95 protein-coding genes, 1 tRNA gene and 3 rRNA genes (2 of these 99 only partly in view) are annotated in these 115,343 nt (G+C 72.8%); 28 read left to right on the plus strand and 71 right to left on the minus strand.

All coding sequences use genetic code 11. From position 1 onward, the window contains the following. Positions 1-297, minus strand: partial view of a type I glutamate--ammonia ligase gene (glnA, locus tag AC3RKA_RS06560; protein ID WP_144823933.1) — the 5' portion only. Its footprint begins 1,044 nt before the window's first position; 297 of the gene's 1,341 nt are visible here — the first part of the coding sequence; its start codon is at positions 295-297; the stop codon falls past the left edge of the window. 36 nt (positions 298-333) lie between these two features. Here glnA and panB point away from each other — a divergent pair, with 36 nt between their 5' ends. Beyond that, complete coding sequence (gene panB / locus AC3RKA_RS06565) at positions 334-1,200, plus strand: 3-methyl-2-oxobutanoate hydroxymethyltransferase (RefSeq protein ID WP_144823932.1); 867 nt, start codon at positions 334-336, stop codon at positions 1,198-1,200. A gap of 68 nt (positions 1,201-1,268) precedes the next feature. On the opposite strand, the gene AC3RKA_RS06570 is transcribed toward panB, so the two are convergent. After that, positions 1,269-1,481 carry an SPOR domain-containing protein gene (locus AC3RKA_RS06570; protein WP_010078516.1) on the minus strand — a complete coding sequence of 71 codons (213 nt, stop codon included), beginning with the start codon at positions 1,479-1,481 and terminating at the stop codon, positions 1,269-1,271. A gap of 36 nt (positions 1,482-1,517) precedes the next feature. Between AC3RKA_RS06570 and map the strand changes: the two genes are divergently transcribed. After that, positions 1,518-2,462: a type I methionyl aminopeptidase gene (gene map, locus AC3RKA_RS06575; protein ID WP_489727018.1), complete on the plus strand. Its 945-nt coding sequence runs from the start codon at positions 1,518-1,520 to the stop codon at positions 2,460-2,462. 21 nt (positions 2,463-2,483) lie between these two features. Continuing rightward, on the plus strand, positions 2,484-3,308 hold the full coding sequence (gene ppgK / locus AC3RKA_RS06580; protein WP_049146942.1) for a polyphosphate--glucose phosphotransferase: 825 nt from the start codon (positions 2,484-2,486) through the stop codon (positions 3,306-3,308). Positions 3,309-3,466: 158 nt separating this feature from the next. Here the strand turns inward: ppgK and nrdR are convergent, their stop codons facing one another. From nrdR to dinB, 24 genes are all read right to left on the minus strand, one after another. After that, positions 3,467-3,961: a transcriptional regulator NrdR gene (gene nrdR / locus AC3RKA_RS06585; RefSeq protein WP_002855838.1), complete on the minus strand. Its 495-nt coding sequence runs from the start codon at positions 3,959-3,961 to the stop codon at positions 3,467-3,469. A gap of 43 nt (positions 3,962-4,004) precedes the next feature. Further along, complete coding sequence (gene dnaE / locus AC3RKA_RS06590) at positions 4,005-7,601, minus strand: DNA polymerase III subunit alpha (RefSeq protein ID WP_489727019.1); 3,597 nt, start codon at positions 7,599-7,601, stop codon at positions 4,005-4,007. A gap of 107 nt (positions 7,602-7,708) precedes the next feature. Then, on the minus strand, positions 7,709-8,671 hold the full coding sequence (locus AC3RKA_RS06595) for an RluA family pseudouridine synthase (RefSeq protein ID WP_206480856.1): 963 nt from the start codon (positions 8,669-8,671) through the stop codon (positions 7,709-7,711). Between the two features lie 4 nt (positions 8,672-8,675). Next, positions 8,676-9,146 (minus strand): signal peptidase II, encoded by a 471-nt coding sequence (gene lspA, locus AC3RKA_RS06600; RefSeq protein ID WP_206480882.1) that lies wholly within the window; start codon positions 9,144-9,146, stop codon positions 8,676-8,678. Positions 9,147-9,202: 56 nt separating this feature from the next. Then, positions 9,203-9,802, minus strand: coding sequence for a DivIVA domain-containing protein (locus tag AC3RKA_RS06605; RefSeq protein ID WP_489727020.1), 600 nt, complete (start codon positions 9,800-9,802; stop codon positions 9,203-9,205). Positions 9,803-9,941: 139 nt separating this feature from the next. After that, positions 9,942-10,238 (minus strand): YggT family protein, encoded by a 297-nt coding sequence (locus AC3RKA_RS06610; protein WP_002855852.1) that lies wholly within the window; start codon positions 10,236-10,238, stop codon positions 9,942-9,944. 7 nt (positions 10,239-10,245) lie between these two features. Then, positions 10,246-10,878 (minus strand): cell division protein SepF, encoded by a 633-nt coding sequence (locus AC3RKA_RS06615; protein WP_060774653.1) that lies wholly within the window; start codon positions 10,876-10,878, stop codon positions 10,246-10,248. A 110-nt stretch (positions 10,879-10,988) separates the two neighbouring features. Continuing rightward, positions 10,989-11,777 (minus strand): YggS family pyridoxal phosphate-dependent enzyme, encoded by a 789-nt coding sequence (locus AC3RKA_RS06620; RefSeq protein ID WP_049158961.1) that lies wholly within the window; start codon positions 11,775-11,777, stop codon positions 10,989-10,991. Continuing rightward, positions 11,774-12,595: a purine nucleoside phosphorylase YfiH/LACC1 family protein gene (locus tag AC3RKA_RS06625; protein WP_049158963.1), complete on the minus strand. Its 822-nt coding sequence runs from the start codon at positions 12,593-12,595 to the stop codon at positions 11,774-11,776. The genes AC3RKA_RS06620 and AC3RKA_RS06625 overlap by 4 nt, the downstream gene beginning before the upstream one ends. Beyond that, positions 12,592-13,809: a cell division protein FtsZ gene (gene ftsZ, locus AC3RKA_RS06630; protein ID WP_060774656.1), complete on the minus strand. Its 1,218-nt coding sequence runs from the start codon at positions 13,807-13,809 to the stop codon at positions 12,592-12,594. The genes AC3RKA_RS06625 and ftsZ overlap by 4 nt, the downstream gene beginning before the upstream one ends. Before the next feature lie 317 nt (positions 13,810-14,126). Further along, positions 14,127-14,855 (minus strand): cell division protein FtsQ/DivIB, encoded by a 729-nt coding sequence (locus AC3RKA_RS06635; protein ID WP_464466429.1) that lies wholly within the window; start codon positions 14,853-14,855, stop codon positions 14,127-14,129. Positions 14,856-14,908: 53 nt separating this feature from the next. After that, complete coding sequence (gene murC / locus AC3RKA_RS06640; RefSeq protein WP_002854564.1) at positions 14,909-16,396, minus strand: UDP-N-acetylmuramate--L-alanine ligase; 1,488 nt, start codon at positions 16,394-16,396, stop codon at positions 14,909-14,911. Continuing rightward, positions 16,393-17,523, minus strand: coding sequence for an undecaprenyldiphospho-muramoylpentapeptide beta-N-acetylglucosaminyltransferase (murG, locus tag AC3RKA_RS06645; RefSeq protein ID WP_036314165.1), 1,131 nt, complete (start codon positions 17,521-17,523; stop codon positions 16,393-16,395). Before murG ends, murC begins: the two co-directional genes overlap by 4 nt. Then, on the minus strand, positions 17,520-18,812 hold the full coding sequence (ftsW, locus tag AC3RKA_RS06650) for a putative lipid II flippase FtsW (RefSeq protein ID WP_002854566.1): 1,293 nt from the start codon (positions 18,810-18,812) through the stop codon (positions 17,520-17,522). Before ftsW ends, murG begins: the two co-directional genes overlap by 4 nt. A gap of 44 nt (positions 18,813-18,856) precedes the next feature. Next, positions 18,857-20,440, minus strand: coding sequence for a UDP-N-acetylmuramoyl-L-alanine--D-glutamate ligase (gene murD, locus AC3RKA_RS06655; protein WP_002854567.1), 1,584 nt, complete (start codon positions 20,438-20,440; stop codon positions 18,857-18,859). Further along, positions 20,437-21,564, minus strand: coding sequence for a phospho-N-acetylmuramoyl-pentapeptide-transferase (mraY, locus tag AC3RKA_RS06660; RefSeq protein ID WP_200968973.1), 1,128 nt, complete (start codon positions 21,562-21,564; stop codon positions 20,437-20,439). The genes murD and mraY overlap by 4 nt, the downstream gene beginning before the upstream one ends. After that, positions 21,561-23,072, minus strand: a complete 1,512-nt coding sequence (locus tag AC3RKA_RS06665) for a UDP-N-acetylmuramoyl-tripeptide--D-alanyl-D-alanine ligase (RefSeq protein WP_489727021.1) — start codon at positions 23,070-23,072, stop codon at positions 21,561-21,563. Before AC3RKA_RS06665 ends, mraY begins: the two co-directional genes overlap by 4 nt. After that, positions 23,069-24,826: a Mur ligase family protein gene (locus tag AC3RKA_RS06670; protein ID WP_489727022.1), complete on the minus strand. Its 1,758-nt coding sequence runs from the start codon at positions 24,824-24,826 to the stop codon at positions 23,069-23,071. Before AC3RKA_RS06670 ends, AC3RKA_RS06665 begins: the two co-directional genes overlap by 4 nt. Positions 24,827-24,864: 38 nt before the next feature. After that, positions 24,865-26,619 carry a peptidoglycan D,D-transpeptidase FtsI family protein gene (locus AC3RKA_RS06675; protein WP_464466427.1) on the minus strand — a complete coding sequence of 585 codons (1,755 nt, stop codon included), beginning with the start codon at positions 26,617-26,619 and terminating at the stop codon, positions 24,865-24,867. A 68-nt stretch (positions 26,620-26,687) separates the two neighbouring features. Beyond that, positions 26,688-27,257, minus strand: coding sequence for a cell division protein FtsL (gene ftsL, locus AC3RKA_RS06680; protein WP_489727023.1), 570 nt, complete (start codon positions 27,255-27,257; stop codon positions 26,688-26,690). Positions 27,258-27,277: 20 nt separating this feature from the next. Next, a complete protein-coding gene (gene rsmH / locus AC3RKA_RS06685) occupies positions 27,278-28,273 on the minus strand; it encodes a 16S rRNA (cytosine(1402)-N(4))-methyltransferase RsmH (protein ID WP_049158983.1) in 996 nt (331 codons plus the stop codon). A gap of 142 nt (positions 28,274-28,415) precedes the next feature. Continuing rightward, positions 28,416-28,847, minus strand: a complete 432-nt coding sequence (mraZ, locus tag AC3RKA_RS06690; protein WP_002854575.1) for a division/cell wall cluster transcriptional repressor MraZ — start codon at positions 28,845-28,847, stop codon at positions 28,416-28,418. A 325-nt stretch (positions 28,848-29,172) separates the two neighbouring features. Beyond that, on the minus strand, positions 29,173-29,559 hold the full coding sequence (locus tag AC3RKA_RS06695) for an SCO2097 family morphological protein (RefSeq protein ID WP_002854577.1): 387 nt from the start codon (positions 29,557-29,559) through the stop codon (positions 29,173-29,175). Between the two features lie 133 nt (positions 29,560-29,692). Continuing rightward, positions 29,693-30,988 (minus strand): DNA polymerase IV, encoded by a 1,296-nt coding sequence (dinB, locus tag AC3RKA_RS06700; RefSeq protein ID WP_049158985.1) that lies wholly within the window; start codon positions 30,986-30,988, stop codon positions 29,693-29,695. Between the two features lie 56 nt (positions 30,989-31,044). Here dinB and AC3RKA_RS06705 point away from each other — a divergent pair, with 56 nt between their 5' ends. Next, positions 31,045-32,160, plus strand: a complete 1,116-nt coding sequence (locus AC3RKA_RS06705; protein WP_049158987.1) for a polyprenyl synthetase family protein — start codon at positions 31,045-31,047, stop codon at positions 32,158-32,160. A 44-nt stretch (positions 32,161-32,204) separates the two neighbouring features. Here AC3RKA_RS06705 and AC3RKA_RS06710 read toward each other — a convergent pair whose 3' ends face one another. Then, positions 32,205-32,603, minus strand: a complete 399-nt coding sequence (locus tag AC3RKA_RS06710; protein WP_049158988.1) for an Rv2175c family DNA-binding protein — start codon at positions 32,601-32,603, stop codon at positions 32,205-32,207. A gap of 210 nt (positions 32,604-32,813) precedes the next feature. Between AC3RKA_RS06710 and AC3RKA_RS06715 the strand changes: the two genes are divergently transcribed. Then, positions 32,814-33,986, plus strand: a complete 1,173-nt coding sequence (locus tag AC3RKA_RS06715; RefSeq protein WP_336264626.1) for a LysM peptidoglycan-binding domain-containing protein — start codon at positions 32,814-32,816, stop codon at positions 33,984-33,986. Positions 33,987-34,041: 55 nt separating this feature from the next. Further along, a complete protein-coding gene (gene pknB, locus AC3RKA_RS06720) occupies positions 34,042-35,979 on the plus strand; it encodes a Stk1 family PASTA domain-containing Ser/Thr kinase (protein WP_336264625.1) in 1,938 nt (645 codons plus the stop codon). 24 nt (positions 35,980-36,003) lie between these two features. On the opposite strand, the gene AC3RKA_RS06725 is transcribed toward pknB, so the two are convergent. Next, entirely contained in the window at positions 36,004-37,416 is a 1,413-nt protein-coding gene (locus AC3RKA_RS06725; protein WP_002854593.1) for a class II 3-deoxy-7-phosphoheptulonate synthase, read from the minus strand. Positions 37,417-37,488: 72 nt separating this feature from the next. Then, complete coding sequence (locus tag AC3RKA_RS06730) at positions 37,489-38,196, minus strand: lysophospholipid acyltransferase family protein (protein ID WP_336264624.1); 708 nt, start codon at positions 38,194-38,196, stop codon at positions 37,489-37,491. 68 nt (positions 38,197-38,264) lie between these two features. Here AC3RKA_RS06730 and AC3RKA_RS06735 point away from each other — a divergent pair, with 68 nt between their 5' ends. Both AC3RKA_RS06735 and AC3RKA_RS06740 read left to right on the plus strand, forming a co-directional pair. Further along, positions 38,265-39,035: an alpha/beta hydrolase gene (locus AC3RKA_RS06735; protein ID WP_336264623.1), complete on the plus strand. Its 771-nt coding sequence runs from the start codon at positions 38,265-38,267 to the stop codon at positions 39,033-39,035. A gap of 115 nt (positions 39,036-39,150) precedes the next feature. Continuing rightward, a complete protein-coding gene (locus AC3RKA_RS06740; RefSeq protein WP_336264621.1) occupies positions 39,151-40,986 on the plus strand; it encodes an AMP-dependent synthetase/ligase in 1,836 nt (611 codons plus the stop codon). A 62-nt stretch (positions 40,987-41,048) separates the two neighbouring features. Here AC3RKA_RS06740 and AC3RKA_RS06745 read toward each other — a convergent pair whose 3' ends face one another. From AC3RKA_RS06745 to AC3RKA_RS06780, 8 genes are all read right to left on the minus strand, one after another. After that, positions 41,049-42,512 carry a mycothione reductase gene (locus AC3RKA_RS06745; protein ID WP_336264620.1) on the minus strand — a complete coding sequence of 488 codons (1,464 nt, stop codon included), beginning with the start codon at positions 42,510-42,512 and terminating at the stop codon, positions 41,049-41,051. 82 nt (positions 42,513-42,594) lie between these two features. Then, complete coding sequence (locus AC3RKA_RS06750) at positions 42,595-46,113, minus strand: pyruvate carboxylase (RefSeq protein ID WP_336264619.1); 3,519 nt, start codon at positions 46,111-46,113, stop codon at positions 42,595-42,597. A 158-nt stretch (positions 46,114-46,271) separates the two neighbouring features. Next, the gene (locus AC3RKA_RS06755; RefSeq protein ID WP_036384587.1) at positions 46,272-46,835 is read right to left on the minus strand and encodes a MerR family transcriptional regulator; all 564 of its coding nucleotides are present in this window, start codon (positions 46,833-46,835) and stop codon (positions 46,272-46,274) included. Between the two features lie 211 nt (positions 46,836-47,046). Beyond that, positions 47,047-47,553 (minus strand): bifunctional nuclease family protein, encoded by a 507-nt coding sequence (locus AC3RKA_RS06760; RefSeq protein ID WP_145031529.1) that lies wholly within the window; start codon positions 47,551-47,553, stop codon positions 47,047-47,049. Then, positions 47,546-48,289, minus strand: coding sequence for a transcriptional regulator FtsR (gene ftsR / locus AC3RKA_RS06765; RefSeq protein WP_136940933.1), 744 nt, complete (start codon positions 48,287-48,289; stop codon positions 47,546-47,548). The genes AC3RKA_RS06760 and ftsR overlap by 8 nt, the downstream gene beginning before the upstream one ends. A 12-nt stretch (positions 48,290-48,301) precedes the next feature. After that, on the minus strand, positions 48,302-48,727 hold the full coding sequence (locus tag AC3RKA_RS06770; protein WP_049146965.1) for an FHA domain-containing protein: 426 nt from the start codon (positions 48,725-48,727) through the stop codon (positions 48,302-48,304). A 101-nt stretch (positions 48,728-48,828) separates the two neighbouring features. Then, the gene (gcvH, locus tag AC3RKA_RS06775) at positions 48,829-49,215 is read right to left on the minus strand and encodes a glycine cleavage system protein GcvH (protein ID WP_002854607.1); all 387 of its coding nucleotides are present in this window, start codon (positions 49,213-49,215) and stop codon (positions 48,829-48,831) included. 85 nt (positions 49,216-49,300) lie between these two features. After that, positions 49,301-50,836, minus strand: coding sequence for a peptide MFS transporter (locus tag AC3RKA_RS06780; RefSeq protein WP_336264615.1), 1,536 nt, complete (start codon positions 50,834-50,836; stop codon positions 49,301-49,303). 100 nt (positions 50,837-50,936) lie between these two features. Here AC3RKA_RS06780 and AC3RKA_RS06785 point away from each other — a divergent pair, with 100 nt between their 5' ends. Further along, a complete protein-coding gene (locus AC3RKA_RS06785; RefSeq protein WP_002854611.1) occupies positions 50,937-51,458 on the plus strand; it encodes an adenine phosphoribosyltransferase in 522 nt (173 codons plus the stop codon). Between the two features lie 96 nt (positions 51,459-51,554). Here the strand turns inward: AC3RKA_RS06785 and AC3RKA_RS06790 are convergent. After that, a tRNA-Pro gene (locus tag AC3RKA_RS06790) sits at positions 51,555-51,631 on the minus strand. An 800-nt stretch (positions 51,632-52,431) separates the two neighbouring features. On the opposite strand from AC3RKA_RS06790, the gene AC3RKA_RS06795 reads away from it, so the two are divergent. Then, positions 52,432-52,938, plus strand: coding sequence for a hypothetical protein (locus AC3RKA_RS06795; RefSeq protein ID WP_145031523.1), 507 nt, complete (start codon positions 52,432-52,434; stop codon positions 52,936-52,938). A gap of 50 nt (positions 52,939-52,988) precedes the next feature. On the opposite strand, the gene AC3RKA_RS06800 is transcribed toward AC3RKA_RS06795, so the two are convergent. Next, positions 52,989-53,213: a hypothetical protein gene (locus AC3RKA_RS06800; protein ID WP_136940947.1), complete on the minus strand. Its 225-nt coding sequence runs from the start codon at positions 53,211-53,213 to the stop codon at positions 52,989-52,991. A 103-nt stretch (positions 53,214-53,316) separates the two neighbouring features. Here AC3RKA_RS06800 and AC3RKA_RS06805 point away from each other — a divergent pair, with 103 nt between their 5' ends. The 7 genes from AC3RKA_RS06805 to AC3RKA_RS06835 all read left to right on the plus strand — a co-directional run bounded on the left by AC3RKA_RS06805 (position 53,317) and on the right by AC3RKA_RS06835 (position 57,369). Beyond that, entirely contained in the window at positions 53,317-54,213 is an 897-nt protein-coding gene (locus tag AC3RKA_RS06805; protein ID WP_136940948.1) for a hypothetical protein, read from the plus strand. A gap of 246 nt (positions 54,214-54,459) precedes the next feature. Beyond that, positions 54,460-54,666: a hypothetical protein gene (locus AC3RKA_RS06810; protein WP_136940949.1), complete on the plus strand. Its 207-nt coding sequence runs from the start codon at positions 54,460-54,462 to the stop codon at positions 54,664-54,666. 332 nt (positions 54,667-54,998) lie between these two features. Continuing rightward, positions 54,999-55,226: a DUF2188 domain-containing protein gene (locus AC3RKA_RS06815; RefSeq protein WP_136940950.1), complete on the plus strand. Its 228-nt coding sequence runs from the start codon at positions 54,999-55,001 to the stop codon at positions 55,224-55,226. 135 nt (positions 55,227-55,361) lie between these two features. After that, complete coding sequence (locus AC3RKA_RS06820; protein WP_136940951.1) at positions 55,362-55,790, plus strand: hypothetical protein; 429 nt, start codon at positions 55,362-55,364, stop codon at positions 55,788-55,790. Positions 55,791-56,126: 336 nt separating this feature from the next. Beyond that, entirely contained in the window at positions 56,127-56,321 is a 195-nt protein-coding gene (locus tag AC3RKA_RS06825) for a hypothetical protein (RefSeq protein ID WP_136940952.1), read from the plus strand. A gap of 33 nt (positions 56,322-56,354) precedes the next feature. Continuing rightward, positions 56,355-56,843, plus strand: a complete 489-nt coding sequence (locus AC3RKA_RS06830; protein WP_136940953.1) for a hypothetical protein — start codon at positions 56,355-56,357, stop codon at positions 56,841-56,843. Positions 56,844-57,198: 355 nt separating this feature from the next. Further along, entirely contained in the window at positions 57,199-57,369 is a 171-nt protein-coding gene (locus AC3RKA_RS06835) for a hypothetical protein (protein WP_169577992.1), read from the plus strand. Between the two features lie 255 nt (positions 57,370-57,624). Here the strand turns inward: AC3RKA_RS06835 and AC3RKA_RS06840 are convergent, their stop codons facing one another. The 7 genes from AC3RKA_RS06840 to AC3RKA_RS06870 all read right to left on the minus strand — a co-directional run bounded on the left by AC3RKA_RS06840 (position 57,625) and on the right by AC3RKA_RS06870 (position 65,331). Next, positions 57,625-58,104 (minus strand): hypothetical protein, encoded by a 480-nt coding sequence (locus AC3RKA_RS06840; protein WP_136940954.1) that lies wholly within the window; start codon positions 58,102-58,104, stop codon positions 57,625-57,627. Between the two features lie 104 nt (positions 58,105-58,208). Continuing rightward, complete coding sequence (gene der / locus AC3RKA_RS06845; protein ID WP_206480877.1) at positions 58,209-59,747, minus strand: ribosome biogenesis GTPase Der; 1,539 nt, start codon at positions 59,745-59,747, stop codon at positions 58,209-58,211. Further along, positions 59,744-60,475: a (d)CMP kinase gene (gene cmk / locus AC3RKA_RS06850; RefSeq protein ID WP_464466425.1), complete on the minus strand. Its 732-nt coding sequence runs from the start codon at positions 60,473-60,475 to the stop codon at positions 59,744-59,746. The genes der and cmk overlap by 4 nt, the downstream gene beginning before the upstream one ends. A gap of 1 nt (position 60,476) precedes the next feature. Then, positions 60,477-61,637: a prephenate dehydrogenase gene (locus AC3RKA_RS06855; protein ID WP_115166124.1), complete on the minus strand. Its 1,161-nt coding sequence runs from the start codon at positions 61,635-61,637 to the stop codon at positions 60,477-60,479. Beyond that, positions 61,634-62,590 carry a pseudouridine synthase gene (locus tag AC3RKA_RS06860; protein ID WP_049160937.1) on the minus strand — a complete coding sequence of 319 codons (957 nt, stop codon included), beginning with the start codon at positions 62,588-62,590 and terminating at the stop codon, positions 61,634-61,636. The genes AC3RKA_RS06855 and AC3RKA_RS06860 overlap by 4 nt, the downstream gene beginning before the upstream one ends. A 222-nt stretch (positions 62,591-62,812) precedes the next feature. Then, positions 62,813-63,673, minus strand: a complete 861-nt coding sequence (locus tag AC3RKA_RS06865) for a ParA family protein (protein ID WP_036315755.1) — start codon at positions 63,671-63,673, stop codon at positions 62,813-62,815. Positions 63,674-63,915: 242 nt separating this feature from the next. After that, positions 63,916-65,331 carry a cation:dicarboxylate symporter family transporter gene (locus AC3RKA_RS06870; protein WP_489727024.1) on the minus strand — a complete coding sequence of 472 codons (1,416 nt, stop codon included), beginning with the start codon at positions 65,329-65,331 and terminating at the stop codon, positions 63,916-63,918. 187 nt (positions 65,332-65,518) lie between these two features. On the opposite strand from AC3RKA_RS06870, the gene AC3RKA_RS06875 reads away from it, so the two are divergent. Next, positions 65,519-67,138, plus strand: a complete 1,620-nt coding sequence (locus AC3RKA_RS06875) for a sensor histidine kinase (RefSeq protein WP_489727025.1) — start codon at positions 65,519-65,521, stop codon at positions 67,136-67,138. Then, positions 67,135-67,851 (plus strand): response regulator, encoded by a 717-nt coding sequence (locus AC3RKA_RS06880; protein ID WP_049160928.1) that lies wholly within the window; start codon positions 67,135-67,137, stop codon positions 67,849-67,851. Before AC3RKA_RS06875 ends, AC3RKA_RS06880 begins: the two co-directional genes overlap by 4 nt. Before the next feature lie 7 nt (positions 67,852-67,858). Here the strand turns inward: AC3RKA_RS06880 and AC3RKA_RS06885 are convergent, their stop codons facing one another. Further along, entirely contained in the window at positions 67,859-69,814 is a 1,956-nt protein-coding gene (locus AC3RKA_RS06885) for an AMP-binding protein (RefSeq protein ID WP_489727026.1), read from the minus strand. Between the two features lie 216 nt (positions 69,815-70,030). Here AC3RKA_RS06885 and AC3RKA_RS06890 point away from each other — a divergent pair, with 216 nt between their 5' ends. Genes AC3RKA_RS06890 through AC3RKA_RS06905 form a run of 4 tightly spaced genes read left to right on the plus strand, consistent with a single transcriptional unit; the run spans position 70,031 to position 74,383 of the window. Further along, positions 70,031-70,720, plus strand: coding sequence for a GntR family transcriptional regulator (locus tag AC3RKA_RS06890; protein WP_387100609.1), 690 nt, complete (start codon positions 70,031-70,033; stop codon positions 70,718-70,720). Beyond that, a complete protein-coding gene (locus AC3RKA_RS06895; protein WP_489727027.1) occupies positions 70,717-72,243 on the plus strand; it encodes an MmgE/PrpD family protein in 1,527 nt (508 codons plus the stop codon). Before AC3RKA_RS06890 ends, AC3RKA_RS06895 begins: the two co-directional genes overlap by 4 nt. Then, positions 72,243-73,181: a methylisocitrate lyase gene (gene prpB / locus AC3RKA_RS06900; protein WP_489727028.1), complete on the plus strand. Its 939-nt coding sequence runs from the start codon at positions 72,243-72,245 to the stop codon at positions 73,179-73,181. Before AC3RKA_RS06895 ends, prpB begins: the two co-directional genes overlap by 1 nt. Before the next feature lie 56 nt (positions 73,182-73,237). Next, the gene (locus AC3RKA_RS06905) at positions 73,238-74,383 is read left to right on the plus strand and encodes a bifunctional 2-methylcitrate synthase/citrate synthase (protein ID WP_002857407.1); all 1,146 of its coding nucleotides are present in this window, start codon (positions 73,238-73,240) and stop codon (positions 74,381-74,383) included. A gap of 255 nt (positions 74,384-74,638) precedes the next feature. Here the strand turns inward: AC3RKA_RS06905 and pyrG are convergent, their stop codons facing one another. The 15 genes from pyrG to AC3RKA_RS06980 form a co-directional block, all read right to left on the minus strand. Beyond that, positions 74,639-76,348: a CTP synthase gene (gene pyrG, locus AC3RKA_RS06910; protein ID WP_081091340.1), complete on the minus strand. Its 1,710-nt coding sequence runs from the start codon at positions 76,346-76,348 to the stop codon at positions 74,639-74,641. A 9-nt stretch (positions 76,349-76,357) separates the two neighbouring features. Next, positions 76,358-77,374 carry a site-specific tyrosine recombinase XerD gene (gene xerD, locus AC3RKA_RS06915; RefSeq protein ID WP_002855875.1) on the minus strand — a complete coding sequence of 339 codons (1,017 nt, stop codon included), beginning with the start codon at positions 77,372-77,374 and terminating at the stop codon, positions 76,358-76,360. Beyond that, complete coding sequence (locus AC3RKA_RS06920) at positions 77,371-78,078, minus strand: NUDIX domain-containing protein (RefSeq protein WP_002855873.1); 708 nt, start codon at positions 78,076-78,078, stop codon at positions 77,371-77,373. Before AC3RKA_RS06920 ends, xerD begins: the two co-directional genes overlap by 4 nt. 41 nt (positions 78,079-78,119) lie before the next feature. Continuing rightward, the gene (gene recN / locus AC3RKA_RS06925) at positions 78,120-79,862 is read right to left on the minus strand and encodes a DNA repair protein RecN (RefSeq protein ID WP_002855872.1); all 1,743 of its coding nucleotides are present in this window, start codon (positions 79,860-79,862) and stop codon (positions 78,120-78,122) included. Then, positions 79,859-80,947: an NAD kinase gene (locus AC3RKA_RS06930; protein WP_002855870.1), complete on the minus strand. Its 1,089-nt coding sequence runs from the start codon at positions 80,945-80,947 to the stop codon at positions 79,859-79,861. The genes recN and AC3RKA_RS06930 overlap by 4 nt, the downstream gene beginning before the upstream one ends. Positions 80,948-81,060: 113 nt before the next feature. After that, on the minus strand, positions 81,061-81,903 hold the full coding sequence (locus tag AC3RKA_RS06935) for a TlyA family RNA methyltransferase (RefSeq protein WP_002855867.1): 843 nt from the start codon (positions 81,901-81,903) through the stop codon (positions 81,061-81,063). After that, on the minus strand, positions 81,896-82,726 hold the full coding sequence (locus AC3RKA_RS06940; RefSeq protein ID WP_002855866.1) for an HAD-IIA family hydrolase: 831 nt from the start codon (positions 82,724-82,726) through the stop codon (positions 81,896-81,898). The genes AC3RKA_RS06935 and AC3RKA_RS06940 overlap by 8 nt, the downstream gene beginning before the upstream one ends. Further along, on the minus strand, positions 82,723-83,625 hold the full coding sequence (locus AC3RKA_RS06945) for a hypothetical protein (RefSeq protein ID WP_186321661.1): 903 nt from the start codon (positions 83,623-83,625) through the stop codon (positions 82,723-82,725). Before AC3RKA_RS06945 ends, AC3RKA_RS06940 begins: the two co-directional genes overlap by 4 nt. Before the next feature lie 637 nt (positions 83,626-84,262). Continuing rightward, positions 84,263-84,379, minus strand: a 5S ribosomal RNA gene (rrf, locus tag AC3RKA_RS06950). A 191-nt stretch (positions 84,380-84,570) separates the two neighbouring features. After that, positions 84,571-87,662: ribosomal RNA gene (locus tag AC3RKA_RS06955) — 23S ribosomal RNA — on the minus strand. Positions 87,663-88,098: 436 nt separating this feature from the next. After that, positions 88,099-89,621 (minus strand): 16S ribosomal RNA (locus tag AC3RKA_RS06960). Together the 16S, 23S and 5S rRNA genes form the textbook arrangement of a ribosomal RNA operon. A 783-nt stretch (positions 89,622-90,404) precedes the next feature. After that, positions 90,405-91,748: a tyrosine--tRNA ligase gene (tyrS, locus tag AC3RKA_RS06965; protein WP_060973656.1), complete on the minus strand. Its 1,344-nt coding sequence runs from the start codon at positions 91,746-91,748 to the stop codon at positions 90,405-90,407. A 69-nt stretch (positions 91,749-91,817) separates the two neighbouring features. Continuing rightward, on the minus strand, positions 91,818-94,106 hold the full coding sequence (locus AC3RKA_RS06970) for a HelD family protein (protein WP_126860039.1): 2,289 nt from the start codon (positions 94,104-94,106) through the stop codon (positions 91,818-91,820). Positions 94,107-94,273: 167 nt separating this feature from the next. Continuing rightward, positions 94,274-95,734: an argininosuccinate lyase gene (argH, locus tag AC3RKA_RS06975; RefSeq protein ID WP_060775415.1), complete on the minus strand. Its 1,461-nt coding sequence runs from the start codon at positions 95,732-95,734 to the stop codon at positions 94,274-94,276. 85 nt (positions 95,735-95,819) lie between these two features. Beyond that, on the minus strand, positions 95,820-97,061 hold the full coding sequence (locus AC3RKA_RS06980) for an argininosuccinate synthase (RefSeq protein ID WP_002853657.1): 1,242 nt from the start codon (positions 97,059-97,061) through the stop codon (positions 95,820-95,822). 622 nt (positions 97,062-97,683) lie between these two features. On the opposite strand from AC3RKA_RS06980, the gene rpf reads away from it, so the two are divergent. Together rpf and AC3RKA_RS06990 are read left to right on the plus strand one after the other, a co-directional pair. Further along, positions 97,684-98,556, plus strand: coding sequence for a resuscitation-promoting factor Rpf (gene rpf, locus AC3RKA_RS06985; protein WP_489727029.1), 873 nt, complete (start codon positions 97,684-97,686; stop codon positions 98,554-98,556). Between the two features lie 200 nt (positions 98,557-98,756). Beyond that, positions 98,757-99,353, plus strand: a complete 597-nt coding sequence (locus AC3RKA_RS06990; RefSeq protein ID WP_126860036.1) for an SRPBCC domain-containing protein — start codon at positions 98,757-98,759, stop codon at positions 99,351-99,353. Between the two features lie 232 nt (positions 99,354-99,585). Here AC3RKA_RS06990 and argR read toward each other — a convergent pair whose 3' ends face one another. Genes argR through argC form a run of 6 tightly spaced genes read right to left on the minus strand, consistent with a single transcriptional unit; the run spans position 99,586 to position 105,508 of the window. Further along, the gene (gene argR / locus AC3RKA_RS06995) at positions 99,586-100,074 is read right to left on the minus strand and encodes an arginine repressor (RefSeq protein ID WP_002853659.1); all 489 of its coding nucleotides are present in this window, start codon (positions 100,072-100,074) and stop codon (positions 99,586-99,588) included. After that, positions 100,074-101,033 carry an ornithine carbamoyltransferase gene (gene argF, locus AC3RKA_RS07000; RefSeq protein ID WP_002853660.1) on the minus strand — a complete coding sequence of 320 codons (960 nt, stop codon included), beginning with the start codon at positions 101,031-101,033 and terminating at the stop codon, positions 100,074-100,076. Before argF ends, argR begins: the two co-directional genes overlap by 1 nt. After that, positions 101,030-102,316: an acetylornithine transaminase gene (locus AC3RKA_RS07005; RefSeq protein ID WP_489727030.1), complete on the minus strand. Its 1,287-nt coding sequence runs from the start codon at positions 102,314-102,316 to the stop codon at positions 101,030-101,032. The genes argF and AC3RKA_RS07005 overlap by 4 nt, the downstream gene beginning before the upstream one ends. Continuing rightward, positions 102,313-103,299 (minus strand): acetylglutamate kinase, encoded by a 987-nt coding sequence (gene argB / locus AC3RKA_RS07010; RefSeq protein WP_169577993.1) that lies wholly within the window; start codon positions 103,297-103,299, stop codon positions 102,313-102,315. Before argB ends, AC3RKA_RS07005 begins: the two co-directional genes overlap by 4 nt. A gap of 11 nt (positions 103,300-103,310) precedes the next feature. Beyond that, complete coding sequence (gene argJ, locus AC3RKA_RS07015; protein WP_002853669.1) at positions 103,311-104,471, minus strand: bifunctional glutamate N-acetyltransferase/amino-acid acetyltransferase ArgJ; 1,161 nt, start codon at positions 104,469-104,471, stop codon at positions 103,311-103,313. After that, a complete protein-coding gene (gene argC, locus AC3RKA_RS07020; protein ID WP_002853670.1) occupies positions 104,468-105,508 on the minus strand; it encodes an N-acetyl-gamma-glutamyl-phosphate reductase in 1,041 nt (346 codons plus the stop codon). The genes argJ and argC overlap by 4 nt, the downstream gene beginning before the upstream one ends. A gap of 102 nt (positions 105,509-105,610) precedes the next feature. On the opposite strand from argC, the gene AC3RKA_RS07025 reads away from it, so the two are divergent. The 3 genes from AC3RKA_RS07025 (at position 105,611) to AC3RKA_RS07035 (ending at position 112,075) form a co-directional block, all read left to right on the plus strand. Then, positions 105,611-106,612: a quinone oxidoreductase family protein gene (locus tag AC3RKA_RS07025; protein WP_002853672.1), complete on the plus strand. Its 1,002-nt coding sequence runs from the start codon at positions 105,611-105,613 to the stop codon at positions 106,610-106,612. 121 nt (positions 106,613-106,733) lie between these two features. Further along, the gene (locus AC3RKA_RS07030) at positions 106,734-110,738 is read left to right on the plus strand and encodes a Pls/PosA family non-ribosomal peptide synthetase (RefSeq protein ID WP_489727031.1); all 4,005 of its coding nucleotides are present in this window, start codon (positions 106,734-106,736) and stop codon (positions 110,736-110,738) included. Next, the gene (locus AC3RKA_RS07035) at positions 110,735-112,075 is read left to right on the plus strand and encodes a M1 family metallopeptidase (protein ID WP_136940995.1); all 1,341 of its coding nucleotides are present in this window, start codon (positions 110,735-110,737) and stop codon (positions 112,073-112,075) included. The genes AC3RKA_RS07030 and AC3RKA_RS07035 overlap by 4 nt, the downstream gene beginning before the upstream one ends. 18 nt (positions 112,076-112,093) lie before the next feature. Here AC3RKA_RS07035 and AC3RKA_RS07040 read toward each other — a convergent pair whose 3' ends face one another. The 3 genes in view from AC3RKA_RS07040 to pheS are tightly spaced (at most 3 nt apart) and all read right to left on the minus strand, a layout consistent with a single transcriptional unit that may run on beyond the window. Beyond that, on the minus strand, positions 112,094-112,714 hold the full coding sequence (locus AC3RKA_RS07040) for a 4'-phosphopantetheinyl transferase family protein (protein ID WP_098470563.1): 621 nt from the start codon (positions 112,712-112,714) through the stop codon (positions 112,094-112,096). Positions 112,715-112,716: 2 nt separating this feature from the next. Next, complete coding sequence (gene pheT, locus AC3RKA_RS07045) at positions 112,717-115,296, minus strand: phenylalanine--tRNA ligase subunit beta (RefSeq protein WP_098470564.1); 2,580 nt, start codon at positions 115,294-115,296, stop codon at positions 112,717-112,719. Between the two features lie 3 nt (positions 115,297-115,299). Then, positions 115,300-115,343 carry the 3' portion of a phenylalanine--tRNA ligase subunit alpha gene (gene pheS, locus AC3RKA_RS07050; RefSeq protein ID WP_012750956.1) on the minus strand. It continues 1,039 nt past the right edge of the window, so only the last 44 of its 1,083 coding nucleotides appear in the window; the start codon falls outside the window, past its right edge; its stop codon occupies positions 115,300-115,302.

The following is a 115,343-nucleotide window of genomic DNA, read 5'->3' on the forward strand; positions in this document are numbered from 1 at the left end:
GTCCGGGGTGAGGACGTCGCAGAACATGCGCGAGCTCTGCCCGCGGTCTCCGCGCCAGGGCAGGATCTGGAAGGTGGCCGGGTCCGGCTGCAGCAGCATGTCCGACTCGGAGATGCGGGTGTAGCCGTCGATCGAGGAGCCGTCGAAGCCCAGCCCCTCGGTGAACGCGTTCTCCACCTCGGCCGGGGACAGCGCCACCGACTTCAGCGTCCCGACGACGTCCGTGAACCACAGGCGCACGAACCTCACGTCCCGGTCCTCGATGGTGCGGAGCACGTAGTCCTGCTGTCGATCCATGCGGCCACTCTAGACGCGCCGCGTAGACTCCGGGCCATGTCCGCTCCCGACTCCTCCCGGAAGAACGACGACGTCGCCGCCCCCTACGGTCCGCCCGCCCCGTCCCGGTACCGGACGGTTCACCTGCAGCGGGCCAAGGACGAGGGCCGGCGCTTCGCGATGCTCACCACCTACGACGCGATGACGGCGGCCCTGTTCGACGAGGCCGGCGTCGAGGTGCTGCTCGTGGGCGACTCGGTGGGCAACACCGTGCTGGGCCACCCCACCACCCTGCCGGTCACCCTGGACCAGATGATCCTGTTCACCCAGGCCGTGGTGCGCGGTGCCCAGCGTGCCCTCGTGGTCGCGGACCTGCCCTTCGGCTCCTACGAGGCCTCCCCGCGGCAGGCCGTCGAGTCGGCCGTCCGCCTCGTGAAGGAGTCCGGCGCGCACGCCGTCAAGGTGGAGGGCGACGAGCGCTTCGCCGAGCACGTGGCCGCGATGACGGCCGCCGGCGTCGCGGTCATGGCCCACATCGGCTTCACCCCCCAGTCCGAGCACGTGCTCGGCGGCTACCGGGTGCAGGGCCGCGGCGCGGGGGCGGCCGAGCGGATGACGGCGTCGGCCCGGGCCCTCGAGGCCGCAGGGGCGTTCGCCGTGCTGATGGAGATGGTCCCCTCGGACGTCGCCGCCGCCGTCGACGCCGCGCTGCGGGTGCCCACCGTGGGCATCGGCGCGGGCCCGGGCACCACGGGCCAGGTGCTCGTGTGGCAGGACATGCTCGGCCTGCGCGCGGGACGGGTGCCCCGGTTCGTCCGTCAGTACGCCCGCCTGCACGAGGTCGTGGGCGAGGCGGTCCGGGCCTATCGCGCGGACGTGCTCGACGGCGCGTTCCCGGCCCCGGAGCACGGCTTCGAGGGCTGAACCCGCCCCGTGAGACGACCGGGCCCCCGTCCTGAGGGACGGGGGCCCGGTGTCGTTCGGCGCCGTGGTCAGGAGGCGTCGTCGACGGGGCGGCTGTCCCAGTCGTCGTCGCGCTCGTCCTCGGCGTCGGCGGCCTCGTTGTTCGCCCGCACGCGGTCCATCGCGGCCTGGGCCTCCTCACGGGTGCCGAACGGGCCCAGCAGCTGGGACCAGTCCGACTGGGCGCCCACCTCCACCTGATGCGTGTTGACGTTGTACCAGAACTCGCTCGTCTCGGTCATGGGGGCCACAGTAGCCGGGCCGATAGGCTGGAGGACATGTCCCAGCGTCAGAACCCCGCCGCCCCGTCCAGCCACAACGGTCCCCGCCCCGCGGGCCCCGCCGTGCCGGAGCCCGGGTCGCTCGCCCCCGTCGGCACTCTGACGCCCGGGGCCCCGTCCCCCGCCCCGCCCGTGCCGGCCGCGATCCCGCGCCCCGAGTACGTCGGCAAGGCCACCCCGGACGAGGGCAACGCCTCGGACGTCTACGACGCCGCCGGCGTCGAGCGGATCCGCGCCGCCGGCCGCCTGGCCGCGCAGGCCATGGAGCACACCGCCGCCCACATCCGCCCGGGCGTCACCACGGACGAGCTGGACCGGATCGCGCACGCCTTCCTCGTGGAGCGCGGCGCCTACCCGTCCTGCCTGGGCTACCGCGGCTTCCCGCGGTCCATCTGCACCTCGATCAACGAGGTCATCTGCCACGGCATCCCGGACGGCACCGTCCTGGAGGACGGGGACATCGTCAACCTGGACATCACCGCGTACCTGGACGGCGTCCACGGGGACCACAACCGCACCTACCTGGTCGGCGACGTGGACGAGGAGTCCCGGCTGCTCGTCGAGCGCACCGAGGAGGCCCTGCGCCGCGGCATCCGCGCCGTGAAGCCCGGCCGTCAGGTCAACGTGATCGGCCGCGCCATCGAGTCCTACGCCAAGCGCTTCGGCTACGGCGTGGTGCGCGACTTCATCGGCCACGGCGTGGGCGTGGACTTCCACTCCGGCCTCGTGATCCCCCACTACGACGCCGCCCCGGCCCACGACCGGCTGCTCGTGCCCGGCATGGTGTTCACCATCGAGCCGATGCTCACCCTCGGCACGATCGACTGGGACCAGTGGGACGACGGCTGGACCGTGGTGACCCGCGACCGCCGTCGCACCGCGCAGTTCGAGCACACGCTCGTGGTCACAGACGACGGCGCGGAGATTCTCACGCTGCCGTGACCCGGCACTAAGCTGGGGGCCGTGACGACGCACACCAGCACCGCCCAGCGCTCCTCCAAATACCCCACGACGATCGGCATCGACGTCGGCGGGACCGGCATGAAGGGCGGCCTGGTCCGCCTCGGGTCGGGGCCGAAGGCGGGCACCCTGCGCGGGGACCGCTTCCGCATCCCCACGCCGCAGCCGGCCATGCCCGAGCCCGTGGCGGCGACCCTGGCGGCCATCACCGCCGAGCTCGACGGGCGCGAGAAGGCGCCGAAGCCCTCCGCCCCGCTGGGCGTGTGCTTCCCCTCGATCGTCAAGGACGGGGTGTGCCTGTCCGCGAACAACATCGACCACTCGTGGATCGGCACGGACCTGCGCGGCACGTTCGAGGAGCACCTGCGCCGCCCCGTGACCGTGGTCAACGACGCCGACGCGGCCGGCCTCGCGGAGGCCCGCTACGGGGCCGGGCGGGGCGTGCGCGGCCTGGTGCACGTGATCACCCTCGGCACCGGCATCGGCGGCGCGATGATCCACGACGGCGTGCTCGTCCCGAACTTCGAGGTCGGCTCCCTGGAGCTCGACGGCGTGATGGCCGAGTCGCGGGCCTCCGCGAAGGCCCGGGAGCGCGATCAGCTCAGCTGGGCCGAGTACGCCGAGCGACTGCAGCGCTTCTTCTCCCACGTGGAGCGGATCTTCTCGCCCGACCTGTTCATCGTCGGCGGCGGCATCTCCAAGCGGCCGGACGACTACCTGCCGCTGCTGCGCCTGCGCACCCCGATCGTCCCGGCCCAGCTGCAGAACAACGCGGGCATCGTGGGCGCCGCCCTGGCCGCGCACGGCTCGCTCGCCGACGGCAACTGAGGGCGCAGACACCGAGGGCGGTTCCGGCTTCCCCTCCGGAACCGCCCTCGGCGGTCTTGCCGGGCCGACTGAGGTCGGCCCGGGGATCACTGTAGCGCCTGGAGGCCGTGCGCACCACTGCACCGTCGATCCCGGCGGCGCCGTCGCATCGGCCCGGGTCAGCGGGTGAACAGCCGCGGCTGCACGGCGGGACGGCCGCGGTCGTCCCCGTCACCGGCCCGGAGCTCCGCGATGGCCTCCTCGAAGTCGTCGAGGGACTCGAAGTCCCGGTAGACGGAGGCGAAGCGCAGGAAGGCCACCTGGTCGAGACGGCGCAGCGGATCGAGGATGGCCAGGCCGACGTCGTGGGCGTCCACCTCGGCGTTGCCCGTGGCACGGACCGTCTCCTCGACCTCCTGGGCGAGCATGGCCAGGTCGTCGCTCGTCACCGGCCGTCCCTGGCACGCCTTCCGGACGCCGTTGATCACCTTGGAGCGGTCGAACGGCTCCGCCACCCCGGAGCGCTTGACGACGGTCAGGGCGGTGGTCTCCATGGTGGTGAACCGCTTGCCGCAGGCCTGACACTGCCGACGCCGGCGGATGGCGGAGCCGTCGTCGAGGGAGCGCGAGTCGACCACGCGCGAGTCCTCATGGCGGCAGAACGGGCAGTGCATCAGCTCTCTCCTCCTGGGCGGGGCACTCCCATGCTACGTCCGCTCAGCCGAGGCAGGCCGGACCCAGCAGGATCTTGAGGTCGCCGAACAGCGCCGGGTTCGGGCTCACCCGGAACTGCGGGCCCAGCTGGAACTCCTGCGTGGCACGCTGGCCCACCAGGGACAGCCGCACCTCCGAGGAGCCCTCGTGGGTGCGCAGCACGTCCGCCAGCTGGCCCATGACCTGCTCCGTGGCCTTGAACGCGGGCAGCGTGATCCGCACGGGGCCGCCGGGGCCGTCCGAGAGCTCCGGGATGGTCAGCTCCATCGCGGACAGGGACACCGACCCGTCGTCGCGGCGCTGCACCCTGCCCTTGACGGCGACGACGAGGTCCTCGGCCAGCATCATCGCAATGGGCGCGTACACCTGGCCGAAGAACATGACGTCCATCGAGCCGCCGAGGTCCTCGATCTCGCAGCGCGCGTACGCGTTGCCCGAGGACTTGGCGATGCGGCGCTCGAGCGTGGTGATCAGGCCCGCGATGGTGACGATCGCGCCGTCCGCGGGCCCGTCGTCGTCGAGGACGCGGGTGATCTGGACGTCGGCGTGCTGGGCCAGGACGCCGTCGAGGCCCTGCAGCGGATGGTCGGACACATACAGGCCCAGCATCTCGCGCTCGAACGCGAGCTTCTCCTTCTTGGCCCACTCCGGCAGGTCCGGGACGGCGACGCCGTCCGCGGCGTCGGAGTCGTCCTCGTCGTTGCCGCCGAGCGCGAACAGGTCGAAGGTGAACTCGCCGTGGTCCTCCTTGCGCTTCTGCGCCACGGTGGCGTCCACGGCCTCCTCGTGCACGGCCAGCAGGGCGCGGCGGGCGTAGCCGAGGGAGTCGAAGGCGCCGGCCTTGATCATGGACTCGATGGTGCGCTTGTTGCACACCACGAGCGGCACCTTCGCCAGGAAGTCGCCGAAGCCCGTGTACGAGCCCCCGTCCTCGCGCCCCTGGACCATGCCCTTGACCACGTTGGCGCCCACGTTGCGGACGGCGCCCATGCCGAAGCGGATGTCCCGGCCGACGGGGGTGAAGGTCAGGTGGGACTCGTTCACGTCCGGGGGCAGCACGGTGATGCCCATGTGGCGGCACTCGTTGAGGTACATGGCCAGCTTGTCCTTGTCGTCGCCCACCGAGGTGAGCAGCGCGGCCATGTACTCCGCCGGGTAGTGCGCCTTGAGGTAGGCCGTCCAGTAAGAGACCAGGCCGTAGGCGGCCGAGTGCGCCTTGTTGAACGCGTAGTCCGAGAAGGGCAGCAGGATGTCCCACAGGGCCTTCACCGCGGCCTCCGAGTAGCCGCGGTCCAGCATGCCCTGGTGGAACGCCTCGTACTGCTTGTCCAGCTCCGACTTCTTCTTCTTGCCCATCGCGCGGCGCAGGATGTCGGCCTGGCCGAGCGAGTAGCCCGCCACCTTCTGGGCGATCGCCATGACCTGCTCCTGATACACGATCAGGCCGTAGGTGGTGTCCAGGATCTCCCGCAGCGGCTCCTCCAGCTCGGGGTGGATCGGGGTGATCTCCTGCTGCCCGTTCTTGCGCAGCGCGTAGTTGGTGTGCGAGTTCGCGCCCATGGGGCCGGGGCGGTACAGGGCGATGGTCGCCGAGATGTCCTCGAAGTTGTCCGGGCGCATCATCTTCAGCAGCGACCGCATGGGGCCGCCGTCGAGCTGGAACACGCCGAGGGTGTCGCCGCGGGCCAGCAGCTCGTAGGCCGCCGGGTCGTCCACGTCGAGGGTCTCCAGGTCCAGGTCCACGCCCTGGTTCGCCTTCACGTTCTCGAGCGCGTCCGAGATGATCGTGAGGTTGCGCAGCCCCAGGAAGTCCATCTTGATCAGGCCCAGGGACTCCGCCATCGGGTAGTCGAACTGGGTGATGACCTGGCCGTCCTGGAGGCGGCGCATGATCGGGATGACGTCGATCACCGGCGCCGAGGACATGATCACGCCGGCCGCGTGCACGCCCCACTGCCGCTTCAGGCCCTCGAGGCCCTTGGCGGTCTCGAAGACCTCCTTCGCCACCGGGTCCGTCGCGATCAGCTCGCGGAAGGGCGCGGCCTCCCCGTAGCGCGGGGCCGCGGGGTCCTCGATGTCCTTGAGCGGGATGTCCTTGGCCATCACCGCCGGCGGCAGCGCCTTGGTGAGGGACTCGCCCATCGAGAAGGGCTGGTCCATCACGCGGGCCGAGTCCTTCAGGGCCTGCTTGGTCTTGATGGTCCCGTACGTGACGATCATGGTGACGCGCTCGTCGCCGTACTTGCGGGTGACGTAGTCGATCACCTCGGAGCGACGGCGGTCGTCGAAGTCGACGTCGAAGTCGGGCATGGACACGCGGTCCGGGTTGAGGAACCGCTCGAAGATCAGCCCGTGCTTGAGCGGGTCCAGGTCCGTGATGCGCAGCGCGTACGCCACCATCGATCCGGCGCCCGAGCCGCGGCCCGGGCCCACCCGGATGCCGTTCTCCTTGGCCCAGTTGATGAAGTCGGCCACGACGAGGAAGTACCCGGGGAAGCCCATCGAGATGATGACGTCCAGCTCGTAGTCCGCCTGTTTGCGCACGTGGTCCGGCACGCCGTCCGGGTAGCGGTAGGCCAGACCGGAGGCGACCTCCTTGATGAGCCAGCTGGTCTCGTCCTCGCCCTCCGGCGTGGGGAAGACCGGCATGTAGTTGGCCTTCGTGTCGAACTCGACCTCGCACCGCTCGGCGATGAGCAGCGTGTTGTCGCAGGCCTCGGGCAGCTCCGCGAACAGCTCGCGCATCTGCCGCGGGGACTTCAGGTAGTACTCGGTGCCGGAGAACGCGAAGCGGGAGCCGCCCTGGTCGTAGCTGGGCTCGTTGAGCTTCGAGCCCGACTGCAGGGCCAGCAGCGCCTCGTGCGCCTTGGCGTCGTGCTCGTGGGTGTAGTGCAGGTCGTTCGTGGCCACGAACGGCAGGCCCAGGTCCTTGGCGAGCCGGCGCAGGTCCGTCATCACCCGGCGCTCGATGTCGAGGCCGTGGTGCATGATCTCGCAGTAGTAGTTGTCCTTGCCGAAGATGTCCCGGAAGTCCGAGGCCGCCTGCATCGCCTCCCGGTACTGGCCCAGGCGCAGGCGCGTCTGCACCTCGCCGGAGGGGCAGCCCGTGGTGGCGATCAGGCCCTTCGAGTACTGGCTCAGCAGCTCCCGGTCCAGCCGCGGCCACTTGGCGTACACCGAGTCCAGCGAGGCGATCGAGCCCATCCGGAACAGGTTGTGCATCCCCTCGGTGGTCTCGCTCAGCAGCGTCATGTGCGTGTAGGCACCGCCGCCGGACACGTCGTCCCCCCGCTGGTGGGGCTCGCCCCAGCGGGTCTTCTCCTTGTCCGTGCGGTGCTGATGCCCGGGGGCCACGTAGGCCTCGAGCCCGATGATCGGCTTGACGCCCGCCGCCTTCGCCTTGGACCAGAAGTCGTAGGCGCCGAAGAGGTAGCCGTGGTCCGTGATGGCCAGCGAGTCCATGCCCAGCCGCTGGGCCTCGGCGAACAGGTCGTCCAGCTTCGCGGCGCCGTCGAGCATGGAGTACTCGGTGTGCGTGTGCAGGTGGACGAAGCCGCCGTCCTTCACGGCGTCGGCGCGGGCGTCGGCGGACACGGTCATGCGGGGTGGGCCTTTCGACGGGGAGGACGGCGGGGCCGGACCAGCCTACTCGTGATGCCCGGGCGGCGGGGCCGGACCGGGACGGGGGTCACGTCGACGGTGCCGGCTCAGTCCGCGTCGCCGCGCAGCGCCGCCAGGGCGTGGGCGAGGTCGTCCGGATACGGGGAGGTGATCGTCACCGGCTCCCCCGTGACCGGGTGTGGGAACGCCAGCCGGTGGGCGTGCAGCCACTGGCGCGTCAGCCCGAGCTCGGCCGCCATGCGCGGATCCGCCCCGTACGTGAGGTCGCCGACGCACGGGTGGCGCAGCGCCGAGGTGTGCACGCGGATCTGGTGGGTGCGCCCGGTCTCCAGGTGGACCTCGAGCAGGGTGGCCCGGCCGAACACCTCGAGCGTCTCGTAGTGGGTCACGGACGGCCGGCCGTCGTCGAGCACCGCGAACTTCCAGTGGTGGCCGGGATGCCGCCCGATGGGCGCGTCCACGGTGCCGCTCAGCGGATCCGGGATGCCCTGGACCACGGCGTGGTAGACCTTCTCCGGCACGCGCTCGCGGAACTGGTCCTTCATGGCGGTGTAGGCGCGCTCGGTCTTGGCCACGACCATGACCCCGGTGGTGCCGACGTCGAGCCGGTGCACGATCCCCTGCCGCTCGGGGGCGCCCGAGGTGGAGATGTCGCGGCCGAGGGCGGCCAGGGCGCCCACCACGGTGGGCCCGACCCAGCCCGGCGAGGGGTGCGCGGCCACGCCGGTGGGCTTGTCCACGGCCACCAGGTCCTCGTCCTCGTACAGGATGCTCAGCGCGTCCACGCGCTCTGCCCTCACTTCCAGGGGGTCGGGGTCGTCGGGGACGTCGACGGCGAGGGTCTCCCCCGCTACGGCCTTCGCGGACTTGGCCAGGACGCGGTCCCGGCGGCCGGAGCGCGACTCGGCCCGCACCAGGCCCCGGGAGAACCAGTCCGCCAGCAGCGAGCGGGAGACGCCGAACGCGTCGGCGAGCACCGCGTCGACCCGCCGGCCCGCCTCGGCCTCGGTGACCTCGAGCCGCTCGGTCAGTCCCGGTCTCATGCCCATGTCCTCACGCCTCCCGTGTGCCGTCCAGGCGGCGGCCGGTCATCACGAGCAGGGCGACGCCGATGACGGAGCAGACGATGAACGAGTCCGCCACGTTGAAGATCGCGAAGTGCGGCACGGAGATCATGTCGACCACGTGGCCGCGCCCGAACGCCGGGGGCCGGAACAGCCGGTCCGTGAGGTTGCCGAGCACGCCACCGGCGAGCCCGCCCAGCGCCAGGGCCCACGGCATCGAGCGCACGCGGGCGATCCCGACGAGGGCGGCCACCGCCACCGCGGCTTGGATGACGGTGAACACCCAGGTGTGGTCCTCGCCGATGGAGAAGGCCGCGCCCGGGTTCAGGATGTAGTGCCAGCGCAGCACCCCGGGGATCACCGCGACGGAGTCCCCCAGCTGCATCGTGCTCTCGACCGCGTACTTGGTCAGCTGGTCGAGGGCGTAGGCCAGCACCGCCACGATGAGGGCGGTGAGCACGGCTCGCCGGCCCGCGCGAGGGGATCGCGGGGCCGACGCGGCGTCGACGGCTCGGCTCACGCCGTGGGCGTGGGGGGCTCGACGCGCTTCTGGGCGCGGATCTCGCGCAGCTGGCCCTCGATGTAGGAGGTGAGGCGGCTGCGGTAGTCGGTCTCGAAGCTGCGCAGCTGTTCGACCTCGCCCTCCAGGCCGGCCTTCTCCTCGGCCAGGGCCTCGAGGGTGCGGGCCTTCTGCTCCTCGGCGTCGCTGACGAGCCGGGCCGCGGTGGCCTCGGCCTCGGCGACGAGCTCGGTGCTGCGCTGCTCGCCTGCGGCGACGTGCTCGTCGTGCAGCCGCTGGGCCATGGCCAGGACGCCGGCGGCGGAGGTCGCGGCCGCGTCGGCGGACTCGGGGGCGGCGGCCGGGGCCGCCTCCTCGACGGAGGCCGGTGTCGCGGCGGCCTCCGGGGTGTCCGCAGCGGGGGCGGCGGCCGAGGCGGCGCCGCCGGCGCGCAGCTCCGCGTTCTCGGACTCGAGCTGCTCGTTGAGGGCGATCAGGCGCTTGAACTCCGCCACGATCTCGTCGAGGAAGTCATCCACCTCGGTCTGGTCGTAGCCCTCGCGGAACTTCGTGGGCTGGAACTGCTTGTTGACCACGTCTTCCCAGGACAGCGCCATGGAACCGTCTCGCTCTCTGCTCGGTGCTCGGGGACGGCCGGGAGGCCCGGCGCGTCGGCGGTCGGCGCGCCGGTGAGGGGCGGCACCGACCCTGCCGCGAAGACTACCACCGGGGCCGACAGCCGCCCCGGGCCGCGGGTCAGGCCACGCCGGCCAGGCTCACCACCAGGACCCGCAGCAGGACGACGCCGAGGAACACGATGAGGAAGGCCACGTCCAGGCCGATGCCGCCCAGGTTCACCGGCGGCACGGCACGACGCACGGGGCGCAGCAACGGATCGGTGGCCCCGTACACGCCGCTGGCCAGCACGAGGGCCGCCCCGGTGGGGCGCCAGTGGCGGGCGAACGACTGGGTGACGTCCAGGACGATCCGCACGGTCAGCGCCGCGAGCACCACCGTCAGGGCGATGTAGGCGAGGGCGAGGAGCAGCTGCATGGGCGCCTCAGTCGCCGTCGAACGGGGAGTCGGCCTCCCCGGACTCGCCCTGCTCGGCGCCGACGACGTCCACGGTGGCCGGGGTCAGCAGGAACACCTTGCTGGTGATGCGGGAGATCGAGCCGTGCAGGCCGAAGACGAGGCCGGCCGCGAAGTCCACGAGGCGCTTGGCCTCGTTCTCACCGAGGTCGGTGACGTTCATGATCACGGGGACGCCGGAGCGGAAGGACTCGCCGATCGCCTTCGCGTCGTTGTAGGAGCGGGGGTGGACGGTGGACAGGGTGTGCACGGAGGCTCCTTCGGCAGACGACGCTGCGGCTCGCTTGATGGGGGTCACCGGGGCCCGGTAGCCCGGGTCGACCGGCTCGGGACGCGCCGGACGCCGGGGTTCGACGGGATCGGCCGCGGTGGAGCCGGACGGGGTCACGGGCTCCGGCCGCTCGGCCGGCTCGGGGTCGCGGACCGCAGCCGGGCGGACGGCCTCCATGTGGGGGTCGGTGTCCGGCTCCGCGGGGCGGCGCGCCTCGACGACCTCGTGTCGGGGCGCGGTCTCCCGCTCGGCGGCACGCGGCTGCTCGTCGTACTCGTCGCCGTCGGCCAGGCCGAGGTAGATCATCGTCTTCTTCAGGGCGCCAGCCATGAGTCTTCCTTCACCACGTCCTCCGGCCCCGGGGGCCGCCGTCGTTCGTCGTCGGTGCGCGTGCGTCCGCGCGGTCCTGTCGCGTCCCGCCGGGACGCGCGGGGTCAACGTTAGCCCACCGCGTCCCGGGCCCCCAGAACGTCGGAGCCGATGCGCACCTGTGTCGCCCCGGCGCGCACGGCCGCCTCGAGGTCCGCGCTCATCCCCATGGACAGTGCGGTGGCCTCCGGATGCGTCTGCCGCAGGCCCGCGCCGAGCGCGGCGAGGCGGCGGAACGCGTCCTCCGGGTCCAGGCCGCGCGGCGCCACGCACATCAGCCCGCCCAGCCGCAGGCCCGGCAGGCCTGCGATGACGTCCGCGAGGGCGGGGACGTCCTCGGGACGGGCGCCGCCGCGCGGGCCGATCCCCTCGGGACGGTCCTCGTCGGCGCGGTCGTCGACGTCCACCTGCACGAGGCACTCCAGGTCGGGGATCGCGGCCTCGGGCTCGCGCTCGCGCCGCAGCAGGAGCGCTCGCGAGAGCGCCTCGGCCAGTTCGGGTCGGTCCACCGACTCCACCACGGACGCGTAGCGCACCACGTACTTGGCCTTGTTGGTCTGCAGCTGGCCCACGAAGTGCCAGCGCGGGGCGTCCGCCCCCAGGGCCGCGGCGACGGCCTCGGCCTTGGGCCGGGCCTCCTGGTCGCGGTTCTCCCCCACGTCGGTCACACCGAGCGCGGCGAGGCGCACGACGTCGTCGGCGGGGTGGGTCTTGGTCACGACGACGAGCGCGGGCTCCGCCGCGCGCCCGGCGTCCCGCGCGGCGTCGGCGATGCGGGCGCGCACCGCGGCGAGCGCGTCGGCGATCTCCCGGGCGCGGGGGTACGTCGGGGTCGGCCCGGCGGTGGCGGGGGCGGTCATGCCTCTCCTCTCGGGGTGGTGGCGTCGGGGTCGGTGCGCCAGACGAGGCCGGCGAACCGGCCCTCACCGGGCGCCCGGCGGTGCGAGAACAGGCGTTCGTCCTCTCGCGTGCACACGTCGATCGTCGCGGCGGTCACCCCGCGGGCGCGGAGGACCTGTGCGGCGCCGGCGGACAGGTCGAGGGCGGGGGTGCCCCAGGACGTGGTGGCCGCGGTCGCCGGGAGGCGGGCGGCGGCCTCGGCACGCATGGCGGCGGGCACCTCGTAGCAGCGGCCGCACACGCCGGGACCGATCCAGGCGCGCAGGCCGGGACCGGTCCGGTCGGTCTCCGGGCGCAGGGAGAGCAGACGATCGACGGTCGCCTCCAGGACGCCGTCCAGCAGCCCGCGCCGCCCGGCGTGGGCCACGGCGGTCGAGCCGGTCGTCTCGTCGACGAAGACCACGGGGAGGCAGTCGGCCACCATGACGGCCAGCGGCCGGGACCCGTCGCGGCTCACGGCGGCGTCGGCCACGGGGGCCGGGGCACCGCCGCGCCCGGGTCCGTCTGCCCACACGACGTCGGCCGAGTGCACCTGGTCCAGATAGAGCGTGGCGTCCTCGGGAACCCCCATCACGCGCTCCAGGGCGCGACGGGCGGCGCTGACGCGAGCGAGCCCCTCGGCCTCGTCCGGCGGGACCACGTGCAGCGCGAGATTGCCGGCGGCCACGGACGTCCAGGCCACGTGCACGGCGCCCGTCGCGGTGCGGACGGTCTCGCGGTGCACGAAGGGGCCGGCGGGGACCCGTGCGGTCCCGGCCGGCCCCTCCGCGGCCGTCACTTGAGGAAGTCCGGGACGTCCAGGTCCGAGGACCCGGCGCCGAGGTCCGGCTCCACCACGGTGGGCAGGTCCTGCTGGCGGCGCGGCTGCTGCTCCTGCGGGGCCAGCGGCACGGTGCCGCGCACGGCGGGGCGCTCGGCCTGCTGCGGCTGGGCCGGGGCGGGCTGCGGCTGGGCGGGGACGGGCTGCGGCTGCGTGGGGGCCGCGGCCCGCTGCGGGGCCGCCTGCTGCTGCACGGCCTGCGGGGCGGCCGGGGCGGAGGTGACGTCCACCTTGTCGAAGCCCGCGGCGATCACGGTCACGCGCACCTCGTCGCCGAGGGCGTCGTCGATGACCGCGCCGAAGATGATGTTGGCCTCCGGGTGGGCGACCTCCTGGACGAGGCGCGCGGCCTCGTTGATCTCGAAGAGGCCGAGGTCGGAGCCGCCCTGGATGGAGAGCAGCACGCCGTACGCGCCGTCGATGGAGGCCTCGAGCAGCGGCGAGGCGATCGCCAGCTCGGCCGCCTTGACGGCGCGGTCCTCGCCCTGCGCGTGGCCGATGCCCATGAGCGCGGAGCCCGCGCCCTGCATCACGGACTTCACGTCCGCGAAGTCGAGGTTGATCAGGCCCGGGGTGGTGATCAGGTCGGTGATGCCCTGCACGCCGGAGAGGAGCACCTGGTCCGCCTGACGGAAGGCGTCCATGACCGAGACGTTGCGGTCCGAGATGGACAGCAGGCGGTCGTTCGGGATCACGATGAGGGTGTCGACCTCGTCCCGCAGGGCGTCGATGCCCGCCTCGGCGGAGCCGGCGCGACGGCGGCCCTCGAACGTGAACGGACGGGTCACGACGCCGATGGTCAGGGCGCCGAGCGAGCGCGCGATGCGGGCCACGACGGGCGCCCCGCCGGTGCCGGTGCCGCCGCCCTCGCCCGCGGTCACGAACACCATGTCCGCGCCCCGCAGGACCTCCTCGATCTCCTCCGCGTGGTCCTCGGCGGCCTGGCGGCCCACCTCGGGGTTCGCGCCCGCGCCGAGTCCACGGGTGAGCTCGCGGCCCACGTCCAGCTTCACGTCCGCGTCCGACATCAGCAGCGCCTGGGCGTCCGTGTTGATGGCGATGAACTCCACGCCGCGGAGCCCCACCTCGATCATGCGGTTCACGGCGTTCACGCCGCCGCCGCCGATGCCGACGACCTTGATGACGGCCAGGTAGTTCTGGGGTGCAGCCACGGTGTTGGTTCCCTTTGTTCGAGATCTCGAGAGGTCAGCGCGAGGCACAACGCCCCGGTGATCGGCGGCCACCCGGGGTGGACACCTTCAAGCACAGCGTGAAGCGAGCCTCGCGCGCGTTCGGGTCCACCGTACTGGGAGGCCCGCGTCACGTGCAAAAGAAAACGGCGTGTCCACGCGGAAAAGACGGCCTCCGCATCAACCTTCACGTGAGACTCGAAGGACCAGCCGCCGCGGTGATGTCACCCGGACTCGCGCGAGGCCCCGCGCCCCGGCCTTCACCTTCACGTTCTACTGGAGACTCCTGTGGCCCCGGTTCAGCGCGTGATCGGCCGCGTGGGCACGGAGACGTCGATCTCGGCGACGCCACCCTCCGCGGACCCGTGCCGCTCGTCCGCCAGGAACGCCTCGGCCACGGACCCCTTGAGGCCGGCGTCCTGCGCGTCGCCCCAGACCAGGGTCACCCCGCCCTCAAGCGCCAGACGGACCTGGCCCGGGCCCCGGGAGTCGGCCGTCTCGACACGATCCGCTACGGACTCCGGCAGGGCGGCCAGCACCTCGGCCACCTCGGCGCGCTCCTCCTGCGCCCGCTGCGGCAGCTCCTCCGAGAACGCGGGGAGGTCCTCGCCCTCGAGCCGTTCCTCCGGCACTCCCGTCAGGACGGTGCCGTCCGCGAGCAGCAGCTGCACGCCGTTGTCGCCGTCCCGCCGGGCCCGCGCCTCGTGCTCCCGGACCGCGACCTCCAGGCCGGTGGGCAGGCGGGGCACGGTCTGGACCTCGGCCACTCCGGGCAGACCACCGACCAGCTCGCCCACACGGCCGGCGCCGACGCGGGACAGCGGCACGCCGTACACGGGCTCCAGGCGCTCCTGGACGTCGGTGGCGGAGACATGGCGGGTGCCGGTGACCTCGACGCGGTCCACCGCGAGCACGGGCGAGAAGAACACGACCCAGCCCAGGACGGTCAGCACCGCGAGCACCGCGGCCGCCACACCCCAGCGCGTGGCGCGGCGCCGGCGCGCGGTGCGGCCCGGGAATCGGACCACAGTGGAGGCGTCGGCCCCGGCCGGAGCGACCGGCGGCGTCCCGCGGCCGCGCCTCACGGGTGGGCGACGCCGGGCGCCGCGTCCCGGCCGAGCTCGGCCAGCAGGTCCGGACCCAGGGCGGTCACGTCCCCCGCGCCCATCGTCAGGACGACGTCGCCGGTCTCGGCGCCGGCCGCGACCGAGCGCACCGCCTCGGCGCGGTCCTCGGCGACGACACGGTCCTCGGCGGCGCCCGTCGTGAGGCGGGAGGCGATGAGGGACGAGTCGACGCCGGGCATCGGCTCCTCCCGGGCCGCGTACACGGGCAGCACGCGCACCGCGTCCGCCCCGGAGAGGGCGGCGGCGAACTCGGCGGCGAAGTCCCGGGTGCGGGAGAACAGGTGGGGCTGGAACAGGACGTGCACGCGGGCGTCGCCGGCCACGGCACGGCCGGCGGAGACCGCGGCGGCCACCTCCGTGGGATGGTGCGCGTAGTCGTCGAAGACCCGCACACCGCGCGCGGCGCCACGGAACTCGAATCGGCGGGCCGTACCCCGGAAGGCCTCGACGCCCCGCACGGCGGCCTCGAAGGCCATACCCGCCCGGACGGCGGCCAGGACCACGGCGGCGGCGTTCAGCGCGTTGTGCCGGCCGGGCACCTGCAGGTGCAGGGTGCGCTCCGGTCCGTCCGCCATCCGGAACGTGGCGCGCTGGCCCACTCCGGTCTCGCCCGGCTCCACCGCGAGGTCGGTGACCAGCAGGTCCGGCGTCACGCCGTCGCGGGTCGCCGTGCCGTAGGTCACGACGTCGGCGGCCGCGTGGTCCCGGGCCCACGCGGCCAGGTCCGCCGCGCCGGCGTCGTCGAGGCAGGCCACGAGGACCCCGCCCTGGGCGGCGGCCGGCAGCCCGCCCGCGAAGTCCCGGAAGACCTGGTGCACCGCCTCCTCAGTCCCGTAGTGGTCCAGGTGGTCGGCCTCCACGGTGGTGACGATCCCGATCGTGCTCGGGTAGTTCACCAGGGTGCCGTCGGACTCGTCGGCCTCCGCGATGAACCACTCGCCCCGGCCCGCCCGGGCGTTGGTGCCGAGCCCGGCGACGGCGGCGCCGACGGCGAACGTGGGGTCCCAGCCGGCGTCGGAGAAGGCCATGGCGGCCATGGAGGACGTGGTGGTCTTCCCGTGCGTGCCGGCGACGGCCAGCACCCGGTGGCCGCGCATGGCCAGGGCGAGGCCCTCGGAACGGTGCAGCACGCGCAGTCCGCGCGCCACGGCGGCATCGTGCTCCGGGTTGCCCGGCCCGGCGATCGAGGAGGCGATCACCGTGGTGACGTCCCGGCCGAGGTGCGCGGCGTCGTAGCCGACCGTGATCCGGGCGCCGCCTGCGGCGAGCTCGCGCATCACGGGCAGGTCCTTCGCGTCGGAGCCGGACACCGCGACGCCCTGCTCCTGGAGGATGCGGGCGACCCCCGACACGCCGACGCCGCCGATCCCCAGCAGGTGCACGCGGCCCAGGTCGGCGAAGCGGCCCTCGGCCGCGGGACGGGTGCTCTCGTCTCGGCTCATCGCCGGGCTCCTTCCTGGGCGGCCGAGCGCACGAGGCCGGCCATGGTGACGTCCGCGTCCCGGACGCCGAAGCGGGCGGCCGCCTCCCCCATGCGCGCGAGACGCTCGGGGTCGGTCGCCAGCGGGATCAGCTGACGCTGCACCCACGCGCGCCCGAAGGCGTCGTCGCGGACGAGCAGCGCGCCCTCCGCCTCCACCACGGGGCGGGCGTTGAGCGCCTGCTCGCCGTTGCCGATGGGCAGGGGGACGTAGACGGCGGGCAGGCCGACCGCGGACACCTCGCAGACCGTGCCGGCGCCCGAGCGGGCGACGATCAGGTCGGCGGCGGCGTAGGCCTGCTCCATGCCCGCCAGGTACTCCCGCTGGACGTAGCCGTCCCGGACCAGCAGGCTGCCGTCGTCCTCGGTGAGGGCCTTGTCCCGACCGGTCAGGTGGAACACCTGCAGACCGGCGTCCAGGAGGTCGCCCAGCGCGGCGCGCACGGTGCGGTTCACGGCCAGCGCACCCGAGCTGCCGCCGGTCACCACGACGGTGGTCCGGTCCGGGTCGAGGCCGAGGGCCTCGCGGGCGGCACGGCGGGCGGCCGCCCGGTCCAGGCCGGAGATCTCGGGGCGCATCGGCATGCCCACCCAGCGGGCGCCGCGGAGGCGGGTGTCCGGCAGGGCGGTGCCGACGTGCGCGGCCCGCAGGGCGCCGATGCGGTTGGCCAGGCCGGGGCGGGCGTTGGCCTCGTGGACCACCACGGGCACACCGGCCCGGAACGCGGCGAGGTACACGGGCGTGGCGACGTAGCCGCCCACACCCACGACGACGTCGGCGCGCCGGTCCCGCAGGATCCGGGCCGCCGTGGCGACCGCGGCGCGCATGCGGGCCGGGAAGCGCACGACGTCCATCGACGGGCGGCGCGGCATCGGGACCCGGTCGATCAGGTCGAGCTCGTAGCCCGCCTCGGGGACGAGACGCGTCTCCATGCCGGAGGCGGTGCCGACCATGGTGCACTCGACGGGACCGCCGCCGTCGCCCTCCAGGGCGCGGGCGATCGCGAGCATCGGGGAGATGTGGCCGGCGGTGCCGCCGCCGGCCAGCACCACCCGCAGGGGTCCGGAGGGATGAGAGGTCTGCGTCATCGGGGCTCCTGGAGGGCGGGGGTGGGGATCACGGGGAGGGGGTCGGTGTCCGGCTCGTCCGCCTGCGGGCGGGCGTCCGGCTGGACGGCACGGCGGCGCTCGTGGCGGGCGAAGGCCAGCACGATGCCGACCGCGCTCAAGGACAGGGTGAGCGCGGAACCACCATAGGAGATGAAGGGCAGCGGGACGCCCACCACGGGGATGATCCCGGAGACCATCGCGATGTTGACGGCCGCCTGGCCCACCAGCCAGGCCAGGATCCCCCACGTGGAGAGGCGGATGAACGTGGACGTGGTCCCGGCGGCGACGCGGTAGATGCCGATCGCCAGGCCGAGGTAGGCCAGCAGCACCACCAGCGTGCCCACGAGCCCGAGCTCCTCGCCGAGGATGGTGAAGATGAAGTCGTTCTCGGCCTCCGGGATGTAGCTCCACTTCTGGCGGGACTGGCCGAGGCCCGCGCCCCACCAGCCGCCCGAGGCCAGGGCGTACATCCCGTGCGCCGGCTGGAAGCAGGGGTCGGTGGCGTCGGAGCAGTCCCCCATCCAGGCCTGCACCCGGACCATGCGGTGCGGGGCGAGGAGGGTCAGGGCCAGGATGCCCAGGACGCTCAGCGCCAGGAAGGTGAGGAAGACCCCCCAGTGGGTGCCGGCCACGTACAGCACCGTGGCCAGCACGATCGCGAGGATGATCGCGGTCCCGAGGTCACTGCCCGCCATCACCAGGCCCAGCAGCAGCAGGCCGCCGGGCAGCACCGGGATCAGCGCGTGCCGCACCTGGGTGACGAGGCGGTGCTTGCGCTCCAGGACCGCCGCCGCCCACAGCGCCAGGGCGAGCTTGGCGGCCTCGGAGGGCTGCATCCGGAACCCGCCGATGCCCAGCCAGTTGCGATTGCCGCCCACGGTGACGCCGAGCGGGGAGAACGCGACCAGCGCGAGCAGGATCACGGCCACGCCGAACGCCGGCCAGGCCATCGCCTTGAGGACGCGCACCGGCAGGCGCGAGAACACGAGCAGGGCCGCCACGCCCGCCACCGCCCAGGCGCTCTGGCGCAGGAACAGCGCGTACGAGCCGCCGCCGGTGCCGATCGCCTCGACGGAGGAGGAGGAGAGCACCATGACGAGGCCCAGCACGGTGAGCAGGGCGGTGCAGCCGCTGATGAGCAGGACCGACAGGTCGAGGGCGCGGCGGCCCTCGAGGACCCGCCACATCCGGCGCAGGAGCCGCTCCCGGCGCTCGGGGGCGTCGTCGTCCGCGCGGGGGCGGACCGGGCGGAGCTCGATCGGGGACATGGCCCTCCTCACGGGGGAAGCGAGACGGTCGGGTGGGCGGCGGGTCAGTCGGCGCCGGGCGCGGCGTCGTCGGGCACGTCCCAGCCGTGCTCGCGCATCAGCCCGGCGACGGCCTCGATGAATGCGTCGCCGCGGGCCGCGTAGGAGCGGAACTGATCCATCGACGCCGCGGCGGGCGCCATGAGCACGGTGTCGCCGGGGCGGGCCAGGCCGTCGGCCACGCGCACCGCCTCGGCCATCACGGCCGCGCCGTCGGCGGGGCCGGTGCCGTCGGCCGCGGCGAGGGGGGCGTGGACGGGGACCTCGGGGGCGTGCGCGGCCAGGGCCGCGCGCAGGGCGGAGGTGTCCCTGCCCAGGAGCACCACCGCGCGGAGCCGGTGGGCGTGCGCGGCCACCAGCTCGTGATAGGTCACGCCCTTGGGCAGGCCGCCGGCCAGCCACACCACGGAGCTGAACGCCGCCAGCGACGCGTCCGCGGCGTGCGGGTTCGTCGCCTTCGAGTCGTTGACCCACATGATGTCGCGGGAGGTGGCCACGAGCTGGATGCGGTGCTCCCCGCGGTCATAGGAGCGCAGGCCCTCGGCCACGGCCGCGGGGCTCACCCCGACGGCCCGGGTCAGCGCCGCCGCGGCGGCCGCGTTGGCCACGGTGTGGCGCGGCGCCACCGGGCCCAGGTCGGCGCGCTCGGCCAGGGCGATCGCCTCGTGGCGCCGGTTGTCCAGGAACGCACGGTCCACGAGGATCCCGTCCACGACGCCGATGTCGGACAGGCCCGGGGTGTCCGTGGTGAAGCCGATCGCGCGGCAGCCCTCCTGGACGTCCGCGCGCTCCACGAGGGTGCGGGTCACCGGGTCCTGCTCGTTGAACACGCAGGCCACCCGCGTGTTCGCGTACACCTTGCCCTTGGCGGCGGCGTACTCCTCCATCGAGCCGTGCCAGTCCACGTGGTCCTCAGCCAGGTTCAGCACCGCAGACGACGCCGGGGCCAGGCCGTGCGTCCAGTGCAGCTGGAAGCTGGAGAGCTCGAGGGCGAGCACGTCGAAGCCCTCCGGGTCGCGGATCGCGTCGAGCACGGGGGTGCCGACGTTGCCGCAGGCCACCGCCCGACGGCCGTCCGCCCGCAGGATGGCCTCGACCATCGTCACGGTCGTCGTCTTGCCGTTCGTGCCCGTCAGGCACACCCAGTCGGCGGTCTTCCGGCCGGCGCGCTCGCGCAGCCGCCAGGCCAGTTCGACGTCGGACCAGATCGGCAGACCCGCCGCGTGGGCGGCCATCAGCAGCGGCTGGTCCGGCCGCCAGCCCGGGGAGGTCACGACGAGGTCCGCGGCGGCGCCGTCGACCTCGGGCAGCGCCTGCGTGGCCGCCCGGTCGAGCAGGACCTCGCGGACCCCCACGATCCGCAGGGTCTCGGCGCGCGCCCGGTTCTCGGGACCGTCGTCGCCGTCCACCACCACGACGGCGGCGCCCAGCTCGGCCAGGGTGTCGGCCACGGAGAAGCCGGTGACGCCCAGACCCGTGACGACGACGCGCAGGCCGGCCCACCCCGGGGCGTCCCAGCACGTGAGGTCGGCGGTGCGGGCGGTGTCGGCGCGGGGCCGGCGCACCGGCGCGTGCGCGGGGCCGGTCACGGGGTCACCCCCGCGAGGCCGCCCTGGCGGATGAGCCAGTCGCCGTAGAAGATCGCGAGCCCCACGGTGACGCACATCAGGGACAGCAGCCAGAAGCGGACCACGACGGTCACCTCGGCCCAGCCCTTGAGCTCGAAGTGGTGCTGCAGCGGCGCCATGAGGAACACGCGCTTGCCGCCGGAGACCTTGAACCAGCCCACCTGGATGATGACGGAGAGGGTGATCGCGACCATGAGGCCGGCCAGCACGGCCACCAGGATCTCGGTGCGCGTGAAGATCGCGAAGCCGGCCAGGGCGCCGCCCAGGCCCAGGGAGCCGGTGTCCCCCATGAAGATCTTGGCCGGAGAGGTGTTCCACCAGAGGAAGCCCAGCAGGCTGCCCGTGAGGATCGCCGCGAGCAGGGCGAGGTCCATGGGGTCGCGGACCTCGTAGCAGCCGCGGGTGCCCTCGAGCGCGCAGGACTGGCTCGACTGGAAGAGCGACATCAGGACGTAGGCGCCCGTGATCATGGCGGTGGCGCCCGTGGCGAGCCCGTCGAGGCCGTCCGTGAGGTTCACGGCGTTCGTGGTGGCGGTGGTGATGAGGTTCGACCAGATCACGAACAGGATGACGCCGATCGCGGGTCCGGCGAAGGCCAGGTCGAGCCACGGGATGTCCCGGGCGAAGGAGATCGCCGTCGAGGCGGGGGTCAGGCCCCGCTCGTCCGGGAAGTTCAGGGCGAGGACGGCGAAGGCGGTGCCGATCAGGGCCTGGAGGATGATCTTGCCGCGCGGCGTCAGGCCGAGCGAGCGCTGCTTCGTGATCTTCGTGAAGTCGTCCACGAAGCCGACGAAGGCCATGCCCACGGTGAGCAGCAGGAGGATCAGGCCGGAGGCCGTGGGCCCGCCGAAGTCGACGCCGAGCACCGCGAGCAGCCCGTGGGTGATCAGGTACGCCAGCACCAGGGAGCCGATGATGACCGCGCCGCCCATCGTGGGCGTGCCGCGCTTGGTCTTGTGGGTGGTCGGGCCGTCGTCGCGGACGAACTGGCCGTATCCGCGCTTGACGAGGAACCGGATGAACAGCGGGGTGCCGGCGGCCGAGAGGACCAGGCCGAGCACGCCGCCGATGAGCAGTCCGATCACGGTCGGGACTCCTTCGGGGAGGCGGAGGGGGCGACGGCGTCGGCCGTGGCGAGGCGCTCGCCGAGGGCCGCGAGCCCGACGCCGTTGGAGGACTTGACGAGGACGAGGTCGCCGGGACGGAGGTGCTCGGTGAGGAACGCCTCGGCCTGCGCGGCGTCGTCGACGAAGTGCGCCTCCTCGCCCCAGCTGCCCTCGTTGAGGGCGCCGATGTAGAGCGGCCGGGCTCCGGCGCCCACCACCAGCAGCTGGGCGATGTTCAGGCGCACCACGGACTCGCCCACGAGGGTGTGCTCACGGACACGGGCATCGCCGAGCTCGAGCATCTCCCCCAGGACGGCCCAGGTGCGGCGGCCGCTGGAGCGGCCGAGGGTGGCCAGCGTCCGCAGCGCGGCGCGCATGGACTCGGGGTTGGCGTTGTACGCGTCGTTGATGATCGTGACGCCGTCTGCGCGGTCGGTGCGCTCCATCCGGAAGCGGCTGGCGGGCCCGAGCCCGTCGAGACCACGGGCGATCTCGGCCGGGTCCATGCCGGCGGCGTGGGCGGCCGCGGCGGCGGCCAGCACGTTGTGCACGTGGTGCAGGCCGGTCAGTCCGGAGGCGACCGGATGCCGCACGGCGGCCTCATCCGTCCCGACCTGCAGGTCGAAGACGGGGCGCTCCTGGTCGTCGGCTCGCACGTCCCGTGCGGCGACGAGTCCCGCCGCGAGGGCGGCGGCCACGTCCTCGGCCGCGCGGGCGACGCCCCGCTCGTCCGCGGTGAACCAGGTGATCGGGGCGGCGGTCCGTGCCGCCATGCCGGCGACACGCTCGTCGTCGAGGTTGAGGACGGCGACGCCCTCGGGGCCGAGGGCCTCCACGAGCTCGCCCTTGGTGCGCGCGATGTTCGCCACGCCGCCGAAGCTGCCCGCATGGGCGGTGCCCACCATGAGCACGACGCCGATGTCCGGGCGCACGATGTCGCAGAGGTACGCGATGTTGCCGACGTGGTCCGCGCCCATCTCGACCACGAGGAAGCGCGTGTCCAGCTCCGCCCGGAACACCGTGAGCGGCACGCCGACCTCGCCGTTGTACGAGCCGACGGGTGCGACGGTGGGGCCCTGGGTAGCCAGCAGGGCGGCGAGCAGGTCCTTCGTGGTGGTCTTGCCGGCCGAGCCGGTGATGCCGATGACGGTGGTCGGGGAGTGCTCCCGGACGCGGCGCACGACCTCCCGGGCGAGCGCGCCCATCGCGAGCACGGCGTCCTCCACGATGATCGCCGGGTGCGCGGCGCCGTCGGGGGCGTGCGTGGCGCGTTCGGCGAGCACAGCGGCGGCGCCGGCGCCCAGCGCGGCGTCGATGAAGTCGTGGCCGTCGGCGCGCTCCCCCGGCTTCGCCACGTAGAGCGTGCCCTCGGCGGTGACCTCCCGCGAGTCGGGGGTGACGTGCACCAGCACGGCGGCGGGGTCGAGGGTGGCCGAGAGCGTGCCGGACACGGCCTCGGCGATCTGGGCTGCGGTGAGAGCGATCATGACTCGATGACCTTACCCTCGCGGACTGGGCCGGAGCTTGAGGCGGAGGCTGCCGCGACACGGGCGGCCAGGGCCTCGCGCAGGGCCACCCGGTCGTCCAGCGGGACGAGCTCGCCGTCGTAGTCCATCGTGGTCTCGTGCCCGCGGCCGGCCAGGAGGATGCCGTCCTGCGGCCCCGCCAGCTCCACGGCGCGGCGGATGGCCGCGGCACGGTCGGCCACCTCCTCGATCACGACCGGGCGGCCCTCCTCCCGCGCGATGCGGTCGGCCTCGGCGCGGGCGCCGGCGAGGATGTGGGCGCGGATCGGGGCCGGGTCCTCCGAGTGGGGGGTGTCGTCGGTGACGATCACCACATCCGCCGCCCGGGCCGCGATCGCGCCCATCACGGGCCGCTTGTCACGGTCGCGGTCGCCGGCGGAGCCGAACACGATCAGGGTGCGGCCGCGCATCCCGGCCGCCGCCCGCGCGTCGGCGAGGGAGCGCAGCGCCTGGACCATGCCGTCCGGGTTGTGCGCGAAGTCGACGACGGCGTCCGGCTCGCGGCCCACGACCTCCATCCGCCCCGGGACGGCGGCGGCCAGAGGGCCCTCGCCCGCGGGCACGTCCAGGACGGCGGCGAGCGCGTCCAGGTGCTCCTCCCCCACGGCGTGCAGCACGAGCAGGACCGCGAGGGCCGCGTTGGCCACGTTGAAGCGGCCCGGCAGACCGACGGAGGCCCGCAGCTCCCGGCCCGTGGCCGCGTGGCGCAGCGTGAAGCGGTGGCCGAGGCCGTCCGGCGCGAGCTCGGCGACCTCCCAGTCCGCCCGGAGGCCGGGGTCGTGTTCGGCCAGGGCGCCCGGCGTCGGCGCGGCCGGCCCGAGGGCGAGCGTGGTGACGGGAGCGCCGGCGGCCCGGGCCATGGCGACGCCCCAGCGGGGCCCCTCGCCGCCGTCGAGCGTGATGACGGCGTGGTCGGTGCGGGCGGGGTCGAACAGACCGGCCTTGGCCGCGAAGTACTCCTGCATCGAGCCGTGCATGTCCAGGTGGTCCTGGGTCAGGTTGGTGAACCCGGCCACCGCGTAGCGCAGGCCGGCGATCCGCTGATACGCCACGGCGTGGGAGGAGACCTCCATGACGGCGGTGTCCACCTCCTCCTCGCGCATGAGCGCCATGAGGGCGTGCAGCTGGGTGGCCTCGGGCGTGGTGAGCGTGGAGGGTACCTCCCGCTCCCCCGCGCGGATCAGGATCGTGCCCACGATGCCCGACCGGCGCCCCAGGGCCTCGAGCAGGGCGGCGGCGAGGAAGCTCGTGGTGGTCTTGCCGTTGGTGCCGGTCACGCCGACCAGGCGCGGGCCGGCGTCGCCCCCGCCGCCGTAGACGCGGGCCGCCACGGTGCCGGCGGCGGTGCGCACGGCGTCGACCTCGAGCACCGGGGCGTCGGCCAGGCCCTGCCCCGCCAGGAGCGCGCGGCCCGCCGCGTCCGTCAGGACGCCGACAGCGCCGGCCTGCAGCGCCGTGGCCGCGAACGCGGCACCGTGGGCGTGCGTGCCCGGAACGGCGACGTAGAGGTCGCCCGGGCGCACGACACGCGAGTCGAGGCTGACCCCCGTGACGCCGTCGGCCGGGGCCGCGCCGTGGACATGGGCCGCGATCCCCGCCTCGGCCAGCGCCTGCGCGAGGACGGGCCAGGGCGTGGCGGGGGTGTGGGAGGGCCGGAAGGCGGCGTCCTGCTGGGCCGGGGTCAGCGGAGCAGGGGGGTCGCTCGGGGTGGTCATGGGGGTGCTCCTGGGGTGCTCGGGGCCGGAGGCGTGGGTCACCACGGCCGGTCCTGCGGATCGTCCACGAAGACGCGGTAGTCGTTCGGCTCGGCTCCGGTGGCGGGCACGTCCGCCTGGCGGAGCATGTACTCCATGATCGTGGCGGCCGCAATGGACACGTCCCGGGAGCCCTGCTTCGACGGCGGCCGATGCATGGACACGGACACCACGAAGCGGGGGTCGTCGAGCGGGGCGACGGCGGTGAAGCCGAAGTTGTAGCCGTCGTACTTGCCGGTGTCGCTCGCGGCCTCGGCGGTGGAGGACTTGCCGCCCACGCGATACCCGGGGATCGCGGCGGCCTTGCTGGTGCCCTGCGTCACGACGGTCTCCATCATGCGGAGCATCTGCGCCGCCGTCTCCTCGGAGACCACGCGGTGGGGCTCCGCGGACGACTCCCAGCGCTTCTCCGCGCCGTCGCCGTCCACCGTGGCGTCGATCAGCCGGGCCGGGATCAGCACCCCGCCGTTGGCGAGGGCCTGGTACATCTGGGCGGTGTGCAGGGTGGTCTGGGTGTAGCCCTGGCCGAAGGCCGTGGTCAGGCGCTGGCGGCCGTCCCACTGCTCGGGCGGGACGAGGACGCTGCCCGCCTGCTGCGGCAGGCCGAGGTCGATGGGCTGGCCGACCCCGAAGGAGCGCATGTACTCGTAGCGCTGCTCGTCCGTGATCTTCTCGGCGATCTGCACCGTGCCCGTGTTGTAGGAGCGCGCGTAGATGCCTGCCACGGTCATGTCGAACGTCGGGTGCGGGGAGAAGTCCCGGATGGTCTGCCCGTCGAAGTCCTGGCTGCCGGGGACGGTGAAGCCGTCCGTGGCGGTGACCTTCCCGGCGTCGACGGCGGCCGCGATCGGCAGCGCCTTGCCCGTGGAGCCCGGCTCGTACGGGGTGCTCATCACGGTGGAGGTGCGGAAGTTCCCCTCGGTGGCGTCGGGGTCGGCGGGGTCCACCGTGGTGGAGTCCGCCATGACGATCACGTCGCCCGTCTTCACGTCCATCACGACGGCGTTCGCCCACTCCGCGTCGTACTCGGCGGCGAGGGCGCCGAGGGTCTCCTGCGCGAACCACTGGGCGTCCTTGTCCACGGTCAGGCGCAGGTCGGCGCCGTCCACGGCCGGAACCTCCTCGAGCGGGGCGTTGGGGATGCGGATGCCGTCCGCGCCCACCTCGAACGTGCGGGTGCCCGGAGTGCCGGTCATGACGTCGTCCTGGCTGAGCTCGAGGCCTTCGAGGGCGGTGCCGTCACCGCCCATGAAGCCGATGATGCTGCCGGCGACCGACCCGTTCGGGTAGGTGCGGCGGTCCACCGCCTCGGAGAGCAGGCCCGGCACGTTGAGCGCCATGGCCTTGTCCCGCACCTCCGGGGTCACGGATCGACGCACCACGGCGTACGGGCGGGAGCCGATGGTGGCCTCGCGCACCTCCTCCTCCGACATGCCGAGCACCTCGGCCAGGCTGGCCAGGCGGGAGTCCACGTCCACGAGCACGGTCTCCCGGGCCTCGCGGTCCCATTCGTTGAAGTCCTTGACGAGGCGCTGGTCCACGACGATGTCGTATCGGCGCACGCTGGCGGCCAGCACGTCGCCGTCACGGTCCAGGATGGACCCGCGCTGCGGCAGGGTCTCCTGGTGGGTCAGGCGCTGGTCCATGGCCGCCGCGGCCTGCCCCGTGGGGTCGATGCCCTGCACGTAGACGAGCCGCAGCGCCAGCCCGCCGAGCAGGACGAAGACGAGCAGCAGCAGGATGCGGGTGCGCACGGCAGGGTGCCCGGGAGCGGGCCCGACCGTCGATCCGCCGCGGGGAAGGTGCGAGGCGGGACGGTCGATCAACGGTCGGCGGCGTCCTGGTCGGCGGCGGCGGAGGCGTCCTCGCCGCCGAGGGTGCGCGGTCCCTCGATCTCGTCCTGGCCCTCGGCGGCCGCACCCTGGCGGACCGCGTCCGCGTCCGCCGGCGGCGCGACGTAGGTGGCGGAGATGTCGCCGTCCTGGGCCGCCTGGGCCTCGCCGCTGAGCTGGCCCGTGCCCGCGTCCACGGAGGCGGTGCCGGCGGGGGCGACCATCCCGAGGGCGTCGGCGCGCGCGGCCAGGTTCTGCGGCGCCTCGAGGTGGCCCACCTGCTCGGCCAGCCGCTCATTGGTCTCGGTGACGGCCTGCTGCTCCTGGCGCAGGTCCAGGAGGGCGTACTGCCGGTTGGACATGGTGATGTTCATGACGAGGACCGCCGCGAGCGCGGCGAGCACCACGAGGACGCACAGCACGGTCACGCCGGAGCGGGATCGGGGCAGCGGGGCGGGCACCACCGAGAGCGGCGTGCGCTCCTGCGGAGCCGGCCGCGCGGGGGCGACGGGGGTCGACCCGGGGCGCAGCGACTCTGCGATCCGTGCGTGTGCGGCCATGCTCATCTCCTCGTGCAGCGTCATGCCGTGGTCCTGGACGTCCTGATCTTCTCAACCGCACGCACTTTCGCGGAGGAGGCGCGACGGTTCTCGGAGATTTCTTCTTCGGTGGGCTTCTCGGTGCCGCGGGTGAGCACCCGCACCACGGGTTCGTGCTCCTCCAGCACCACCGGGAACCCCGGGGGCGCCGTGGACGTGGCCCACGCGCTCAGGTGCCGCTTCGTGATGCGGTCCTCGAGGGAGTGGTAGCTCATCACCACGAGGCGGCCGCCCACGTGGAGGGCGTCGAGGATGGCCGGCACGGCGGCGTCGAGGATGTCGAGCTCCTCGTTCACGGCGATGCGCAGCGCCTGGAAGGTGCGCTTGGCCGGGTGCCCGCCGGTGGCACCCGCGGCGACGGGGACGGCCGAGCGGATCACCTCGACGAGGCGGCCGGTGGTCTCGATGGGGGCCTCGTCGCGGGCTCGGACGATGGCCCGTGCGATGGGGCCGGCGAAGCGCTCCTCACCGTCGCGACGGATGATGCGGCGCAGCTCCTGCTCGTCCAGCTCCGCCACGAGCGTCGCGGCGGAGGGCTCGGCGGTGTCGTCCATGCGCATGTCCAGCGGAGCGTCGTAGGAGTAGGCGAAGCCGCGTTCCCGGTCGTCCAGCTGGTAGGAGGACACGCCGAGGTCGTAGAGCGCGGCGTCGACCTTCGTGACGCCCGCGGCGGCCATGGCCTCGGGCACCCGGTCGTAGGTGCCGTGGAAGGGGATCAGACGGTCGGCGAGGGGGCCGAGGCGCTCGGCGGCCATGGCCTGGGCGTGGGCGTCGCGGTCGATGCCGATGACGCGCAGGTGGGGGAACCGGGTCAGCAGGGCCTCGGTGTGCCCGCCCATGCCCAGCGTGCCGTCGACGGCGACGGGCGTGCGGCCGGCCTCGAGCGCGGCCTGGACGGCGGGGGCGAGGAGGTCGACGACGCGGTCCCGCATCACGGGCAGGTGGCGGTCCTCGGGGCGCGGCTGGCCTGCGTCCACTCTCGACCTCCTGCTCACATCGCGGTCCTGGCGGACCTCGGGCGGGATCCCCATCCGTCCGCCGCCGCGCCTGGCCCAGGGGAAGACGGGTCAGGTGCGGCGGCGTCGGCTGGAGGTCTCGCTCGAGGTCGGGTGGTCACGGTCAGAAGACGCCGGGCAGGACGTCCTCGTCGGTCTCGGAGAAGGCGGCTTCCTGCTCGGCGAGGTAGGTGTTCCAGGACTCCGAGTCCCAGATCTCCACTCGCGTCCCCGCGCCGATCACGGTCACGTCCCGGTCCAGCCCCGCGTACTGCCGCAGCGGCGCCGGCACGGTCACCCGACCCTGCTTGTCCGGGACCTCGTCCGACGCCCCCGAGAGGAAGACGCGGATGTAGTCACGGGCCTGGCGGGAGGACAGTGGAGCCGACCTCATCTGCTCGTGGACCCGCTCGAACTCACGAGCGCTGAACACGTAGATGCAGCGCTCCTGACCCCGGGTCAGGACCAGCCCCTCCGCCAGCTCCTCGCGGAACTTGGCGGGGAGGATCAGCCGGGACTTCTCGTCGAGCCGGGGGGTGTACGTGCCCAAGAACACGGCACACCCCCTGGCTCGTCGAGCGGTCCCTCCCGACCAAGGTCGGGACCCATGCTCTCTCCTTTCCTCCACATTACCCCACTTCCCTCCACCATCAACCCAGGAACGCGGGTCCCGGCGCCACGGGCGTGTCGAGGCCCCCCCGAGTCCGGCGCGCCATCCCGCGGGTCCCGGGGCCGGCGTCGCCGTGGAGGGAAGCGGAGGACCGGTGGGCCCCCGGTGGAGGGCCGCGGCGACGACGGGGCCTCGGGCAGCGGAAAGGCCCCGATCCGGAGCGGATCGGGGCCTGGAGTGGAGGAGGGTGGGGGCCCGGCGGGCCAGGCGCTCAGTCGCCTCGGGCGCGCCGCTCGTCCCAGCGCCGCTCGAGGCGGCCCATGAAGTCGCCACCCCCCTGCCGCCGCGGTGCGCCCGACCGTCGGGCCACCGGCCCCGAGGCCCCGGAGGCGACGGCGCGCGGCCGCGTGGTCAGCAGGAAGATGCCTGCCCCGATGACGACGACGCCGAGCACGCCCAGGAGGATCGCGTGGTTGGCGACCCCGAGGACCACGACGAGCAGCCCGACCACTGCGAGGACGGCCCCGGCCACCACGCGGCCCACGGGCAGCCGATGCCGCCCCGTGTCCGCCATCTGGGTGGCCAGCCGGGGGTCCTCGGTGCGCAGCTGCTGCTCCAGCTGGTCCAGCATCCGCTGCTCATGCTCTGAGAGGGGCATGGCGACTCCTTCAAACGCGGCCTCCGACACCTCCGGGACCGGGAGGGGACGCCCGCGCGTCCGACTTGCCCTCCAGGATAGGACCTGCCGCCCCACCCCAGCCAGGTGGCGACGTCGCCGACCCCGAAACCCCTCACTCCCGGTCCGGGCCTCCGGTGCCCGGCCGCGGCGCGTCCCGGCGGGCGTCGGCGCGGGCCTCGCGGCGACCCAGCAGCGACGCCGGCCGCACGGCCGCCGTCGGGAAGCGTCGGGCGACGGCGTCCAGGGCGGCCTCGGCGCCGGCCCAGTCGCCCTCCTCCGACGCCTCGTCCTCCGTCCCCCAGGCGGGACCGCCGAAGAGCGCCTCCTGGGCCGGGGGCTGATCGGCCGCGTCACCGAGGCGCTCGGCGCGCACGCCCACGAGCCGGACCGGATGCGGTCGTTCGGCATGCAGCTCGCGGACGAGCCGCCGCGCCGGGCCGAGGAGGTCGTGGCCCGTGGCGGTCGGCCGGGCGAGGCGGGCGGTGCGGCTGCGGACCGACCCGTCCGGCGCCTTGAGGCGGACCGTGACCGCCCCGGCGGTGACCTGCTCCGCCCGCAGCCGGGCCGCGACCCGGTGACACAGGCGCAGGACCTCCGGGTCGACGCCCGCGACGTCGACGGGGTCGACGTCGAAGGTGTGGTCCGCGCCGATGCTGCGGGCCGCCGGGCGCGGGGCGACGGGACGCGGGTCGATGCCCCGGGCGAGCGACGCCCACTCCCGGCCGGCGGCCCCGAACGACGCCTCCAGACGCGCGGGGTCCACCCGGGCGAGGTCGCCGATGGTCGCCACCCCCCGCCGGCCGAGCCGCTCGGCCGCCTTGGGGCCCACGCCCCACAGCCGGCCCACGGGCAGCGGATGGAGGAAGTCCAGGGTGCGCTCCGGCGGCACGATCAGCAGGCCGTCGGGCTTGGCCGCGGTGGACGCCGTCTTGGCCACGAACTTCACGGCCGAGCCGCCCACCGTGCACGGCAGCCCCAGCTCGGAGCGGACGCGCTCCCGGATCAGGTGGCCGATGTGCTCGGGCGGGCCGAGCCGACGGCGCGCGCCGGCGACGTCGAGGAACGCCTCGTCCACGCTGAGCTGCTCCATCACGGGGGTCACGTCCGCGAGCACGGCCATCACCTCGGCGGAGACGGCCCGGTAGAGCTGCTGTCGCGGCGGGATGACCACGAGGGGCGGACACAGGGCGCGGGCGTGCGCCAGGGGCATCGCCGAGCGGACCCCGTAGGCCCGCGCCGCATACGAGGCGGAGAGCACCACGGACCGGCCGCTCGGGGCGGCGACGGCGGCGGGACGCCCTTCGAGGTCGGGCCGTTCGCGCAGCTCGACGGACAGGAAGAACGCGTCCATGTCCACGTGCAGGATCGTCGCCTCATCGCGGGGTGCAGCGGGCGCGGTCTCGGACATGGACCGAGCCTATCCGGGACCGGCGATCCGTCGCGCGGCGCGGCTAGGGTGGGGCCATGCCCGCCGACGTCGCCGTCCCCCGCCCCCGTCCCGCCGACCAGGACCGCTTCCGCGCCGCCGTCGCCGACGCCCTCGACCGCCTGCTGGCGGAGCACCGCGACCTCGCCCGGGACGTCCACCCGCTGACGGCGCCCCTCGTGGACGCGATCGCGGACCTGACCGCGGGCGGCAAGCGCCTGCGCGCCGTCCTGGCCTGGCTCGGCTGGCGAGCGGCCGGTGGCGAGGCGGAGGACCCCCGCATCGCCGAGGCGGGCGCGGCGTTCGAGCTGTTCCAGGCCGCGGCGCTGATCCACGACGACATCCTGGACCGCTCGGACACCCGCCGCGGGATGCCCAGCGTGCACCGCCGCTTCGAGTCCCTCCACCGGGAGGCGGGCTGGCGCCACGCCGCGGAGCACTTCGGCGTCTCCGCCGCGATCCTCGCCGGCGACGTCGCCCTGGGGATGAGCGAGACGGCCTTCGCACGCGTCCTCGCCGGCACGCCCCGGGAGGATCGGGCGCGGGCCGAGCTCGAGCGGATGCGCTTCGGCGTGATGGCGGGTCAGTACCTCGACGTGGTGGCCGAGATGGCCCCGGCGGCGCGCGATGCCCGCGAGGCCGAGGCGGCCGCCGAGGCGGTGGTGGAGCACAAGTCGGCGCGCTATTCGGCGGTGCACCCGCTGGCCCTCGGCGGGCTGCTGGCGGGGGCGGACGACGGGCTGGTGACCGCGTTCGCCCGGGTGTCGCTGCCGTTCGGCATGGCCTTCCAGTACCGGGACGACCTGCTCGGCGTGTTCGGCGATCCGGCGACCACGGGCAAGCCCGCGGGCGACGACCTGCGGGAGGGGAAGCAGACGGTGCTCATCGCCCGCGCCGTCGAGCTGCTCGCCCCGGACGAGGCCGCCGCGCTCGACGCGGACCTCGGCGACCCGGACCTCGGCGCGGACCGGGTGGCCCACTGGCAGGGCGTCCTCGAGACGTGCGGCGCGCGCCGGGCCGTCGAAGAGCGGGTCGCGGCGCTGTCGCACGAGGCGGCCGGGGCCGTGGCGGGCCTGCTCGCGCACGGCGTCCCCGAGGACGTCAGCGCCGAGCTCACGCGGCTGATCGACGCCTACACGTCGCGCCGCCACTGAGCGGCGACGGGCCCCGCGGGCGGATCGTCGCCCGCGGGGCCGGCTCACCAGGCCAGGGCCTGGGCGCGGCGCCGGATCTCGGTCTTCCGACCGTCCCGGAGCGCGTCGATGGGCCGGCCGGGCAACGACTCGTCCTCGGTGAACAGCCAACGGAGGGCCTCCTCGTCGGAGAAGCCGGCATCGGCCAGCAGCACGAGCGTGCCCTGCAGGGAGTCGAGCACGCCGGTCTCGGTGAGGAACAGGGCCGGCACGGACCGCACCGCGGGCTCGGGGCGTCGCACGGCCAGCAGGCGGCGATCATGCACGAGGTTGTGGACGCGGGTCACCCGCTGGTCGAGGCGCTCCGCCACGTCGGGCACGGAGAGCCACTCGCCCACGAGGGCGTCGAGCTCGGCGGGGATCGCGTCAGCGGGGACCGGGGTGTCGGAGGATGTGGTGCTCACGGGCGCCAGCCTACGTGGCCGCCGACGGGCCCGGCCCACCGCGCCCCGGACGGCATGGATCTCAGTATGGTCACGAAGATCACATTCCGATAACATCGCCGAGGCTCCACGGTCGGGCGCCGACGTCGTCGGTCGACCGCGGGGGCCACGGGTCCCACCCGTCACTTCCCCGTCGTGTTCCATCCGTCCGATCCGATGCCGAGGTCTGCCGTGTCCCACACCCCCGTCCGCTCCCGCCGCCTGCGCTCCGTCCTGACCGGCGGCGCGGTGCCCCTGCTGCTGCTCACCGGTCTGCCCGCCCAGGCCCACGCCCAGGAGGCGGCGGTGCACACCGTGCGCCCGGGCGACACCCTCACCCGGATCTCGGCCGCCCGCGGCGTCTCCGTCGCCGACCTGCTGCGGTTCAACGGCCTGGGCCTGGAGACCCTGCTCTACCCGGGTGACGAGCTCCGCCTGACCGGCGCGGCGGCCCCGACCCCGGCCGCCGGGACCTACACGGTGCAGCCGAACGACGGGTGGTGGGTCATCGCCCGCCGCACCGGCGTCTCCGCCGCGCAGCTGCAGCGCCTCAACGGCATGAGCGCCTCGAGCATGCTCCACCCGGGCATGGTCCTGACCACGCAGCGCACGGCCGCCGCACCGAAGACCCCCGCATCGACCACCCCGACCACGACCCCCGCCCCCGCGCCGGCCTCGAAGGCCCCGGCGGCCGCCGGCGAGACGGTCCGGTACACCGTGGTCTCCGGCGACTCCCTCTGGGGAATCTCCCAGCGGTTCGAGGTCTCCATCCCCCGTCTGCGCGAGCTCAACGACCTGACGCGGGCCTCGACGCTGCACCCCGGCGACGTGCTCGTGATCTCCGACGGCACCCTCGAGGTGGAGCCGGTCTCCGCCGTCCAGGCGGGCGGCGACACCGTCCTCGGCCGCACCTACGCGCCGCACGTGACGGCCTCGGCGAACGAGAACCTGCGCCTGCTGCGCTCCGTCCCCCAGCCCACCCCCGAACAGATGCAGCAGATCGTCCGCGAGACCGCCGAGCGGATGGGCGTGGACCCCCGCCTGGCCCTGGGCCACGCGTACACCGAGTCCCGCTTCCGCATGGCCTCGGTCTCCCCCGGCAACGCCGTGGGGGCGATGCAGGTCATCCCGATCACGGGCGAGTTCGCCTCGGAGCTGGTGGGCCGCGAGCTGAACCTGCTGGACCCCCACGACAACGCGGTGGCCGGCGTCGCGTTCATCAAGTACGTGCAGGACCGCACCCCCACCCTCGATGAGGGCATCGGGGCCTACTACCAGGGCCTCGGCGGAGTGCTGGACAGCGGCCTGAACCCGGAGGCACGGGACTACGTGGCCAAGGTGCGCGCCGCGATGGCGATGTTCTGATCCGCCGGCGGCGGACCGCCCCGAGGGGGTCCGCCGCCTGTCCTACCCTGGGACGATGAGCAGCGCACGCCGGGACCCCCTCGTGGGGGGCATCGTCGACGGCCGCTACCGGGTCGTCGAGCGGCTGGCCCGGGGCGGCATGTCCACCGTCTACCTGGCCGTGGACGAGCGTCTCGACCGCCAGGTGGCGCTCAAGGTCATGCACCCGCACCTGGCGGAGGACCCCGTCCTCGTCGGACGGTTCGAGCAGGAGGCCAAGACGGCGGCGCGACTGTCCCATCCGCACGTCGTCGCGGTCCTGGACCAGGGCCACACCGAGGCCGAGGACGGCGACGTGCTGGCCTACCTCGTGATGGAGCACGTGCCCGGCCGCACGCTGCGCACCGTCATCCGGGACCGTGCACCGCTCTCACCCCGGGAGGCGCTGCGGTTCCTGCGTCCGCTCGTCGACGGCCTGGCCGCCGCGCACCGCGCCGGACTGGTGCACCGGGACGTGAAGCCCGAGAACGTCCTCGTCCGCGACGACGGCCGGGTGACGGTCGCGGACTTCGGCCTGTCCCGTGCCGCCACGGCCCACACCATGGCCGGGCAGGCCGTCGTGGGCACGCCCGCCTACCTCGCCCCCGAGCACATCGCCGGGGCGCCCGCCGACGCCCGCTCCGACGTGTACGCCGTGGGCATCATCCTGTTCGAGCTGCTCACGGGCCGCCAGCCGTACACCGCGGCGACCGCGCTGCAGGTCGCCTACCGGCACGTCCACGAGCGGGTCCCCGTGCCGTCCACGCTGCACCCCGGGCTCCCCGAGGACCTCGACGACCTCGTGCTGTGGTGCACCGAGCCGGACCCGGCCGACCGGCCCGCCGGTGCCGGCGAGCTCCTGCACCGCATCGACGCCGTGGCGGCGGGCCTGGACCCCGACGAACCGGACCGCCGCCCCGCCGAGGGCCCGGGCGCGCAGCCGGCGGCGGCCGCCCCCGCCGCCGATGGCCCCGAGGACGCAGCCCCGGACGGGAACCTGCAGACCCGGGCCCTCGACGCCGGCGACCACCACGCGACGCGCGCGCTCCCCGCCCTGACCGAGTCCGCCCTCGACGAGGACCTGACCGACGTCATCGACACCCGTGCGGCGACGCACGGGGGCGACCGGCGGTCCGACGCGCGACCGGCGGAGCCGATCGGCCCGCTCGCGGTCGACCCCGCCCCGGCGGACCGGCATCCGGGGCGCGGCTCCCGGCGGCGGCTGCGTCGGGCGGCCCGCCGCCCCGCGCTCGACCTCGGCCAGGGCACCGGCCGGGCCGCCGCGATCGGCGCGGCCGTGACCCTGCTGCTCACCGGCGTCGCCCTGCTGCTGGGCTGGACGCTGGGCTCCGGCGGCCTCGGAGTCGGTGGCGTGGCGGTGGTCCCCGACCTCGACGGGCTGGCCCGGGAGGCGGCGGAGGAACGGCTGACCGCCGCGGGCTTCACCGCGGCGGTCACGGCCCGGCACGACGAACTCCACACGGAGGGCACGGTCGTCGCCAGCTCACCCGCAGCCGGGGAGCCGGCAGGGCGCGGCACCCCCGTCGAGCTCACCGTCTCCGCCGGCCCCGCGCCGGTGCCGGTGCCGGACCTGACCGGCGTCGTGATCCGGCAGGCCCACGGCGTGGCCCGGGACGCCCGATTCACCGTGGAGGTCGCGGAGCGTCGCACCGATCCCGCAGTGCCGGCCGGGGCCGTGATCGAGCAGCACCCGGCCCCCGGCGAGCAGGCGACGCCGGGCACCGCGGTCCGCGTGGTGCTCTCCGAGGGCCGCGCCGTGCGCCCGGTGCCGGACGTGACCGGGCAGGATCCGGAGACGGCGCGCACGACGCTGGCGGACGACGGCTGGGACGCCCGCGTGCATCGCCTGCCGCTGCCGCTCTCCGCCCGAGGCGAGTCCCGGGTCCTGCACCAGTCCCCCGCCGCCGGGACCGCGCTGCCCGAGGGCACCGCGGTCCACGCCTGGGTCGGCTGAGCCGGGGCGTGCCCGGCCACGCGGTCAGGCCCGCGGCGCGCGACGCTCGGGGTGCGAGAGGGCCTCGGTGACCTTGAACGCCATCTCCAGGGACTGCTGGTGGTTCAGCCGCGGGTCGCACAGCGTCTCGTAGCGGGCGTCGAAGTCGGCCTCGTTGATCGGGTCGGAGCCGCCCAGGCACTCGGCGACGTCGTCGCCGGTCAGCTCGACGTGCATGCCGCCCGGGTGCGTGCCGAGCTCGCGGTGCACCTCGAAGAAGCCGCTGACCTCGTCCATCACGTCCTCGAACCGGCGGGTCTTGTAGCCGTTGGCCGCGGTCACGGTGTTGCCGTGCATGGGGTCGGTGACCCACACCGGCTCCAGCCCCGCGTCACGGACGCCCTCGACGATGCCGGGCAGCACGTCCCGGATCCGCTCCGCGCCCATGCGGGTGATGAAGGTCAGGCGGCCCGGCTCGCGCTCCGGGTCCAGCCGCTCGGCGAGCTCGAGGGCATCCGCGGTCGTGGTGGTCGGGCCGAGCTTCACGCCGATCGGGTTGCGGACCCGGGAGAGGAAGTCGACGTGGGCGCCGTCCACCTGGCGGGTGCGCTCGCCGATCCACAGGAAGTGGGCGCTCGTGGCGTAGGGGTCGCCGCTGCGCGAGTCCACGCGGGTCAGGGCGCGCTCGTAGTCGAGCAGGAGCGCCTCGTGGGCCGAATAGAACTCGGTGCGGCGCATGGCCTCGAAGTCCACGCCCGCGGCGTTCATGAAGCGGACCGCGCGGTCGATCTCGGCGGCCATCTCCTCGTACTGGGCGTAGGCCGGGTTGGCCATGAAGCCCTGGTTCCACTGGTGCACGCTGCGCAGATCGGCGAAGCCGCCCTGGGTGAAGGCGCGGACCAGGTTCAGGGTGGAGGCGGAGGTGTGGTACGCCTGCACCATCCGTCGGGCGTCGTGCCGGCGTGCCTGCTCGGTGAACTCGTAGCCGTTCACGATCTCGCCGCGGAAGCTGGGCAGGGTGACGCCGTCGCGGGTCTCCGTGTCCGAGGACCGCGGCTTGGCGAACTGGCCGGCGATCCGGCCCATCTTCACGACCGGCATGGAGGCGCCGTAGGTCAGCACCGCGGCCATCTGCAGGATGGTCTTCACCCGGGCGCTGATCCGGTTGGCGGTGGACCCGGCGAACGTCTCGGCGCAGTCGCCGCCCTGCAGGAGGAACGCGCGGCCCTGGGCGACGTCGGCCAGACGGGCGCGCAGCAGGTCGACCTCGCCCGCGAAGACGAGCGGGGGCAGGGCGCTCAGCTCGGCGACGGCGGCGCGGTGATCGGCCTCGTCCGCCCAGGACGGCGCCTGTGCGATCGGCAGCGAGCGCCAGTGGTCCAGGCCGGGGATGTCGGCGGCGCCCTCCGAGATGGCGGTGCCGAAGGCCAGGATCTTCTCGCGGGGGTCTTCAGTCATGCACACCAGGCTAGGGGGCCGCGTGCCGCGCCCCGGTCTGAGCGTCCCCGGATGACGACGCGCGGACCCCGCTCAGTCGCGGGCGCGCGGCGGAGCGGCCACGCGGCCCGCCTTCACGTCCGCCGCGTAGGTGTCCACGTACTCCTGGCCCGACAGGCGCCGGATGGCCTCCATGATCTCGTCCGTCACCTCCCGCAGCACCCGGGGGTCGCCGGCGGCCTCGGCACGGTCGGAGAAGTCCAGCGGCTCACCGAAGATCATGCCCAGGCGCCCGATCCGCGGCAGCACGTGGCCGATCGGCTGGACCCGGTCCGTGCCGATCATCGCGATGGGCACCACGGGCGCGCCCGAGGCCAGCGCGAGCTTGGCCACGCCGATCTTGCCGCGGTGCAGCCGCCCGTCCGGGCTGCGGGTGCCCTCCGGGTAGATCCCGAGCAGCCGGCCCTCCCGCAGCGCCTCGAGGCCCGCGTCCAGCGAGCGCAGGGACGCCTCTCCGCCGGAGCGGTCCATGGGCAACTGGTTCGCGGCCTCGAAGAACCGGCGGGTGACCCACCCCTTCACGCCCGGGCCGGTGAAGTACTCGTGCTTGGCCAGGAAATGCACCTGGCGGTCGAGCATGGCCGGCATGAACACCGAATCCGAGACGGACAGGTGGTTGCTGGCCAGGATCGCCGGGCCCTCGGCCGGCACGTTCGCGAGGCCCTTCACCCAGGGGCGGAACAGCAGGCGGGTGGCCGGAGCCACGGCGAACGTCTTGGCGGACCAGTAGAACGTGGACACGAGGGCCTTCCGGTCGGGGCGGTCGGGTGCCTGCCCATCGTACGGTCCGCCTGCCTTACCCTGGCACCATGCCCCGCCCCGTCGCCGTCGCCCCCGAAGACCTGCCCCTGCGCCTCATGCCCGCCGCTCCCGCCCGGCGCGACCACTGCGTCGTGCTCCTGCACGGGTTCACCTCGACTCCGGCCTCCGTCCGCGCCTGGGCCGAGGGGCTCGCGGCAGGCGGCTCCCCCGTGAGCGTGCCCCTGCTGCCGGGGCACGGCACCCGGTGGGAGGACCTGGCCGCCACCGGTGCGGACGAGATCCGCGCCGCCGTCCGGGCCGTCGTGGACCTCGAGCTCGCCCGACACGGCCGCGTGGTCATGGCGGGCATCTCGATGGGCGGCGCCCTCGCGCTCGACGCCGCGGCCCACCGACCCGTGGCCGGGGTGCTCGTGGTGAACCCCGCGCTGCGCTTCGCCAGCCCGCTCGCCCCCTTCGCCCCGCTGCTGGCCCCGTTCGTCCCCACGGTCGCCCCGATCGCGGACGACATCGCGGACCCGACGGCGCGCGAGCGCGCCTACCCCCGCACGCCGATGGCCGGCGTCGCCGCCGTCGGCCGCATCCAGCGGGCCGCCCGCCGCGCCCTGCCGCGGATCACCGCTCCCGTGACGGTCTACCGGTCCGCCCGCGACGCCGTCGTGCCCGTCTCGAGCCACCGGACCCTGGTGCGGGGCCTGCGCCACGCCCCCGTGGAGGTGGTGGGACTGCCCCGCAGCCGCCACGTCGCCACGCTCGACCACGACCTGCCGCTGCTGATCGACCACGGCCGGAGCGCGGTCGCCGCCATGACGACGCACTGAGTCGCGCCCCGGACCCCACCGCTCCCGGTTGTACAGTGTGCGTGACACGACTCACACTTACTTCCGTTCTGCCGACCACCGGTCGTCGGAACCGACCCAACGCCCGAGGAGTCCCATGCACGAGATCAGCGAGCCGTACCAGCCCCGCCTGTCCCCGGAGGCGAACATCACGGACTTCCTGGAACGCCAGGCCACGGAGCGTCCCGACCACGGCCTCTTCGCGGTGGCGGACGCGCAGGATCAGTGGACGGACGTCTCCGCCCGGGACGCCCGCGAACGCGTGCGGGCCCTGGCCAAGGGGCTCATCGCCGCCGGGATCCAGCCCGGGGAGACGGTCGGGCTCCTGGCCTCCACCCGCCTGGAGTGGACACTGGTCGACTTCGCCATCTGGTATGCCGGCGCGGTCACCGTGCCCGTATACGAGACCTCCTCCGTCAGCCAGGTGTCCTGGATCATCGAGGACGCACACGTACGCGCCGTCGTGACCGGGAACGAGGACCTCGCCAAGACGGTGCGGGACGCGGTGCAGCGCGAGGGCCTGCCGGAGCTGATCGGCCTGTGGACGATGGACCCGGCCGACGGCGCCCCCGGCTCCGGCCTCGAGGCGCTCGTCGCCCTGGGCGCGGACGTCACCGATGAGGAGCTCGAGACGCGCCGGTCCTCCGCCGGCCTGGCCGACCTGGCGACCATCATCTACACGTCCGGCACCACGGGCCGGCCCAAGGGCTGCGAGCTCACGCACGAGAACTTCGCGGAGCTCGTCAACCAGACCCTGTCCTCCTCGCTCGGCGACGTCGTCCGCCAGGACACCTCCACCGTGCTGTTCATCCCCCTGGCGCACGTGTTCGCGCGCTTCGTCTCGGTGCTCACCGTCGCCGCGGGCGCACGCTGCGGGCACGTCTCGGACATCAAGCGGCTCTCGGTCTCGCTGCAGACCTTCCAGCCGAGCTTCGTGCTGGCCGTGCCGCGCGTGTTCGAGAAGATCTACAACGCGGCGCTGCTCAACGCGCAGAGCGGCGGCAAGGAGAAGATCTTCCGCCGTGGCGCGGACGTGGCGATCCGCTGGTCCCGGGCGCTGGACTCGGGCCAGATGACGGCGCCCCTGCGGCTGCAGCGCGCGTTCTACTCCGCGCTGATCTACCGCCGGATCCGGACGGCCATGGGCGGCCGGCTCGCGTACGCGGTCTCCGGCGGCGGCCCCCTCTCCACCGACCTGGCGCACTTCTTCCGCGGCGTGGGCGTGACCATCCTTGAGGGCTACGGCCTCACCGAGACGACGGCCCCCATCACCGTGGGCCGGCCGGACCGGCTGAAGATCGGCACGGTCGGACACCCCCTCGGCGGCAACCAGGTGCGGATCGCCGAGGACGGCGAGATCCTCACGCGCGGCACGTCGCTGATGCGCGGCTACCACAACCGGCCGGAGGCGAACGAGGAGGCCTTCGAGGACGGCTGGTTCCGCACCGGCGACCTCGGGGCCCTGGACGACGACGGCTTCCTCACGATCACCGGCCGCAAGAAGGAGCTGCTGGTGACGGCCGGCGGCAAGAACGTGGCACCGGCGATGCTCGAGGACGCGATCCGCAGCGACGCGCTGGTCTCCCAGGTGATGGTGGTCGGCGACGGCAAGCCCTTCATCGCGGCGATCGTCACCCTCGACACCGACACCCTGCCCGCGTGGCTCGCCGCGAACGGTCTGCCGAAGGACCTCGACGTCGCCGCGGCCGCACGCGAGGACGCGGTGCGCGGCCACATCCAGGAGGCCGTGGACAAGGCCAACAGCCTGGTCTCGCGCGCCGAGGGGATCCGGGAGTTCCGCATCCTCGACCGCGACTTCTCCCTGGAGGAGGGCCATGTGACCCCGTCCCTGAAGATGCGCCGGTCGGCGATCATGAAGGACTTCGCCGCGCAGATCGCGGACATCTACGGGGAGCCCGCCCCGCAGAACTGAACGCCCCCTCGACGACGGCGCCCGGCCCCCGCGGCCGGGCGTCGTCGTCCCCGCGGGTCCGGTCAGAGCAGACCGGAGTCCGGCACGTCCAGGCCCAGCAGCGCGTTCTCGACGACCTCGGTGAGGGCCGGGTGGGGCCAGTACTGGCCCCGCGCGAGCCGGTGGGCGTCGATGCCGAACGCCATGCCGGTCACGAGCGGCTGGATGAGGTTCGCGGCCTCGTGCCCCAGGATGTGCCCGCCGAGGATCCGTCCCGTGGCCTTCTCCGCGACGACGGTGCACACGCCCTCGGTGTCCTCCATGGCCCAGCCGTAGGCGACGTCCCCGAAGGACTGGGTCTTCACCGTGATCGCGTCCGCCCCGTAGTCGGCGAGTGCCTGTTCCACCGTGAGCCCGACGGAGGCCGCCTGCGGATGGGTGAACACGGCCGCCGGCACGGGGCCGAGCGTGTTGGCGCGGAGGTCGTCCGGATGCTCCAGGTTGTGCGCGACGACGCGGGCCTCGTGATTGGCCACGTGCTTGAGCTGCCACGTGTTGGCGACGTCCCCGAGCACGTAGACCCCCTCCACCGGCGCACCGTCGGAGAGTGCGCGCTGATGCTCGTCGCTGGCCAGGACGCCGTCGTCGGTGACGTCCAGTCCCGCGGCGGCGGGGTCGAGGCGGTCCGTGTTCGGCGTCCGGCCGACCGCGATCAGCACCGCGTCCGCCTCGATGGCCTCCTCCACGATGCCGGTCTGCTCCTGGCCCTCTGCACGATCCAGGCGCACCCGGACCCAGCCGTCCGCGGCCCGCTCGGCGTCCTCGACCGGTTCGATCCCGGCCGGGGTCCACCCCGTGCGCAGGTCCCACCGTCGGGCCGCGATCTTGGTGAACGTCGTGGACACGGACATGTCGTGCTGCTTGAGCAGCCGGTGGCCGCGGTTGACCTGGACGACCTCGGTCCCCAGCCCGGCGAAGACGGAGGCGAACTCGCAGGCGATGAACCCGCCGCCCACCACGAGCAGCCGCCGCGGCAGCCGATCCAGTCGCATCACGGTGTCCGAGGTGTGCACCGACGGCAGGCCCAGGCCCGGGATCTCGGGGAGGGTGGGCCGCGACCCCGCCGCGACCACGACCTGGTCCGCCGAGATCTCCCGTCCCGAGGCGGTGCGCACGCGGCGGGGGCCGACGAAGCGGACCTCCTCCTGGATCACGCTCGTGTAGTCCAGATCGTCCCGGCGGTAGCGGAGCCCGTCGCGACTGATGCCGTCGATGCGCGTGAAGATGCGGTCCCGGATGGCCGGGAAGTCGGCGCCCGTGAACTCCAGCCCCACCCCGAGGCTCCGGGCCTCGGGGGGCAGCGCGGCCAGGCCGGCCGGGTAGGCGTACATCTTGGTGGGGATGCAGCCGACGTTCAGGCAGGTGCCGCCGAACGTGCCGGAGTCGGCGATCACGACGCTCCGGCCCTTCCAGTGTTCGCTGATCAGGGAGTTCCCCGATCCGGAGCCGATGATGAGCAGGTCGTGGTGTTCCGCAGAGGTGGCCATGCCTCCCAGGATAGGCACGGGCCCGGACGCGGTGGCGTCCGGGCCCGTGGGGCGGCCCGTCGGCGGCGGGCTCACGCGGGGCTCACTCGATCACGAGCAGCAGGTCTCCGCCGTTGACGGGCGTGACACCCTCCGTGACCACGCGGCGCACGGTGCCCGCGGCCTGGGCCGTGATCGCGGCCTCCATCTTCATCGCCTCGATCGTGGCCACCGCCTGACCGACCTCGACGGCGTCGCCCTCGGCCACCTGCACGGTGACCGAGCCCGCGAACGGGGCGGCGACGTGGCCGGGGGTGCCGGGGTCCGCCTTCTCCGCGGTCCGCACGGTGGACTCGATCGAGCGGTCCCGGACGGTCATCTGGCGCAGCTGGCCGTTCAGGGTGACCATCACCGTGCGCATGCCCTTCTCGTCCGGCTCGGAGACGGACATGAGGGTGGCGAGCAGCCGGACACCGCGTCCGAGCGAGATGACGTGCTCGCGCCCGGGGACGAGGCCGTAGAGGAAGTCGCGGGTGTGCAGGGTGACGGTGTCCCCGAACTCCTCGCGGTGCGCCTCGAACTCCTTCGTGGGGCCGGGGAAGAGCAGGCGGTTCAGCACCGCGCGGCGGGTCTGTCCGGCCTCGCCGAGAGCCGTCGAGTCCTCCGCGGAGATCTCCACCATGCCCGCGCCCTCGCGGCGACCCTGGAGGGCCTTGGTCCGGAAGGGCTCCGGCCAGCCGCCGGGCGGGTCGCCGAGCTCGCCCCGGAGGAAGCCGATCACGGAGTCCGGGATGTCGAACTCCTGCGGACGCTCCGCGAACTCCTTCGGGTCCACCCCGGAACCGACCAGCTGGAGCGCCAGATCGCCCACCACCTTGGAGGACGGGGTGACCTTGACGAGGTGGCCGAGCAGGTCGTCAGCCGCGGCGTACATCGACTCGATGGCCTCGAACCGCTCCCCCAGGCCGAGCGCGATCGCCTGCGTGCGCAGGTTGGACAGCTGGCCGCCCGGGATCTCGTGGTGGTACACACGGCCGGTCGGGGCGGGCAGCCCCGCCTCGAAGGGCGCGTACGCCGAGCGGACGGACTCCCAGTAGGGCTCCATCGCGGTGGCGGCCTCGAGGCCGAGACCGGTGTCCCGCTCCGTGTGCTCGAGCGCCGCGACCAGGGCGGACAGCGGCACCTGGCTCGTGGTGCCCGCCATGGACGCGGTGGCCGCGTCGACGGCGTCCACGCCGGCCTCCGCCGCCGCGAGCAGGGTGGCCAGCTGCCCGCCGGCGGTGTCGTGCGTGTGCAGGTGCACGGGAAGGTCGAACTCGGCGCGCAGGGCCGTGACGAGCTCGCGCGCGGCGGCGGGCCGCAGCAGGCCCGCCATGTCCTTGATCGCCAGGACGTGGGCGCCGGCGTCGACCATCCGGCGGGCGAGGCCCAGGTAGTAGTCGAGCGTGTAGAGCGTCTCCTTCGGGTCCGTCATGTTGCCCGTGTAGCACAGGGCCGCCTCGGCCACGGCGGTGCCCGTGGCACGCACCGCCTCGATGGCCGGGGTGATCTGCTCGACGTCGTTGAGGGCGTCGAAGATGCGGAACACGTCGACGCCGGACGCCGCGGCCTCGGCCACGAACGCGTCCGTCACCTCGGTGGGGTACGGCGTGTAGCCCACCGTGTTGCGGCCGCGCAGCAGCATCTGGATCGGGATGTTCGGCAGCTCCGCGCGCAGCAGCTCGAGGCGCTGCCACGGGTCCTCGTGAAGGAAGCGCAGCGCGACGTCGTACGTCGCCCCGCCCCAGGCCTCCACCGACAGCAGCCCCGGCAGGGTGTGCGCGACGGCGGGCGCGGCGGCCAGCAGGTCGCGCGTGCGGACGCGGGTGGCCAGCAGGGACTGGTGGGCGTCGCGGAACGTGGTGTCCGTGACGGCCAGCGCGGTCTGCTCGCGCAGGGTGCGGGCGAAGCCCTCGGGGCCCTGCTCCAGCAGCACCTGACGCCAGCCGTGCGGGGGCACCGCGTCCTCGTTCCGGCTCGGGCCGTCGAAGGGCGAGCGGTCCGGCTCCTGGTGCTTGTCACCCGGGTGCTCCGGGAGGCGGTCGCGGGGGTCGATGCCCTCGATGCGCGGGCCGTGCGGCTGGTTGACCGTGACGTCCACGAGGTACTGCAGGGCCTTGGAGCCGCGGTCCTGGGAGCGGTTCACCGTGGCCAGCTCGGGGTGCTTGTCGATGAAGTCCGTGGCGACGTCGCCGCTGACGAACTGCGGGTCGTCCATCACGTTCATCAGGAACGGGATGTTGGTGGCCACGCCGCGCACGCGGAACTCGGCCAGGGCGCGGCGCACGCGGCGCACGGCCGTGGCGTAGTCGCGTCCGCGGCAGGTGAGCTTGACCAGCATGGAGTCGAAGTGGGGGCTGATCTCCGCACCGGCGTAGATGGTGCCGCCGTCGAGGCGCACACCGGAGCCGCCGGCCGAGCGGTAGGCGGTGATGGTGCCGGTGTCCGGGCGGAAGCCGTTGGCCGGGTCCTCCGTGGTGATGCGGCACTGGATGGCGAAGCCGCGGACCTGGAGGGCGTCCTGGGTGATGCCCAGCTCGGGCAGGGTGGCGCCGGCGGCGATGCGCAGCTGCGCGCCCACCAGGTCCACGTCCGTGACCTCCTCGGTCACGGTGTGCTCCACCTGGATGCGGGGGTTCATCTCGATGAACACGTGCTGGCCCGCACGCTCGCCCGCCGTGTCCACGAGGAACTCGACGGTGCCCGCGTTGACGTACCCCATCTCCTTGGCGAAGGCGACGGCGTCCCGGTGCAGGGCCTGCCGGATCTCCTCGTCCAGGTTCGGGGCCGGGGCCATCTCGATGACCTTCTGGTGGCGGCGCTGGAGCGAGCAGTCCCGCTCGAAGAGGTGCACGACGTTGCCCTCGCCGTCGGCGAGGATCTGCACCTCGATGTGCCGCGGCCGCAGGACGGCCTGCTCGAGGAACACGGTGGGGTCGCCGAAGGCGGTGTCCGCCTCGCGCATCGCGGCCTCGAGGGAGCCGCGCAGGTCCTCGCGGCGCTCGACGCGGCGCATGCCGCGGCCGCCGCCGCCGGCGACGGCCTTGACGAAGATGGGGAAGCCGATCTCCTCGGCCTGCTCCAGGAGCCACTCGACGTCGGCGCTCGGGTCCGAGGAGGCCAGGGTGGGGATGCCCGCGCGCTTGGCCGCGCGCAGGGCTTCGACCTTGTTGCCGGTCAGCTCGAGGACATCGGCGGGCGGGCCGACGAAGGTGATCCCGTTCTCGGCCGCGGCGCGGGCCAGGCCGGCGTTCTCCGACAGGAAGCCGTAGCCCGGGTAGATCGCATCGGCCCCGGCGTCCTTGGCCACGCGGATGATCTCGTCCACGTCGAGGTAGGCGCGCACGGGGTGGCCCTCGTCACCGATGCGGTAGGCCTCGTCCGCCTTCTGGCGGTGGATCGAATTGCGGTCCTCGTAGGGGAAGACGGCGACGGTGCGGGCGCCCAGCTCGTAGCAGGCGCGGAAGGCGCGGACGGCGATCTCGCCGCGGTTGGCCACCAAGACCTTGGAGAAGACGGCGCCGGCTCCGGTCGACCCGGCCGCGTCCTCTGGAGGGGTGAAGTTCTCGACAGGTGCGGTCATGGTTGGGAGTGTGTCACACCGCGCCGGAGTTCCGCCTCGTGTCGCGCACACTCACCGTTGCGAGACGAAAGATGACTGGTTCGGCCCTTCGGGGCGCCGACGCCGGCCCGGCCTCGTGCCGGGGCCGGCGTCGGCCGCGGGCGCCCCGCGGTGGAGGGTCAGGCGGAGCGGCGGGCCCGACGCCGCCCGGCCAGCTCGTCTCCCGGCTCGGGGGCGCCCACCACGCTCTCGCGCGGCAGCTCGGCGAGGCTGCCCTCGACCTCGCGCCACACGCGGCCAACGGCGATCCCGAAGACGCCCTGGCCGCCCTGGACGAGGTCCACGACCTCGTCCGCCGAGGTGCACTCGTACACCGAGGCGCCGTCGCTCATCAGGGTGATCTGCGCCAGGTCCTCGACGCCCCGCTCGCGCAGGTGGCCCACGGCGGTGCGGATCTGCTGGAGCGAGACGCCAGTGTCCAGGAGGCGCTTGACCACCTTGAGGACGAGGATGTCGCGGAACGAGTAGAGCCGCTGGGAGCCGGAGCCGGAGGCGCTGCGGACCGTGGGGACCACGAGGTCCGTGCGGGCCCAGTAGTCGAGCTGGCGATACGTGATGCCGGCGGCCTTGCACGCGGTGGGTCCGCGGAAGCCGACGTCGTCGCCCCGGGTCGCGCCCTCGTCGAAGAGCGTGCCCTGGGTGCCGAGCGCGGGGGGCCGGCCAGGACCTGCAGTGGGTGTCACGGGGAACCTCCTGGTGCGGGGCCCCCGGTGCGGGAAGGGGACGCGACCGTCATGTGCCGCCGGTGACCGTGGCGGCGCTCCCCGGTGACCGTGGGGAGGACGACGGAGGCGCCCCGGGTGGCGGGGCCCTCTTCCCCTCGAAGGTACGCGCGGGTCCGAGGGTGGTCAACGACGCCGGCGGCGAGACCGCGCCGTGTCGCGCCGGCTCCGCTCAGGCGAAGTCCTCGGGGCGCACCGTGTCCAGGAAGTCGCGGAAGTCCTCGACGGCGCGCTCCTGGCCGGCGTCCTCCTCCCCCGTCCGCGCCGGCATGCCGGCGTCCGCGAGCACGGCGGGGCTGCCGAGCACGGGGGCGTCGGCGCGCAGGGCGACCACGACGGCGTCCGACGCGCGGGCGTCGACCCGGGCGCCCGTGGAGAGCACGAGCTCGGCGTGCACGACCTCGTCCCGGACCTCGGTGAGCCGCACCCGCACGACCTCGGCGCCCAGGGCGTCGACGGCGGCCAGGAGCAGCTCATGGGTGAGGGGCCGGGGCGCGCGGACGCCCTCGAGCGCGAGCGCGGCGGCGGCGGCCTCGGGCGCGCCCACCCACAGCGGGACCATCGTGCGGCCGGGCGGATCCACCAGCAGGATCACGTGGTGCTGTTCGGGCAGTTCGACGCGCACGCCGAGCACGGAGAGCGGCACGTCGTCGGCGGGCACGGGGCGCGGCTCAGTCATCCCACTGCTCCAGCCCCACGGCCACGAGGGCCGCATGCAGCCGCAGGCTGGCCTGCGCGATCTCGCGTGCCGAGCGGGCCACGCGGGGGCGGGTGCCGGCGTCGCGGCGGGCCTGCAGCGGGGCGACGGCGCGCTCCACCAGGCCCAGCTCGCGGTCGGCGGCGGCCCGCAGCGGGCGCAGGTGCCGGGGCTCCAGGCCGTGGCCCGCGAGCACGACGGCGGCCCGGGCCACGTCCATCGCGTGGCTCGGGTAGCCGCCGTCGGGATCGACGGGCAGGAGCGAGTACTGGTCCAGCTCGGCCAGCAGCTCCTCGCCCGCACCGGATTCGGCGGCGAGCTCGGCGCGGGTCCACGACCGGCGGTCCCCGGCGACCTCGCGGCCGAGCCGCTCCGCGTCCGAGGACGCCGGGACCGCTGCGGTCCCGGGCAGGCCGGTGGGGCGTTCGCCGCGGTCCAGCGCGGCCAGGTGGTCGGCGATCACCTTGAGCGGCAGGAAGTGGTCGCGCTGCAGGGCGAGGACGAACCGGAGCCGGTCCACGTCCTCGGGCCGGAAGCGCCGGTAGCCGGCGGGGGTCCGCTCGGGCAGCACGAGGCCGCGGTCCTCCAGGAAGCGCACCTTGGACGCGGTGACGCCGGGGAATTCGGCTTCGAGGGCGGCCACGACCTCGCCGATGCCCAGCCGGCCCGCAGGGCGGGCGGCAGGGACGGCGTCGGGGAGCGGGCGCGGATCGGTCACGAGGATGACGGCTCAGCCCCGCGCCGGTGCGGCGTAGTACGTGAGCCGGTACTTGCCGATCTGCACGTGCATCCCGGAGCGCAGCAGGATCTCGTCCACGCGGTCGTGGTTCACGAAGGTGCCGTTGAGGGAGTTCAGGTCCACGAGCCGGTGGCCGCCGTCCTCGGCCCGGAACTCCGCGTGACGACGGGAGACGGTGACGTCGTCGAGGAAGATGTCCGCGTCCGGGTGGCGCCCCACGGAGACCACGTCCTCGTCCAGCAGGAAGCGGGCGGACTGGTCCGGGCCCTCGTGGGCGAGCAGCAGCGCGGAACCGGCCGGGAGGGCGCGGATCGCGTCGGACTCCTCACGGGTGAGGTCCGCCGAGACCAGCGGCGCCAGCTCGGTGAGGTTGATGGCGGAGGTGGACAGGTCCGGTTCACGTCCGGGCTGGTTCATGGGGTGCTCCTGTGCGGGGGCCGGCGCCGCGGCGCCGGAGGGAGAGACGAAGGGGACGCCGTCGCCCCGCCGGCCAGCGGCGGGGCGACGGCGGACGGGGCTCAGCTGGTGTGCGAGGCGTAGCCCTCGGCGTCCATGAGGCCCTCGAGCTGGGCCTCGTCCGCGAGGGTGATCTCGAACAGCCAACCGCCCTCGTAGGGGGCGGAGTTGACCAGGCCGGGCTCGCCGTCGAGCTCGTCGTTGACGGCGGCCACGGTGCCGGAGACCGGGGCGTAGATGTCCGAGACGGACTTCGTGGACTCGACCTCGCCCACCGCGGTGCCCGCGGTGACCTCGGTGCCGACCTCCGGCAGGTCCACGTACACGACGTCACCCAGCGCATCCTGGGCGAAGTCGGTGATGCCCACGCGGACCGTGCCGGCGGCACCGGCCTCGGCGATCCACTCGTGCTCGGCGGAGTACTTCAGGCCTTCGGGGATGGAGCTCATGGAGTGCGCGTCCTTTGTGTGGTCGGGAGTGATGACGTCGTCTCGCAGACTACCGAGCGGCGCGTGATTCGCGCCACTGGCGCGCTCAGAGCACGCCGCGCATGCCGCGACGCACCGGCTTGGCGATGGCCAGCACGATCAGGCCCACGCCGAGGGTGACCGCACCGATCACGCCGAAGTAGCCCACCTCGTTCTGCTCCGAGTAGGAGCCGGCCAGGGAGCCTGCCAGGGCCGTGCCCAGGGCGACGGACAGGTTGTACAGCGACACCATCATCACCGGGAAGCTGCGCGGGGCGACCTTGGTGGCCAGGGAGAGGCCCACCGGGGAGACGAGCAGCTCGCCCATGGTGCAGACGAAGAGGATCAGCGTCAGCCACAGCAGCGGCACGGCGACGACGTCGGCCACCGGGATGAACAGCAGGAAGGCGATGCCGATCAGGACGATGCCGATGCCGAACTTCACCGGGGTGGCGGGCTGGCGGGCGCCCAGCTTGGTCCACAGCGCGGCGAACACCGGGGCGAACACGATGATGAAGATCGGGTTGATGGAGTTGACCCACTCCATGGGCATGAGCCAGCCGAACAGGTTCCGGTCGAGGCGGTGCTCGGAGTACAGCGCGATCACGGTGAACTGCTGCTGAAAGAGGGCGAAGAACACGGACGTGCCGATGAACAGCGGGATGAACGCCTTCACGCGCGAGCGCTCCTCCTCCGTGACCTTCGTCGAGGTCAGCAGGACCGCGAAGATCGCGATGGCTGCGACGGCGGCGAGCACGACGACGGCGTCGGAGAGGTTGCCCAGGGTGACGACACCCGTGAGGAACAGGACCACGACGACGGCGACCATCCCCAGGCCGATCAGGCCCCAGCGACCGTACTGCGACCGCGGCAGCGGATCCGGGACCCGGTGCACGTCCGTCGGCAGGTTCTTGCGGGTCAGGGCGTACTGCGCCAGGCCGATGGCCATGCCGGCGGCGGCGAGGCCGAAGCCCACGTGGAAGCCCAGCGTGTCGCGCGCCAGGCCGGTGAGCAGCGGGCCGAAGAGGGCGCCGATGTTCACGCCCATGTAGAAGATGGAGAAGCCGGCGTCGCGCTTGGGGTCCTCGCGGGAGTACAGGGAGCCGACGAGGTTCGTGGCGTTGGCCTTGAGGCCACCCGAGCCGACGGCGACGAGCACGAGGCCGAGGGTCAGGCCCGGGACCCCCGGGACGAGGGCCAGCGCGATGTGGCCGAACATGATCCCGACGGCGCTGAAGAACATGGTGCGCTCGGAGCCGAGCAGGCGGTCTGCGACCCAGCCGCCGAGGATGCAGAACACGTACACCATGCCGCCGTAGGCGCCGACGATGCCCGTGGCCACGGCCGGGTCGATCCCGAGGCCGCCCTCCGCGGCGGTCCAGGACATGTAGTAGACGAGCATGGCCTGCATGCCGTAGAAGGAGAAGCGCTCCCACAGCTCCACGGAGAACAGGTTCGCCAGCGGGCCGGGCTGGCCGAGGAACGGGCGGCCGCGCCAGTCGGGGGTGGCGTCGTCGGGACGGGTGGCCGTCGACGCCGCCACGCGGGCGGGCGGCTCGACGTCGGGCACGCGGCCCGCGAGAGGATTCTGGGGATTTTCCACCGATCTACTGTCCTCCTCCAAGGGAGTCAGAGCAAACTCCCCGCCCGATGACGCCGATCACATGCGCGGCCCGGGCGGCGTCCGTCCTAGAGTGGGGGCCGTGTCCGTCACCTCCGAGATCGCCCGTGCCCGCTCCCTCATCCGCGTGGTCCCCGACCATCCCAGCCCGGGCGTGGCCTTCCAGGACATCACGCCCCTGCTCGCCGACGCCCGCGCTCTGAGGGCGTGCGTCGAAGCCCTGGTGGCGCCGTTCGAGGGGCGCTTCGACCTCGTGGCCGGCCTCGAGGCCCGCGGGTTCCTGCTCGCCGGGGCGGCCGCCGCCCTGACCGGCACCGGCCTCGTGCCGCTGCGCAAGGCCGGGCGGCTCCCGGCTCCCGCGGCCCGTGCGGACTACACGCTGGAGTACGGGACCGCGAGCATCGAGGTCTCCGAGGACCTGCGGGCCGGGTCACGGGTGCTCCTGCTCGACGACGTCCTCGCCACGGGCGGCACCCTCGCCGCCGGCCGACGGCTCATCGAGGCGCGGGGTGCAGAGGTGGTGGGCGCGGCCTGCCTGCTGGAGCTCACGGCCCTCGGCGGCCGGGCCGTCGTGCCGGACACGCACGTGCTGTTCGCGGCCTGAACCGCCCCGCCTCACCCGACGGGGAGAGGCTACAGAGGCGTCCCCGGGTACGACGAAGCCGGAGCCCCGCGCTGCAGGACTCCGGCTTCGTCGACGTGGTCGGGCTAGCGGGATTTGAACCCACGACCTCTTGACCCCCAGTCAAGCGCGCTACCAAGCTGCGCCATAGCCCGTGGCGAATCGCGGCCATCCGCGCTTCGGCACCCGACGATCATACCCCACCCGCGCCGCCAGATGCGAATCGGGAGCGGGGCTGCCGGGTCGTCGTCGTCAGGGGCAAACGGAGCGACACCCCCCGAAACGTGAACAAGGGGCCCACGTCCTCTTCACAGACGTGAACCCCTCATCCCTTGACCGAGGGCCACCCGACCGAGAGTCCCCCAGCGACCGCGGCCCCGGCGTACCGGTGGGCCTGGCGGTCTACACGAACCCTCTCATGACTGAGGGTCTAGTCGTGCACGGGTGAAGTGTAACACGTCGAGCCTCTCCGATCCGCCGTTCCGGGCGGGTCGAAGAGGCGTGTCGGGGGGCTCACGGACGGTAGTTCGCGGAACTGCGCCATCCGCGTGACCTCGCGGCCGACGAGCCCTCGCCGGCCTTGATCCCATCGCCCATCCCAGCTTCGATCTGGCAGGATCCCACGCATGTCCGACTCTCACACCCCAAGTCCCGACGAGGTCGCCGCAACGCGCACGTTGGCCGGCGGATGGACGAAGGTGACCCTGGCTGCCTGGGGCGTGCCGTGGCCGCCGCCGAAGGGCTGTCGCGACGAGCTCGAAGGGCGGTGGCGGGAAGAGCAACAGTCCGCTGAGGCGCCGCCCCTCGATGGGGCCTGCTGAGACCTTCGTGTCCCACCAGGGGTTCCGTGTCCACCCTCCGGCGATTATGTGTATGGAACGGCAGGGTGTCGTCTGATCCGGGGCGCCAAGGCACTCGAGCTCCTGGCATGGATCACTGGTGAGAGGAGCCGGATGTGGCTAAGCCGAAGCTGGAACAGATGGTCGTCGTGAACTCGGAGGCCGACAACTGGGACGATGCGCGCTTCGAGTGGGCGATCACGATGTCGTGCTCGTGTCCTGACGATCCGGCCGACTGCGTCTGCGACAAGCAGGGGATTGTGGATCAGTTCGAGATCACGAACGTGAACAATAACAGTGTCCTCTTCCCCATCGGCAATGAGTGCATCAAGCATTTCGGGCGTGCTGAGTTCAAGGGTCGAGCCACGCTCCACTCGGACGTTCGAAAGTGCCTGGCGAAGATGGGTGAGAACAACGGCAGGCTGGAGATCAAACACCTCACGAAGCGGATGATCTCTGCCTCCCACACCGCAGGGCTCATCGACGCCCGAGAGGAGGCATTTATGGTTCAGATGCGCAACAAGCGCACAGTAAGGAGCGAGCGGCAGGACCGATGGCTAAACGCCCTTCTTGCGCGGATGGCCAGCCGGATCGAAGCGGAACTCCTCGCGCTTCCCAGCTGAATCAGGACGGTGGTAAGTCCTCCCGTCGCGCCCGTAGGGGCCTGTCGTCGTCAGCTGATGTCGTCGCTCAGATGCGCCTGGAGCTGGCGGCGGATCTCCCCGCGGTTCAGGTCGATGCCCTCGCGGGCGAACACGGCGCAGTAGGCGTCCGTGCGCTCGTCGAGGCTTCCACCCTGGGAGGCGGCGGCGCTGGCTTCCGCGGAGAGTCGTGCTGACTGATCCTCGAGCTGAGCCTGCATCTTGGCCCACTCCCGGTCGTTGAACTTGATGCTCATGGTGTGAGCCTAACCACCCTCCTAATGTGTCCGCCTCAGTCGATACGGTCAGGTTGCCGTCGGCATCTCCGAGCCGGCGCACCTACTCGCCAGGAGGACCCTCTTGAACCTGTCCATCCACGCCATGCGCGTGCTGAACTACATCCACCAGAACGGCCTCTCGGACCGGTCCGTCGACTCGTTTCCTGAAGAGGTCTGTCCCGATCTGGAGTACGACGGTGTCTACGACGAGCTGCGGAAGATCGACCTGATCGTCGACGACCAGCGACTCAATGGCCCCGACCCCATCCTGATCAGCCCGCGAAAGCGCGGTGACTTCGCCCGCTTGGTCAAGCGCTACCGCGATGCCGAGGTCGAGTGGCAAGTCCTCAGCTCGATCAACCAGCGACCCGACTCGTCGGAGTCCTACGACGCGGCCATCGGCCACGAGGTCAACGGCGAGCCGATCACGGAGGACGAGGCGCATTCGGCCGCGGCGAGGCTTCTGGACGCCGGGCACATCAAGGCCATGAGGACGTGGGGCCGCGATCTGCTACGGCCCACGCTGACGCCGAGTGGCAGGTCCCTGCTCCAGAACGAGCTGAGCACAGTTCCGACTCGCGTTCAGGAGACCTCCATGCAGAACATCGATAACTCTGTCACGCAGAACGTCCAGGCCGGCGACGGCTCGAACGTGGCCCTGGCCGGCCACAAGAGCAACGTCACCCTCACGGTGCAGAATCAGGAGCGCTCGGCGCTGGCGGACCAGCTTGACCAGCTACGCGAGGCGTTGCGCATGGAGGAGGGCGCCAGCGACTCCAACGCCGTCCGCGACCTCCTCACTCGCGTGGACATGCTCGAGGAGCAGGTGGAGGACAGCGGGGGCAAGGTTCCGGCGAGCCTGCTGGAGCGCTTCCAGAGCAAGGTCGTCGAGACGCTTGCGGACGAGTCGGCCCAGCGCGTCCTGCCGGTCCTCAGCACGATCTACGTCTTGCTGGGGCTGCCGCCGCTGACGGCCTGATCCGGTGTTCACAGGTGCCTGCCGACGCGGGTGGCATGGCGCTACCGTGGCCAGGGCGTGTCCGGCCGATCCCCCTCCTGGCCGGCATGCCCGGGCCGCCGATCCCGCTGCCTCTGGCAGGACGACCCCAGTGGCCTGCACCGTCCCCTCGGTGCGGGCCGCTGCTGTCCTGCTGGCGGTGCGCCGCAGAGTGCTGGCGGCCCGCTATGAAGTTGACCGACGCCACCACTCCCGAGACGAGCACCCATGGCCTCCGTCCTTACCCACCTTGTCCGTGCCTGGGATCAGACCTTGGACAACGGCCGCCTGGCGCCGGGACTGCTCGAGTCCCTCGAGATGGACGGGATGGCGATGATCGTGCGGGCTGCGGCGGTGGACGACACCCCGCAGGCCGGGCCGCGCGCGCTGGCCGCGGCCATGATCCTGGGCATGTCACCGGGAGCCGGCGCCTAGTTCGGTGAGGTCCCGGGCGCCGGCGAGGACGCTGAGGCCTTTCTCGCCGCCCAGTCGACCTCCCGCCTCGTGTCGACCCGGCGCATGGACCATCTGCGCGCCCTGATCACCTGGCGCGGACATCTGACGCCCCGGGCGCAACGACAGGCAGCCGTGCTGAACGCCTGGGCGTGCCAGCGCCTCGGCTGGCCGGAGCAGGCGCCGCGCGTACTCGATGCGACAGGCGGGCTCCCGGGACGTGCGAGGGAGGGGTTCGCTTCCCGGTTCTAGCCCGCTATCGCGTCCGCTCCCTCTGCGATGCTCTGAGCCTGCATCGAGAGGAGGTGAACATCATGACCAAGACCCCCGGCATCGACGTCTTCCATCAGGGAGACCAGTGGAAGGTCAAACAACAGGGCAACCAGCGTGCATCCAGCGTCCACGATCGCAAGTCTGACGCAGTGGCAGCTGCGCGCGACATGGCCCGCGATCGCGGCGCCGAGCTGACCATCAAGAACATGGACGGTCGCATCGGCGCGAAGGACTCCTATGGGCGCGACTCGTACCCACCCAAGGGCTGACGCTCACGTCCACCTCTGACGGCCCGCGCCCCGCTTCGGCAGGGGGCGGGCCGTCGCTTGTCGCATCGGTGCGTTGCAGTGGATCAGCGGGTCACTATGAAGGTGAAGAAGCCCTCTCATCGTCAGGAGCACGTCATGTCCGTTCAGTCCGGCATCCTCGCCGCCATGGCCGCTTGGGACGGTGCCCTCGACGGGGCCGCCTCGCCGCGTCAGGCCGCAGAAGTCCTGGACCGTGCGCTCGTGCGCGATCTGCTGGTCGCCTGTGCCGCTGACTCCACCGCTCGCGCGCTCTCCGGCGCGGAGGCGTTGGGTGCCGTGCCCGCCAGCGCGCCTACTACCGGGCGGCCCAGGATCTTGCCCGTCAGCTCAAGGGCGCCCATGGCCGTTGAGACCCTGCACTTCAACACGCGCATCCGCGCCACCGTCGACGACGTGCGCCAAGCTCAGGACTTGCTGGTGGACTCAGGCCTGCCGGCCATGTTCTGCGCCTGGGAGCGCGAGGACCGTGCGCGGGCGGGCAAGTGGGCGCCCGTGGACCCTTCGCCAGCGCCGAGCAACTGCTGACGCTGTTCTTCCTCCTCGCACGCCATGAGCGCGCCATGACGCTATCGAACCGGACCGCGCTGGCCGTCTCCGGCATCAGCGATGCCGCCGTGGAGCGTCTGGGCCTGGATGCGCCGGGGCTGAGCCACCGGCAGGCATACTACCGCCTCCAGCGCGCCATGCGGCGGATGACTCGGGATCATCGACCCCCACCTGGAGCACACAGACCGGCGTCGCAAGCTCAGCCGGGACGAGTTCGCGGCCCTGGAAGCCGGAGCTGACATGCAACGACGGGCACGCAACACCGAGCGCGTCCGCCAGTTCTCGGCTGCACTGGTGCAGGCGACCTGACGGGCGATGCCCCAGGACGTGCGTGACCGCTACCGGGGCAACGTGGCCGTGGACGGCACCTTCATCCCCGCCTTCGGCCGGCACGGTTCCTACCGCTCCTCGGACTGCCTCGGCATCGAGCCCTACGCGGCCTGGTACGTCCGCGACGGCGAGCACGCCCTGGAGTCCGGGATCAGCGCCAAGGACCAGGCCAAGGAGTAGACGATGTGGGGGTGGGAGGCCACCCTGGCCGTCATGGTCACCAACGACCCGCAACGCGAGACGACGTTTCCCAGGCTCGTGCTGGGCATGACGCTGAACCAACCTGCGCGCGAGCCCGGGGCCAACGCGACCCGCGCGCTGGAGCCGATGCACGCCGCCGGTGTCCCGGCGGGCTATCTCATCGGCGACCGAGCCTACGGCAACCCTCCCAAGCCCGATGACTTCCAGCGCCCGGCTCGGGCGATGGGCTACGGCCTGCTCTACAACATGAAGGCCACCGATGTGGGCCAGGTCCACATGTTCAATGGCGTGGCCATGCTCGAGGGCAACGCCTACTCGCCCTCTATCAGGGCCATCCTGAACTCGTCTCCGCCACCGCCGATCTGCGCGCGGGCAAGATCGACGAGGCCACCTACTACGCCCGCCTTCAGGCGCGTGAGCGTCTGCTCGTGCAGTTCCGCACGGCCGCGGCCGCCGATGGCTCACGCCAGGGCTTGTGTCCGGCGGCTGGACCGAACCTGACCATCGCCCGCCCGTTGCGTCAGGCCGGGGTCGCCTCGCTCACCGGCAAGCCGCGCACCCTGTTGCCGATCAAGCGCACGGCGGTGCCCTCCTAGCAGAGCCAGGGGCCGCTTTGCACGAACGTCGGCGGCACCACGGTGTTGCGCGGCGAGGTCTGGGACCGCAACGCGATGGCCCTCCAGTTCGGCATGCGCCAGTGGTACACGATCTACCGCGCCGGCCGCCAGAGCGTCGAGAGCCACAACGGCATGCTCAAGAACGAGTCGGGACCCCAGATCGCCGCTCCTGGTCGCCGCCGAGTCTGCGGTATGGCGGCACTGGCTGTCTTCTTGACTAGGCGATCGCCGCTCACAACATGGAGTTGATCGAGCGCTTCTTGGCTGCCGACGTTGCTGTGGATGCCCGCGGCCGAGGCTCGGCGCGCATCAAGCCCGAGCGGCGGCGTGTCCACACCTGGGGGCTGTGTGCGGCCAGCCAGAAGAAGAAGGCACGCGCCCCAGGCCGCAAGACGGCCACCACCGTGTGAGATCTACCGGAGCCCTCCAGGCTCCGGCCTTTGCCGAGCCCCCGAGCCGCCGTCACCGGCGCCGGGGGCTTCTTCCTGCCCGCAGACGGGCGCTCGCCTTCCCGTGGACACCGTCGAATCGCACCCACGGGCCCATCGAGGGCGGCGCCGAGCCTGTCGGAGGGCTCCTGCCGAGCCGGGAAGAGCCCCTCCGCCAGTTACGCGAACTTGTCCGGCCGGGAACCGCGAACAACCCCACGGTTCCCCGTCGCGGGGTCAGTACGTGAAGGTCCGGTCCCCCACACGGAATTCGACGTCCTTCAGGTCCGGGATGGCGTTGCGGGCCTGCTCCGCCGCCTCCCGCATCGTGTCCTCGAGGACCTGGGGATCGGCCTCGAGAGCGGACCGGCCGTACTCGATGACCACCTTCCCGTCCTCCCGGAGGGCCTCGACGTCGACGATGTCCGAACCGGAGGGCAGGGATCGCGTCAGGTCCTCGACGACCTCGGCGGCGCGCTGGTCCGCCTCCTCGAGGGCGCCCTCGGCCTCCTGGCGCAGCTGCCCCAGGTCCACGCGGTCCGAGGCGTCCGCCTCCAGCTCGCTGATCCGGTCCTCGGCCTGGGCGAGCCGGTCCTCCGCGCTCTGCAGCGCGGCCCGGGTCTCGCCGTCGTCGACCGCGCAGCCGGATGCGGCCAGCGCGAGCGCGGCCAGGGTGGCCAGGGACAGGGCGGCGGGGCGACGTCGGATGAGGCTCATGCCCTCAGGCTACGAGACGAAGGTGGACGAACGGTGGGAGATTGCCGGGACGACGACGTCCCCCGGCCCGGGAGGCCGAGGGACGTCGTCGGGGCGGTGCCGGATCAGCGGCCGCGGCCGCGCTTCTCGCGCACGCGCATGCCGATCTCGAGGGGCGTGCCCTCGAACCCGAACGTCTCGCGCAGGCGGCGCACGATGAACCGGCGGTAGCCGGGGTCCAGGAACCCGGTGGTGAACAGCACGAACTTGGGCGGCCGGCTCGAGACCTGGGTCGCGAACAGGATGCGGGGCTGCTTGCCGCCGCGCAGCGGGTGCGGGTGGGCCGCCACGAGCTCGCCGAGGAACGCGTTGAGCTTCCCCGTGGGGATGCGGGTGTCCCACGAGTCCAGGGCGAGGTCCAGGGCGGGGACGAGACGGTCCTTGTGCCAGCCGGTCTTCGCGGAGATGTTCACGCGCGGCGCCCAGGCGACGTGCGCCAGGTCCCGGTCGATCTCCTTGGCCAGCTGGTGCCGGCGGTCCTCGTCCACCTGGTCCCACTTGTTGAACGCGATCACGAGGGCACGCCCGGAGTCCAGCACCATCTGGAGGATGCGCACATCCTGCTCCGAGACCACCTGCGGCGCCTCGAGCAGCACCACGGCCACCTCGGCGCGGTCCAGTGCGGAGGCCGTGCGCAGCGACGCGTAGTAGTCGGCGCCGTGGGCCATGTGCTGCCGTCGACGGATGCCGGCGGTGTCCACGAAGCGCCACAGCCGTCCGCCGAGCTCCACGAGCTCGTCCACGGGGTCGCGCGTGGTGCCGGCCAGGTCGTCCACCACCACGCGGTCCGAGCCGGCCAGCTTGTTCAGCAGCGAGGACTTGCCCACGTTCGGCCGGCCCACGAGGGCGATCCGGCGCGGGCCGCCGCGCGGCACGAGGCCGCCGTGGGCGGACTCCTCCGGCAGCGCCTCGAGGGCGGCGTCCAACAGGTCCGCGACGCCGCGGCCGTGCACCGCGGACACCGGGTACGGGTAGCCGAAGCCGAGCGACCACAGGGTGGCGGCGTCGGCCTCCTGGACCATGTCGTCCACCTTGTTGGCGGCCACGATCACCGGGCGGTCCTTGCGACGCAGCATCGAGACCACGGCCTCGTCCGTGGCCGTCATGCCGACGGTGGCGTCCACCACGAACACGACGGCGTCCGCCACGTCCACGGCCAGCTCGGCCTGCTCGGCCACGCGACGGTGGATGCCCTTGGCGTCGTGCTCCCAGCCGCCGGTGTCCACCACGGTGAACTCGCGGCCGTTCCACTCGGCGTCGTAGGAGACGCGGTCGCGGGTCACGCCGGGCACGTCCTCCACGACGGCCTCACGGCGGCCGATGATGCGGTTGACGAGCGTGGACTTGCCGACGTTCGGCCGGCCCACGATGGCCAGCACGGGCGGCACGGGCGCGTCGACGTCCTCGTCGGGCCCGAACTGCCACGCGTCGAGGAGGGCGGCGTCGTCCTCCTCGAGCTCGTAGTCGGCCAGGCCGGCGCGCAACGACGCGGCACGCGCCTCGGCCTCCTCCTCGGTCATGGCGGCGAGCCGCTCGGCCACCTGATCGTCGCCGGCGGGGACGAACTCGTCCTCACCGGAGCGGTGCTGGGGGTTCTCGGTCATCGTCGGCCTCCCTTCACGGCCGGGATGCCGGCCTGGTCCTCGACGGCGGCCAGGACGGCCGCCACGGTCTGCTCGAAGTCGAGCTCGGTGGAGTCCACGAGCGCCACCCCGTCGGCGGGGCGGTCGAACGTGGACACGGTGGCGTCGCGGGCGTCGCGCCCGGCCACCTGGCGGTGCAGCGTGCCGGCGTCGACGCCGGTCTCCCCCGCCGCGGCCAGCTGGCCCGAGCGGCGGGCGGTGCGCACGGCCTCGGAGGCCGTGAGCAGCACGCGCGCGTGGGCGTCCGGGGCCACCACCGTGGTGATGTCGCGGCCCTCGGCGACCATCCGGCCCGCGGCGGCGATCGCCGCCCGCTGGCGACGGTGCAGCTCCTCGCGCACCGGGATGACCACGGCGACGGTGGAGACCGTGTCCGTGACCTCGGGGCCGCGGATCGCCTCGGTGACGTCCGTGCCGCCGACCCGCACGGCCTCGACGTCCGGGTCGGTGGACTGGTCCAGGTCCATGGCGACGGCGGCCGCCGCCACGGCCTCCGAATCGGCCAGGTCGACGCCCTCGTGCAGGCAGTGCCACGCCACGGCGCGGTACATGGCGCCGGTGTCCAGGTACGCGGCACCGAGACGCCGGGCCACGGCCTTGGACACGGACGACTTGCCCGAGCCCGAGGGGCCGTCCACCGCCACCACGAGCGGCGCGGGTGCGACGTCGTCGCGAGTGTGCTCGGTCATCTCAGACCACCTTCCATCCGGCGGCGGTCAGCGCCGCCACGAGTTCGTCCCTGCGGCCGGGCAGCACGGAGATCTCCACCATGCCGACCCGGTGGCCCGAGGCGTGCTCGAGCCGCAGGTCCTCCACGTTCACGTCCGTGCGGCCGACCTCGTCGAGGAGGGCCGCGATCTGCCCAGGGGCGTCGTCCACGATCACCGTGACCACCGCGAACGCCTGCGGCGGCGCCCCGTGCTTGCCGGGCACCCGCGCCCGACCGGCGTTGCCCTCGGCGATCAGCTGCGCCATGTCCAGCCGGGCCCCGGGGGCGGAGGGGTCCTCCAGGGTGCGGATCAGCCGGTCCAGGTCCGCCCGCAGCCCGTGCAGCGCCGGCACGATCCGCCCGGCGTTGCCGGAGAGGATCTGCACCCACAGCTGCGGGTCCGACGCCGCGATCCGGGTGGTGTCCCGCAGCCCGTTGCCGGCCAGGGCGAGCGCCTGGTCCGGGGTGTCCTGCAGGCGGGAGGCCACGAGCGAGGCGGCGATCTGCGGCAGGTGCGAGATCAGCGCGACCGATTCGTCGTGGGCGCGGGCGGCCATCCGGTACGGGGTGGCCTGCAGCGTCAGCGCGAGCGCCCGACCGGCCGCGAGGGCGGCCGGCTGGGTCGTGTCCGTCGGGCACAGCACCCACGGCGCCTGCGTGAACAGGGTGCCGCGGGCCGCCACGGGACCGGACCGCTCGGAGCCGGCCATCGGGTGCGTCCCGAGGTACCGGTCGGCGTCTTGCGGGGCCAGGCGGCCGTCGTCGACGGCGGCGCGCACGCCCGCGGCGACCGCCTCCTTCACCGACGCGATGTCCACCACCACGGCCGCGGGCCAGCGGCGCAGCGAGTCCACCACGACGTCGGCGGTCACGTCCGGCGGCGCGGCCACGACGACGAGGCCCGGGGCGGCGTCGAGGTCGTCGCCCTCGGCGTCCAGGCGGGCGGGGCGTCCGGCGCGGATGTCCGCGGCCACGGCCAGGGCGGCGGGCGAGGGGTCGTGCAGGCGCACGTCCACACCGGCCGCGCTCAGCCCGATGCCGATCGAGGTGCCCAGCAGACCGGTCCCCCGGACGAGGACGGGCTGCGGGATCCCGGCCGGGCCGTCACCGAGCGCGGCGGCGGACTCGGCGGGCGCGCTCACAGGCCGACCAGGGCCTTGAGGTGGCCCAGCTCCTGCGCGTTGAGCGCGCGGACGGTGCCCTGCTTCTGGTCGCCCAGCAGGATGGGGCCCACCTTGACGCGGACGAGCCGCTCGACCGGGTGGCCGATCTCCTGGAACATGCGGCGCACGATGCGGTTCTTGCCCGAGTGCAGCACGACCTCGACGAGCACGTGGCCCGGAGTCGAGTCGACGAGCTTGAACGAGTCCACCTGCGCCACGCCGTCCTCCAGCTCCACGCCCTCGCGCAGACGGTTCGAGACGCCCTTGGCCAGCGGGCCGCGGGTCTGCACCACGTAGGTCTTGGGGACCTCGTAGCTGGGGTGGGTGAGGCGGTTGGCCAGCTCACCGTCGTTGGTGAGGATGAGCAGGCCCTCGGTCTCGTTGTCCAGACGGCCCACGTGGAACAGGTGCTCCTGCCCGGGCTTGAGGTAGGTGGCGATCGAGGGCCGGCCCTCGGGGTCCACCATCGTGGAGATCACGCCGCGGGGCTTGTTGAAGACGAAGTACTGCTTGGTCACGTCCGTCTGCACGGAGATGCCGTCCACCCGGATCACGGCCCGGGCCGGGTCCACGCGCACACCGGGCTCGGTGACGACGACGCCGTCCACCTCCACGCGGCCCTCGGCGATGAGGTCCTCGCTCACGCGCCGGGACGCCACACCCGCCGCGGCCAGCACCTTCTGCAGGCGCTCGCCCGACTCGTCGTGGATGCGGTCGAGGTGGGCGGCCTTGGCCCGGGCGGCTCCGGCGCCGCGGCCGCGGCGACCGCGGGTGCGCGGCACGGCGTCCTCGTCGAAGGGGGCCTCCTCGCGGGGGCCGGCGGCGCCGCGGCGGGCACCGATCTGTCGCTGGTAGTCGCGCTCCTGGAACGGGCCGCCCCGTCGACCGACGGCGGGGGTGCGTCCGGAGCCTCGCGGCTTGCGGGAGTTCATGCGGAGGGCGTCCTTTCGGGTGCGCGTCAACGGCGCCGGTCGGGCCGGCGGCGGACGGGTCAGGGGGTGAGGGACGGCCCGGAGACGGACACGCCCGGCTCCATTCTCGCAGATCGGCGGCGTCTCGTCTCCCGACCACCGCTCCCCCGGCCGCGAGCGCGCAGAGAACCGGCCCGGTCCCGCGACGGGACCGGGCCGGCGTCGTCGGCGCTCAGCGGACGGTCACGGCGCGCCGCCGCGGCAGATCAGCTCGCGGGCGAGCTGCCGGTAGGCCTTGGCGCCGTCGTGGTTCTCGGCGAACAGGGTGATGGGCGTGGCCGCCACCGTGGCATCGGCGAACTTGATGGACCGCTTGATGACGGTCTCGAACACGCGGTCCCCGAAGCCGGCCACCAGCGAGCCCACGACCTCCTTGGAGTGCAGGGTCCGCTGGTCGAACATCGTGGCCAGCACGCCGTCGATCTCCAGGTCCGGGTTCAGCCGGTCCTGCACCTTCTCGATCGTCTCGACGAGCAGGGCGACCGCGCGCAGCGCGAAGAACTCGGCGGTCAGCGGGATGATCACGCCGTGGGAGGCGGTCAGCGCGTTGACGGTCAGCAGGCCCAGCGAGGGCTGGCAGTCGATGAGGACCACGTCGTAGTCGTCGCGGACCTGGCGCAGCGCGCGCTCGAGGACCTGCTCGCGGGCCACCTCGTTGACGAGCTGCACCTCGGCCGCGGACAGGTCGATGTTGGCCGGCAGCAGGTCCATGTTCTCGAAGTCCGTGGACAGGATCGCGTCCTTCGCGGTCACCGACCGCTCCATGAGCACGTTGTACACCGTGGTGTCGAGCTCGTGCGGGTTCGCACCCAGGCCGGCCGAGAGGGCGCCCTGCGGGTCGAAGTCCACCATGAGCACCCTGCGGCCGTAGCCCGCGAGCGCGGCGCCCAGGTTGATGGTGGAGGTCGTCTTCCCGACGCCGCCCTTCTGGTTCACCATCGAGATGATCCGCGCCGGGCCGTGCGAGGTCAGGGGCGCGGGCTCGGGGAAGTCGTGCTTGGGCCGGCCGGTGGGCCCGAGCACGGGCTCACCGTGGATGGTCATCACGGGGATCGGTTCTCTCGAGGTCACGGCGGCGCCGGCTCCTTCCACGGTGGTCTGCACGCCCGGCCGCGGGCCGCGGCGCGCCGCGGCCGCCGTCGTCGGCGTGTCCGGATCTTCCCCCCACCCTAGTGCCTGGCGTTCCCAGGACGACGGCGACGCCGGGGACGGGCCTGTGTCCAGGCTCGTCCCCGGCGTCGCCGGTGGTCGACGGTGCGGCGTGCCGCGCGGGCCCGCCGCCTCCGTCAGCGGGTGGGGTTCCGGTCGCCGTCGGCGGCCATGGTGAAGTTCAGGCTGGAGTCGGGGTGGCCCTCGTAGGCCTGCTCGGCGACCGTCGGGGACTGCTGCGGGTCGTGCGCGGCGCCGTCGTGGCCGACCACGGTCGCCTCGTCGAACTTCAGCTCGCCGCTGAGGACGCGCCGGGCGCGCTCGCCGTCGAGTTCGCCCACCCAGCGGCCGACGAGGAGCGTGGCCACGGCGTTGCCGGTGAAGTTGGTCAGGGCGCGGGCCTCGGACATGAACTTGTCGATGCCCACGATCACGCCCATGCCTCCGAGCAGCTCGGGTCGGTGCGCCTGCAGGCCGGCGGCGAGCGTGGCCATGCCCGCGCCGGTGACGCCGGCCGCGCCCTTCGAGGCGATGATCATGAAGACCAGCAGGCCGATCTGCTCGCCGAGGTTCATCTCCGCGCCCATCGCGTTGGAGACGAAGAGCGCGGCCATGGTCAGGTAGATGGCGGTGCCGTCCAGGTTGAAGGAGTAGCCGGTGGGCACGGTCACGCCCACGACGGACTTGTCCACGCCGGCGTGCTCCATCTTGGCGATCAGACGGGGCAGGGCGGTCTCGGAGGAGCTGGTGGCGAAGATGAGCAGGTACTCCCGGCCCAGGTACTTCATGAGGGACAGGATGCTCAGGCCGGTCACGACCTTCAGGATGGTGCCGAGCACCACCACGATGAAGGCGATGCAGGTCAGGTAGAAGGTGCCCATGAGCAGCGCCATGGCGCCGATCGCGGACCAGCCCGTGGAGCCGACGACGGCGGCGATCGCACCGAAGGCGCCGATCGGGGCGACCCACATCACCATCATGAGGATGCGGAACACGACGCCCTGGATCAGCGTGAGACCACGCAGCAGCGGGGCGCCGGCCGGGCCCATCTGCTGCAGGGCGAAGCCCACGAGCAGGGCGATGAACAGGGTGGGCAGCACCGGCAGGGAGCCGGGGATGATGTCCAGCAGGAACTGGACGGTGCCGTCCACCGCGGCCTGGGGCTTGTTCGGGTCGTAGGGCGTCAGCTTGAGGCCCTCACCGGGATGGATGAGGTTGCCGACGACGAGGCCGACGGCCAGCGCGAACGTGGACATCGCCATGAAGTAGACCAGGGCGATGCCGCCCACGCGGCCGACGGTCGCGGCCTTGGCGATCGAGCCGACGCCGAGGGCGATCGTGCAGAAGATGACCGGGCCGATCATCATCTTGATGAGGGAGACGAAGCCGTCGCCCAGGGGCTTGAGGGACTTGCCGAACTCGGGGAAGAGCAGGCCGACGGCGGCGCCCAGCACCACCGAGGCGATCACGGCGATGTACAGCCAGTGGGTGCGGTCCTTCTTCGTCGCCGGGGCCGGCGGGGCCGAGGTCTCGGCCGGTGGGGTGTGCGCCATCGGGCGTTCCGTTCTGTGCGGTGGTGGCGCGCCGCCGAACGGTCCGCAGCGGCGCGGGAGGGTTGTGACCACTCTCGCGGGCCGGGGTGGTGTCGGTCACGATTGCGGTCATAGTGGTCACGGCGGCCCGCGGGCTGCAGGATCGTGGGGGTGGACCGGCGCGTCGCCGGCCCGAGGGAGGAGAGGAATGCGCCACCCGTGGTCGATCGCCCGGCGGATCGCCGTGGTCCACGTGGCGCTCGTGGCGGCCATCGCCCTGTTCAGCGTGTGGAGCGCCTACCTCCAGGCCCGCGAGGTGGCCCTGCGCGTCGAGGAGCGCCACGTGCAGGGCGTCACCACCCTGGTGGCGCGCGACCCCGCGCTCGTCTCGGCCCTGCGGGTCGGCGACGCCCCCGCCCTGCAGGCCGGGATCGACGGCTGGATCGCCGAGGCGCAGGTCTCGTGGCTGACCGTGATGGATCCGGACGGGATGCGGTTGGCGAGCTGGCGCCCCGAGCAGGTCGGTGTCCGCTACCCGAGGCCGGTGGACGCCGTCGTCGCCGGGGACACCGTCGTGGAGCTCTCGAACACCGGTGCCGCGGGCCGTTCGGTGCGCGCGCTCGCACCGGTCGTGGACCCGGAGGACGGCACCGTCCTGGGCGTGGTCACGATGGGCGTGCAGATCTCCGACGTCACCATCATGGCCGAGGCGCAGATCCCCGGCATCCTGCTGGGCTCGGCCGCCGTGGCCGCCGTCGGCCTGCTCGTCGCGTGGCTCGTGGGCCGGTATCTGAACCGGGTGACGCTCGGACGCGGCCCCGAGCAGATCGCCGAGCAGTTCCTGCTGGCCGAGACGGCCATGGCCTCGCTCGAGGCCGGCGTGGTGGTCCTCGCCCCGGACGGCCGGGTCCGCCTGCACAACGACGCCGCCGCGCGCCTGCTCGGCTGGGAGGGCGAGGGCGAGCCTCGACTGCCCACCGAGCTCTCCGCGGCCCTGCCGGGCGCGGTCGGCGGCGAGGCAAGCCTCGCCGTCGGCGGGCGGGTCCTCGTGGTGCAGCAGCGGGTCGTGCGGGCACCCGGCCGTTCCGACCCCGGCGGGTCGGTCCCGCCGACGGCCCTCGCCGCGGCCGCCCGCGAGGGCGTGACCACCGCCCCGGCGGGATCGCGCGTGCTCGTCCTGCACGACCGCACCGACCTGCAGCGGCTCGGCGACGAGCTCACCGTGGCCCACACCCTGACCACGGCGCTGCGCGCGCAGACGCACGAGCACGCCAACCAGCTGCACACCGCCCTCGCCCTCGTCGAGTCGGGCCGGCTGGAGGCGGCTCGCGCCGTGCTGTCCCGCCGCGCCGCGGACGAGGAGGCCTCCGACGACGTCCTCGCCGCCCTGCTCGACGCGAAGGCCGCCCAGGCGCGTGAGCGGGGCGTGGCGCTGACCTGGTCGGCCGAGCTGACCGTGCCCGCCCCACTGCGCCCGCTCGACCTGCTGACCGTGCTGGGCAACCTGGTGGACAACGCCCTCGACGCCGCCGCACCGGACCTGTCCGCGGCAGACCGGTGGGTCGACGTCGAGGTGGTCTCGGACGACGCGGGCCTGCTCGTGCAGGTGGCCGACGGCGGCCCCGGACCCTCCGACGCGGACCGCGGCCGACTCTTCGACCGGGGCTGGTCGACGAAGCCCGTCGGCGCCGCCGGACGCGGCATGGGGCTGTGGCTGACGCGGCGGATCGCGGAGGAGGCCGGCGGGGTCGCGGACGTCGCGACCGACTCGGGCACCGTGTTCACCGTCGAGGTGCCCCGCGACCCCCGACCCCAGGAGGAGACATGACCGCCCGCCCGTACCGGGTGCTCGTCGTCGAGGACGAGCAGCTGACGGCCGAGACCTACGTGGCGCACCTGGACCGGCTGCCGGGCTTCGAGGTGGCCGCGGTGGCCGGTTCCCTGCTGGCCGCGCGGCAGGTGGCCGCGGCGGGCCTGCACGCGGACGGGCGCTTCCCGTTCGACGTCGTGCTGCTGGACATGAACCTGCCGGACGGGCACGGCCTGGACTTCCTGCACCAACTGCGCGCGGCCGGCTTCCACGGCGGGGTGCTGGCGCTCACCGCGGCCACCGACCTGCCGGTGGTGCGCCGCGCCGTCGCCTACGGGGTGACGCAGTACCTCGTGAAGCCGTTCGGGTTCGACGAGTTCGCGGATCGGCTGGGCGGGTTCCGCGCCGCCTCGGCGATGCTGGCCGGCGACGGCGCCCTCGACGGCCAGGAGCAGGTGGACGCCGTCTTCCGCGTCTCCCGCGAGCGGCGCGCCGAGGCCCTGCCCAAGGGGTTGACCGAGGGCACCCTGCGCGAGGTGATGGACCTGCTGGGGGCGGACCCGGAGACCGCCCTGAGCGCGGCCGAGGTGGGCGATCGCCTGGGCATCTCCCGCGTGACGGCCCGGCGCTACCTCGAGCACCTCGAGCGGATCCGGCGGGTGCGGCGCTCGGCCCGGCACGGCGGCCGCGGCCGGCCCGAGCAGGAGTACCGCTGGGCCGGCCGCACGTGAGCGGGGCTCAGCGGGCCGGGCGCAGCACCCCGGCCAGGGCCTCGAGCACGGCGGGGTCCTCGATGGTCGAGGGCACCGCGTACTCCTCGCCGTCGGCCATCTGCCGCATGGTCTTGCGCAGGATCTTGCCCGAGCGGGTCTTGGGCAGCGCCTCCACCACGACGACGTCGCGGAAGTCCGCCACCGGGCCCACCTCGCGGCGCACGGCCTGACGCAGCTCGTCCAGGAGCGCGGCCTCGGCCTCGGAGCCGGGCTCGGGCGTCTCGACGTCGGACTTGAGGACCACGTAGCCCGAGGGCCGCTGGCCCTTGAGCGGGTCCGCGACGCCGATCACGGCGCATTCGGCCACCGCCGGGTGGGAGGCCAGGGCGGCCTCGAGGACGCCCGTGGACAGCCGGTGTCCGGAGACGTTGATGACGTCGTCGGTGCGGCCGAGCACGAACACGTAGCCGTCCTCGTCCACGACGCCGGAGTCACCGGTCGCGTAATGGCCGGGGAACGCGCTGAGGTAGGAGTCGATGTAGCGCTGGTCGTCGCGCCACAGGGTGGGCAGGGTGCCCGGGGGCAGCGGCAGCCGCAGGGCGATGTTGCCCTCGGTCCCGGCGGGCACGGGCTCCCCCAGGCCGTCCAGGACCACGAGATCGACGCCCGGCGAGGGCACCGAGGACGAGCCGATCTTCACCGGCAGCTGCTCCAGACCCACCGGATTCGCCGCGATGGCCCAGCCGGTCTCGGTCTGCCACCAGTGGTCGATCACCGGCATGCCCAGCAGGCCCTCGATCCACCGCTGCGTCTCCGGGTCCAGGCGCTCGCCCGCGGCGAAGAAGTGCCGCAGGGAGGACAGGTCGTGGGCCTGGAGCAGCTCGCCCTCGGGGTCGGCGCGGCGGATCGCACGCAGCGCCGTGGGGGCCGTGAAGAAGGAGCGCACGCCGTGGTCCTCGATGAGCCGCCAGAACGCGCCGGCGTCGGGCGTGCCCACGGGCTTGCCCTCGTACATCACCGTGGTGGCCCCGGCCAGCAGCGGGCCGTAGACGATGTAGGAGTGCCCCACGACCCAGCCCACGTCCGAGGCCGTGCACATCACCTGCCCCGGGCCGACGTCGTAGATGTGCTCCATGGTCCAGCGCAGGGCGACGGCGTGGCCCCCGTTGTCCCGGACGACGCCCTTCGGCTTGCCCGTGGTGCCCGAGGTGTAGAGCACGTACAGCGGGTCGGTGGCCTGCACCGGGACGCAGTCGGCCGGCTCGGCGGCCGCGACGGCCTCGCCCCAGTCCTCCCAGCTCGCGCCCCCGCGTCCGTCGGCGTCCGCGAGCGCGGTCTCGAAGCCCTCGCGGTGGTGGACCAGCACCGTGCGCACGGGGTGCGCGGCGGTCTCGAGCGCCTCGGCCACGGCGGGCAGGTACTCGACCCGGCGCTTGGGCTCGATGCCGCCGGAGCAGGTGAGCACGACGTCGGGGGCGGCGTCGTCGATGCGGGAGGCGAGCTCGCGCGGGGCGAAGCCGCCGAAGACCACGGAGTGCACCGCGCCGAGCCGTGCGCATGCCAGCATCGCGATGTGCGCCTGCGGGATCATCGGCAGGTACACGAGGACGCGGTCGCCCCTGCCGACGCCGCGCGCGGCCAGGGCGCCGGCCAGACGGGCCACCGCGTCCGTGAGCTCGGCGTACGTGTAGCGGGTGACCTCGCCGGTCATCGCGGAGTCGTGGATCAGCGCGACGGCGTCCCCGCGGCCCGCCTCGACGTGCCGATCCAGGCAGTTGAAGGCGGTGTTCAGCTCGCCGTCCGGGAACCAGCGGTACAGGGGCGCGGCGGAGTCGTCGAGGGCGCGCGTGGGCGCGACGGTCCAGTCGATGGCGCGCGCCGCCTCGAGCCAGAACCCCTCGGGGTCGCGGAGGGAGCGGGCGTGGGCGTCGGCGTACGCGCCGGAGGGGCGGTCTTCGGTGGGGGCATCGTGGGTCGCCATGCGCCCAGGGTAGTGCCGTGGATCACACGGGGCAAGAGATCTGTATACATTTCTCGCGCTGCGAGTGGGGCATGCCGGCGCACGGGCGTCCCCCGCCAGGGGCACGGCACCCGGCATCCTCACGCAGGACGACACTCCCCTCCGACGGCGTCGTCCGACGCGCGCACCGGACACGCCCCCTGCCCTCGGCGGGACTGTTGTGTATACACTGGCCGCATGCGAGCGAGTGAGCGGGCGTACCAGGCCCTGAGGGCGGAGATCCTCGACTGGTCCCTCCCTCCGGGCGCGGGCCTGGGCGAGGTGGAGCAGGCCGAACGCCTGGGCATCTCGCGCACCCCTCTGCGCGAGGCGCTCTCCCGCCTGGTGGCCGACGGCCTGGCCGAGCAGGCACCGGGCCGGGGCATCGTCGTCGCCGACCTGTCCCTCGAGCAGGCGGACCAGCTGTTCGACCTGCGCATCGCCCTCGAGTCCCTCCTGGCGCGCCGGGCCGCGCAGCGGGCCACCCCGGAGGCGGCCGAGCGGTTCTCGGTCCTCGCGGGCCGTTTCCAGGAGGCCGAGACGGCCCTGCGCGGCGGGACCGACCCCGCGGACTACTACGCGATGACGGCCGAGCTGGACAGCCGGCTGGACGAGGCCGCCGCGAACCCCTACCTCGTCTCCACCCTGCGCACCCTGCGCCTGCACCTGGCGCGCCTGCGCCGACTGGCCGCCGACGACCCGGCCCGCCTCGCGGCCTCCGCCGCGGAGCACGCGGACATCGCCGACGCCGTCGGCTCGGGCGCCGCGGACCTCGCGGAGGCGACCACGCGGGTCCACCTGCACCACGCCTTCCACCATCTGACCCGGCGCGGTCGCGCCGAGGAGACCCCGACCCTGCTGACCCCCACCGAAGGAGACCGACCATGAAGAACCATCACGTACGCGTCCACCGCTCCGAGGAGAACCTCGAGCGCAAGGACCAGCTGGCCTGGAAGCTGGCCAAGGTGGCCGTCGACGACGTCGAGGTGCTGCCCGAGGTCGAGGAGATGATCATCAACCGGATCATCGACAACGCCTCCGTCGCCGTCGCCTCGCTCCGGCGCGGCCCGATCGTCGCCGCCCGCGCCCAGGCCCTGTCCCACCCGGTCTCCACCGGCGGTGCGGGCGCCTCCGTGTTCGGTGTGGAGCAGAAGGTCTCCCCCGAGTGGGCCGCGTGGGCCAACGGCGTGGCCGTCCGCGAGCTGGACTACCACGACACGTTCCTGGCCGCCGAGTACTCCCACCCGGGCGACAACATCCCGCCGATCCTCGCCGTCGCCCAGCACGCCGGCCGCTCCGGCAAGGACCTGATCCGCGGCATCGCCACCGGCTACGAGATCCAGGTGGACCTCGTGAAGTCCATCAACCTGTACGGCCACAAGATCGACCACGTGGCCCACATCGGCCCCTCCGCCTCCGCCGGCATCGGCACCCTGCTCGGCCTGGACACCGAGACCATCTTCCAGGCCATCGGCCAGGGCCTGCACACCACCACCGCCACCCGCCAGTCCCGCAAGGGCGAGATCTCCACGTGGAAGGCCCACGCCCCGGCGTTCGCGGGCAAGATGGCCGTCGAGGCCGTGGACCGCGCCATGCGCGGCCAGACCTCGCCCGTCCCGATCTACGAGGGCGAGGACGGCGTGATCGCCTGGCTGCTGGACGGCCCGGACGCCTCCTACGAGGTGCCGCTGCCCGAGCAGGGCGAGCCCAAGCGCGGCATCCTGGACACCTACACCAAGGAGCACTCGGCCGAGTACCAGGCCCAGGCGTGGATCGACCTGGCCCGCAAGCTCCACAAGGAGCACCCGGAGGCCACCGACCCGGCGAACGTCGAGTCGGTGCTGATCAAGACCTCGCACCACACCCACTACGTGATCGGCTCGGGCGCCAACGACCCGCAGAAGTACGATCCGACCGCCTCGCGCGAGACCCTCGACCACTCGATCCCCTACATCTTCACCGTGGCCCTGCAGGACGGCTCCTGGCACCACGTGGACTCCTACGCCCCCGAGCGCGCCCAGCGCGAGGACACCGTGGCCCTCTGGCACAGGGTGACCACCGTGGAGGACCCGGAGTGGACCCGCCGCTACCACTCGCTGGACCTCGCGGAGAAGGCGTTCGGCGGAGCGGTGGAGATCACCCTCAAGGACGGCACCGTCATCACCGACGAGATCGCCGTGGCCGACGCCCACCCGCTCGGCGCCCGGCCGTTCGCCCGCGAGCAGTACATCCAGAAGTTCCGCACCCTGGCCGAGGGCATCGTCTCGAAGGAGGAGCAGGACCGCTTCCTGGCCGCCGCCGAGCGCGTGGCCGAGCTGCAGCCCGGCGAGCTGGACCAGCTGAACATCCTGGCGGACCCGGCGTTCCTGTCCGAGGCCGACCTCGCCGCCGCCCCGAAGGGCCTGTTCTGATGCTGTACTCGACGAAGACGGCCGAACAGAAGCGGATCGACCTGCGGCAGACCCTCCAGCAGGGCGGCGCCCAGCAGTTCCCGGGCGCGTTCACGCCGCTGACCGCCAAGCTGATCCAGGAGAAGGGCTTCCCCGGGGTCTACATCTCCGGCGGCGTGCTCGCGAACGAGCTGGGCCTGCCCGACGTCGGGCTGACCACGCTCACCGAGGTGGCCGTGCGCGGCGGGCAGATCGCCCGCCTCACGGACCTGCCGTGCCTCATCGACGCGGACACGGGCTTCGGCGAGCCGATGAACGTGGCCCGCACGGTGCAGGAGTTCGAGAACGCCGGCCTGGCCGGCTGCCACATCGAGGACCAGTTCAACCCCAAGCGGTGCGGCCACCTCGACGGCAAGAACATGGTGGACCTCGACACCGCGGTCAAGCGCATCGCCGCCGCCGTCGACGCCCGCCGGGACCCGAACTTCCTCATCATGGCGCGCACCGACCTGCGTGCCGTGGAGGGCCTGGACGCCGCGATCGCCCGCATGAAGGCGCTCGTGGAGGCCGGGGCGGACGCGATCTTCCCGGAGGCCCTGAAGGACATCGGCGAGTTCGAGACCGTGTGTCGCGAGCTGGAGCCCCTCGGGGTCCCGGTCCTGGCGAACATGACCGAGTTCGGCAAGTCCGAGCTGTTCACCCGCCGGCAGCTGGCCGACGCCGGCGTCGCGATGGTGATCTACCCGGTCACCCTGCTGCGCTCCGCGATGGGCGCCGCCGAGCGCGTGCTCGACGCCATCAAGGAGGAGGGCACCCAGCAGTCGCGGGTGGAGCAGATGCTCACTCGCGCCCGCCTCTACGAGCTGGTGGACTACGAGGGCTACAACGCCTTCGACACGGGCATCTTCAACTTCGACGTGCCCACGCTCGACATCGGCGCCAACCACGCCGACCTCTGACCCGTCACCGGGCCCGCTCGTGCGCGGGCGGGCCCCACTCCCCGAGGAGGGACACCATGACCGAGACCGAGATCAAGAAGGGCCTGGCCGGCGTCGTCGTGGACACCACGGCGATCTCCAAGGTCAACCCGGAGACGAACTCCCTGCTGTATCGCGGCTATCCCGTGCAGGACCTGGCCGCGCAGCTGCCGTTCGAGGCCGTCGCGCTGCTGCTCTGGACGGGCGAGCTGCCCACGGACGAGGAGCTGGCCGCGTTCGAGCGCTTCGAGCGCGCCCACCGTGCCCTCGACCCGAAGGTGAAGCAGGCCATCGACCTGCTGCCCACCGACTGCCACCCCATGGACGTCGGCCGCACCGCCGTGTCCGTGCTCGGCGCGAACCACCCGAAGGCGGAGGACTCCTCCCCCGAGGCCGAGCTGGAGAAGGCCCAGGCGCTGTTCGCGGCGTTCCCGGCCGTCGTCGCCTACGACCAGCGCCGTCGCCGCGGCCAGGACGTGGTGGAGCCGCGCGAGAACCTGGACTACTCGCAGAACTTCCTCTGGATGACGTTCGGCGAGGAGGCCGCCCCGGAGGTCGTGGACGCGTTCCGCGTCTCGATGGTGCTGTACGCCGAGCACTCGTTCAACGCCTCGACCTTCACCGCGCGCGTGATCACCTCGACGCTCTCCGACCTGCACTCGGCCGTGACCGGTGCGATCGGCGCGCTCAAGGGCCCCCTGCACGGCGGCGCCAACGAGGCCGTGATGCACACCTTCGACGAGATCGGCATCCGGAAGGAGGAGTCCCGTGAGGACGCCGCCGCCCGAGCGAAGGCGTGGATGGAGGACGCCCTGGCCCAGAAGAAGAAGGTCATGGGCTTCGGCCACCGCGTCTACAAGAACGGCGACTCCCGCGTGCCCACCATGAAGGCCGCGCTGGACCGGATGATCGAGCACTACGGCCGCGAGGAGTTGCTCGGCCTGTACGACGGTCTGCAGCAGGCCATGGACGAGGCCAAGCAGATCAAGCCGAACCTCGACTACCCCGCCGGCCCGACGTATCACCTCATGGGCTTCGACACCGAGCTGTTCACGCCGATCTTCATCGCCTCGCGCATCACCGGCTGGACCGCCCACATCATGGAGCAGCGCGCCGCGAACGCGCTGATCCGCCCGCTCTCGGCCTACGACGGCCCGGAGCAGCGGGAGCTGCCGGCGGGCTGAGCCTCGTGAGCGGCGGTCGGGGCGACTTGTCGGAGGTGTAGACGCAGATCACCTCCGGCAAGTCGCCCCATTCGCTCGCGGTGCGGTGCCCGCACCCCGCGCGCACGACGACGGCGGGTCGCCCCGGGTGGGGCGGCCCGCCGTCGTCGTGTCGTCATCCGTGCGATGCCCTCGCAGAGTGGTCACGACACGCCGCGTGCCGGGTGCGGCGACGGCGTGTCGTGACCACTCTGTGTCGGGCCGGTCGGCAGCCCCTCAGCGTCGGGCCGCCGCGTCGGCGCGGCGGGCCAGGCCGGCGGCGACGAGGCCGGCGAACAGCGGGTGCGGGCGGGTCGGCCGGGAGGAGAACTCCGGGTGGGCCTGCGTGGACACGTAGTACGGGTGCACGTCCCGGGGCAGCTCCACGAACTCCACAAGGGCGCCGTCCGGGGAGGTGCCGCAGATCGCGAGGCCGGCCTCCTCGAGGCGGTCGCGGTAGGCGTTGTTCACCTCGTAGCGGTGGCGGTGGCGCTCGGTCACCTCGGTGGTGCCGTACGCCTCGGCCACCACGGAGCCCGGGCGCAGGGTCGCGGGGAAGGCGCCCAGGCGCATGGTGCCGCCGAGGTCCCCCTCGCCGGCCACGATCTGCTCCTGCTCGGCCATGGTGGCGATCACGGGCGAGGCGGTCTCCGGGTCGAACTCGGTGGAGTCCGCGTCCTCCAGGCCGAGGACGTTGCGGGCGTACTCGATGACCATGGACTGCAGGCCCAGGCACAGACCCAGCGTCGGGATCCGCTGCTCGCGGGCGTGCCGCAGCGCGCCGAGCTTGCCCTCGAGCCCGCGCACGCCGAAGCCGCCGGGCACACACACGGCGTCGACGTCCGCGAGCGCCGCCGCCGCGCCCTCAGGGGTGGCGCACTCGTCCGCGGCCACCCAGCGGATGCCCACCTTGGCCCGGTGGGCGAAGCCACCGGCGCGCAGCGCCTCGGTGACGGACAGGTAGGCGTCCGGCAGGTCCACGTACTTGCCCACGAGCGCCACGGTGAGCTCATGCTCCGGGTGGTGCACGGCGTCCATGAGCGCGTCCCAGGCGGTCCAGTCCACGTCCTTGAACTTCAGGTCCAGGGACTGCACCACATGGGCGTCGAGGCCCTGGTCGTGGATGACGCGGGGGATGTCGTAGATGGAGGGGGCGTCGGCGCAGTTGACGACGGCGTCCTGCGGGACGTCGCACATGCGGGCAATCTTGCCGCGGACGTCGTCGGGGACGGCCCGGTCCGAGCGCAGCACGATCGCGTCCGGCTGGATGCCGATCGAGCGCAGGGCGGCCACGGAGTGCTGGGTGGGCTTGGTCTTGAGCTCCTGCGAGGGGCCGATGTACGGCACGAGGGAGACGTGCAGGAAGAAGACGTCGTCGCGGCCGACGTCCTGGCGGACCTGGCGGGCGGCCTCGAGGAAGGGCTGCGACTCGATGTCGCCGACGGTGCCGCCGATCTCCGTGATGATCACGTCCGGGGCGGGGCGGTCGCCGCGGGGCTCCGCGGGCAGGCGCATCCGGCGGCAGATCTCGTCGGTGATGTGAGGGATGACCTGGACGGTGTCCCCGAGGTACTCGCCGCGGCGCTCGCGGGCGATCACGGTGGAGTACACCTGGCCGGTGGTCACGTTGTCCAGGCCGTCGAGGTCCTCGTCGAGGAAGCGCTCGTAGTGGCCGATGTCCAGGTCCGTCTCGGCGCCGTCCTCGGTAACGAACACCTCGCCGTGCTGGAACGGGTTCATGGTGCCCGGGTCCACGTTGAGGTAGGGGTCGAGCTTCTGCATCACCACCCTGAGCCCGCGCGCCTTGAGCAGGTGGCCGAGCGAGGAGGCCGTGAGCCCCTTGCCGAGGGAGGAGGCGACACCGCCGGTCACGAACACGTGACGGGTGACGCGCGTGGACGTCTGAGTACGAGAAGTTCGTTTCACCACGGATCTCGAGCGTATCAGGTGCGGGGCTCAGCGCGCGCGCGGATGCGCGGCGGCGTAGACCTCGCGCAGGGAGTCCACGGTGACGAGGGTGTACACCTGCGTGGTGGTCACGGACGCGTGCCCGAGCAGCTCCTGGACCACGCGGACGTCCGCGCCGCCGGCCAGCAGGTGCGTGGCGAAGCAGTGGCGCAGGGTGTGGGGCGAGACGTCCGCCTCGAGGCCGGCGCGCTCGGCCGCCCGCTTCAGCACGGCCCACGCGGACTGCCGGGAGAGCCGGCCCCCGCGGGCGTTGACGAACAGGGCGGGCGTGGAGCGTGTGACTCCCGTCATGATCGTGGGCCGTCCCCGCACCAGCCATGCGTCGAGCGCGGCGGCCGCGTAGGAGCCGATCGGCACCACGCGCTCCTTGGACCCCTTGCCGAACAGGCGGACCACGGGCTGGCCGCCGTCGTCCCCGGTCTGCGCGAGCCCCACCACGTCGTCGACGTCGAGGCCGACCACCTCGGAGATGCGGGCGCCGGTGCCGTAGAGGAACTCGAGCAGCGCGCGGTCCCGCAGTCCGGCGGGGGTGTCGACGGGCACGGCCTCCAGCAGCGCCGTCACCTGCTCTACGGGGAGCGCCTTCGGCAGGCGGTCGCCCGGCTTCGGCGGGTGGACGTCGCGGGCGGGGTCGGCGGGCGTGAGTCCCTCGAGGGCCCAGAACCGGTGCAGGCCGCGCACGGCCGCGAGCACGCGGGCCGCCGAGCGGACCGCGAGGGGCCGCCCGCCGTCCTCGCCGGTGCCCAGCGCCCGCAGGAAGCCGGAGACGTGGCCGGGGTCGACGTCGGCGGGGGCGCGCACCCCGTGGGCTTCGAGCCAGCGGCGGTAGCGCTCGAGGTCGCGGCGGTAGGCGGCCAGCGTGTTCGCGGCGAGGCCCCGCTCGACGGCCAGGTGCTCCAGGTGGCGGCGGAACGGGGCCGCGAGCGCGGACTCCGCGCCCCGGCCCCCACGACTCCCACGGGCCTCGGCCTCGCCGCTCCCCCGGGCGGCCGGGTCGGTGCTCACGCGGGCCAGTCCGCCCCGGGGCCGTGGCGGTCGGGGACGAACGGCGCGTCCACGGGACGCAGGCGTCGCCAGCCCTGGGCGCGGTGGGCGCCCAGGGCCAGCACGGCGACGACGGTGGACGGGTTGTGCACCCGGCCGTCCAGGACGGCGTCGGTCACCTCGTCGAGGCCGACCCACACGAGCGGCATGGCGGCCTCCTCGTCCTGCCGGGTGTGCCGCTGACCGTCGGGGATCTCCTCGATCTGACGGGCCAGGAACACGCGGATCGCCTCGCTGGAGCCGCCCGGGGTCGTGTAGTAGTCGATGAGGGTGTGCCACTCGCGGGCGCGCAGGTCGGCCTCCTCGGCCAGCTCACGGACGGCGACCTGGTGGAGGTCCTCCCCGTCCACGTCCCGCAGGCCCGCCGGGATCTCCCACAGCTCCATGCCCACGGGGTGGCGGTACTGGCGGACGAGGGCCACCTGCTCGCGGGGGCCGGTGGTGGTGAGCTTGGTGCGGACCGCGAGGATCGCCACGGCGCCCGGATGCACCATCAGCTCCCGGGTCAGCGGTTCCCGGGACTTGTCGGCCGGGTCCAGGCGGAACGACTCCCGGGCGATGTTCCACACTCGGCCCTCGTACACGGTCTTCGACTTCTTCACCGGGCGGGGGACGTGCAGGTCGCGCAGGGGCGAGCGTCCCGCGGACGCGGGGATCTCAGGCATGGGGCGATCCTCTCATGTCGGGGCGGCGTCCGCGGACCGGGTCAGCCGCGTTCGCGGGCGGAGGACTCGAGCAGTTCCCGGGCGTGCTCGCGGGCCGCCGCGGAGTCCCCATGGCCGGCGAGCATGCGGGCGAGCTCCTCGACCCGCTCGTCGGCCGTCAGCGTCACGACGTCGGAGGTGGTCACACCCGCGGCCGGGTCCGAGTTCTTCTCCACCCGCACGTGCCGGTCCGCGTAGGCGGCGACCTGGGGCAGGTGCGTCACGGCGATGACCTGCACGTGGCGGGCGAGGCGGGCCAGTCGGGCCCCGATCCGCACGGCGGCCTCACCGCCCACGCCGGCGTCGACCTCGTCGAACACGAAGGTGGGCACCGGGTCCGTGGCGGCCAGGACCACCTCGAGGGCGAGCATCACGCGGGAGAGCTCGCCGCCGGAGGCGCCGCGGCCCAGGGGCCGGGGCTCGACGCCCGCGTGGGGGCGCAGGGCGAGCGTGACGTCCTCAGCGCCGTACGGGCCGAGACCGTCCCCGGCGACCGGCGTCAGCCCGACGTGGAACGAGGCGTCCGGCATGAACAGGGCGTGCAGCTCCTCGGTCACCGCGGTCTCGAGCCGCTCGGCGGCCGCGGTGCGCAGGGCGGTGAGGGTCGCGGCCCGCTCGCGCAGCGCGGCGTCCAGCCGGTCGACCTCCGCCTCGAGCTCCTCGAGGCGGCCGGAGTCGCCCTGCAGCTCGTCCAGGCGCGGACGCTGGGTCCGGGCCCAGTCGATCACGTCGGCGAGCTCCGGCCCGTAGAGCCGCTGCAGTCGTGTGAGCTCGGCCAGCCGCGACTGGGCCGCGTCGAGGTCGGAGGCCGCGTCGGCGTCCAGGTCAGCGGTGTAGCGGGCCAGGTCGCCGGCGATGTCCGTGAGCACGACGGCGGCCTCGGCCAGGCGCGCGGCCGCGGCGGCGAGCTCGGGGTCGTCGCCGGGGGCGGCGAGCACGGCCTGCCGCGCCCCCTCCACGAGGCTGACGGCGCCGGGGGTCTCGTCCATCGCGTCCACGTCGGGGCCGGCCAGTCGGGCGTGCGCTTCCCCCGAGGCGGCACGCAGCTCCTCGACGTCCTCGAGCCGGCGGATGAGAGCCCGCAGCTCCTCGTCCTCCCCCTCCTGCGGGTCGGCGAGGTCGATCTCCTCGAGCGAGCGCTGGAGCGCCTCGGCCTCGCGGGCCCGCTCCTGGCGGTGGGTGGTGAGCTCCTCGCGCTCCCGACGCGCGGCGGCCCAGGCGGCGTGGTCGGCGCGGTAGGCCCGCAGGGCCGCGGCGAGCTCGGCGCCGCCGAACGCATCGAGGGCGTGCCGCTGGGCGTCGGCGCCCTGGAGGCGGACCTGGTCGTTCTGCCCGTGCACGGCCACGAGCGTGGCCCCGATCTCGGAGAGCAGGCCCACGGGCACGGAACGGCCGCCGGCCGCGGCGCGGGAGCGTGTGCCCTCCCCCGATGCCGTGACGCTGCGGCTGAGGACCAGGTCGCGGGTGCCGTCGTCGCCCTCGTCCACGACCGCGCCGGCATCCTGAGCCAGGCGGAGCGCCGCGTGGTCCGCGGCCACGCGCACGCCGGCGTCCACGACCGCACGGGACGAGCCCCGGCGGACCGCGCCCGCGTCGGCGCGAGCACCGAGCAGCAGGCCCAGGGCGGTGACCACCATGGTCTTGCCGGCGCCGGTCTCGCCGGTGACGACGGTGAAGCCGGGGTCCAGGTCCACGGTGGCCTCGCCGATCACGCCCAGCCCTGAGATCCTCAGATGGTCGATCATGCGTCCTCCCCGGGGTGACGCGCCCCGCGGTCGCAGTGGCGCTGGATGTCCGCGGGCGAGAGCACCGACAGCGGCATGGTGGCCGGTTCGACGACGTCGGGACGCGGCCCCGCGTGCCGCGGCTCGACGGTCTCCACCGCGTGGAGCACGCCCGCCCGCTCCTGGGCGGTGACGGGGCCGCGCCAGCCGTCCGTGGGCAGCCGGAACTTGCGCACCAGCCGTTCCGCGAAGGGAGTCGGGTTGAGACGGGCCAGGCGCACCGGCTCCGCCGACCGGGACACCTCGATCCGGGCCTGCGGCGGCAGTTCGACGGTGCGCCGGCCGTCACACCACAGCACACCGGTCTCGCGGGTGCGGGTGAGCACGTCCACGCCGATCGTGGAGCGCGGACCCACCACGAGGGGGCGGGTGAACAGGGCGTGGGCGCTGATGGGCACGCACAGCAGGGCCTCCACGGAGGGCCACACCACGGGGCCCCCGCCGGAGAAGGCGTAGGCCGTGGAGCCGGTGGGGGTGGCCAGCACGACGCCGTCGCAGCCGAAGGCCGTCAGCGGCGAGTTGTCCACGGACACGACCACCTCGAGCATCCGCTCCCGGTGGGACTTCTCCACGGAGGCCTCGTTGAGGGCCCACGTGCGGGCCACCTCGCGGCCCTCCACGTGCACGACGACGTCCAGGGCCATGCGCTCGATCACCACGTAGGACTCCGAGGCGATCGCCTGGACGGTGCGGTGCAGGTCGGTGCGCTCGGACTCGGCGAGGAAGCCGACGTGGCCCAGGTTCACCGCCAGCAGCGGCACGTTGTAGCCGCGGACGAAGTCGGCCGCCCGCAGCACCGAGCCGTCGCCGCCGAGGACGAGGCCGAGGGTGATGTCCTCGAGCTCGCAGTCGACCCCGAGGGCCTCCGGCGCGAACTCCGGGGGGTCCCCCGCGGCCGCGCGGATGGCGGCCACGTCCTGTTCGAGCATGACGCTGACCAGGCCCTCCTCCGCGAACATGCGGGTGGCCTGCAGCGCCGCGCTGATGGCGTCCTCGCGGCCCGTGTGGGTCAGGACGAGGACGCGACGTCCGGGGGTGTAGGGCATGGTTCCTTCCGCGAGCCGGGGTGCCGGGCACTGCGCTCCAGGATAGCCACGAGACCGGACGCGCGAACCGGTGGCCCCGCGCCCGTGGACGGGCGGTGTCCCCCGGTCGGGGGTCAGGACCAGTCGATGTGCGCGCCCCGGACCCACGCGGCGGCGCGCTCGCCGGCGGGCGTGGCCGGGCTCGTCCGGCTGGCCGGGTCGTGGGCCGCGGTGGCGTCGGGACGGCGGAGCCGCAGGAAGAACTCGGCGTTCCCGTCCTGTCCGGCCAGGCCGGATCGGGCGAGGCCGTGCGGTGCGAGGCCGGCGCCCAGCGCGGCCGCGGCCACCCCCACGACGGCGTCGCGGCGGGCGTCGGGATCGGTCACGACACCGGAGCGCGGCAGGGCGCGCCGCCCGACCTCGAACTGGGGCTTGACCATGAGCAGCAGCTCGGCGCCGGGTCGGCACACGCCCGCGAGCGGGGCGAGGACGAGGCGCAGCGAGATGAAGGACAGGTCGGAGACCACCAGGTCCACCGGACCGTCGATGTCCTCGGCCGTGAGGTCGCGGACGTTGAGCCCCTCGCGCACGAGGACGCGGGGGTCGGCCCGGACGGGCGGGGCCAGCTGGTCGTGGCCCACGTCGACGGCGGCCACCCGTTCAGCGCCCCGCTCGAGGAGGACCTGGGTGAAGCCGCCGGTGGAGGCCCCGGCGTCGAGCGCCCGGCGGCCGGCCACGCCCACGTCCGGGAACGCCTCGAGTGCGCTGACGAGCTTGTGGGCCGCACGGGAGACGTACCGCGGGCCCGGGTCGCGCAGGCGCAGCGTGGCGTCGGCAGCCACGCGGTCGGCGGGCCGGCGCACCGGGCGGCCGTCGAGGAGGACCTGTCCCGCGCGGATGAGCGCCGCGCCCTCCGTGCGGGAGCGGGCCAGGCCCCGGGCGGCCAGGGCGACGTCGGCGCGTGCGGTCTCAGCCACGCCGTGGGTCCGCGGAGCCCTCGGCCCCGCCGGCGAGCAGAGCGGGCAGGTGTGCACGGACCCACGTCGGCCGGTCCGGCCCGGGGGCGGCGGCCGCGGTCTCGCGCGTGTCGATGCCGGTCAGGACGAGCACCGTGTCGAACCCCGCCGCGTTGCCGCCGCGGATGTCCGTGTCCAGGCGGTCGCCGACCACGAGGGGACGGGCCAGGCCGAGGGCCTCGGCCGCCGTCCGGAACAGTCGTGGCTCGGGCTTGCCCGCCGCCACGGGCGCGGTGCCGGTGGCCCGGCCCACCGCCTCGACGAGGGCCCCGTTGCCGGGGGCGATCCCCTCCGCGCGCGGGATCGAGGCGTCCAGGTTGGTGGCGACCCAGGTGGCCCCGGCGCGCACGGCGTACGCCGCCTCCGCCAGATCGGCCCAGCCGAGACCGGGGTCGAAGCCCTGGACCACCGCGTCGGGACGCTGCGCCGCGGACGCGACCACCTCGTAGCCCCGCTCCTCGACCACGGCGCGCAGATACGCCGAGCCGACCACGAGCACCCGACCGGTGCGGCGGCCGAGCGTCTCCTCGAGCAGATCGACGCCCGCCGGTGCGGAGCCGAAGACCTGCCCCGCCTGCGCGGGCACCCCGAGCGTGCGGAGATGCTCGGCCACGGACTCTGGCGCGCGGGAGGCGTTGTTCGTCACGAACCCGACCGGCACGCCCCGTTCCTGCAGCGTCGACAGCGTCTCGACCGCCCCGGCGATCGCGCCGCCTCCGGCGTAGACGACGCCGTCCAGGTCGCAGAGCAGCCCGTCGTGACCGTCGAAGAACGTGGTGCTCACCGCTCGTCTGCCTCCGGGGCCTCGAGGGCGTCGAACAGCGACAGCTGGTTCGGGTCGACCTCGTCCGGCGCGTCGACGGCGGCCGGCGGCTCCGTCGCAGTCTCCGGCCGGGGCGCCTCGGTCGGCTCCGTGGCGGCCTCCGGCTCCTCGGCCGGGGATCCGTCCGCCGTCGGCTCCGCGCCGGCCTCGGCCGCATACCGCTCGTGGCGCCGTTCGCGGGGGGACGGGCGGCGGTCCCGGGGGTCCTCGACCGGCTCGGTGTCCACGTCGATGATCTCCGGGTCCGCGAACCCGCCCACGCCGAGGGCCTTCTCCGCCACGCGCACGGCACGCGCCCAGAGCCGAGCCTCGTCGCGGCGCCCCAGGGCGAGCAGCACGTCGGCCTGGCGCTGGAACAGCCGGGGAGAGAAGGGGTAGCCGCGCCGCCGGTCCAGTTCCGGGATCTGCAGGGCCTCATGGGCGCCCTGGAGGTCGCCGGCGTCCTCGCGGATGCCGGAGACGACCATGGCCAGCTCAACGCGCGCCGCCCGGTCCAGACGCGTGGCATCCACCTCGGCGGCCAGCTGCAGGGCCTTCTCCGTGCGGCCGAGGGCACGCTCGCTGTCCACCTGCGCGGCGATGTGGGTGTCGTCGCCCGTCATGCGTCGGTAGGTGCGGAACTCGCGCAGCGCGTCGGCGTACTCCCCCGCCGCGTAGGCGGTGAGCGCGACGGCCTCGCGCACGCGTGAGAGGCGGCCGCCCTTGCGGGACGCGGCGAGGGCGTGCTGGAACGCCAGCGCCGGGTCGACGTCCAGGTAGCGACCGGCCATCACGAGGTGCTTGGCGACCCAGCTGGCAGGACGCTCGTCGAGGCCGTTGATCTCCTTGAGCGTGCCGCGGTCGAGCTCCTGGCCCGTCACGTCCGGGTCGATGTCCGGAGAGCGCTCCTGGTCCGCACGATTCGCCGCTCGGAGATCACCGGGATTGTGGGCGGGTCGTTCGGCGCGGTCCTCGCGACGAGGGCCCGTCGGCGCACCGCGGCGCTCGGGGCGTCCGCCATCCTGGCGGGGGCCGCGCCGCCGGTCCTCGGAGGTCGGGCGGAAGCGACGCCGCGCGCCGTCGCGGCCGGACTCCTCGCGACGCGGCCCACGGTCAGCGGCCCCGTCCTGACGACGCGGGCCGTCTGCGGAGCCACGACGACGGTCCTCGTGAGGCCCGCCGGAGCGGCGCCGGTCACCGGCACCGCTGCGAGGACGTCCGTCACGGTCAGCACCACGACGCCGGCCATCATTGCCACCACGGGGCCCGCGGCCCTCGGATCCACGGTCCTCGCGGCGCTCTCGGGGGGTGTCCTCAGCCATGGTGTCCTTCCTGGGCGTCACGCCGCGATGATCCGCGGGAACGCAGTCTCTGTTCCTCATGCGCCGGCCTCGAGGCCGGGTCCTCAGGGGACCAGGCTAGTGCCCGGAGCCTGTGGCGGACCGTCCTCTCGGGGAAACAGTCCAGAAATGCGGGAAGGGCCTCGCACCAACAGTGCGAGGCCCTCCCTCAAAGAATGTCCGGCGGCGACCTACTCTCCCACAACCTCCCGGCTGCAGTACCATCGGCGCTGTGGGCCTTAGCTTCCGGGTTCGGAATGGAACCGGGCGTTTCCCCCACGCTATGACCGCCGTAACCCTAACCCCACACCACCACCCTCAACACGGGCAACAGCAGGGAAACCTACGGGTCACACAACAGTGACACTATTCAACTGAAACACCCCAACCACCCACCAATAGTGGACAGCCGGTTGCAATCAGACAACCGCACAGTGGACGCGAACACCAACCCATCACCTTGAAGCAAGCAACAGGATTAAGAGTGTGTGTAAGTCATCGGCCTATTAGTACTGGTCAGCTTCACGAGTCTTCAGTCCTCGCTTCCACATCCAGCCTATCAACCCAGTGTTCTAGCTGGGGGCCTCACACCCTCAAAGGGGCGAGGAAATCTCATCTCGAAGCCGGCTTCCCGCTTAGATGCTTTCAGCGGTTATCCATCCCGAACGTAGCTAATCAGCCATGCACCTGGCGGTACAACTGACATACCAGAGGTTCGTCCGTCCCGGTCCTCTCGTACTAAGGACAGACCTTCTCAAATTTCCAACGCGCGCAGAGGATAGGGACCGAACTGTCTCACGACGTTCTGAACCCAGCTCGCGTACCGCTTTAATGGGCGAACAGCCCAACCCTTGGGACCTACTCCAGCCCCAGGATGCGACGAGCCGACATCGAGGTGCCAAACCATGCCGTCGATATGGACTCTTGGGCAAGATCAGCCTGTTATCCCCGAGGTACCTTTTATCCGTTGAGCGACGGCCGTTCCACAACGAGCCGCCGGATCACTAGTCCCGACTTTCGTCCCTGCTCGAGCTGCCACTCTCACAGTCAAGCTCCCTTGTGCACTTGCACTCGACACCTGATTGCCAACCAGGCTGAGGGAACCTTTGGGCGCCTCCGTTACATTTTGGGAGGCAACCGCCCCAGTTAAACTACCCATCAGGCACTGTCCCTGACCCGGATCACGGGCCGAAGTTAGATATCCAGAGTGACCAGAGTGGTATTTCAACGACGACTCCACGAACACTGGCGTGCCCGCTTCACAGTCTCCCACCTATCCTACACAAGCCACACCGAACACCAATACCAAACTATAGTAAAGGTCACGGGGTCTTTCCGTCCTTCTGCGCGTAACGAGCATCTTTACTCGTAATGCAATTTCGCCGAGTTCATGGTTGAGACAGCGGGGAAGTCGTTACTCCATTCGTGCAGGTCGGAACTTACCCGACAAGGAATTTCGCTACCTTAGGATGGTTATAGTTACCACCGCCGTTTACTGGGGCTTAAGTTCTCCGCTTCGCCGAAGCTAACAGGTCCCCTTAACCTTCCAGCACCGGGCAGGAGTCAGTCCATATACATCGTCTTACGACTTCGCATGGACCTGTGTTTTTGATAAACAGTCGCTTCCCCCTGGTCTCTGCGGCCCCGATCCCCTCACACCAGCACGTGGTGCTCAAGGTTGGGGCCCCCCTTCTCCCGAAGTTACGGGGGCATTTTGCCGAGTTCCTTAACCATGATTCTCTCGATCGCCTTAGTATTCTCTACCTGACCACCTGTGTCGGTTTAGGGTACGGGCAGTTTGAACCTCGCGCCGATGCTTTTCTTGGCAGCATAGGATCACCGGATCACCCACCACGTGGGCGCCCATCAGGTCTCAGGCATACAGCCGGCGGATTTACCTACCGGCAGCCCTACACCCTTAGACCAGGTCATTTCCATTGCCCGGCCCGGCTACCTTCCTGCGTCACACCTGTTAATGCGCTTGCCTCCCCGGTTCAGGTCCCGCGCTCCCCATCACCGTCCCCGTCAAAGACGAGGATCGGGATGGTTCGGGCGGTTAGTATCACCGGCTCAGCATGGGCGGTTCTTCACTGGTACGGGAATATCAACCCGTTGTCCATCGACTACGCCTGTCGGCCTCGCCTTAGGTCCCGACTTACCCAGGGCAGATTAGCTTGACCCTGGAACCCTTAGTCATCCGGCGGACGGGTTTCTCACCCGTCTTTCGCTACTCATGCCTGCATTCTCACTCGTCCACAATCCACCAGAAGTTACCCGCTGGCTTCACCTCGTGAACGACGCTCCCCTACCCATCCAGCAAAACTGAATGCCACGGTTTCGGCGGTGTACTTGAGCCCCGCTACATTGTCGGCGCGGAATCACTTGACCAGTGAGCTATTACGCACTCTTTCAAGGGTGGCTGCTTCTAAGCCAACCTCCTGGTTGTCTCAGCAACTCCACATCCTTTCCCACTTAGCACACGCTTAGGGGCCTTAACCGGTGGTCTGGGCTGTTTCCCTCTCGACTATGAAGCTTATCCCCCACAGTCTCACTGCCACGCTCTCACTTCCCGGCATTCGGAGTTTGGCTGAAGTCAGTAACCTTGTAGGGCCCATCGTCCATCCAGTAGCTCTACCTCCGGGAAGAAACACGTGACGCTGCACCTAAATGCATTTCGGGGAGAACCAGCTATCACGGAGTTTGATTGGCCTTTCACCCCTACCCACAGCTCATCCCCTCCATTTTCAACTGAAGTGGGTTCGGTCCTCCACGCGCTCTTACACGCGCTTCAACCTGGCCATGGGTAGATCACTCCGCTTCGGGTCTAGGACACGCGACTCAATCGCCCTATTCAGACTCGCTTTCGCTACGGCTTCCCCACACGGGTTAACCTCGCCACGTATCACTAACTCGCAGGCTCATTCTTCAAAAGGCACGCTGTCACCCCACAAGGAGGCTCCAACGGTTTGTAGGCACATGGTTTCAGGTACTATTTCACTCCCCTCCCGGGGTACTTTTCACCATTCCCTCACGGTACTGATCCGCTATCGGTCAACAGGTAGTATTCAGGCTTACCAGGTGGTCCTGGCAGATTCACACGGGATTCCTCGGGCCCCGTGCTACTCGGGCGACCCTCCAACAGCGGCGGAACACATTTCGACTACGGGACTCTCACCCTCTACGGTCCAGCATCCACACTGGTTCGTCTATATGCCCGCACCTCACTGCGCCATGCCGGCAGACATGACAAGGAGGGGCCCACAACACCGCACATGCAACCCCTGCCGGGTATCACACACATACGGTTTAGCCCCATCCGCGTTCGCTCGCCACTACTAACGGAATCACTTTTGTTTTCTCTTCCTGTGGGTACTGAGATGTTTCACTTCCCCACGTTCCCTCCACCCGGTCTATGTGTTCAACCGGGGGTCACACGACACGTCGTGCGGGGTTTCCCCATTCGGAAATCCTGGTCTCAACGTCCGGTTATCGACTCCACCAGGCTTATCGCAGATTCCCACGTCCTTCTTCGGCTCCTGTTGCCAAGGCATCCACCATGCGCCCTTGGAAACTTTCACACACAATGAAAGTCCTCAAATGAGCAATATCTAACTAAGATGTCATTCTCGGCATCACCACACCTCACACACCACCCCAGGGGGGAACAGTGCGATCAACGATGCAGCAACAAAAAATAAGATGCTCGCGTCCACTATGCAGTTCTCAAACAACAACCCACACCCCATCCACCAACCCACAAGGCCAGCTTCACAAGGTACGGAGACCAGAAACAACAACCCCAACCCCAAGGTCAGGGCGCCTGCTGTTCCAGGACCCAACAGTGTGCCAACACCAGCTCGCAGCCACCAACACCACCCATTCCAACCACACCCGCAAAGGCATGACGTACTCGAGCACTGCCGGCACCACCACTGGCACCATTCATTGATGTTCCACCCATGAGCAACCCGCCATCACACACGCGGTGATGCAACGGGCACTAATGCTCCTTAGAAAGGAGGTGATCCAGCCGCACCTTCCGGTACGGCTACCTTGTTACGACTTAGTCCCAATCGCTGGTCCCACCTTCGACGGCTCCCCCCACAAGGGTTAGGCCACCGGCTTCGGGTGTTACCGACTTTCGTGACTTGACGGGCGGTGTGTACAAGGCCCGGGAACGTATTCACCGCAGCGTTGCTGATCTGCGATTACTAGCGACTCCGACTTCATGGGGTCGAGTTGCAGACCCCAATCCGAACTGAGACCGGCTTTTTGGGATTAGCTCCACCTCACAGTATCGCAACCCATTGTACCGGCCATTGTAGCATGCGTGAAGCCCAAGACATAAGGGGCATGATGATTTGACGTCGTCCTCACCTTCCTCCGAGTTGACCCCGGCAGTCTCCCATGAGTCCCCACCATTACGTGCTGGCAACATGGAACGAGGGTTGCGCTCGTTGCGGGACTTAACCCAACATCTCACGACACGAGCTGACGACAACCATGCACCACCTGTGAACCCGCCCCAAAGGGGAAACCGTATCTCTACGGCGATCGAGAACATGTCAAGCCTTGGTAAGGTTCTTCGCGTTGCATCGAATTAATCCGCATGCTCCGCCGCTTGTGCGGGCCCCCGTCAATTCCTTTGAGTTTTAGCCTTGCGGCCGTACTCCCCAGGCGGGGCACTTAATGCGTTAGCTGCGGCGCGGAAACCGTGGAATGGTCCCCACACCTAGTGCCCAACGTTTACGGCATGGACTACCAGGGTATCTAATCCTGTTCGCTCCCCATGCTTTCGCTCCTCAGCGTCAGTTACAGCCCAGAGACCTGCCTTCGCCATCGGTGTTCCTCCTGATATCTGCGCATTCCACCGCTACACCAGGAATTCCAGTCTCCCCTACTGCACTCTAGTCTGCCCGTACCCACCGCAGATCCGGGGTTAAGCCCCGGACTTTCACGACAGACGCGACAAACCGCCTACGAGCTCTTTACGCCCAATAATTCCGGATAACGCTCGCACCCTACGTATTACCGCGGCTGCTGGCACGTAGTTAGCCGGTGCTTCTTCTGCAGGTACCGTCACTTTCGCTTCTTCCCTACTGAAAGAGGTTTACAACCCGAAGGCCGTCATCCCTCACGCGGCGTCGCTGCATCAGGCTTGCGCCCATTGTGCAATATTCCCCACTGCTGCCTCCCGTAGGAGTCTGGGCCGTGTCTCAGTCCCAGTGTGGCCGGTCACCCTCTCAGGCCGGCTACCCGTCGTCGCCTTGGTGAGCCATTACCTCACCAACAAGCTGATAGGCCGCGAGTCCATCCAAAACCGATAAATCTTTCCAACACCCACCATGCGGTAGGCGCTCCTATCCGGTATTAGACCCAGTTTCCCAGGCTTATCCCAGAGTTAAGGGCAGGTTACTCACGTGTTACTCACCCGTTCGCCACTAATCCACCCAGCAAGCTGGGCTTCATCGTTCGACTTGCATGTGTTAAGCACGCCGCCAGCGTTCATCCTGAGCCAGGATCAAACTCTCCGTAAAAAAATTACAGAACAACACCGTGGCAGCCGGAAATAACCACCACGACATCCATTCAATACCTAGCAGACCATCACCACACCACGGGGGTGGCAGGCGATGATCAACCAATATGTGTTAAAACAATTGGCATCAACAAACTTGGCACACTATTGAGTTCTCAAACAACAGGCGCTTCCAGCTTCAGCGACCCGCTCCGCGGGCCGTTTCGCTCTGGAGCAACTTCTCCATCCTAGACCATCCGTTTCGACCGTGTCAACTCCGTGTCCGAAGCATTCACCGTCCGTTCACGTGGCCGGGCTAGAAAACCTTACCACGCGATCCGACAATGTCAACTCCGCTTCCGCGGGGCCAGACACTCACCGGACCATCCACGTGGAAGGCCTCCAAAAGCCTACCACATGATTCCCGGCTGTCAAACCAGATCATCTTCTTCAGGAATCCCGACCAGCATCACTGCCAGCCGCGCACCCGGTGAGCACCACCCGCCCTGGACCTGCCATTCTCGGCATGAATCCGCGGATTCTGTGTTCTTCACCCCGCCTCCCGGTCACCCGGTCGGCGTCTTGAGCACGAGATGGAACTCTACACACGAACCCCACCGAACACAAAATCAGGGGTGACACCCGGCGTCCCGGCACGAAGGAGGGCCCCGTTCTCCGCAGGATTCTGCGGGGAACGGGGCCCTGTGCTCCTCCCGTGGGCGGTTGCTTCGCCGTCGCCGCCCGTCGTGTCCTCGGTCACTTTTCGCGACTCACGGTGGACACCGGTGGTCTGCAGCTGCGGTCAGCCCTCCCCCAGGTCCGCACCCGCCATGTTCTTCTTGCCCCGGCGCACCAGCAGGTGTCGGCCGGCGAAGGCGTCGTCTCGGGTGAACACCTGGTCGGCATCCGTCACCCGCACGTTGTTCACCGAGGCGCCGCCGTCGCGCACCGTCCGACGCGCCTCGGAGCGCGAGGCCACCAGCCCGGTGGAGACCAGCAGCTCGACCGCGGTCACGGTGCCCGGCTCCCCCTCCCACTGGGTCCGGTCGGCCTGCGGCAGCTCGGCCAGCACGGCGGTCAGCGTGTCCGGGTCCACCGTGGTGAGGTCGCCCCCTCCGAACACCGCCTGGGAGGCCTCGATGACCTTCGTCGTCGTCTCCTCGCCATGGGCCAGCGCCGTGACCTCCCACGCCAAGCGCTTCTGGGCCTCTCGGCGGAACGGCTCGTCGGCCACCTTCTGCGCGTACTCCTCGATCTCCGCGCGGGTCAGGAACGTGAAGACCTTGAGCCGGTCCACGACGTCGGCGTCCGCCGTGTTGAGCCAGAACTGGTAGAAGGCGTACGGGGAGCACATCTCCGCGTCGAGCCAGACGGCGTTGCCCTCGGACTTGCCGAACTTGGTGCCGTCCGCGTTCGTGATCAGCGGCGTGCCCAGCGCATGGGCGTGGGTCCCCTCCACCTTGCGGATCAGCTCGGTGCCGGCGGTGAGGTTGCCCCACTGGTCGGAGCCGCCGGTCTGGAGGGTCACGCCGTGCCGGCGGTGCAGCTCGAGGAAGTCGTTGCCCTGCAGCACCTGGTAGGAGAACTCCGTGTAGGAGATGCCCTCATCAGAGTTCAGGCGCTTGGCCACGATCTCCTTCTTCACCATCGTGCCGACGCGGAAGTTCTTGCCGACGTCCCGCAGGAAGTCCAGCGCGCTCATGCCCGCGGTCCAGTCCAGGTTGTTGACCATGGTCGCCGCGTTCTCCCCCTCGAAGGAGAGGTACGGCTCGATCTGCGCGCGCAGCGACTCCACCCACGCCGCCACGGTCTCCTGCGAGTTCAGGACGCGCTCCGAGGTCTGCCGCGGGTCGCCGATGAGGCCGGTGGCGCCGCCCACGAGGGCGTACGGGTGGTGGCCGGCGAGCTGCAGGCGGCGCAGGGTGAGCAGCTGGACCAGGTGTCCCAGGTGGAGGGACGGTGCGGTCGGGTCGAAGCCGCAGTAATACGAGACGGGCTCCCCGGCCAGCGCATGCTCCAGCGCGGCCTCGTCCGTCGAGACGTGCACGAGCCCGCGCCAGCGCAGCTCCTGCCAGACGTTCTCGAAGCTCGGGTCGTTCGCCTGTGCGCGCAGTCGGGCCGCGCGCTCCTCGTTCTGGGGTGCCATGGCCCCCAGCCTAGCGACGCGCCCGCGCGCCTCCGCGACGCCGCGCACGTGCGACGTCGCCCGCGGGGCTCACTCCGGGACGTCCGCCAGCCCGGCCGGCAGCGCGGCCGCGTCCGTCCCGGCGACGACGGACAGCGACTGGGTGGCGCGGGTCATCGCCACGTACAGATCGCCCACCACGCCGCGCGCGTCGTCCACGATCCGCTCGGGCGAGACGAGGACGACGGTGTCGAACTCCAGTCCCTTGGTCTCCCACGGGGTGGCGACGACGATCGCGACGCCGGGCAGCGGCGCGGTGTCCACGGCCGCCTCCCCCCACCGCTCGCGGAGGGCCGTGAGCAGCTCCCCCGTCTGCCCGGCGGGGGCGATCACGGCGGTCAGGGCCTCGGGCACGCGGTTCCGCTCGACCTCGACCGCCTCGAGGGCCAGGGCTGCGACGTCACCGCCCGGCTCCGTCACCAGGCGCGGGCGGTGATCGCCCTCACGCACGGCGCGCGGATGGGAGACCTCGAGCCCGGCCGCCCGCGCGACCTGCGCGGCCCAGCGCATCACGCGTGCCGGCGAACGGTAGTTCACGGTCAGCTCTTCCAGGCGCCAGCGGTCCCCGAACTCCGGGGCGAGGACGGACGCCCACGAGCCGGCCGCGTCGCGACGGGAGGACTGCGCGATGTCGCCCACGATGGTGAACGACTTCATCGGGCAGCGGCGCGCCAGCAGGCGCCACTGCATCGGAGAGAGCTCCTGGGCCTCGTCGACCACCACGTGCCCGTACGTCCAGGTGCGGTCGTGGGCCGCGGTCTCGGCGGTGGTCCGTCGCACCCCGCGTGCCTCATTGGCCGCGGCCAGCTGCTCGGCGTCCACGACGCCGTCGACGCCCAGGTCCGCGAGCGTCTGGTGCATGTTCTCCAGGGACGCCCGGGCGTTCTCGAGGTTGCGCTCGTGCTGAGCCGTGGACTCACCGCCCCGGCCCGGGGTCTCGAGCCGTCCGAGCAGCTCGGCCGCCTCGTCCAGCAGGGGCACGTCGGCCTCGGTCCAGGGGGCGTCGGCCGGCCGCAGGAGCGCGCCGACCTCGGCGTCGGACAGCCACGGGGCGGCCGCCCGGAGCAGGTCCTCCCGGGTGAGGAGGTCGCCGATCAGCCTCTCCGGCGTCAACGGCATCCAGCAGAGGTTGAGCGCGATGCGCACGTCGCGCGAGGTGCGCACGTCCTCCAGCAGGAGGTCACGCTGCACCGGGGTGCCCGAGGACTTCTCCAGCTTCTTGCGCAGCTTCTCCGCGAGCTCGCGGACGAGGATCTTCACGAACGTCACCCGGGCCTCGTTGTGGGGCTTGCGGGTGGCCCGCGCCTTGTCCCGGGCGCGCCGGACCATGGCCGGCTTGAGCTTGACGGTCGTGCCGTCGATCAGCAGGCGACGCGGCTCGACGAGCAGGCGCTGGCGCTGCGCGACCGCGCGGGCGACGGCGTCCACCATGTCCAGCCGGCCCTTCACCGCCGCCGCGTCGAGGTCCCGCTCCGGGACGGCCCGCACGCCCGGCATCAGCGTCCCCAGCGAGGACATCACGACACCGGTCTCACCCAGCGAGGGCAGCACCCGCTCGATGTACCGCATGAACGCGGTCGACGGACCGACGATCAGCACGCCCGAGCGCGCGAGGCGCTCCCGGTGGGTGTACAGCAGGTAGGCGGCGCGGTGCAGGGCGACGGCGGTCTTCCCCGTGCCGGGCCCGCCCTGGACCACGACCGCCCCGGGCAGGGGCGCGCGGATCACCTCGTCCTGCTCCGACTGGATCGTGGCGACGATGTCCCCCATCTGTCCCGTGCGTCGGGCGGTGACGGCGGCCAGCAGCGCACCCTGGCCATCGGCGCGCACCCCGTCCTCGCCCAGCAGCGTCGGGTCCAGGATGTCGTCCTCGAGGTCGCGCACCTCGCGCCCCCGCAGCATCAGGTGACGACGACGGCGCACACGGCCCCGGTGGGCCGCCGTCGCCTGGTAGAAGGCGCCGGCCTCGGCCGCGCGCCAGTCGACGAGGAGGCGCTCGTGGTCCTCGGTGGTGAGGCCGATGCGCCCGATGTACCGCTGCTCGTCGGCCCCACCCTCCTGCTCGGCGTCGAGGTCGAGCCGGCCGAAGACGAGGCGGTCGTCCACGGCGTAGAGCTGGGCGAGCCGGTCCTCGTAGAGGCTGGCGAAGGCGTCGCGCTCGGAGTGGTTCTGCAGCGACCCCTGCGGGCCGGTCCGGCGCACGGCCGCGAGCTGGCGCTCCTTCTCCTCACGCAGGGCGTCGAGGCGGGCGTACCGCTCGGCGACCCGACCCCGCTCGAGGTCGAGCTCGGACTGGCGGACGGACACGGTATCGGTCATCGGGGGCCCTCGCGGTGCGGTGAGGGGCGGACCATGCTGCGGCCCGCCCGACGGAAAAGTGACCACCCATGCTACGCCGACCACGGTGAACGGCGGGTGACGCGGCGGCGCCCTGGGGGCACCGCCGCGTCCGGCCCGGCCGACGCCGTCTCGGCCGGGCGACCGCGTCAGCGAGCGTCGACGACGGAGCCCGGCGTGTCGGCCCAGCGGCGCAGCGGTTCCAGGGCGTCCTCGAGCGCCCCGATCTGCGCCGCGACGGCCGTCGGTGCGGTCCCGCCCTGGGCGTCGCGAGAGGCGAGCGAGCCCTCCGTGCTGAGCACCTCGCGGACCTGCGGGGTCAGCGCCGGCGAGATGGCGGCGTACTCCTCGTCCGTGAGGTCCCACAGCTCCACGCCCCGGGCCTCGGCCGCCTTCACGGCCTCGCCCGACAGCTCGTGGGCCTCGCGGAACGGGACCCCCTGGCGGACGAGCCACTCGGCGACGTCGGTGGCCAGCGCGAAGCCCTGGGGGGCCAGCTCCGCCATGCGCCCCGTCTGGAACTCGAGGGTGGCGATCATCCCGGAGACGGCGGGCAGCAGCAGCTCGAGGGTGTCCGCGGCGTCGAAGACGGGCTCCTTGTCCTCCTGCAGGTCGCGGTTGTAGGCCAGCGGCATGCCCTTGAGCGTGGCCAGCAGCCCCGTGAGGTCGCCGATGAGGCGGCCGGACTTGCCGCGGGCCAACTCGGCGACGTCCGGGTTCTTCTTCTGCGGCATGATCGAGGACCCCGTGGAGTACGCGTCGTGGAGCCTCACGAAGCCCGCCTCCTTGGTGGCCCAGAAGATGACCTCCTCCGAGATGCGGGACAGGTCGACGCCGACCATCGCGGCGACCCACGCGAACTCCGCGTACACGTCGCGTGCGGCGGTGCCGTCGATCGAGTTCCACACGGCCGACTCGAAGCCGAGCTCGGCGGCCACGGCGTTCGGGTCCAGACCCAGGGAGGAGCCGGCCAGGGCCCCGGAGCCGTACGGCGAGACGGCCGCGCGTGCGTCCCAATCCACGAGCCGCTGCAGGTCCCGCGCGAATGCCCAGGCGTGCGCGAGCAGGTGATGCGAGAGCAGGACGGGCTGCGCGTGCTGCAGGTGGGTGCGGCCCGGCATCGGCGCGTACGGGTGCGCCCGCGCCTGATCGAGCAGCGCGTCCACAGTGGCGATCACGCCCCGCGCGATGATGCGGGCGTGGTCGCGCAGGAACATCCGGCCGAGGGTGGCGACCTGGTCGTTGCGGGATCGGCCGGCCCGCAGGCGGCCGCCGAGCTCGGGACCGGCCCGCTCGATGAGGCCGCGCTCGAGCGAGCCGTGCACGTCCTCATCGGACGCCGCCGGGGCGTAGGCACCGGAACGCACGTCCGCCTCGAGACGGTCGAGGGCCGCGATCATCCCGTCCAGGTCGTCCGCACTGAGCAGACCGGCGGTGTGCAGCACCCGGGCGTGGGCACGGGAACCCGCGATGTCATAGGGCGCCAGGCGCCAGTCGAAGTGCGTGGACTTGCTGAGCGCGGCGAGCGCCTCGGAAGGGCCGCCGGCGAAGCGGCCGCCCCACAGGGCGCCCTCGTTGGTCCCGTGGCGGGCGTCGGTGTTCTCGGTCATCGAAGGTCTCCTCGAGGTCGGTGACAGGCCGACGGCGACCGGCCCGGTCGCGGGCGGGTCGCCGTCGTGCACGGGGCGTGCGGGGTCAGTCGTTGGACAGGCGGGCGACGTCCTGGAGGTCGTCGCTGCCGCGCAGGCGCTGCTCGCGCTCGGAGGCCGTCTTCGCGGACAGGCCGAAGATGTCGATGAACCCGCGGGCCGAGGACTGGTCGAACGAGTCGCCCTCGTCGTACGTGGCGAGGTTGAAGTCGTACAGGCCGGTCTCGGACCGGCGACCCTGCACCGTGGCGCGGCCACCGTGGAGCTCCAGGCGGATCTCACCGTTGACGTGTTCCTGGGTCGCGTCGATGAACGTGTCCAGGTTCCGCTTCAGCGGGGAGTACCACTGGCCGTCGTAGACCAGCTCGGTCCAACGCTGGTCCACATGCTTCTTGAAGCGCGCCTGTTCACGCTCCAGGGTGACGTTCTCGAGCTCACGGTGGGCCGCGATCAGCGCCATGGCGCCCGGTGCCTCGTAGATCTCGCGGGACTTGATGCCCACGAGGCGGTCCTCGACGATGTCGATCCGGCCCACGCCCTGGGCACCGGCCCGGCGGTTGAGCTCCTCGATGATCTCCAGCGGGCTCAGCGCGCGGCCGTCGAGGGCCGTGGGGACGCCGCGCTCGAAGGCGATCGTGACCACGTCCGGCGCCGGCGGGAAGGCGGGGTCGTCCGTGTAGTCGTAGACGTCCTTCGTGGGGCCGTTCCAGATGTCCTCGAGGAAGCCGGTCTCGACGGCGCGGCCCCACACGTTCTGGTCGATCGAGAACGGGTTCTTCTTGGTGGTGACGATCGGCAGGTCGTTGCGCTCGGCGTACTCGATGGCCTTCTCACGGGTCAGGGCGAGGTCGCGCACCGGGGCGATGCACTTCAGGTCGGGCCCGAGGGTCTGGATGGAGACCTCGAAGCGGACCTGGTCGTTGCCCTTGCCGGTGCAGCCGTGCGCCACCGTCGAGGCGCCGAACTGGCGGGCCGCCGCGACCAGGTGGCGGGAGATCACCGGGCGCGAGATCGCGGAGACCAGCGGGTAGGCGTCCATGTAGAGGGCGTTGGCCTTGAGCGTGGGCATGCAGTACTGCTCGGCGAACTCGTCACGCGCGTCGGCGACATAGGCCTCGACGGCGCCGCAGTCCAGGGCGCGCTGGCGGATCGTCTCGAGGGACTCGCCCCCCTGGCCCACGTCGACCGCGACGGCGACGACCTCGGCGCCCGTGGCCTCGCCGATCCAGCCGATGGCCACCGAGGTGTCCAGGCCGCCCGAGTAGGCAAGGATGATGCGTTCCTTCACGTTTTCTCCTCTTTATATAGGGGGGTCTCCGAGCGCGGCGCGTGGCCGTCGGAGGCGTGCTCGGTGGCGATCCTACCCGGGTCTTGAATAAATATGCAACTAACGGAATATCAGCTCTCAACGGCCCCTGTGCAGCCCCTCTGCGCCGACAGCGACGGCCACGGGCAACCATCGCTCCGCCCTCGAATCCCGGGTCGAACGCGACTCAGGTCACGGCCTCGGCCCTCGATCGTGACCTTCGCCCATGCTCCTGTGACGGAGGTTGTCCACACCGGTGGATCAGACACCATGACATCGACTCCGGCCAGTAGCGTGCATTTCATCCACGCGCCCACGACTCTAGGGATCGATTCGTCACCCGATCTCAAATTTGAGACAGACGGGCAAGAATTCGTCGACCCATGATTTGACGCGAGGGGGGCTCCCGTCGTTGACTCTTCCGTAGCCGATTCGTGATCGAACCGTGATCTGACCGAGAGGTCGGGCACGGGAAGGCCACGACATCGAACCCCCTCCGACGGTCGCCCGCTGCTGGGTCGTCTCGAACCGACGGAGGGCATGACCCGACCAAGGAGAAGGACGACCCCGGTGCGCCTCGGCCGCCGATCAGCGAGGACTCGCCATGGACACCATGACTCTCTTCACCACTTCCGCCACCCGCTCCCGCCGTGCCACTGCCTCGATCGTCGCGGGCATGACCCTCGCCGGCGCCGCCGCCGTGGGCTTCTCCGCCCCGGCCCAGGCCACCACCGTGGACACCTGGGATCGCCTCGCCGAGTGCGAGTCCAACGGCACCTGGGACATCAACACCGGCAACGGCTTCTACGGCGGCGTGCAGTTCACCCTGTCCTCCTGGCAGGCCGTCGGCGGCGAGGGCTACCCGCACCAGGCCTCGAAGGCCGAGCAGATCAAGCGTGCCGAGATCCTCCAGGACCTGCAGGGCTGGGGCGCCTGGCCGCTGTGCTCGCAGAAGCTGGGCCTGACCCAGGCTGACGCGGAGGCCGGTGACGTGGACGCCACCGAGGCCGCCCCGGTCGCCGTGGAGCGCACCGCCACCGTGCAGCGTCAGTCCGCCGCAGACGAGGCTGCTGCCGAGCAGGCCGCGGCTGAGCAGGCTGCTGCCGAGCAGGCCGCGGCTGAGCAGGCTGCTGCCGAGCAGGCCGCGGCTGAGCAGGCCGCCGCCGAGCGCTGGGCCGCCAAGCAGGCTGCTGCCGAGCAGGCCGCCGCCGACAAGGCTGCCGCCCAGCGTGCCGCCGCCGCGGAGAAGGCTGCCGCTCAGAAGGCCGCTGCCGCTGAGCAGGCCGCTGCCGCTGAGCAGGCCGTCGTCGCCGAGGCCGAGACCATCGTCGTCAAGTCCGGTGACTCCCTCTGGAAGCTCGCCAACGAGTACGAGGTCGAGGGTGGCTGGACCGCCCTCTACGAGGCCAACAAGGGCATCGTCTCCGACGCCGCCGTGATCTACGTCGGCCAGGAGCTCGTCCTGCCGCAGGCCTGAGACGCCTGACCGGTCCCCCGGACCGGTACGACACGAGGAAGGCCCCCGCCATCGGCGGGGGCCTTCCTCGTGTCTGGTGCCCGTCACCCGCGCGGGCGGGGCCGGATGGGTCGGCCAGCTGTACTGACCGGCGACGTTGATGGATCTGCGGGACCACTGGGCCTTGATGGGTGACTCCGGAGTCACCCATTGTCCTCGACGTGACCTCTTCTGACGACGACACGGTCCTCCTGGCCCTGTCCCATCCGGGCAGGCGGGTGCTGCTCGATGCCCTGCACGAACGCGACGGCCAGAGCGTGACCGATCGTGGGCAGGCACTGAACCGCCTCAAGAGCACGTCCGAACGGAGACCGGAAGCCATGACCACCGCCGCGCCCCTGCACCGCCAGGCCGTCGTCATCGACGCCACGCCCGAACGCGTCTGGACCGCCCTCGCCCAGGAATGCTCCTCCTGGTTCTTCACCATCACGCTCAACTCGTCGCTGGAACCGGGCAGCGACTGCACCTACACCTACCCCGACGGACGACTGGCCGCTGAGGGCACGATCATTGCCGCCGACCCCGGTCAGCGCCTCGAGATGACCTTCTCGCCGACCTGGGACGACGCGGTGACGCCGGAAGCCCCGTTCCGCCTCGTGTGGTCGCTCGCTGCTCAGAGCGGGGCCACCCTGCTCACTGTCGAGCACTACGAGCTCGACCCATCCACCGAAACGGCGCGACAGGTCGGGCCCGGCAGCCTGTTCCTCATCTCCAACATCCAGACCTGGATTGAGACAGGCCAGCCCATGCACGACTGACCGCACGACGACCGGGCGTCGCATCCACCTCCGCCTTCGAGACGGGCCAGTTCAGGTGGCCTGCCACGATCTCGGCATCCGGCACAGCGCACCCGGCCCTCTCGTCCGCGGACCAACGGCAGGATCGATGGACTCGGCGGCTGGCTGCACTGCGACAGCTGTCACCGGCCCCCACGGCCTGCGGCCACCCGCCGCCCTTCTCACGGTGGACCGACGTCCCCGGTCAGTACAGCTAGCCCGCCAGACCCAGCAGGTGGGCCGCGACGGCCGGGGCGGACGTGCTCCCCGGGGTGATGACGAGGATGGTGTCGTCGCCGGCGATCGTGCCCATCACGTGCTCCACGCGCGCCTGGTCGATCACGCTGGCCAGGAACTGCGCCGCGCCCGGGGGCGTGCGCAGGACCACGAGATTGGCGGTGGGCTCGGCGGAGACGAGCAGCTCGCGGGCCATGCTCGCCAGCCGGTTCAGCTGCGCGTCCGAGCCGCGGCCCGGCGCGGCGCCGTCGTCGCCCTCCGCCGGCAGGGCGTAGACCATGCCGGCCGGCCCACGCGTCCGCACCGCGCCGAGGTCCACGAGGTCCCGCGAGAGCGTCCCCTGGGTGACGGACAGCCCGCGATCGCCCAGGGCGTCCGAGAGTTCGGCCTGGGAGCGGATGCCCCGGGTGGCCAGGATCTCCCGGATCGCGGCCTGACGGGCGATCTTCGTCGTGGGGGCGGCCATCAGCGCGGCTCCTCGGCCAGACCGGAGCGGTACAGCAGCCAGGCGATGAGCGCCTTCTGCGCGTGCAGGCGGTTCTCGGCCTCGTCGAACACCACGGACCGCGGCCCGTCGATCACCTCGGCCGTGACCTCGTAGCCCCGGTACGCGGGCAGGCAGTGCAGGAAGATCGCTTCGTCGGCCGCCCGCGCCATCGCGGCGGTGTCCACCTGGTAGTCGCGGAACAGCGCCAGGCGTGCCTCCTTCTCCTCCTCCTGGCCCATGGACACCCACGTGTCGGTCACGACGACGTCCGCGTCCGCCAGGGCCTCGGCCGCGTCCGTCGTGACGAGGATGGAACCGCCCGTCTCCGCCGCCCGCTGTCGGGCGGCGGCCACGACGTCCTCGGCAGGCAGATGCCCCTCGGGTCCGGCGACCCGCACGTGCATGCCGGCCGTCGCGCAGCCGAGCAGGTACGAGTGGGCCATGTTGTTCGCCGCGTCCCCCAGATACGCCAGAGTGCGGCCCGCCGTGCCGCCGAGGTGCTCGCGCACCGTCAGCAGGTCGGCGAGGATCTGACAGGGGTGGTAGTCGTCGCTGAGCGCATTGACCACGGGCACCGAGGAATGGGCGGCCATCTCCTCGAGGCCGGCCTGGGCGAACGTGCGCCAGACGATGACGCCGACCATCCGCTCCAGCACGCGGGCCGTGTCGGCCACGGACTCCTTGTGGCCCAGCTGCGACTCCCCCGGGTTCACGATCAACGGCGTCCCGCCGAGCTCGGCGATGCCCGCGGCGAACGAGACGCGGGTGCGCGTGGAGGTCTTGTCGAAGAACACGATGCCGGTCCGGGGCCCGGCCAGCGGGCGGTGCCGGAACCGGTCGGCCTTCATCTGGGCGGCGAGGTCGAGCACCTCGGCCTGCTCGGCCGGGGTGAGGTCCGTGTCCACCAGGAAGTGGCGGACGGCGGCAGTGGGGGTCATGGGCGGTCTCCTTCGGCGGGGGTCAGGGCGGCGGCCACGAGCCCGGGCAGGGCCGCGGCGAAGCGCTCGAGCTCGGCCACGGGCACGGTCAGCGGCGGGGCCAGGCGCAGGGTGGAGGGGCCGGTGGCATTGAGGATCCAGCCCGCCTCGAGGCCGGCGGCGACGACGGCGGGGGCCAGCCCGCCGGCCGGGGCCGGTCCCGCGGGGTCGGCCAGATCGACGCCGATCCACAGGCCGTGGCCGCGCACCGCGGCCACCTCGGGCAGGTCCTCCAGCAGGGCGGCCACGGCCTCACCCGCGGCGCGGACGTGGCCGAGCAGGCCCTCGTCCTCGACGGTCTGGAGCACGGCCAGGCCCGCGGCGGTGGCCAGGGGGTTGCCGCCGAACGTGGTGCCGTGCTGGCCGGCGGTGAGCAGTCCCGAGACGGCGGGGCCGACGCACACGAGCGCCCCGATCGGCACGCCGCCTCCCAGTCCCTTCGCCAGGGTGAAGGCGTCGGGCACCACCGGCTCGGCCGCACCGGTGACCGCCGGATTCTGGAAGCCGAACCACGTGCCGGTACGGCCCACGCCGGACTGCACCTCGTCGAGGATCATCAGGGCGCCGGCCTCGCGGGTCGCGGCCCGCACCTCGGCCAGGTAGCCGGCCGGCCAGCCGTGCACGCCGGCCTCGCCCTGGACCGGCTCGAGGATGACGGCGGCGACGGTGGCGCCGTCGTCGTCCGGGGCCAGGGCCGCCCGCAAGGCCGTGGCGTCCCCGCCCGGCACGTGCTCCACGCCGCCGGGCAGCGGCTCGAAGGGCGCCCGGTAGGCCTCCTTGTGCGTGAGCGCGAGGGCGCCCATCGTGCGGCCGTGGAAGGCCCGCTCGAGCGCGATCACCCGCGTCCGGCGGCCGGACGGGTCCTCCGCACCGTGGCGGCGGGCGAGCTTGAACGCGGCCTCGTTGGCCTCCGTGCCGGAGTTCGCGAAGAACACGGTGGAGCCCGTGGGCGCGCCGGCCAGCTCCAGCAGGCGCTCGGCCAGGCGGATCTGCGGCTCGGAGGTGAAGAGGTTGGACACGTGGCCGAGCGTGGCGATCTGCTCGGACACGGCCCGCACCAGCGCCGGGTGGCCGTGGCCGAGCGCGTTGACGGCGATGCCGGCCAGCAGGTCCGTGTAGCGCCGGCCGTCGGCGTCCCACACGTGGACCCCCTCGCCGCGCACGAGCACGCGGGTGGGGCGGCCGAAGACTCCGGTCAGGGCGGCGTGGTAGCGCTCCAGCAGCGCGGACTGGTCGGTGCTCATGCGTCCTCCTCGGGGGTGGTCGGGGCGGTGGGCTCGGCGTCGGGCACCACCTGGGTGCCGACGCCCGCGGAGGTGAAGACCTCCAGCAGCATCGAGTGGGGGCGGCGGCCGTCCACGACGTGGGCGCGCTGCACGCCGGCGTCCACGGCCGCCAGGCACGCGGCCATCTTCGGGATCATCCCGGAGGCCAGGGAGGGCAGCAGCGCACGCAGCTGGGCGGCGGTGAGCGAGCTGATGAGGGAGTCCCGGTCCGGCCAGTCGGCGTAGAGGCCCTCGACGTCGGTGAGCAGCACGAGCTTCGCGGCGCCGAGGGCGGCGGCCAGGGCCGCGGCGGCGGTGTCCGCATTGACGTTGAGGACCTGCCCGGTGGGCTCGCCGGCGTCGTCGATCTCGGGGGCGACCGACGAGACCACGGGGATCCGCCCGGCCTCGATCACGTCGAGGATCGCGGTCGGGTCGACGCCGGTGACCTCGCCCACGAGGCCGAGGTCCACCTCCTGCCCGTCGACGACGGCGCCCGTGCGGCGGGCGCGCAGCAGCCCCGCGTCCTCGCCGGAGAAGCCGACGGCGTACGGGCCGTGGGAGTTCACGAGGCCGACCAGCTCGCGGCCCACCTGTCCTGTGAGCACCATGCGGACCACGTCCATGGCCTCCTCGGTGGTCACGCGCAGGCCGCCGCGGAACTCGGACGCGATGCCGAGGCGGTCGAGCATCGCGTTGATCTGCGGGCCGCCGCCGTGCACCACCACGGGGTGGACCCCCACGTGGTGCAGGAACACGATGTCCTCGGCGAACGCCCGGCGCAGCTCCTCCGACACCATGGCGTTGCCGCCGTACTTGACGACCATGACGGTTCCGGCGAACCGCCGGATCCAGGGCAGGGCCTCGACGAGGACCTCCGCCTTGGACTCGGCGCGGTCGAGCCGGTCCGCGGTGGACAGGACGGGTGCGGCCGCCGTGGCCGGGTCGGTGTGCGGGCTCATGCTGGGGGTCCTCACGTGGAATAGGCGGAGTTCTCGTGGACGTAGTCGTGCGTCAGGTCGTTGGTCCAGACCGTGGCCTCGGCGTCGCCGGCGTGCAGGTCGACCTCGACGAGCACCTCGCGGGCCGAGAGGTCCACGCGGGAGCGGTCCTCCCCCACGCCGGAGGCGCGGCACACCTGGACGCCGTTGAAGCGCACGTCGAGGGCGTACGGGTCGAAGGCGGCGACCGACTCCGGGACCGTGCCGACGGCGGCGATCACGCGTCCCCAGTTCGGGTCCTGGCCGAAGATCGCGGTCTTGAACAGGTTGGAGCGGCCGACGGCGCGCGCGACGGCCTCGGCCGCCTCCTCGGTCTCGGCGTGGACCACGCGCACGGCGATGTCGTGCCGGGCGCCCTCGGCGTCGGCGACGAGCTGGCGGGACAGGTCCGCGCAGACCTCGTGGAGGGCCGCGGCGAACGCCGCGGGCTCGGGCGCGGTCCCGGACGCGCCCGAGGCCAGCAGGATCACGGTGTCATTGGTGGACATGCACCCGTCCGAGTCGACCCGGTTGAAGGTGGCGCGCACGGCTTCGCGCAGGGCCGCGTCGAGGGCGGGGGCGGGGACGTCGGCGTCCGTGGTGATGACGCTGAGCATGGTGGCCATGCCGGGTGCCAGCATGCCCGCCCCCTTGGCCATGCCGCCCACGGTGAAGCCCTCGCCGCGGGCGACGGCGGTCTTGGCCACGGTGTCCGTGGTCTTGATCGCGACGGCGGCGTCCTCACCGCCGTCCGCACTCAGGGCGGCGACCGCCTCGGACACGCCCGCGGTGAGCGTGTCCATCGGCAGGCGCTCGCCGATGAGGCCGGTCGAGCAGACGAGCACGTCGTCGGCGGCGGTCCCGAGGGCGGCGGCCGCGTGCTCGGCGGTGCGACGGGCGTCCTCGAGGCCCTCGGCGCCGGTGGCCGCGTTGGCCCCGCCGGAGTTCAGGACGACCGCGGTCGCGCGGCCGTCCCGCACGGCGCGGCGGGTCCAGACCACGGGGGCGGCCGCCACCCGGTTCTCGGTGAGGACGGCGGCCGCCGCGTCACGCGGGCCCTGGTTGACGACGACGGCGACGTCGGGCGTGCCCGAGGCCTTCAGCCCCGCGGTGACACCGGCCGCCCGGAACCCCTGTGCTGCGGTGACGCTCACGGCGCGACCCCCTGCTGCTCGAGCCCCGCCTGCTCCGGCAGGCCCAGGGCGATGTTCATGGACTGCACGGCGCCGCCGGCCGTGCCCTTGGTGAGGTTGTCGAGCACCGCGCAGACGATCACGCGGCCGGCCCGCTCATCCACGGCGAGCTGCAGCTGCACGTGGTTGGAGCCGAGGACCGCCTTCGTGGTGGGCCACTGCCCCTCGGGCAGCAGGTGCACGAAGCGTTCGCCGCCGTAGGCCGCGGCCCATGCGGCGCGCACGTCCGCGGCGGCGACGCCGGGGCGCAGCCGCGCCGTGGCCGTCGCGAGGATGCCGCGCGACATCGGCGCGAGCGTGGGCGTGAAGGAGACGCGGACCGGCTCGCCGGCCGCCTGGGCCAGGCCCTGCTCGATCTCCGGGGTGTGCCGGTGCCCGCCACCGACGCCGTACGGGCTCATCCCGCCCAGGACCTCGGCGCCGAGCAGGTGCGGCTTGAGCGCCTTGCCCGCCCCGGAGGTGCCCGAGGCGGCGACGATCACCACGTCCTGCGGCTCGAGCAGCCCCGCGGCGAAGCCGGGCGCGAGGGCGAGGATCGAGGTGGTCGGGTAGCACCCGGGGACGGCGATGCGGCGGGTGCCGGCGAGTCGCTCGCGCTGACCGGGCAGCTCGGGCAGGCCGTAGGGCCAGGTCCCGGCGTGCGCGGTGCCGTAGAAGGCCTCCCAGTCTGCGGCGGACTCGAGGCGGTGGTCGGCGCCCGCGTCGATCACCAGGGTGTCCGGGGATCGCTCGGCGATCTCGGCCGCGAGCGCCCCGGAGGCCCCGTGGGGCAGCGCGAGGATCACGACGTCGTGGCCGGCGAGGACCTCCGCGGTGGTCTCGGCGAGGACGCGGTCCGCCAGGGCGTGCAGGTGCGGCTGGAGAGCGCCGAGGCGCTCCCCCGCGTTCGAGTGGGCCGTGATGGCTCCGACGGTGACGGACGGGTGGCCGGCGAGCAGGCGCAGGGCCTCCCCCCCGGCGTAGCCGCTGGCTCCGGAGACGGCGACGGTGTGGGTCATGGCTTCATGCTAGCGCAGATATGCGCTGCACCGAATATCTATGCGGCGCTTCGGGTCCCCCGGGCCGGGCCGGATGGCCCGGCCCGCTCCTAGAGTGGGGCCATGACCACTGCGAACACCCCCGCCGTCCCCCGCACCCACCACGCCGTCGTCGTGTCCGCCACGGGCGGCCCCGAGGTCCTGCAGTGGACCGAGACGGAGGTGCCCTCCCCCGCGCCGGGGCACGTGCTGGTGCGCACCGCCGCGGCGGGCCTGAACTTCATCGAGACGTACCAGCGCTCCGGGGTCTACACGATGGACCTGCCCTTCACCCCCGGCACCGAGGGCTCCGGCGAGGTCGTCGCGCTCGGCGAGGGCGTGGACGCCGCGCTCCTGGGGGCCCGTGTCGCCACCGCGACGGCCACCGGTGCGTACGCCGAGCACTTCACCGCCCCCGCGGATCGTCTCCTCACCGTCCCGGAGGGCATCGACCTGGCCGAGGCCGCCGCCCTTCCGCTGCAGGGCATGACGGCCCACTACCTCTGCCGGTCCACCTTCCCGGTGGAGGAGGGCCACACGGTGGTCGTGACGGCCGGTGCCGGCGGAGTGGGGCTCCTGCTCACCCAGCTCGCGACGGCCCGCGGCGCCCGCGTGGTCACCACGGCGTCCACGGAGGAGAAGCGGGAGCTGTCCCGGGGCGCGGGCGCCGTCGCCGCGGTGGACTATCCGGACCTCGCCGCCACGGTGGCGGAGCTGACCGACGGCGAGGGCGCGCACGCCGTGTACGACGGCGTGGGGAAGGACACCTTCGACACCTCGCTCGAGGTGCTGCGCGTGCGCGGCACGCTCGTGCTCTTCGGCGGGGCCTCCGGGCAGGTGCCCCCCTTCGACCTGCAGCGGCTCAACGCGGCCGGCGCGCTGTACGTCACCCGGCCCTCGCTGGTGCACTACACGCGCACGGGCGAGGAGACCCGCTGGCGTGGTGGAGAGGTGTTCGGGGCGTGGGCCTCCGGCGAGCTCGACGTCCGGATCGGCGAGCGCTTCCCCCTGGCGGACGCGGCCGCCGCGCACGCCGCCCTCGAATCCCGGTCGACGACGGGCAAGGTGGTGCTCACCCTGTCCTGAGCCGGACCCGCCCGGTGCCGTCCAGGCGCCCCACGCGACCACGGGTGAGGCATAGAATGTCACGCTGCGGCCTGGTCCGCGTCCGACCCTCGGTTCGCCGCTCAGATCCTCCGGAGGCCCCGTGTCCCTTTCGTCCGCCGCGCCCACCCCGCCCCCCGTCCCCCTCGACCCCACGGCCGCGCCGCATCGGGCGCAGCTGCCCGGCTCCGAGCGCACCCCGCCCGCCCGGACGCTCGTCGAGATCTTCGACGCCACGGCGCGCGAGCACCCGGACGCGACGGCCCTGGACGACGGCGTCGAGCCGCTGACGTACGCGGAGCTGCGGGAGCGCGTCGACGAGACCGCCCGCCACCTGTGGACCGCCGGCGTGCGGGCGGGAGACCGGGTCGGCGTCCGGATCGCCTCGGGCACGGCCGCGCTCTACGTCTCGATCCTCGGCGTGCTCGCCGCCGGCGCGGCCTACGTCCCCGTGGACGCGGACGATCCAGAGGAGCGCGCCCGTCTCGTGTTCGGCGAGGCGAAGGTGGCCGGCGTCCTCACCGACGAGCGGGTCTACGCCCCGCACCCCGAGCACACCGTGGACCCGGCCGCCGAGGCCCGCACCCCCGGGCTCGAGGACGACGCGTGGATCATCTTCACCTCGGGCTCGACGGGCACCCCCAAGGGCGTGGCGGTGAGCCACCGCTCGGCCGCGGCCTTCGTGGACGCCGAGGCACGGATCTTCCTGGCGGACGATCCGCTCGCCCCGGGGGACCGCGTGCTGGCGGGACTGTCCGTCGCGTTCGACGCCTCGTGCGAGGAGATGTGGCTCGCCTGGCGTCACGGTGCGTGCCTGGTCCCGGCCCCCCGCTCGCTCGTGCGCTCCGGCATGGACCTCGGCCCGTGGCTCGCCGAGCGGCGCATCACCGCCGTGTCCACCGTGCCGACCCTCGCCGCGATGTGGCCCACCGAGGCCATGGACAACGTCCGGCTGCTGATCTTCGGCGGCGAGGCCTGCCCGCCCGAGCTCGCCGCGCGCCTGGCGGAGGACGGCCGCGAGGTCTGGAACACCTACGGCCCCACGGAGGCCACCGTCGTCGCGTGCGCGGCCCCGCTCACCGGTCTCGGCCCGGTCCGCATCGGCCTGCCCCTGGACGGCTGGGACCTGGCCGTCGTCGACCCGCAGACCACGCTGCCCGTGGCCGAGGGCGAGACGGGTGAGCTGATCATCGGCGGCGTCGGCCTGGCCCGCTACCTCGACCCGGCCAAGGACGCCGAGAAGTACGCCCCCATGCCCTCCCTCGGCTGGGAGCGCGCCTACCGCTCCGGCGACCTCGTGGTCTTCGAGCCGGAGGGCCTGCTGTTCGTCGGCCGCGCCGACGACCAGGTCAAGCTCGGCGGCCGCCGCATCGAGCTCGGCGAGGTGGACGCGGCCCTCCAGGCCCTGCCCGGCGTCCACGGCGGCGCCGCGGCCGTGCAGACCACCCCGGCGGGCCACCAGATCCTCGTCGGCTACCTCGTGCCCGCGGACCCCGAGGCCGAGCTCGACCTGCACATGGCCCGCGAGCACCTCGCGGCGGAGCTGCCGGCCGCCCTCGTGCCCCGACTGGCCGTCGTGGACTCCCTGCCCACGAAGACCTCCGGCAAGGTGGACCGCCATGCGCTGCCGTGGCCCCTGCCCGGCGCCGAGGTGGACGAGGACGCACCCCAGCCGGACGAGGACACCGCCGACGGCTGGGTGCTGCGCCAGTGGGCGGACGTGCTCGGCGCGCCCCCCCAGGACGCCGACACGGACTTCTTCGAGGCCGGCGGCGGCTCGCTCGCCGCGGCCCAGCTCGTGGCCCGCCTGCGCCTGCGCCACCCGGCCGTGACCGTCCAGGACGTCTACCGCAACCCCACCGCCGGGGCCCTCGTGGCCGCCGTCGTGGGCGAGGACGGCCCCCGCGGCATCGAGGTGCACGACCGGCACGTCGACCGCACCCGTCACCGCACCCAGTGGGTCCAGACCCTCGTGGGGCTGCCGGTCTTCGTCCTGCCCGCCCTGCGCCTGGGCGTGTGGACCGGCCTGGCCCTGAACCTGCTGACGCTCTCCGGGCTGGCGCCCGGGCTGCCCACCGTGCCGTGGTGGGTGCTGATCGTGGCCGGCCTGCTGGTGGTCACCGTGCCCGGCCGCATGCTGCTCACCGCCGCGATCGCCCGGCTGCTGCTGCGCGGTGTGAGCCCCGGGTCCTACCCGCGCGGCGGCCGCGTCCACCTGCGCCTGTGGCTCGCCCAGCAGATCAGCGACCTCGTGGACCCCTACTCGCTGGCCGGCGCCACGTGGGTGCCCGCCTACGCGCGACTGCTGGGCAACCGGATCGGCAAGGACGTGGACATGCACACCGTGCCACCGGTCACCGGCATGCTCACGGTCGAGGAGGGCGCCGCGATCGAGCCCGAGGTGGACCTGTCCGGCTACTGGGTCGACGGCGACGTCGTCCGGCTCGGCGAGGTGCGCATCGGCGCGGACGCCGTCGTGGGCGCCCGCTCCACGCTCCTGCCGGGCGCCCAGGTCGGCTCCGGGGCGCACGTCGAGGCCGGGTCCACCGTCGCCGGGCGGGTGCGCGGCGGCCAGCGCCACGCCGGCTCCCCCGCCGTCAAGGTGGGCAAGGTGAAGTCCCGCGGCCCCGCCGAGGCGCCGCGGGAGACCCGGGGCTGGCGCCTGATGGCGACCGTCCTCTCGACCCTCATCTCCCTCCTTCCGCTCGTCTCCGCCGCCGCGGCGGCCGCGGTGGCCGCGTGGTCGCTGACCTGGTGGCCGCCGGCCCCGGAGGCGGGGCCGCTGGCCGCCGTCGGGACCACCGCGGCGCGGCTGCTGGCCGCGAGCCCCCTGGTGGCCGGCGTGTGGTTCCTGACCCAGATGCTGCTCGTGCTCGTCACGGTGCGCCTGCTCGCGCTCGGCATCACGGAGGGGCACCACCCCGTGCGCTCCCGGGTCGGCTGGCAGGTGTGGGCCACCGAGCGCGTCCTCGATGCCGCCCGCGACCAGCTCTTCCCGATCTACGCCTCCCGCTTCACGCCGACGTGGCTGCGCCTGCTGGGCGCCGAGGTGGGCCGCGGCGTCGAGGCCTCCACCGTGGTGCTCGTGCCGTGCATGACCCGCGTGGGCGACGGCGCGTTCCTCGCCGACGACACGATGGTCTCCTCCTACTCCCTCGACGGCGGGTGGATGCACGTGGCCCCCGCGAAGGTCGGCAAGCGCTCGTTCGTGGGCAACTCCGGCATGGTGCCCGGCGGCCGCACTCTGCGCCGCGACTCGCTCGTGGCGGTGCTGTCCACCACCCCGGCCAAGACCAAGGCGGGCACGTCCTGGATGGGCTCCCCGCCCGTGCGCCTGCGCCGCAACGAGGTCACCGCGGACGCCTCCCTCACCTACGACCCGCCGGCCCGGCTCAAGGCCGCCCGCACCGCCTGGGAGCTGCTGCGCGCGATCCCGGTGTGGCTGCACGTGGCCCTGTCCATCGCCGTCGGCGCGACGCTGGCCGCCCTCATCGCGGTCGGCACGTGGGCGCTGGCCTTCATCCTGGGCGGCGTCGTCCTGCTCGCGGCCGGCGCGGTCGCGGCGGGCCTGACCGTGCTCGCCAAGCGGGTCTTCGTCGGCCGGATCCGCGCGGGCGAGCACCCGCTGTGGTCCTCGTTCATCTGGCGCAACGAGGTCGCGGACACCTTCACCGAGTTCCTCGCCGCCCCGTGGTTCAGCCGGGCCGCGGCCGGCACCCCCGCCCTGGTCTGGTTCCTGCGCGCGATGGGCGCCCGCATCGGCCACGGCGCCTGGGTCGAGTCCTACTGGCTGCCCGAGGCCGACCTCGTGGAGCTCGGCGACGGCGCCACCGTGAACCGCGGCTGCGTCGTCCAGACCCACCTGTTCCACGACCGCGTGATGTCCCTGGACGCCGTCGTGCTGGAGGACGGCGCCACCCTCGGCCCCCACTCCGTGGTGCTGCCCGCCGCTCGCCTGGGCCGCGGCACCACCGTCGGCGCCGGGTCCCTCGTGATGCGCGGCGAGGAGCTGCCCGCCGGCACGTGGTGGCTCGGCAACCCGGTCTCCCCGTGGCGTCGTCCCGACGGCGACCCCGCCGCAGCCACCCCCTCCCGAGAGGAAGCATGAGCACCGATCCCTACGTCCCGGGCGTCGGCACCGACGCCGCCACCGTCGAGCACATCGCGCTGGACCTCGACGTGCGCCTGGCCGCGAACCGGGTCTCCGGCACCGCCGTCCTGCGCGTGCGCCTGACGAAGCAGAGCCGCCGCATCGAGCTGGACCTGCACCGGCTGCGCGTGTCCCGGGTGGACGCCGTCGTCGACGGCCGCGCCATCGCCTCCTCGTTCACCCAGCCGGGCCGCGCCCCGAGCCGCCTCGTCGTCGACCTGGGCGAGAGCCGGCCGGAGGGCACGCTCGTGGAGCTGACGGTGGTCTACGCGGGCACGCCCACGCTGCGGCGCAGCCCGTGGGGCACCATCGGCTGGGAGGAGCTCACGGACGGCGTGCTCGTGGCCGGGCAGCCCCACGGCGCCTCCACGTGGCTGCCGTGCGTGGACTCGCCCACCTCACGCTCGACGGCGGAGATCACCCTCACCTGCGACGCGGGCTACCTGCCCGTCGCCAACGGCGTGGGCGCACCCGTGCGCACACGCGGCTCGCGGGTCACGTGGCGGTGGCGGCTCGACCAGCCCGTGCCCGCCTACCTGCTCAGCGTGCAGATCGGCCGCTACCGGCTCGTGGACGCCGCCCCTCCCGCCGAGGGGCTGCCGCCGCTGCGCCTCGTGGTCTCCCCGCGGACCGAGCAGCGGGCCCGCCGGGCCCTCGCCCCCCAGCCGGCCATGATGGCCACGTTCATCGACGCCTACGGGCCGTACCCGTTCGAGGACTACACCGCGGTCGTGGCCGACGAGGAGCTCGAGATCCCCCTCGAGGCCGCGGGCATGTCGCTGTTCGGCACCAACCACCTGGACGGCTCGTGGGAGTCCGAGCGGCTGATCGCCCACGAGATGTCCCATCAGTGGTTCGGCAACGCCGTGACCCTGGGCCGCTGGTCCGACCTGTGGCTGCACGAGGGCTTCGCCTGCTGGTCCGAGTGGCTGTGGGCCGAGGCCTCGGGGCGGTCGAGCATCACCTCGATGGCGCGGCGGGCCTGGCAGAAGCTGGCCGCGCACCCGGTGGAGCAGGCGCTGGCCGAGCCCGGGCCGGAGGAGATGTTCGAGGACTGGGTGTACAAGCGCGGCGCGCTCACCGTGGAGGCGCTGCGGCACCTGCTGGGCACGGACCTCTTCGGCTCCATGCTGCGCGCCTGGGTGCGAGAGCACCGGTTCGGCACCGTCGACTCCCTGGGGCTGCGCACGCACGTGCACGCGTGGGCCCCGCACGCCGGGGTGAGCCGAGCGCAGGTGGACGAGCTCTTCGACGCGTGGACGCTGCGGCCCGAGCTGCCGCCGTTCCCGGGCTGAGGCGGCCGCGCGGTCGACTCAGCGGCCCCGCAGCGCCAGCGTCCCGACGAGACCGCCCGGCAGCCGGTCGGTGAGGTCCACCAGCACGACGTCGGCCGGCACGGTCAGCGCGTCGACGGCGGCGGGGTCGCCCGTGAAGCCGGTGCCGGCGGCCTTCACGAGCGCCTCCTTGCGCGTCCACAGCCGGGCCCGCGCGGCGGGCCTCTCGGGGGCGGGAAGCTCCCGCACCCGGGCGCGCTCCGCCGTCGAGAAGCCCACCCCGCCCAGGCCGTCCTCGTCCGCGAAGGCCGCGGCGTCCGCCCGCTCGACGTCCACCCCGAGGCCGAGCCCGTCGGCGGGCCGTGCCGGCGCCCACCACGCCCCGATCCGAGCCCGGTCCTCAGTGCCGGGCATCCGGACGCGCGTGAACGAGACGAGGGCGACCCGGCCGGGGGGCAGGCCGGTCAGCGCGGGGACGCCGTGCGCGGCCGAGCCGCAGCGCGGGCAGGCGTGCCGGAGCCCGAGCGGCCCCACCGGCACGCCCCACGCCGCCGTCAGGGCGGTGCGCACCTGACCGAGCAGCGCGGAGACGGCGTCGGCCGCCCCCGCCGAGGCGGGGACGGCCGATGTCAGGCCCCACGGGCCGGTCGCGACGGACACGGTCAGCGCTGGACCGCCCCGTGCCGCTGCGCCGCGAGCGCGGTGGCCGCGGCGCGGGCCTCGGAGACCTCCTCCGCGGTGAGCGTGCGGTCAGGGGCGCGGAAGCGCAGGGAGAACGCGAGGGACTTCCGCCCCTCCGGCACGCCCGCGCCCCGGTAGACGTCGAACAGCTCGACGGCCTCGAGCAGCTCCCCGGCGCCCTCGGCGAGGGTCGCGCGCACGTCCCCGGCCACGACGGCCTCGTCCACCACGAGCGCCACATCCTGCGTGCTCACGGGGAACGTGGACAGCGGTGCGGCCACCACGATCTCGGGGGCCGCGGCGCACAGCGCGTCCAGGTCCAGCTCCCACACGCTCGTGCGGGCGGGCAGGTCCTCGGCCTCGAGCCACTGCGGGTGCAGCTCGCCGGCGACGCCCACCACCCGGTCCCCGTGCTCGGTCACGACGACGAGCTCGGCCACCCGGCCCGGGTGGAACGCGTGGTGCCGGCCCTGCCGGACGGCCAGCTCGACGCCGAGGACGTCGGCCACGTCGAGGGCCCCGGCGACCGCGTCCTGCCAGTCCACCGGGCGGGGGTCGTGGTCCGGTCCGGGCGCCGAGTCGTGCCCGGCGTACAGACCGGCCACATGCCACGGCTGGGCGGGGATGCCGGCCTCGAGGTCGGCGAGGACCTCGGCGGAGGGGTGGACCGCGCGCGGGGGGATCGTCGCCGAGCCCAGCTGCGCGCCGGGCAGGAAGACCAGCCCCATCTCGTACAGCGCCAGATCGCGGAAGCCGCGGCTGAGGTTGCGGCGCGCGGTCTCGACGAGGCCCGGCAGCAGCGACAGGCGCAGGTGCCGGTACTGGGAGGCGATCGGATTGGCCAGGGCCACCATCGCCAGGGCCTGGCCCTGCGCGTCCGAGTCCGCCCCGAAACGCCGGTTCTGCTCCTCGGAGACGAACGGGTAGGCCAGCACCTCGGTGAGACCCGCGGCCGCGAGCGCGGCCGACACGCGGCGACGCTGGGCCTGGCGGCGGGTGAAGCCGCGGCCCGGCGGGGCCACGGGCACCACGGAGGGGATCTCGTCGTAGCCGCGCAGGCGCGCGACCTCCTCGGCGAGGTCCTCGGGGATGCGCAGGTCCGTGCGCCACGACGGGGCGGTCACGGTCAGCCGCGGGGCGGCGTCGTCGGCGGCCTCGGCGACGGTCACCTCGGCACCCAGGGCGCGCAGCGTCTCCACGACCTCGTCGGTCGTGTACGCCACGCCCACCAGGGCGGAGGGGAAGTCGGCGGCCATCTCGACGACGGCCGGCTGCGGCCGCGTCCCGACGTCGGTGACCCCGGGCTCGGCGGTGCCGCCGGCGAGCTCGACGAGCAGCTGGACGGCCCGCTCGGCCGCCTCGTCGGCGATCTCCCAGTCGACGCCGCGCTCGTTGCGCTTCGACGCCTCCGAGGGCAGGCGGTGCCGGCGCCGCGTCCGCGCGATCGACACCGGGTCGAAGTTCGCGGACTCGACCACGATCGTGGTGGTGGCGTCCGTGACCTCGGTGGCGGCCCCGCCCATGACGCCCGCCAGGCCGATGGGGCCGGAGTCGTCCGTGATGAGCAGGTCCTCCGCGTCGAGCTCGCGCTCCTTGCCGTCGAGGGTGGTCAGGGTCTCTCCGGCCCGCGCGCGGCGCACCACGATCTCGCCGGAGAGCGTGTCCGCGTCGTAGAAGTGCAGGGGCTGGCCCAGTTCCCACATGACGTAGTTGGAGATGTCCACCGGCAGGGAGATGGTGCGGATGCCGGCCAGGCGCAGGCGCGCGGCCAGCCACGGTGGGGTCGGACGGGTCGCGTCCACACCGGAGACCGTGCGGGCCACGAAGCGGGTGGCCCCGGGCTCGCCGTGGATCGGCGCGTCGTCGTCGATGCGGACGGCCGGGCCGGCGTCGTCGGCCGCGGGCGGGTGGATGGCCGCGGCCGGGTCCGTGAAGGGCACGCCGGTGGCGTGCGCGTACTCGCGCGCGACGCCGCGCATCGAGAACGCGTAGCCGCGGTCGGGCGTCACGTTGATCTCGGCGGCCTCGCCGTGCAGGTCCAGGACGTCCCGGGCGTCGGTGCCCGGCTCGGGGTCGAGCCCGAGGTCGCCGAGCACAATGATCCCGTCCGTGCCGTCGTCGCCCATGCCCAGCTCCGTGCTGGAGGCGATCATGCCGGCCGAGACGTGCCCGTAGGTCTTGCGGGGGCTGATGCGGAAGTCGCCGGGCAGCACCGCGCCGGGCAGGGCCACGACGACCTTGTCCCCGACCTCGAAGTTGTGGGCGCCGCACACGATGCCCTGCACGCCGGAGGGCTCGATCCCCTCGCCGGTGAGCGGCTGGGCGGCGCCCTCGGGCACCACCCGCACGGAGCACCAGTTGATGGTCTTGCCGTTCTTCTGCGGCTCGGGCTCCTTGGAGAGCACCTGCCCGACGACGATCGGGCCCTGCAGCTCGGCGGCCGGACGGTGGACGTCCTCCTCCTCGAGGCCGACGCGGACGAGGTCGGCCATCACGTCCTCGGCACGGTGCTCCGCGGGCACGGGGACGAACTCCCGCAGCCAGTCCAGGGGGATGCGCATGGATCAGACCTCCATTCCGAAGTGCTGGGAGAAGCGGACATCGCCCT

Source organism: Micrococcus sp. iso_229 (assembly GCF_058072725.1).

Excerpts from the sequence above, each read along its gene's own strand:
- panB (WP_144823932.1), top strand. The coding sequence starts at position 334 with ATGTCCGCTCCCGACTCCTCCCGGAAGAACGACGACGTCGCCGCCCCC.
- AC3RKA_RS06570 (WP_010078516.1), bottom strand. The coding sequence starts at position 1,481 with ATGACCGAGACGAGCGAGTTCTGGTACAACGTCAACACGCATCAGGTG.
- map (WP_489727018.1), top strand. The coding sequence starts at position 1,518 with ATGTCCCAGCGTCAGAACCCCGCCGCCCCGTCCAGCCACAACGGTCCC.
- nrdR (WP_002855838.1), bottom strand. The coding sequence starts at position 3,961 with ATGCACTGCCCGTTCTGCCGCCATGAGGACTCGCGCGTGGTCGACTCG.
- dnaE (WP_489727019.1), bottom strand. The coding sequence starts at position 7,601 with ATGACCGTGTCCGCCGACGCCCGCGCCGACGCCGTGAAGGACGGCGGC.
- AC3RKA_RS06595 (WP_206480856.1), bottom strand. The coding sequence starts at position 8,671 with ATGGGCATGAGACCGGGACTGACCGAGCGGCTCGAGGTCACCGAGGCC.
- AC3RKA_RS06605 (WP_489727020.1), bottom strand. The coding sequence starts at position 9,802 with ATGGCGCTGTCCTGGGAAGACGTGGTCAACAAGCAGTTCCAGCCCACG.
- AC3RKA_RS06610 (WP_002855852.1), bottom strand. The coding sequence starts at position 10,238 with ATGCAGCTGCTCCTCGCCCTCGCCTACATCGCCCTGACGGTGGTGCTC.
- AC3RKA_RS06615 (WP_060774653.1), bottom strand. The coding sequence starts at position 10,878 with ATGGCTGGCGCCCTGAAGAAGACGATGATCTACCTCGGCCTGGCCGAC.
- AC3RKA_RS06620 (WP_049158961.1), bottom strand. The coding sequence starts at position 11,777 with ATGACCGCCCCCGCCACCGCCGGGCCGACCCCGACGTACCCCCGCGCC.
- murC (WP_002854564.1), bottom strand. The coding sequence starts at position 16,396 with ATGAGCCGAGACGAGAGCACCCGTCCCGCGGCCGAGGGCCGCTTCGCC.
- murG (WP_036314165.1), bottom strand. The coding sequence starts at position 17,523 with ATGACGCAGACCTCTCATCCCTCCGGACCCCTGCGGGTGGTGCTGGCC.
- ftsW (WP_002854566.1), bottom strand. The coding sequence starts at position 18,812 with ATGTCCCCGATCGAGCTCCGCCCGGTCCGCCCCCGCGCGGACGACGAC.
- AC3RKA_RS06665 (WP_489727021.1), bottom strand. The coding sequence starts at position 23,072 with ATGATCGCTCTCACCGCAGCCCAGATCGCCGAGGCCGTGTCCGGCACG.
- AC3RKA_RS06670 (WP_489727022.1), bottom strand. The coding sequence starts at position 24,826 with ATGACCACCCCGAGCGACCCCCCTGCTCCGCTGACCCCGGCCCAGCAG.
- ftsL (WP_489727023.1), bottom strand. The coding sequence starts at position 27,257 with ATGGCCGCACACGCACGGATCGCAGAGTCGCTGCGCCCCGGGTCGACC.
- AC3RKA_RS06695 (WP_002854577.1), bottom strand. The coding sequence starts at position 29,559 with ATGCCCCTCTCAGAGCATGAGCAGCGGATGCTGGACCAGCTGGAGCAG.
- dinB (WP_049158985.1), bottom strand. The coding sequence starts at position 30,988 with ATGTCCGAGACCGCGCCCGCTGCACCCCGCGATGAGGCGACGATCCTG.
- AC3RKA_RS06705 (WP_049158987.1), top strand. The coding sequence starts at position 31,045 with ATGCCCGCCGACGTCGCCGTCCCCCGCCCCCGTCCCGCCGACCAGGAC.
- pknB (WP_336264625.1), top strand. The coding sequence starts at position 34,042 with ATGAGCAGCGCACGCCGGGACCCCCTCGTGGGGGGCATCGTCGACGGC.
- AC3RKA_RS06725 (WP_002854593.1), bottom strand. The coding sequence starts at position 37,416 with ATGACTGAAGACCCCCGCGAGAAGATCCTGGCCTTCGGCACCGCCATC.
- AC3RKA_RS06735 (WP_336264623.1), top strand. The coding sequence starts at position 38,265 with ATGCCCCGCCCCGTCGCCGTCGCCCCCGAAGACCTGCCCCTGCGCCTC.
- AC3RKA_RS06740 (WP_336264621.1), top strand. The coding sequence starts at position 39,151 with ATGCACGAGATCAGCGAGCCGTACCAGCCCCGCCTGTCCCCGGAGGCG.
- AC3RKA_RS06745 (WP_336264620.1), bottom strand. The coding sequence starts at position 42,512 with ATGGCCACCTCTGCGGAACACCACGACCTGCTCATCATCGGCTCCGGA.
- AC3RKA_RS06750 (WP_336264619.1), bottom strand. The coding sequence starts at position 46,113 with ATGACCGCACCTGTCGAGAACTTCACCCCTCCAGAGGACGCGGCCGGG.
- AC3RKA_RS06760 (WP_145031529.1), bottom strand. The coding sequence starts at position 47,553 with ATGACTGAGCCGCGCCCCGTGCCCGCCGACGACGTGCCGCTCTCCGTG.
- AC3RKA_RS06770 (WP_049146965.1), bottom strand. The coding sequence starts at position 48,727 with ATGAACCAGCCCGGACGTGAACCGGACCTGTCCACCTCCGCCATCAAC.
- gcvH (WP_002854607.1), bottom strand. The coding sequence starts at position 49,215 with ATGAGCTCCATCCCCGAAGGCCTGAAGTACTCCGCCGAGCACGAGTGG.
- AC3RKA_RS06800 (WP_136940947.1), bottom strand. The coding sequence starts at position 53,213 with ATGAGCATCAAGTTCAACGACCGGGAGTGGGCCAAGATGCAGGCTCAG.
- AC3RKA_RS06810 (WP_136940949.1), top strand. The coding sequence starts at position 54,460 with ATGGCCTCCGTCCTTACCCACCTTGTCCGTGCCTGGGATCAGACCTTG.
- AC3RKA_RS06815 (WP_136940950.1), top strand. The coding sequence starts at position 54,999 with ATGACCAAGACCCCCGGCATCGACGTCTTCCATCAGGGAGACCAGTGG.
- AC3RKA_RS06820 (WP_136940951.1), top strand. The coding sequence starts at position 55,362 with ATGTCCGTTCAGTCCGGCATCCTCGCCGCCATGGCCGCTTGGGACGGT.
- AC3RKA_RS06825 (WP_136940952.1), top strand. The coding sequence starts at position 56,127 with ATGCCCCAGGACGTGCGTGACCGCTACCGGGGCAACGTGGCCGTGGAC.
- AC3RKA_RS06830 (WP_136940953.1), top strand. The coding sequence starts at position 56,355 with ATGGTCACCAACGACCCGCAACGCGAGACGACGTTTCCCAGGCTCGTG.
- AC3RKA_RS06835 (WP_169577992.1), top strand. The coding sequence starts at position 57,199 with ATGGAGTTGATCGAGCGCTTCTTGGCTGCCGACGTTGCTGTGGATGCC.
- AC3RKA_RS06840 (WP_136940954.1), bottom strand. The coding sequence starts at position 58,104 with ATGAGCCTCATCCGACGTCGCCCCGCCGCCCTGTCCCTGGCCACCCTG.
- der (WP_206480877.1), bottom strand. The coding sequence starts at position 59,747 with ATGACCGAGAACCCCCAGCACCGCTCCGGTGAGGACGAGTTCGTCCCC.
- cmk (WP_464466425.1), bottom strand. The coding sequence starts at position 60,475 with ATGACCGAGCACACTCGCGACGACGTCGCACCCGCGCCGCTCGTGGTG.
- AC3RKA_RS06860 (WP_049160937.1), bottom strand. The coding sequence starts at position 62,590 with ATGAACTCCCGCAAGCCGCGAGGCTCCGGACGCACCCCCGCCGTCGGT.
- AC3RKA_RS06865 (WP_036315755.1), bottom strand. The coding sequence starts at position 63,673 with ATGACCATCCACGGTGAGCCCGTGCTCGGGCCCACCGGCCGGCCCAAG.
- AC3RKA_RS06870 (WP_489727024.1), bottom strand. The coding sequence starts at position 65,331 with ATGGCGCACACCCCACCGGCCGAGACCTCGGCCCCGCCGGCCCCGGCG.
- AC3RKA_RS06875 (WP_489727025.1), top strand. The coding sequence starts at position 65,519 with ATGCGCCACCCGTGGTCGATCGCCCGGCGGATCGCCGTGGTCCACGTG.
- AC3RKA_RS06880 (WP_049160928.1), top strand. The coding sequence starts at position 67,135 with ATGACCGCCCGCCCGTACCGGGTGCTCGTCGTCGAGGACGAGCAGCTG.
- AC3RKA_RS06885 (WP_489727026.1), bottom strand. The coding sequence starts at position 69,814 with ATGGCGACCCACGATGCCCCCACCGAAGACCGCCCCTCCGGCGCGTAC.
- AC3RKA_RS06890 (WP_387100609.1), top strand. The coding sequence starts at position 70,031 with ATGCGAGCGAGTGAGCGGGCGTACCAGGCCCTGAGGGCGGAGATCCTC.
- AC3RKA_RS06895 (WP_489727027.1), top strand. The coding sequence starts at position 70,717 with ATGAAGAACCATCACGTACGCGTCCACCGCTCCGAGGAGAACCTCGAG.
- prpB (WP_489727028.1), top strand. The coding sequence starts at position 72,243 with ATGCTGTACTCGACGAAGACGGCCGAACAGAAGCGGATCGACCTGCGG.
- AC3RKA_RS06905 (WP_002857407.1), top strand. The coding sequence starts at position 73,238 with ATGACCGAGACCGAGATCAAGAAGGGCCTGGCCGGCGTCGTCGTGGAC.
- AC3RKA_RS06920 (WP_002855873.1), bottom strand. The coding sequence starts at position 78,078 with ATGCCTGAGATCCCCGCGTCCGCGGGACGCTCGCCCCTGCGCGACCTG.
- recN (WP_002855872.1), bottom strand. The coding sequence starts at position 79,862 with ATGATCGACCATCTGAGGATCTCAGGGCTGGGCGTGATCGGCGAGGCC.
- AC3RKA_RS06930 (WP_002855870.1), bottom strand. The coding sequence starts at position 80,947 with ATGCCCTACACCCCCGGACGTCGCGTCCTCGTCCTGACCCACACGGGC.
- tyrS (WP_060973656.1), bottom strand. The coding sequence starts at position 91,748 with ATGGCACCCCAGAACGAGGAGCGCGCGGCCCGACTGCGCGCACAGGCG.
- AC3RKA_RS06970 (WP_126860039.1), bottom strand. The coding sequence starts at position 94,106 with ATGACCGATACCGTGTCCGTCCGCCAGTCCGAGCTCGACCTCGAGCGG.
- argH (WP_060775415.1), bottom strand. The coding sequence starts at position 95,734 with ATGACCGAGAACACCGACGCCCGCCACGGGACCAACGAGGGCGCCCTG.
- rpf (WP_489727029.1), top strand. The coding sequence starts at position 97,684 with ATGGACACCATGACTCTCTTCACCACTTCCGCCACCCGCTCCCGCCGT.
- argR (WP_002853659.1), bottom strand. The coding sequence starts at position 100,074 with ATGGCCGCCCCCACGACGAAGATCGCCCGTCAGGCCGCGATCCGGGAG.
- argF (WP_002853660.1), bottom strand. The coding sequence starts at position 101,033 with ATGACCCCCACTGCCGCCGTCCGCCACTTCCTGGTGGACACGGACCTC.
- AC3RKA_RS07005 (WP_489727030.1), bottom strand. The coding sequence starts at position 102,316 with ATGAGCACCGACCAGTCCGCGCTGCTGGAGCGCTACCACGCCGCCCTG.
- argB (WP_169577993.1), bottom strand. The coding sequence starts at position 103,299 with ATGAGCCCGCACACCGACCCGGCCACGGCGGCCGCACCCGTCCTGTCC.
- argC (WP_002853670.1), bottom strand. The coding sequence starts at position 105,508 with ATGACCCACACCGTCGCCGTCTCCGGAGCCAGCGGCTACGCCGGGGGG.
- AC3RKA_RS07025 (WP_002853672.1), top strand. The coding sequence starts at position 105,611 with ATGACCACTGCGAACACCCCCGCCGTCCCCCGCACCCACCACGCCGTC.
- AC3RKA_RS07035 (WP_136940995.1), top strand. The coding sequence starts at position 110,735 with ATGAGCACCGATCCCTACGTCCCGGGCGTCGGCACCGACGCCGCCACC.
- pheT (WP_098470564.1), bottom strand. The coding sequence starts at position 115,296 with ATGCGCATCCCCCTGGACTGGCTGCGGGAGTTCGTCCCCGTGCCCGCG.